The 115,343-nt window shown below is 31.4% G+C and carries 106 protein-coding genes, 3 pseudogenes and 2 riboswitches (2 of these 111 running past the window's edge); of the genes and pseudogenes, 20 read left to right on the top strand and 89 right to left on the bottom strand.

All coding sequences use genetic code 11. The annotated features are described in order from the left end of the window. The 4 genes and pseudogenes from JWYL7_RS01620 to JWYL7_RS10745 all read right to left on the bottom strand — a co-directional run. Window positions 1-706, bottom strand: the 5' portion of a protein-coding gene (locus JWYL7_RS01620) for an SDR family NAD(P)-dependent oxidoreductase (protein WP_066067959.1). The gene continues 149 nt to the left of window position 1, outside the view; the window shows 706 of its 855 coding nt (coding positions 1-706); it begins with the start codon at window positions 704-706; its stop codon lies beyond the left edge, outside the window. Window positions 707-722: 16 nt separating this feature from the next. Next, a complete protein-coding gene (locus JWYL7_RS01615; protein ID WP_066067956.1) occupies window positions 723-2,663 on the bottom strand; it encodes an NAD(P)/FAD-dependent oxidoreductase in 1,941 nt (646 codons plus the stop codon). Between the two features lie 280 nt (window positions 2,664-2,943). Beyond that, complete coding sequence (locus JWYL7_RS01610) at window positions 2,944-3,156, bottom strand: hypothetical protein (protein ID WP_066067953.1); 213 nt, start codon at window positions 3,154-3,156, stop codon at window positions 2,944-2,946. A gap of 65 nt (window positions 3,157-3,221) precedes the next feature. Then, window positions 3,222-3,344 (bottom strand): annotated as a pseudogene (locus tag JWYL7_RS10745) (ATP-binding protein); the annotation flags it as partial. Window positions 3,345-3,712: 368 nt separating this feature from the next. Here JWYL7_RS10745 and JWYL7_RS01600 point away from each other — a divergent pair. The 4 genes from JWYL7_RS01600 (at window position 3,713) to mcrC (ending at window position 8,932) form a co-directional block, all read left to right on the top strand. Beyond that, window positions 3,713-4,857, top strand: a protein-coding gene (locus tag JWYL7_RS01600) for an IS3 family transposase (protein ID WP_331722096.1) whose coding sequence is annotated in 2 segments (ribosomal slippage) — window positions 3,713-3,959 and window positions 3,959-4,857 — 1,146 coding nt in all. Because the reading frame shifts where the segments join, the coding sequence is not laid out codon by codon here. Window positions 4,858-4,940: 83 nt separating this feature from the next. Next, complete coding sequence (locus JWYL7_RS10740) at window positions 4,941-5,273, top strand: hypothetical protein (RefSeq protein ID WP_066067948.1); 333 nt, start codon at window positions 4,941-4,943, stop codon at window positions 5,271-5,273. A gap of 16 nt (window positions 5,274-5,289) precedes the next feature. Next, window positions 5,290-7,905, top strand: coding sequence for an AAA family ATPase (locus JWYL7_RS01590; RefSeq protein ID WP_066067945.1), 2,616 nt, complete (start codon window positions 5,290-5,292; stop codon window positions 7,903-7,905). After that, window positions 7,898-8,932, top strand: coding sequence for a 5-methylcytosine-specific restriction endonuclease system specificity protein McrC (mcrC, locus tag JWYL7_RS01585; protein WP_066067942.1), 1,035 nt, complete (start codon window positions 7,898-7,900; stop codon window positions 8,930-8,932). The genes JWYL7_RS01590 and mcrC overlap by 8 nt, the downstream gene beginning before the upstream one ends. Window positions 8,933-9,311: 379 nt before the next feature. Here the strand turns inward: mcrC and JWYL7_RS01580 are convergent, their stop codons facing one another. From JWYL7_RS01580 to JWYL7_RS01520, 13 genes are all read right to left on the bottom strand, one after another. Then, window positions 9,312-9,950: an ABC transporter ATP-binding protein gene (locus tag JWYL7_RS01580; RefSeq protein WP_066067939.1), complete on the bottom strand. Its 639-nt coding sequence runs from the start codon at window positions 9,948-9,950 to the stop codon at window positions 9,312-9,314. Window positions 9,951-9,969: 19 nt separating this feature from the next. Further along, complete coding sequence (locus JWYL7_RS01575; protein ID WP_072280229.1) at window positions 9,970-11,454, bottom strand: hypothetical protein; 1,485 nt, start codon at window positions 11,452-11,454, stop codon at window positions 9,970-9,972. Between the two features lies 1 nt (window position 11,455). Continuing rightward, complete coding sequence (locus JWYL7_RS01570; RefSeq protein WP_066067932.1) at window positions 11,456-12,235, bottom strand: hypothetical protein; 780 nt, start codon at window positions 12,233-12,235, stop codon at window positions 11,456-11,458. A gap of 185 nt (window positions 12,236-12,420) precedes the next feature. Next, window positions 12,421-13,800, bottom strand: coding sequence for a sensor histidine kinase (locus JWYL7_RS01565; protein WP_066067929.1), 1,380 nt, complete (start codon window positions 13,798-13,800; stop codon window positions 12,421-12,423). A 1-nt stretch (window position 13,801) separates the two neighbouring features. Beyond that, window positions 13,802-14,542, bottom strand: a complete 741-nt coding sequence (locus tag JWYL7_RS01560) for a response regulator transcription factor (RefSeq protein ID WP_066067927.1) — start codon at window positions 14,540-14,542, stop codon at window positions 13,802-13,804. A 20-nt stretch (window positions 14,543-14,562) separates the two neighbouring features. Beyond that, on the bottom strand, window positions 14,563-14,802 hold the full coding sequence (locus tag JWYL7_RS01555) for a single-stranded DNA-binding protein (RefSeq protein WP_066067925.1): 240 nt from the start codon (window positions 14,800-14,802) through the stop codon (window positions 14,563-14,565). A 138-nt stretch (window positions 14,803-14,940) separates the two neighbouring features. After that, window positions 14,941-16,488: a recombinase family protein gene (locus JWYL7_RS01550; RefSeq protein WP_432264162.1), complete on the bottom strand. Its 1,548-nt coding sequence runs from the start codon at window positions 16,486-16,488 to the stop codon at window positions 14,941-14,943. A gap of 27 nt (window positions 16,489-16,515) precedes the next feature. Then, a complete protein-coding gene (locus JWYL7_RS01545; protein ID WP_432264161.1) occupies window positions 16,516-16,881 on the bottom strand; it encodes a recombinase family protein in 366 nt (121 codons plus the stop codon). A 48-nt stretch (window positions 16,882-16,929) separates the two neighbouring features. Continuing rightward, window positions 16,930-18,495 carry a recombinase family protein gene (locus JWYL7_RS01540; protein ID WP_066067916.1) on the bottom strand — a complete coding sequence of 522 codons (1,566 nt, stop codon included), beginning with the start codon at window positions 18,493-18,495 and terminating at the stop codon, window positions 16,930-16,932. Window positions 18,496-18,556: 61 nt separating this feature from the next. After that, entirely contained in the window at window positions 18,557-18,793 is a 237-nt protein-coding gene (locus JWYL7_RS01535) for an SHOCT domain-containing protein (protein WP_050355279.1), read from the bottom strand. Window positions 18,794-18,944: 151 nt separating this feature from the next. Further along, complete coding sequence (locus JWYL7_RS01530; RefSeq protein ID WP_066067913.1) at window positions 18,945-19,655, bottom strand: N-acetylmuramoyl-L-alanine amidase; 711 nt, start codon at window positions 19,653-19,655, stop codon at window positions 18,945-18,947. Further along, window positions 19,642-20,058, bottom strand: a complete 417-nt coding sequence (locus JWYL7_RS01525; RefSeq protein ID WP_066067910.1) for a phage holin family protein — start codon at window positions 20,056-20,058, stop codon at window positions 19,642-19,644. Before JWYL7_RS01525 ends, JWYL7_RS01530 begins: the two co-directional genes overlap by 14 nt. A gap of 16 nt (window positions 20,059-20,074) precedes the next feature. After that, on the bottom strand, window positions 20,075-20,938 hold the full coding sequence (locus JWYL7_RS01520; RefSeq protein WP_153011562.1) for a hypothetical protein: 864 nt from the start codon (window positions 20,936-20,938) through the stop codon (window positions 20,075-20,077). A gap of 716 nt (window positions 20,939-21,654) precedes the next feature. Here JWYL7_RS01520 and JWYL7_RS01515 point away from each other — a divergent pair. The 5 genes from JWYL7_RS01515 to JWYL7_RS01495 all read left to right on the top strand — a co-directional run bounded on the left by JWYL7_RS01515 (window position 21,655) and on the right by JWYL7_RS01495 (window position 25,947). After that, window positions 21,655-22,560: a metallophosphoesterase family protein gene (locus JWYL7_RS01515; protein WP_149683772.1), complete on the top strand. Its 906-nt coding sequence runs from the start codon at window positions 21,655-21,657 to the stop codon at window positions 22,558-22,560. 361 nt (window positions 22,561-22,921) lie between these two features. After that, window positions 22,922-23,479, top strand: coding sequence for a TetR/AcrR family transcriptional regulator (locus JWYL7_RS01510; protein ID WP_066067900.1), 558 nt, complete (start codon window positions 22,922-22,924; stop codon window positions 23,477-23,479). Window positions 23,480-23,485: 6 nt separating this feature from the next. Next, window positions 23,486-24,397 carry a cation diffusion facilitator family transporter gene (locus JWYL7_RS01505; RefSeq protein ID WP_066067895.1) on the top strand — a complete coding sequence of 304 codons (912 nt, stop codon included), beginning with the start codon at window positions 23,486-23,488 and terminating at the stop codon, window positions 24,395-24,397. A 21-nt stretch (window positions 24,398-24,418) separates the two neighbouring features. Continuing rightward, window positions 24,419-24,571, top strand: a complete 153-nt coding sequence (locus JWYL7_RS10925) for a hypothetical protein (RefSeq protein WP_331721928.1) — start codon at window positions 24,419-24,421, stop codon at window positions 24,569-24,571. A 231-nt stretch (window positions 24,572-24,802) separates the two neighbouring features. Further along, a protein-coding gene (locus JWYL7_RS01495; RefSeq protein ID WP_242862612.1) for an IS3 family transposase occupies window positions 24,803-25,947 on the top strand; the annotation gives its coding sequence in 2 pieces (ribosomal slippage) (window positions 24,803-25,049 and window positions 25,049-25,947; 1,146 coding nt in all). Between the two features lie 561 nt (window positions 25,948-26,508). On the opposite strand, the gene JWYL7_RS01485 is transcribed toward JWYL7_RS01495, so the two are convergent. From JWYL7_RS01485 to JWYL7_RS01430, 12 genes are all read right to left on the bottom strand, one after another. Then, window positions 26,509-29,664, bottom strand: coding sequence for a type I restriction endonuclease subunit R (locus JWYL7_RS01485; RefSeq protein ID WP_066067888.1), 3,156 nt, complete (start codon window positions 29,662-29,664; stop codon window positions 26,509-26,511). Between the two features lies 1 nt (window position 29,665). Then, window positions 29,666-30,649, bottom strand: a complete 984-nt coding sequence (locus JWYL7_RS01480; protein ID WP_066067885.1) for a DUF3644 domain-containing protein — start codon at window positions 30,647-30,649, stop codon at window positions 29,666-29,668. Between the two features lie 2 nt (window positions 30,650-30,651). Next, window positions 30,652-31,842: a restriction endonuclease subunit S gene (locus tag JWYL7_RS01475; RefSeq protein ID WP_066067882.1), complete on the bottom strand. Its 1,191-nt coding sequence runs from the start codon at window positions 31,840-31,842 to the stop codon at window positions 30,652-30,654. Beyond that, entirely contained in the window at window positions 31,839-33,797 is a 1,959-nt protein-coding gene (locus JWYL7_RS01470) for an N-6 DNA methylase (RefSeq protein WP_066067879.1), read from the bottom strand. The genes JWYL7_RS01475 and JWYL7_RS01470 overlap by 4 nt, the downstream gene beginning before the upstream one ends. Window positions 33,798-33,839: 42 nt before the next feature. Continuing rightward, window positions 33,840-34,049, bottom strand: a complete 210-nt coding sequence (locus JWYL7_RS01465; protein ID WP_058259153.1) for a helix-turn-helix domain-containing protein — start codon at window positions 34,047-34,049, stop codon at window positions 33,840-33,842. A 528-nt stretch (window positions 34,050-34,577) separates the two neighbouring features. After that, on the bottom strand, window positions 34,578-35,435 hold the full coding sequence (locus JWYL7_RS01460) for a metallophosphoesterase (RefSeq protein WP_064012482.1): 858 nt from the start codon (window positions 35,433-35,435) through the stop codon (window positions 34,578-34,580). 38 nt (window positions 35,436-35,473) lie between these two features. Continuing rightward, entirely contained in the window at window positions 35,474-36,400 is a 927-nt protein-coding gene (locus JWYL7_RS01455; RefSeq protein WP_066067876.1) for a recombinase family protein, read from the bottom strand. Window positions 36,401-36,424: 24 nt separating this feature from the next. Continuing rightward, window positions 36,425-36,682, bottom strand: a complete 258-nt coding sequence (locus JWYL7_RS01450) for a hypothetical protein (protein ID WP_066067872.1) — start codon at window positions 36,680-36,682, stop codon at window positions 36,425-36,427. Between the two features lie 320 nt (window positions 36,683-37,002). Then, the gene (rlmD, locus tag JWYL7_RS01445) at window positions 37,003-38,358 is read right to left on the bottom strand and encodes a 23S rRNA (uracil(1939)-C(5))-methyltransferase RlmD (protein WP_066067869.1); all 1,356 of its coding nucleotides are present in this window, start codon (window positions 38,356-38,358) and stop codon (window positions 37,003-37,005) included. 2 nt (window positions 38,359-38,360) lie between these two features. After that, window positions 38,361-39,116 (bottom strand): phosphatase, encoded by a 756-nt coding sequence (locus tag JWYL7_RS01440; protein WP_066067866.1) that lies wholly within the window; start codon window positions 39,114-39,116, stop codon window positions 38,361-38,363. Between the two features lie 5 nt (window positions 39,117-39,121). Then, window positions 39,122-39,847 (bottom strand): pseudouridine synthase, encoded by a 726-nt coding sequence (locus tag JWYL7_RS01435; RefSeq protein ID WP_066067864.1) that lies wholly within the window; start codon window positions 39,845-39,847, stop codon window positions 39,122-39,124. Between the two features lie 9 nt (window positions 39,848-39,856). Continuing rightward, window positions 39,857-40,186: a DUF1904 domain-containing protein gene (locus tag JWYL7_RS01430; protein ID WP_066067861.1), complete on the bottom strand. Its 330-nt coding sequence runs from the start codon at window positions 40,184-40,186 to the stop codon at window positions 39,857-39,859. A 204-nt stretch (window positions 40,187-40,390) separates the two neighbouring features. On the opposite strand from JWYL7_RS01430, the gene fba reads away from it, so the two are divergent. After that, window positions 40,391-41,254: a class II fructose-1,6-bisphosphate aldolase gene (gene fba / locus JWYL7_RS01425; RefSeq protein WP_066067859.1), complete on the top strand. Its 864-nt coding sequence runs from the start codon at window positions 40,391-40,393 to the stop codon at window positions 41,252-41,254. A 34-nt stretch (window positions 41,255-41,288) separates the two neighbouring features. On the opposite strand, the gene JWYL7_RS10730 is transcribed toward fba, so the two are convergent. The 11 genes from JWYL7_RS10730 to JWYL7_RS01370 form a co-directional block, all read right to left on the bottom strand. Further along, entirely contained in the window at window positions 41,289-42,107 is an 819-nt protein-coding gene (locus tag JWYL7_RS10730) for a methyl-accepting chemotaxis protein (protein WP_066067856.1), read from the bottom strand. A gap of 21 nt (window positions 42,108-42,128) precedes the next feature. Continuing rightward, window positions 42,129-42,686, bottom strand: a complete 558-nt coding sequence (locus tag JWYL7_RS10725; protein ID WP_066067853.1) for a methyl-accepting chemotaxis protein — start codon at window positions 42,684-42,686, stop codon at window positions 42,129-42,131. Between the two features lie 125 nt (window positions 42,687-42,811). After that, complete coding sequence (locus JWYL7_RS01410) at window positions 42,812-43,294, bottom strand: hypothetical protein (RefSeq protein WP_066067850.1); 483 nt, start codon at window positions 43,292-43,294, stop codon at window positions 42,812-42,814. 63 nt (window positions 43,295-43,357) lie between these two features. Continuing rightward, entirely contained in the window at window positions 43,358-44,521 is a 1,164-nt protein-coding gene (locus JWYL7_RS01405) for a class I SAM-dependent methyltransferase (RefSeq protein WP_066067847.1), read from the bottom strand. 46 nt (window positions 44,522-44,567) lie between these two features. Then, the gene (locus tag JWYL7_RS10465; RefSeq protein WP_066067844.1) at window positions 44,568-45,362 is read right to left on the bottom strand and encodes a hypothetical protein; all 795 of its coding nucleotides are present in this window, start codon (window positions 45,360-45,362) and stop codon (window positions 44,568-44,570) included. Window positions 45,363-45,436: 74 nt separating this feature from the next. Then, a complete protein-coding gene (locus tag JWYL7_RS01395) occupies window positions 45,437-47,164 on the bottom strand; it encodes an ABC transporter ATP-binding protein (RefSeq protein WP_066067841.1) in 1,728 nt (575 codons plus the stop codon). 84 nt (window positions 47,165-47,248) lie between these two features. Continuing rightward, window positions 47,249-48,331, bottom strand: coding sequence for a hypothetical protein (locus JWYL7_RS01390; protein WP_066067838.1), 1,083 nt, complete (start codon window positions 48,329-48,331; stop codon window positions 47,249-47,251). Window positions 48,332-48,416: 85 nt separating this feature from the next. Next, a complete protein-coding gene (locus tag JWYL7_RS01385; protein WP_066067835.1) occupies window positions 48,417-49,109 on the bottom strand; it encodes a metallophosphoesterase in 693 nt (230 codons plus the stop codon). A 10-nt stretch (window positions 49,110-49,119) separates the two neighbouring features. Continuing rightward, a complete protein-coding gene (yjbM, locus tag JWYL7_RS01380; RefSeq protein WP_066067832.1) occupies window positions 49,120-49,902 on the bottom strand; it encodes a GTP diphosphokinase in 783 nt (260 codons plus the stop codon). A 61-nt stretch (window positions 49,903-49,963) separates the two neighbouring features. Further along, window positions 49,964-50,869: an MBL fold metallo-hydrolase gene (locus JWYL7_RS01375; protein WP_066067829.1), complete on the bottom strand. Its 906-nt coding sequence runs from the start codon at window positions 50,867-50,869 to the stop codon at window positions 49,964-49,966. 1 nt (window position 50,870) lies between these two features. Continuing rightward, window positions 50,871-51,608 (bottom strand): YkgJ family cysteine cluster protein, encoded by a 738-nt coding sequence (locus tag JWYL7_RS01370; protein WP_066067826.1) that lies wholly within the window; start codon window positions 51,606-51,608, stop codon window positions 50,871-50,873. A 76-nt stretch (window positions 51,609-51,684) separates the two neighbouring features. Between JWYL7_RS01370 and JWYL7_RS01365 the strand changes: the two genes are divergently transcribed. Then, the gene (locus tag JWYL7_RS01365; protein WP_066067823.1) at window positions 51,685-51,927 is read left to right on the top strand and encodes a hypothetical protein; all 243 of its coding nucleotides are present in this window, start codon (window positions 51,685-51,687) and stop codon (window positions 51,925-51,927) included. A 14-nt stretch (window positions 51,928-51,941) separates the two neighbouring features. Here the strand turns inward: JWYL7_RS01365 and mnmL are convergent, their stop codons facing one another. After that, on the bottom strand, window positions 51,942-52,889 hold the full coding sequence (mnmL, locus tag JWYL7_RS01360; protein WP_066067820.1) for a tRNA modification radical SAM protein MnmL/YtqA: 948 nt from the start codon (window positions 52,887-52,889) through the stop codon (window positions 51,942-51,944). A gap of 146 nt (window positions 52,890-53,035) precedes the next feature. On the opposite strand from mnmL, the gene JWYL7_RS01355 reads away from it, so the two are divergent. Then, the gene (locus JWYL7_RS01355; protein ID WP_066067818.1) at window positions 53,036-53,320 is read left to right on the top strand and encodes an ArsR/SmtB family transcription factor; all 285 of its coding nucleotides are present in this window, start codon (window positions 53,036-53,038) and stop codon (window positions 53,318-53,320) included. 30 nt (window positions 53,321-53,350) lie between these two features. On the opposite strand, the gene JWYL7_RS01350 is transcribed toward JWYL7_RS01355, so the two are convergent. The 5 genes and pseudogenes from JWYL7_RS01350 to JWYL7_RS01335 all read right to left on the bottom strand — a co-directional run bounded on the left by JWYL7_RS01350 (window position 53,351) and on the right by JWYL7_RS01335 (window position 60,021). Next, window positions 53,351-53,851, bottom strand: coding sequence for a DUF1097 domain-containing protein (locus JWYL7_RS01350; protein WP_066067816.1), 501 nt, complete (start codon window positions 53,849-53,851; stop codon window positions 53,351-53,353). A 123-nt stretch (window positions 53,852-53,974) separates the two neighbouring features. Further along, window positions 53,975-56,575 (bottom strand): bifunctional acetaldehyde-CoA/alcohol dehydrogenase, encoded by a 2,601-nt coding sequence (gene adhE, locus JWYL7_RS01345; RefSeq protein WP_066067813.1) that lies wholly within the window; start codon window positions 56,573-56,575, stop codon window positions 53,975-53,977. Window positions 56,576-56,851: 276 nt separating this feature from the next. Beyond that, entirely contained in the window at window positions 56,852-58,375 is a 1,524-nt protein-coding gene (locus tag JWYL7_RS10920; RefSeq protein WP_416386121.1) for an ABC transporter substrate-binding protein, read from the bottom strand. Window positions 58,376-58,531: 156 nt separating this feature from the next. Then, window positions 58,532-59,005, bottom strand: a pseudogene (locus JWYL7_RS10915) (methyl-accepting chemotaxis protein); the annotation flags it as partial. A 428-nt stretch (window positions 59,006-59,433) separates the two neighbouring features. After that, window positions 59,434-60,021, bottom strand: a complete 588-nt coding sequence (locus JWYL7_RS01335; protein WP_066067807.1) for a DUF4230 domain-containing protein — start codon at window positions 60,019-60,021, stop codon at window positions 59,434-59,436. Window positions 60,022-60,098: 77 nt separating this feature from the next. Here JWYL7_RS01335 and JWYL7_RS01330 point away from each other — a divergent pair, with 77 nt between their 5' ends. Beyond that, a complete protein-coding gene (locus JWYL7_RS01330) occupies window positions 60,099-61,712 on the top strand; it encodes a putative manganese-dependent inorganic diphosphatase (protein ID WP_331721885.1) in 1,614 nt (537 codons plus the stop codon). 32 nt (window positions 61,713-61,744) lie between these two features. Here the strand turns inward: JWYL7_RS01330 and JWYL7_RS01325 are convergent, their stop codons facing one another. From JWYL7_RS01325 to pcrA, 5 genes are all read right to left on the bottom strand, one after another. Next, complete coding sequence (locus JWYL7_RS01325; protein ID WP_066067801.1) at window positions 61,745-62,266, bottom strand: peptidylprolyl isomerase; 522 nt, start codon at window positions 62,264-62,266, stop codon at window positions 61,745-61,747. Window positions 62,267-62,306: 40 nt separating this feature from the next. Further along, window positions 62,307-62,897 carry an AAA family ATPase gene (locus tag JWYL7_RS01320; RefSeq protein ID WP_066067798.1) on the bottom strand — a complete coding sequence of 197 codons (591 nt, stop codon included), beginning with the start codon at window positions 62,895-62,897 and terminating at the stop codon, window positions 62,307-62,309. 117 nt (window positions 62,898-63,014) lie between these two features. Beyond that, window positions 63,015-63,371 carry a flavin reductase family protein gene (locus JWYL7_RS01315; RefSeq protein ID WP_066067795.1) on the bottom strand — a complete coding sequence of 119 codons (357 nt, stop codon included), beginning with the start codon at window positions 63,369-63,371 and terminating at the stop codon, window positions 63,015-63,017. After that, window positions 63,352-64,152 (bottom strand): patatin-like phospholipase family protein, encoded by an 801-nt coding sequence (locus JWYL7_RS01310; protein ID WP_066067792.1) that lies wholly within the window; start codon window positions 64,150-64,152, stop codon window positions 63,352-63,354. The genes JWYL7_RS01315 and JWYL7_RS01310 overlap by 20 nt, the downstream gene beginning before the upstream one ends. A 14-nt stretch (window positions 64,153-64,166) precedes the next feature. Further along, window positions 64,167-66,344 (bottom strand): DNA helicase PcrA, encoded by a 2,178-nt coding sequence (gene pcrA / locus JWYL7_RS01305; protein WP_066067789.1) that lies wholly within the window; start codon window positions 66,342-66,344, stop codon window positions 64,167-64,169. A gap of 110 nt (window positions 66,345-66,454) precedes the next feature. Here pcrA and JWYL7_RS01300 point away from each other — a divergent pair, with 110 nt between their 5' ends. Beyond that, entirely contained in the window at window positions 66,455-66,634 is a 180-nt protein-coding gene (locus tag JWYL7_RS01300) for a hypothetical protein (protein ID WP_066067785.1), read from the top strand. 31 nt (window positions 66,635-66,665) lie between these two features. Here JWYL7_RS01300 and JWYL7_RS01295 read toward each other — a convergent pair whose 3' ends face one another. The 9 genes from JWYL7_RS01295 to JWYL7_RS01255 form a co-directional block, all read right to left on the bottom strand. Next, on the bottom strand, window positions 66,666-68,039 hold the full coding sequence (locus JWYL7_RS01295; protein WP_066067782.1) for an MATE family efflux transporter: 1,374 nt from the start codon (window positions 68,037-68,039) through the stop codon (window positions 66,666-66,668). Between the two features lie 118 nt (window positions 68,040-68,157). Continuing rightward, window positions 68,158-68,865 carry an ABC transporter ATP-binding protein gene (locus JWYL7_RS01290; protein WP_066067779.1) on the bottom strand — a complete coding sequence of 236 codons (708 nt, stop codon included), beginning with the start codon at window positions 68,863-68,865 and terminating at the stop codon, window positions 68,158-68,160. Further along, complete coding sequence (locus JWYL7_RS01285; RefSeq protein ID WP_066067777.1) at window positions 68,859-69,635, bottom strand: ABC transporter ATP-binding protein; 777 nt, start codon at window positions 69,633-69,635, stop codon at window positions 68,859-68,861. The genes JWYL7_RS01290 and JWYL7_RS01285 overlap by 7 nt, the downstream gene beginning before the upstream one ends. A gap of 1 nt (window position 69,636) precedes the next feature. Continuing rightward, complete coding sequence (locus tag JWYL7_RS01280; RefSeq protein WP_066067775.1) at window positions 69,637-70,524, bottom strand: branched-chain amino acid ABC transporter permease; 888 nt, start codon at window positions 70,522-70,524, stop codon at window positions 69,637-69,639. An 11-nt stretch (window positions 70,525-70,535) separates the two neighbouring features. Next, window positions 70,536-71,414, bottom strand: a complete 879-nt coding sequence (locus JWYL7_RS01275; protein ID WP_066067772.1) for a branched-chain amino acid ABC transporter permease — start codon at window positions 71,412-71,414, stop codon at window positions 70,536-70,538. 56 nt (window positions 71,415-71,470) lie between these two features. Further along, the gene (locus tag JWYL7_RS01270; protein WP_072280143.1) at window positions 71,471-72,619 is read right to left on the bottom strand and encodes an ABC transporter substrate-binding protein; all 1,149 of its coding nucleotides are present in this window, start codon (window positions 72,617-72,619) and stop codon (window positions 71,471-71,473) included. A gap of 123 nt (window positions 72,620-72,742) precedes the next feature. Next, entirely contained in the window at window positions 72,743-75,787 is a 3,045-nt protein-coding gene (gene carB, locus JWYL7_RS01265) for a carbamoyl-phosphate synthase large subunit (RefSeq protein WP_066067769.1), read from the bottom strand. 2 nt (window positions 75,788-75,789) lie between these two features. Then, the gene (carA, locus tag JWYL7_RS01260) at window positions 75,790-76,854 is read right to left on the bottom strand and encodes a glutamine-hydrolyzing carbamoyl-phosphate synthase small subunit (protein WP_066072269.1); all 1,065 of its coding nucleotides are present in this window, start codon (window positions 76,852-76,854) and stop codon (window positions 75,790-75,792) included. 208 nt (window positions 76,855-77,062) lie between these two features. Continuing rightward, window positions 77,063-77,566 carry an ECF transporter S component gene (locus JWYL7_RS01255; protein ID WP_066067766.1) on the bottom strand — a complete coding sequence of 168 codons (504 nt, stop codon included), beginning with the start codon at window positions 77,564-77,566 and terminating at the stop codon, window positions 77,063-77,065. Window positions 77,567-77,697: 131 nt separating this feature from the next. Here JWYL7_RS01255 and JWYL7_RS01250 point away from each other — a divergent pair, with 131 nt between their 5' ends. Continuing rightward, window positions 77,698-78,021, top strand: a complete 324-nt coding sequence (locus tag JWYL7_RS01250) for a hypothetical protein (RefSeq protein WP_066067763.1) — start codon at window positions 77,698-77,700, stop codon at window positions 78,019-78,021. Between the two features lie 23 nt (window positions 78,022-78,044). On the opposite strand, the gene JWYL7_RS01245 is transcribed toward JWYL7_RS01250, so the two are convergent. Together JWYL7_RS01245 and JWYL7_RS01240 are read right to left on the bottom strand one after the other, a co-directional pair. Then, window positions 78,045-79,001 carry a calcium/sodium antiporter gene (locus JWYL7_RS01245; RefSeq protein WP_334292117.1) on the bottom strand — a complete coding sequence of 319 codons (957 nt, stop codon included), beginning with the start codon at window positions 78,999-79,001 and terminating at the stop codon, window positions 78,045-78,047. Window positions 79,002-79,012: 11 nt separating this feature from the next. Continuing rightward, window positions 79,013-80,077 (bottom strand): hypothetical protein, encoded by a 1,065-nt coding sequence (locus tag JWYL7_RS01240; protein ID WP_066067757.1) that lies wholly within the window; start codon window positions 80,075-80,077, stop codon window positions 79,013-79,015. Between the two features lie 147 nt (window positions 80,078-80,224). Between JWYL7_RS01240 and JWYL7_RS01235 the strand changes: the two genes are divergently transcribed. Further along, window positions 80,225-80,956 carry an HAD family hydrolase gene (locus JWYL7_RS01235; protein WP_066067754.1) on the top strand — a complete coding sequence of 244 codons (732 nt, stop codon included), beginning with the start codon at window positions 80,225-80,227 and terminating at the stop codon, window positions 80,954-80,956. A 441-nt stretch (window positions 80,957-81,397) separates the two neighbouring features. Then, window positions 81,398-81,883: a hypothetical protein gene (locus tag JWYL7_RS01230; protein ID WP_066067751.1), complete on the top strand. Its 486-nt coding sequence runs from the start codon at window positions 81,398-81,400 to the stop codon at window positions 81,881-81,883. A gap of 134 nt (window positions 81,884-82,017) precedes the next feature. On the opposite strand, the gene JWYL7_RS01225 is transcribed toward JWYL7_RS01230, so the two are convergent. From JWYL7_RS01225 to larB, 13 genes and pseudogenes are all read right to left on the bottom strand, one after another. Continuing rightward, a complete protein-coding gene (locus JWYL7_RS01225; RefSeq protein ID WP_066067748.1) occupies window positions 82,018-83,925 on the bottom strand; it encodes a [Fe-Fe] hydrogenase large subunit C-terminal domain-containing protein in 1,908 nt (635 codons plus the stop codon). A gap of 165 nt (window positions 83,926-84,090) precedes the next feature. Then, window positions 84,091-87,849 (bottom strand): phosphoribosylformylglycinamidine synthase, encoded by a 3,759-nt coding sequence (locus JWYL7_RS01220; protein ID WP_066067746.1) that lies wholly within the window; start codon window positions 87,847-87,849, stop codon window positions 84,091-84,093. Window positions 87,850-87,867: 18 nt separating this feature from the next. After that, window positions 87,868-89,130: a phosphoribosylamine--glycine ligase gene (purD, locus tag JWYL7_RS01215; RefSeq protein ID WP_066067743.1), complete on the bottom strand. Its 1,263-nt coding sequence runs from the start codon at window positions 89,128-89,130 to the stop codon at window positions 87,868-87,870. 10 nt (window positions 89,131-89,140) lie between these two features. After that, the gene (purH, locus tag JWYL7_RS01210; RefSeq protein ID WP_066067741.1) at window positions 89,141-90,658 is read right to left on the bottom strand and encodes a bifunctional phosphoribosylaminoimidazolecarboxamide formyltransferase/IMP cyclohydrolase; all 1,518 of its coding nucleotides are present in this window, start codon (window positions 90,656-90,658) and stop codon (window positions 89,141-89,143) included. After that, complete coding sequence (gene purN / locus JWYL7_RS01205) at window positions 90,651-91,244, bottom strand: phosphoribosylglycinamide formyltransferase (protein WP_066067738.1); 594 nt, start codon at window positions 91,242-91,244, stop codon at window positions 90,651-90,653. Before purN ends, purH begins: the two co-directional genes overlap by 8 nt. Continuing rightward, entirely contained in the window at window positions 91,238-92,269 is a 1,032-nt protein-coding gene (gene purM, locus JWYL7_RS01200; RefSeq protein WP_066067735.1) for a phosphoribosylformylglycinamidine cyclo-ligase, read from the bottom strand. The genes purN and purM overlap by 7 nt, the downstream gene beginning before the upstream one ends. A 429-nt stretch (window positions 92,270-92,698) precedes the next feature. Then, window positions 92,699-93,610 (bottom strand): amidophosphoribosyltransferase, encoded by a 912-nt coding sequence (locus tag JWYL7_RS01195; RefSeq protein ID WP_331721884.1) that lies wholly within the window; start codon window positions 93,608-93,610, stop codon window positions 92,699-92,701. Between the two features lie 11 nt (window positions 93,611-93,621). After that, window positions 93,622-94,317: a phosphoribosylaminoimidazolesuccinocarboxamide synthase gene (gene purC, locus JWYL7_RS01190; RefSeq protein ID WP_331721883.1), complete on the bottom strand. Its 696-nt coding sequence runs from the start codon at window positions 94,315-94,317 to the stop codon at window positions 93,622-93,624. 69 nt (window positions 94,318-94,386) lie between these two features. Then, window positions 94,387-95,733, bottom strand: a complete 1,347-nt coding sequence (locus JWYL7_RS01185) for an NCS2 family permease (RefSeq protein WP_149683737.1) — start codon at window positions 95,731-95,733, stop codon at window positions 94,387-94,389. A gap of 80 nt (window positions 95,734-95,813) precedes the next feature. Further along, window positions 95,814-95,915, bottom strand: a riboswitch (purine riboswitch). A 118-nt stretch (window positions 95,916-96,033) separates the two neighbouring features. Next, window positions 96,034-97,569 (bottom strand): glutamine-hydrolyzing GMP synthase, encoded by a 1,536-nt coding sequence (gene guaA / locus JWYL7_RS01180; protein WP_066067730.1) that lies wholly within the window; start codon window positions 97,567-97,569, stop codon window positions 96,034-96,036. 1 nt (window position 97,570) lies between these two features. Further along, window positions 97,571-99,034: an IMP dehydrogenase gene (gene guaB, locus JWYL7_RS01175; protein WP_066067727.1), complete on the bottom strand. Its 1,464-nt coding sequence runs from the start codon at window positions 99,032-99,034 to the stop codon at window positions 97,571-97,573. A gap of 141 nt (window positions 99,035-99,175) precedes the next feature. Then, window positions 99,176-99,277: riboswitch (purine riboswitch) on the bottom strand. A 68-nt stretch (window positions 99,278-99,345) separates the two neighbouring features. Beyond that, window positions 99,346-100,550: pseudogene (larC, locus tag JWYL7_RS10960) on the bottom strand (nickel pincer cofactor biosynthesis protein LarC). Between the two features lie 7 nt (window positions 100,551-100,557). Then, window positions 100,558-101,298 carry a nickel pincer cofactor biosynthesis protein LarB gene (larB, locus tag JWYL7_RS01160; RefSeq protein WP_066067715.1) on the bottom strand — a complete coding sequence of 247 codons (741 nt, stop codon included), beginning with the start codon at window positions 101,296-101,298 and terminating at the stop codon, window positions 100,558-100,560. Window positions 101,299-101,467: 169 nt separating this feature from the next. On the opposite strand from larB, the gene rocF reads away from it, so the two are divergent. Next, a complete protein-coding gene (gene rocF / locus JWYL7_RS01155; protein ID WP_066067712.1) occupies window positions 101,468-102,367 on the top strand; it encodes an arginase in 900 nt (299 codons plus the stop codon). A 24-nt stretch (window positions 102,368-102,391) separates the two neighbouring features. Here rocF and groL read toward each other — a convergent pair whose 3' ends face one another. The 6 genes from groL to JWYL7_RS01125 all read right to left on the bottom strand — a co-directional run bounded on the left by groL (window position 102,392) and on the right by JWYL7_RS01125 (window position 107,997). Beyond that, the gene (groL, locus tag JWYL7_RS01150; RefSeq protein ID WP_066067709.1) at window positions 102,392-104,017 is read right to left on the bottom strand and encodes a chaperonin GroEL; all 1,626 of its coding nucleotides are present in this window, start codon (window positions 104,015-104,017) and stop codon (window positions 102,392-102,394) included. A gap of 31 nt (window positions 104,018-104,048) precedes the next feature. Next, on the bottom strand, window positions 104,049-104,333 hold the full coding sequence (gene groES, locus JWYL7_RS01145; protein ID WP_066067707.1) for a co-chaperone GroES: 285 nt from the start codon (window positions 104,331-104,333) through the stop codon (window positions 104,049-104,051). Window positions 104,334-104,591: 258 nt separating this feature from the next. Beyond that, window positions 104,592-106,079, bottom strand: a complete 1,488-nt coding sequence (gene cls, locus JWYL7_RS01140) for a cardiolipin synthase (RefSeq protein ID WP_066067704.1) — start codon at window positions 106,077-106,079, stop codon at window positions 104,592-104,594. Continuing rightward, a complete protein-coding gene (locus tag JWYL7_RS01135; protein ID WP_066067701.1) occupies window positions 106,076-106,969 on the bottom strand; it encodes a DNA-3-methyladenine glycosylase family protein in 894 nt (297 codons plus the stop codon). The genes cls and JWYL7_RS01135 overlap by 4 nt, the downstream gene beginning before the upstream one ends. Before the next feature lie 78 nt (window positions 106,970-107,047). Then, entirely contained in the window at window positions 107,048-107,563 is a 516-nt protein-coding gene (locus JWYL7_RS01130) for a GNAT family N-acetyltransferase (RefSeq protein ID WP_066067697.1), read from the bottom strand. A gap of 77 nt (window positions 107,564-107,640) precedes the next feature. Next, window positions 107,641-107,997: a response regulator gene (locus tag JWYL7_RS01125; protein WP_066067694.1), complete on the bottom strand. Its 357-nt coding sequence runs from the start codon at window positions 107,995-107,997 to the stop codon at window positions 107,641-107,643. A 181-nt stretch (window positions 107,998-108,178) separates the two neighbouring features. On the opposite strand from JWYL7_RS01125, the gene JWYL7_RS01120 reads away from it, so the two are divergent. Together JWYL7_RS01120 and JWYL7_RS01115 are read left to right on the top strand one after the other, a co-directional pair. After that, on the top strand, window positions 108,179-108,826 hold the full coding sequence (locus JWYL7_RS01120) for a deoxynucleoside kinase (RefSeq protein ID WP_331721881.1): 648 nt from the start codon (window positions 108,179-108,181) through the stop codon (window positions 108,824-108,826). Next, the gene (locus tag JWYL7_RS01115; RefSeq protein ID WP_066067689.1) at window positions 108,826-109,500 is read left to right on the top strand and encodes a deoxynucleoside kinase; all 675 of its coding nucleotides are present in this window, start codon (window positions 108,826-108,828) and stop codon (window positions 109,498-109,500) included. Before JWYL7_RS01120 ends, JWYL7_RS01115 begins: the two co-directional genes overlap by 1 nt. A 409-nt stretch (window positions 109,501-109,909) precedes the next feature. On the opposite strand, the gene JWYL7_RS01110 is transcribed toward JWYL7_RS01115, so the two are convergent. The 8 genes from JWYL7_RS01110 to pyrB form a co-directional block, all read right to left on the bottom strand. Continuing rightward, a complete protein-coding gene (locus JWYL7_RS01110) occupies window positions 109,910-110,425 on the bottom strand; it encodes a hypothetical protein (RefSeq protein WP_066067687.1) in 516 nt (171 codons plus the stop codon). Window positions 110,426-110,447: 22 nt separating this feature from the next. Beyond that, a complete protein-coding gene (locus tag JWYL7_RS01105) occupies window positions 110,448-110,705 on the bottom strand; it encodes a hypothetical protein (RefSeq protein WP_066067684.1) in 258 nt (85 codons plus the stop codon). Window positions 110,706-110,824: 119 nt separating this feature from the next. Beyond that, window positions 110,825-111,370: an orotate phosphoribosyltransferase gene (gene pyrE, locus JWYL7_RS01100; RefSeq protein ID WP_066067681.1), complete on the bottom strand. Its 546-nt coding sequence runs from the start codon at window positions 111,368-111,370 to the stop codon at window positions 110,825-110,827. Window positions 111,371-111,381: 11 nt separating this feature from the next. Continuing rightward, on the bottom strand, window positions 111,382-112,284 hold the full coding sequence (locus tag JWYL7_RS01095; protein ID WP_066067679.1) for a dihydroorotate dehydrogenase: 903 nt from the start codon (window positions 112,282-112,284) through the stop codon (window positions 111,382-111,384). Next, complete coding sequence (locus JWYL7_RS01090) at window positions 112,277-112,966, bottom strand: dihydroorotate dehydrogenase electron transfer subunit (RefSeq protein ID WP_066067676.1); 690 nt, start codon at window positions 112,964-112,966, stop codon at window positions 112,277-112,279. The genes JWYL7_RS01095 and JWYL7_RS01090 overlap by 8 nt, the downstream gene beginning before the upstream one ends. After that, entirely contained in the window at window positions 112,954-113,811 is an 858-nt protein-coding gene (gene pyrF / locus JWYL7_RS01085) for an orotidine-5'-phosphate decarboxylase (RefSeq protein WP_066067673.1), read from the bottom strand. The genes JWYL7_RS01090 and pyrF overlap by 13 nt, the downstream gene beginning before the upstream one ends. Then, window positions 113,798-114,946 (bottom strand): dihydroorotase, encoded by a 1,149-nt coding sequence (locus JWYL7_RS01080; protein ID WP_066067670.1) that lies wholly within the window; start codon window positions 114,944-114,946, stop codon window positions 113,798-113,800. Before JWYL7_RS01080 ends, pyrF begins: the two co-directional genes overlap by 14 nt. Then, window positions 114,943-115,343, bottom strand: partial view of an aspartate carbamoyltransferase gene (gene pyrB, locus JWYL7_RS01075; RefSeq protein WP_066067667.1) — the 3' end only. Its footprint extends 517 nt past the window's final position; only the last 401 of its 918 coding nucleotides appear in the window; its start codon lies off the right edge, out of view — the gene reads right to left on this strand; it ends in the stop codon at window positions 114,943-114,945. Before pyrB ends, JWYL7_RS01080 begins: the two co-directional genes overlap by 4 nt.

The following is a 115,343-nucleotide window of genomic DNA, read 5'->3' as shown; positions in this document are numbered from 1 at the left end:
GCATTCCAGCCAATACTGAACGTTTGGATCGTATATAGCCTGCCTTAAATTCCTGGCTTTGATAGTATGGGTCATCCAAAGAAGCATAGCGTTCAGGGCGATATCTGTCGCTTTCGTGGATATTAGTCTGAATAAAGGCTGGACACAATACATGGACCTGAACATTGTTTATACCTCTGGCTTTTAAACCAAGATATGTGGTTTCTGCCAATGCTACATCAGCTGCCTTAGTACTGTGATACATGGGTCCATTAGGAGAAATCATTATGCCTGCTGTAGATGCTACATTTATAACTGCAGCTTCAGTTCCCTGCTCAATCATCTTTGGAATGAATACACGCATACCATAGGCGCGGCTTAGGAAGTTTACTTCTGTAATCCAATTAATATCTTGAATAGGTATTTCCCATATAGGTCCAGAAACTGCTACCCCTGCATTGTTTACAAGAATATCCACTCTTCCGTAGGTATCCATAGTTAAATCATAAAGTTCCTGTACATTTTCTATTAGGGATATGTCCGCTGTGTGGGTAACACCTTCCCCTCCCATGTCTTTTATCTCTTCCAGTGTTTTTTGCACACTTTTATTATCAATGTCATTAAGAACCACCTTCATACCATGGAGCACAGCCTCTTTAGCTATGGCTGCACCTATACCGCTGCCGGCTCCGGTAACAACAATAACTTTATCCTTAAAGTCCTTCATCTCAATCCCCCCTCCTTTAAAATACAAATGCTTTGTCGTTTGCTTCCTTTATAGCATCGCCAATCAAACCAGGCTTTACAACATCTCCCACGCAAGTAACCTTATCAAAGGCTTCTTCAAAGTGGCTTACTATTTCCCTGCGTGGTTTAACACCTAGGGCAAGTACAACTGCATCTACTTCTCTTTCAACTTCAAAGGCTGTTGATGTAACCCTTAAACCTATTTTTCCAACCTTTACTGATTCTAGATAGTGATCTGTAATAATTTCAACTCCTGCTTCATTTAGACGCTTTAATAGAAGGGCACGTACGCTTGGATAAAGGTTAGTTCCTACATCATTCATCATTTCTATTACAGTTACCCTATTGTCTCTGGCCAACAGCTCTGCTGTCTCTAGACCTGTGGAGCCTCCGCCTATGACAGCAATGTTCTTACCCTTTAGTTCAACCTTACCTGCCAGTACATCCTCTGCTGTACAAACGTTAGGGCTATCAATTCCTGGAATATTTGGAATTATAGGAGTGCCTCCTACAGCCACAATTACACCATAAGGATTTAATTCTTTTACCATTTCAACATTAGCCTCTGTATTCAAACGAATTTCTACTCCAAGGGCTTCAAGCTCTGCTGTTTGAGTTTCTATTAATTCTGTAATAAGCTGCTTATGATGAGCCTTATCAGCCATTTTCATAGTTCCACCTAAGGAAGCTTCCTTTTCAAATAATACAACTTTAAAACCACGCTTGGCTAATACATAGGCTGCCTGCATTCCTCCTGGACCTCCACCTATGACGGCTACAGTTCTTCCATTACCGTCTTTTACCAGCTTATCATCTCCTAAAAATGCTTCCCTGCCAAGTAGAGGATTGACAGTACATTCAACAGGACGGCCGCTATTTAAAACCTTAAAACAGTTCAAACAGCCTATACACTTGCGCAATAATTTTTCCTGACCATATTTTGCCTTGTTAGCCCATGCAGGATCTGCCAAATGACCACGTCCAATTCCAACAAAGTCACTTACCCCTTCTTCTAGAAGCGCTTCTGCTACTTCAGGATGCTTTATATTATTAACGGCAATTACTGGTATCTTCACATTAGCCTTAATGGTCTTTGCTAAATCTTTCTTCCATCCTTCAGGTATATAAGAGGGCTCTATTATGGTATGGCCTGACTCATAAGTACCACAACTTACATTTATGGCATCTATACCTAAGCTTTCTAAGTATCTGGCTATTTTGACACTGTCTTCAAGTGTCAAGCCCCCTTCTATAAATTCATTGGCACTTATACGGACTGAAATTGGAAAATCCTTGCCGCAGGCAAAGCGGATACCCTGAATAATTTCTGTTACAAAACGCATCCTGTTGAAAAAGTTTCCGCCATACTTATCCGTTCTTTTGTTTGTGTAAGGGCTTATGAACTGGTTAATAAGATAACCATGGGCTGCATGTATTTCCACTCCATCGATACCTGCAGTCTTAGCTATGACTGCCCCAGTGACAAATTTTTTTACTAATGCTTCACATTCAGCAGTAGTCAATTCACGGGGCATCTCTCCAATTACTTTGCAGGCAATAGGGCTTGGAGCTACAATTTGTTTGCCATTTAGCAATCTTCCATATGTTTGTCTGCCTGGATGATGAAGCTGAATAAATATTTTTGAATCATGACGATGTATTGCATCTGCTAATTTGACCAGCCTGGGAATATGTTTTCCGCTGGTTACGCTAAGTTGGTTGCTTATGCCTACACCAGTTTCATCATCTATACGGGTGATTTCTGTTATAATAAGACCACATCCACCCTTAGCTCTTTCCTCATAATATCTGATTATTTCATCAGAAGCTTCTCCAGTAGATGCTGCGAAGTTGGTACCCATGGCAGGCATTACAATTCTGTTTTTTAACTCTAGTTTGCCAATCCTGCCCTTTGAAAAAAGCCTTTCATACTTCATAAGATTCACCTTCCTTTTTCTTGATTCTTATATTTGTGTTAAATTTTTAACCACTCTTATCTTAATTTTAACAATATTCCTAGATAATATCAAGTTACTGTAGGAAAAATTTTTTTAAATCTCCCCATATTTTATGAAAAGTGTATAGTTGCTTGTTTCACCAATTTTTTATAAGCTATTTGTTTTTGGGGTCACTAAATTAAGCTATAACATTTTATTTTATTATTCATTATAGCTCTTTCTATATTTAAATTTGTTTGTTACCTACTATTGATTCTTTTTAAGCACCTCTAATGGCTTTTAGTATCTGTCGTTGCCAAGTTCTTCTTCCATCATTTATATAGGGTATATTGTCTATGGTTTCTGCTGATGCTGTTCTTAGTTTCTTCTTTACTACCTTTTTTTCTAACTCTATTATTCTATTTTCCTTTTGCCTTTCTCCTTTTTTCTTACTTAGTAATTCGTATATATCACCACCATTTGCTTTTGTCAATAGCGGATTTAAATTGACCCATTTTTAACAGATAAAATTTGACCCACCCTGGCTTTTTTTAAAAACTAGACGCTATTACGCGGGCTAGCATATAGCCCGGTTTTTAGCCTGTCCTTTAGGCGGTAGCTGTTGCCCCTTATGTTGATTATATGGGCATGATGTAATAATCTGTCCAATACCGCAGTTGCACACGTTTGAAACTGCGATTTTTCGCGCGTTACCCCCCGCCCGTTTCCGGGATGAAAAGCGGTAGAGATTTAGACCCCCCTACCCTATAAACTGCAGAAAATCTCAAAAGTTAAGCAGTTCTTTGAATTTCGTGAGATTTTTTGCATCTATTTTAAGCCGTTTTTCGGCATTGTTTTCAAACGAGGTATTTGCCCCTATTAAAAAAGAAGTGAGTGTTTTTATTTACTTGTCAGTCAAACGAACAATTTGACAATTGACCGTCATTCTGTCCAATAAAGTCTGGCAAAGATGCTTTGGATTTATGTCAATATAGTAGACACAAAAAGCCGAACACCTTAAAATATAAAAAGGAAAGGAAGTGTCTACAATGGCAAAAGGGCAAAAGTATTATACAGAAGAATTTAGAAAGACAATTGTAGAGCTCTATAACTCTGGTAAGAGTTTGGCTGAGCTTAGCAGCGAATATGGCATATCAAAATCAACAATCAATGGATGGATTAAGAAAGCTAAACCAATAACTGTGGATAAAGATACAACTATAACATCAGAGGAGTATCAGGCAATGTTAAAGAAGATGGCAAGGCTTGAGGAGGAAAATGAAATATTAAAAAAAGCCATGGCCATATTCGCAAAGAAGTAACCTCTATTTTTGAGTTTATAAATGATCATAAAGAAGAGCATGATATCACGCTAATGTGTGAAGTGTTAAAGGTTTCAAGAAGCTCTTTTTATAAGTATCTAAACAAAACCGAAAGCAAAAGAAGCGTAGAAAACAAGATGTACGAGGAAGAAATACTGAAGATCTATAAAGATAGTAAAGGTCGTTATGGTGCTCCCAAAATACATAAAGTGCTTCGTGAAGAAAGAGGACATGCCATAAGCCTTAAGAGAGTCCAAAGGATTATGAAAAAACTAAATATAAAATCCATAATTATCAAAAAATTCAGACCTCACTCTTCCAAAAGCAAAATAGAGGCTAAAGAAAACGTTTTGAAAAGAGATTTTTCAACAACTACAATAAATGAAAAATGGGTTACTGATATAACTTATATTTATACACTTAAAGACGGATGGTGCTATCTTGCTTCAGTTTTGGATCTTCATACAAAGAAAATTATTGGCTATGCTTTTTCAAAGACTATGGATACAGAACTAGCTATAAAGGCTGTAGAAAATGCCTACATAACTCAAAATCCAAAGAATACTGTTATACTCCACAGTGATTTGGGCTCCCAATATACAAGCTCTAAATTTGATGATTATCTTAATGAACATAATATAGTTCATTCCTTTAGCGGCAAGGGATGTCCCTATGACAATGCTTGTATAGAATCCTTTCATGCTACACTAAAAAAGGAAGAAGTAAACTTAGCTACATACTATGACTTTGATGCTGCAAGGCTAGCTATATTTGAATATATAGAATCCTGGTACAACAGAAAAAGCCTTCATAGCAGTATCGGTTATATGACTCCTCAACAGCTTGAAGATGCTTTAAGAAAAACTGCATAAAAATTTGAGTTTTTGTGTCTACTATATTGACATAAATCCATTTTTATGTTGGAAGGTATTTTGGTACATCCCACTGGGTATATTTGCATGAGCAAAAATTTGGCAAAATATTAAGGCATGTGGCATCAGACAGTCATTATATTGATATTAAATCTGAGTTAGCAGACTGTAATATTTCCATAATTCCTATAGTCCATAAATGGGCTGAATTTAATAAAGATTTACTTAGATGTTATTTCATTGATTGGAAAAGCTGCTATATTAACCAGAATGTATTGGATGGAACTCAATGGGAGCTTAATGTTACATTTGATAATGGTACAACAATTAAGCGTTATGGCAGTAATGCCTATCCACCCCATTGGGAAAAATTGATTGCGGCGTTTCATAAATACGGATTGCCTATAATTAGATGATTAGAGGTGCAAAGATATGGATTCAAATATTCAATTAAAAAATCAATTTGCCTGGACTTCTTTTTATATGGAGTTTGCTGATAAACTGTTGCCATATAAAAATAATCGTTCGTATCTTCTTGAGTTGTTAAAAGATGTTTATAACGATTTAGGATTGCGCTATCCGTTTATAGAAAAGGGCGGTATGCTGATTGATGATATTTGCCCGTTTACCGTATTTGGCTGTTTCAATAAAGGAATTTCCAATGAAAATCGTATTGCTTTGATGAAAGGCATTGGCAGTAAACTCGGTGTTAAGACTTCAGTGCCTACAGAATTTGACGGCATTCCGGTACTAAACAACATGAAGGCCTGGTTTTTCGCCGGTAAAAGTAAGCGAAAAGAAGATGATATTCCCAACCTATGGGACACATTTGAAGCCGGATTAAACTATGCAGACAATCCGTCAGAAGTCTCCAAGTCAGCATTTATAGCCTGTTATGATAAAGTAAGAAAGCAACTTGGAATTAAGTGGAATTTAACTATGGGACTGTATTGGGTACGCCCCTTTTCCTACTTAAACCTTGATGATCGTAACAGAAGTTATCTGACACAAGATAGCTCTCCTTATTACGCGAATATTACCAAAATTTCTAACTTGAAGCAGCTTCCAAGTGCAAAAACCTATTTAGATCTCATTACTGTATGTAAAGAAATCTTTGCAAAGAGCGACAGTCCTTATCACAGTTTTCCCGAACTGTCCCACATAGCATGGGCTACAACAACTTCGGGAGCACGGAATAATAATATCACTTCAACCGCTAATAAAAAAATAGGCTGGATTTTTCAAGGTAATCCCAAATACTATGATGTTATGGGTGCTATTAAGGATCTTGATGTTGTAACATGGAGCGTAAAGCAATACCATAATCAGATTAAAAAAGGCGACCGCGCTTATATATGGGTTTCAGGCCCTAAGGGGGGCATTGTTGCTTCAGGAGTTATCCTCTGTGACCCGGAAATCAGAGAAAATAATGAACCTGATCCCTATGCAGTTTCCGGCAAATTAAATACAGGAGAAAGCCCTGTCGTGGATATTGAACTGACGCATAAAATAACGGATGCTATTATAAAAAAAGAAGATTTACTGGCAGATGACCGGCTGAAAAATGTAAGTATTATTAATTTCCCCAACGCTACTAACTATAAACTTACTATCGAACAGGCTGATACAATAGACAGCATTATCAATGGTACCTACAATCGTGTGGCACCAAGGAATACAGAAGAAGCTATATCATCCGCTTCCCCAAGACGATACTGGATTTACGCCCCAGGTAGTAATTCTTCCAAGTGGGAAGAATTCTATTCTCAAGGGATTATGGGTATTGGGTGGGATGAATTAGGCGACCTTAAACAATACCCAAGCAAAGAAGCCATGAAAGCCAAAATGAAGGAAATGTATGGCGCTGAATACTCATATACGAATTCAGCCCTTGCCACATGGCAGTTTGCTAATGAGATCAAAGTCGGCGACATTGTTTATGCAAAAAGAGGTATGCGTAAAGTAATCGGGCGTGGCATAGTTGAATCCGACTATATTTTTGACGCAGATCGCGATGAGTATAAACATATTCGTAAAATCAAATGGACACATAACGGGGAGTGGGAACACCCGGGACAAGCTGTCATGAAAACCCTTACCGACATAACTCCTTATACTGATTATGTACAAAAACTAGAAGCGCTCTTTATTGATGATGACTCTGTAGATATTGAAGAAAAAGAAATTGTGTATGAGTCCTACACCGAAGATAACTTCCTCAATGAAGTTTTCATGGATGCCGAACGTTACAATACTTTGGTTAATCTCTTAAAAACCAAGAAAAACATCATCCTGCAAGGAGCGCCCGGCGTTGGTAAAACTTTTGCTGCCAAAAGACTTGCTTTTTCCATAATGGGGCAAAAAGATACAAGCCGCGTTATGATGGTTCAATTCCATCAAAGTTACAGCTATGAAGACTTTATTATGGGATTCCGGCCAACCAAAGACGGATTTGAGCTTACCCCCGGGCCTTTTTACCAGTTCTGCAAAGCAGCACAGGATGACGATGAACGGGATTATTTCTTTATCATTGACGAAATTAACCGCGGCAATGTAAGCAAAATTTTTGGTGAGTTGATGATGCTTATAGAAAAGGAAAAACGCGGTGAAAAACTACGCCTTCTTTACTCCAACGAGTTATTTTCTGTTCCCAAAAATCTCTACATTATCGGTATGATGAATACTGCCGACCGCAGCCTTGCCATAATCGATTATGCTTTGAGAAGAAGATTCGCTTTCTTTGAACTCGAACCTGCTTTTGACTCTGAAGGGTTTAAAAAAATTATACAGCAAGCAAACAACCCCAAGTTTAATGCCCTGGTTGAGCAAATTAAAGCTTTGAATGACTTTATCTGCAAGGATGAATCCCTTGGCAGTGGGTTCAGAATTGGACACAGTTATCTGTGCACAAATAGTGAGGTAACCGACGAATGGCTGGAATCCGTTATTAAGTATGAATTGTTGCCTCTTTTAAACGAATATTGGTTTGACGAACCATCCAAAATAGAACAGTGGACAAAAAGGCTGAGTGAGGCTTTGTATGATTAGAATTCAAAATATATACTATATGCTTGCTTATGCTTTTCATGTCTTAAATGAAGAAGGCTATAAACAAGTAGCAACTGAAGATTTCGAATATACTTCTGATTTATTTGCAGCAATTCTTTCCAAAGGTATCGCCAGCCAAATCAAAAGGGGATTAAGTAGGGAGTATATCAGCAAAACAGAAGCCGTTATTTCACCTGCTGGTAAAATCAATGTCTCAGCCTCCATTGTACAGAATTCCATGCTTAAAAAGAAACTGGTCTGTGATTATGATGAGTTTACAGAAAACAGTTGCTTGAATAAAATACTCAAAACCACTGCAATGCTTTTGATACGCTGTCCGGAAGTATCAACGCAGCATAAAAAAGCCTTAAGGAAAACAATGCTTTATTTCAGTAATGTTGATGAAATAAATCCGCGCAGAATTCAATGGTCGAGTATCAGATACCATAGGAATAATGCCACCTATAAAATGCTGCTGAATATCTGCTATCTAGTTATCGAAGGTATGCTAATGACCGAGCAGGACGGTTCCCGAAAGTTGGCCCGCTATGTAGACGACCAGCATATGCACAGGCTTTATGAAAAATTTGTGTTGGAATATTATCGTAGGCATTATCCCCAGTTTAATGCTTCATCCACCATTATTGACTGGGATGTCGACGGTGGAGAAATAGAATATTTACCTACTATGAAATCAGATATAACTCTTCGATATCGGGGCAAAACACTCATTATAGACACAAAATACTATGAGAAGACCATGCAGATAAACAGCTTGTTCAACAGCCAAACAATCCATTCTCACAATTTGTATCAGATATTTACTTATGTAAAAAACATGGATTTAGCTCGTTCGGGAAATATAAGCGGCCTTTTGCTTTATGCCAAAACTGATGAAGATATTGTACCGGACAACGATTATATTATCGGCGGTAATCGTATTAGCGTTAAAACTTTGGACTTGAATACTGACTTTTCCAACATATCAAAACAGTTGAACGCAATAGTAGAAAAGATGTTATTATAATCATGTGTTTTATCGCATAAAGATAATAAGCAGTAATACATCCATCCTGCATCCTTAACCCCCTATAAAAAAGGGGGTTATCTAATCTGGTAACTCAACTATTAATTTTCAGGGTGGTTGATATGTTACCGCAAACAATAAAAATAAGGGTTTTCTGACATTATTTCTTCCGGCAAAGTAACCGTGAGGAAAAACTAAATGTCTGGAAACCCTTTATTTACAAGCTTTTCTGTTCTTTATTTCTAAACCCTTGACATCAATGTGACGCACTCAACGTGGCTTGAGAGGATAGAATGAATGTCATTTGAGTATGTCCGTTCTTGGAAACATATCCACCGCCTTTTTGGCACTATCGGTAGGCGGGAATATATCCATAATATTATTTCAGCTGTTCCAAGGAATAATTTCTTACCCTGAACACATGATCACAAAGAATATCTATATCCTCGTTATTATGACTGGTTAAAAAAATTGTTTTTCCTTGGTTATTTAAACTTTTTAGCAAATCCCTAATATTCTCTACGCTATCAACGTCTAAACCATTAAAAGGTTCATCAAGTAATAATATTTCCTGATCCTCCATGATTGCTTGCGCAATAGCTAATTTTTGCTTCATTCCAAGTGAATAGTTCTTAACCTTTTGCATTATAGTATGACTAAGTCCTACCTTTTCCAAAATTTCTTTTATCTTTTCATCAGATATCTTGTTTTGTATATCGGCCAGATATCTCAAGTTTTCAAAGCCAGTTTTGTCACCTAAGTATCCTGGCTTATCTATAATGATTCCAAAATTTTCGGGAAATCTTTTATTCTTTCCAAGCTCTTCACCATTTACAATAACACTTCCTTGATCTGGAAAAACAAAACCGCACATCATCTTAAAAAGCACTGATTTTCCAGAACCATTATGGCCAACTATTCCATAAATTTTTCCTTTTTCAAAGGATACCGATAGATTCTCAAACAAAGATAATCCTTTAAATGATTTACTTACATTTCTTAATTCTATTAAACTCATCATTACTCACCTTTCCTTTTTATACAATGTAGTCTTTTTTATTAAAGAGATATTGTAAAACTACTACTTCAATTGCAATATAAACTGCTAATTTTATTGATATTAAAAAAACTGAATGCCCTTCAAGTACATATCCCATGCTATTTAATCCCACTGGTACTAGATCGTTTAGTCTGAAACCTGGGAACATAAATACCGTTAGCGTCAAAAGGGTTATAAAACTTTTAAATACATCCTTCGTTGCAAATGATACAATGATAACGAAAATCACATAAAAGAGAAGTTGTAAAAATCCATTTACAATAAAATGATATAGGATTTCAAATAAATTCTCAGGGACAATAATAGAGTATCCTTTTAGCAACGCTATAGATATTGTTCCAGCAAGTAGTGTTAGTAGAAGTATCATTATTGTTTTCAAGATTCCCGGGAACCAGCTTAAAAACCATTTATTCATAGAGCGGTATCTTATCATGGTATAATAACTCATCTCTGATAAATATCTTTGTAATCGTAGTTGAACAAAGTATACTGCCCCTACAAAAACTACTATATAAAATGCGAAGGAGATAAGGGAAAATATTTCATTGGTGGTTCCCATAAATGTAACTATAAAACCGTCCCAAATTGTCAATTCCTTATTTGCATGTTTACTTATGTGAAACAAAATTCCCATCAGGCAGAGTAGCCCATATACTAACACAGGTAAGTTTTTTACTAAATAATTTTTACTATTTCTGTAATTTCGATCTATATTATTAGCTATAAATATTAAGATCAATAAAACAGAAATTACTATTACAAACGGAATCATTATACTATCAAAAGAAGCAACTCCATGAAATAAACTTAAATAATTAGGCATCATTACTAATTTCATTGAAGGTGGAAACACTTTAAAACTAATTGAGCCGTATAAATACAATAATCCATTTAACAGATGTAATAGCGATGATTTTTTAAATCTCGCATAAAGGATACATAACATTAATTGAAATGTTGTTGTTGTTAATAGTAACAACCCTAACTGTAATAGCAACGCAATAATTGGTTTAGAGAAATAATGGCGCGAATAATATAGGATTTCATTCCCTGATATATCAATTAGCCCGACATTACTCCATTCCATTGAAAATGAAGTATTGAATGAAGTTAGTATTAATGAACCTAAAAAAATTAAAATAAAGAAAATGTCTATTTTAAATAACTGCTTTAACCTCGTAAAAATCCACTTCTTATAAGAACCTAAGCGAATAAGCTCGATGTATTCAAATGTTCTATTTATATACACTGTTGATATAAATAAAATCAAAGGAAAAAAATAAAATAATAATAAATACACATCACTAAATGACATAAATATATAATCCCAAAAGTTAGCAGTTACATTATGAAGCTCTTCGAAGAATGGCATTGATTGCCTATTGCTTAAAGCGTATAGGACTATTGGGATAGCAGCAATTAAGTATTTCCACGAAATAATTCTGTTTTTTACCTTTATCATACTACTCATTCCAAACCTTCCTAGTTTTCTTTATATAAACAATCAAAGTTACAATAATTAAGATTAAAACTATAAAAGGAATAAATATTGTCCACATTGGCTGTGCAGTAATGGAAAAAGGAAAAACTGTGAAAACAGGAGAAAATCTCTCTATCCATAGAACTGCTGTTACAAAGTTCATAATAAACCACCACAGAAAAGGGATGGATAATGCAACGAATTTATTTTTAAGGCATATTGTAAGTAAGTAAGCTATAGTCATATATATTGCTCCATTAATACCCACCCATAATGAATATACTATGCCATAAAGTAAAACTGAATTTTGGGCAACAACCTCAAATGTTCCTATAGAAACAGGATTAAAAAATTCTGTCTCATAATAAATATAACCAATCATCGGATCTATATATTGAATGAATAAAAATGGAACAAAAATCATTAGAAACGCTACTAATAAAGTTAGAAAAGCATTAACAATCCCCTTTGCCAATACATATTCAGATATTATCGTTCTCGGCCTTACATACTGTAGGTAATTATCTTTTTTCTCATTAGCATAAGAACCGGCATAAAGTGGTACTAAAAGTAATGGAAATAATAGTGGTATTGGTGATTTAGTTAATAATTGGGCGTGTACATCTATGGCCCTGTGAAATACATATGAACCATTCATTATTGGTAAAATGATAATAAGTGGTAAAAATATAAGAGCCAAACTATAAATAATAAATCTCCTATTTAATGCTTTTTTGAATTCAATAGAAATTAAATGTTTCAAATTCCTCACCTTCCTCTTTAATATTCTGTTTAATTACTTTTGTTTTTTACAAATATAACTATATAAGACGAATCTTAATTTAGAATTTTATCTTCCTTAATTCTTCCTTAATTATTTAATAATCAAGAGAATAGAATTAAATAAAAAAAGGTAGCTATTCGGTTTATGCCACCCTTTTCTACGAATTACAATTCTATTTTTATAGACGTCCCTTTGCCTAATTCACTTTCAACAAATATATTTCCTCCATGAGCTTCTATTACTTCCTTTGCTATAGACATCCCAAGACCAGATCCTTTATGACTTTCTGTATTGGTCCCTCTATAGTATCTATTAAATAACTTCCTTATATCCTCTTCATCAATACCCTTTCCATTATCTCTAATTTCAATATTTATCCTACCTTGATTTCTAATATCTACAACAACTTCTGTACCTTCACTGTTATGAATTAAAGCATTAAATATAAGGTTTGATATGCACCTACGCATAAGATTTTCATCAAAGTCAAATTCTATTTTCTCACTTTGGGGATTAAAATGTATTAATCTGTTTTCATAATCCGGATGGTTTAATATTTCAATTATTATTCTCCTTATTAATTCAGTGAGATTACCTTTCCGTTTGTTAATTGCTAGAGCGTTATTTTTTAATTTTTCATGCAATATTAGCTCCTCTATTAATTCTTCCATGTAATTTGCTTTATTTAAAATTGTATTAGAATACTGAACAATTTCCTTATCGGAAATTTCATAATCTTTATTTGCCAAAATCTCAGCATATCCTTTTATAGAAGAAAGGGGAGTTTTTAAATCGTGAGAAATGTTAGCAACCCATTCCTCCCGCATTTTTTCAATTTTTGCTCTTTCTCTCCTATTTATTCTTAAGTTTTCTGTAAGCTTATTTAAACTTTTGAACACCTTACCATAAACCCCTTTTTCCTCATAGTCGATAATGTATTTATCTTGGGCTAAAAAATCCACCCCTTGGATTATATAAAGCAAAGGTGTAGTAAGCTTATTCCCAAATATAAAACCCATAACCAAAAATACTGCAATAGAAATAGAAAAAGCTATCAAAATAGATTTTATAATAATTGCGGATGAGCTGGATTCGTATTCAAATATGTGTTTACTGATAGTTGTGCTAGGAAAGCCTATAACATAATCAAAATTACTATCACTACCAGCGGATGATACAAATAATGTATAGCCATCTATTGTGTCTGGGTACATATGGTAATGGACAATGTCTGCTGGCGAATAGTGACTAGGAGCATCTACCGGCTTACCTAATTCATATAATTCATTTCCATTTTCATCTAGTACTTGTATCCAAGCTTTATTTTCCTTTAGGAGTTCTTGACCATCCCTACTAATTGAAATACCGTCTTCATCTTCTTCAATATATAATTTAAAACTTAATGCGAGGTTTGGAGGATAATTTGTGGTAATAACATCCTTTGTAAAGAAGAAATAATAGATTCCTGCAATAGTTATCACTATTATTAATAATATTGATAATAGTGCCACTCCTAAAAAACTTAGGGTTATTTTACCTCTCATACTAATCACCTTTTATAAATTTGTAGCCTAAACCTTTAAAAGTAGTAATATATTTAGGCCTTGAAGGATCATCTTCAATTTTCTCTCTAAGATGCCTAATATGAACCATTAGAGTATTATCATACCCTTCATAATCACTACCCCATATGTTCTCAATCAGTGAGTTTTTGCTAAGTATAATGTTTGGGTTTTTTACCAAGTAAAGCAGTAACTGATATTCCTTGGCTGTTAGATTTAGGACAGCACCTGACTTTTTAACCTCTGCCTTCTTTTCGTCTACTTCTATATCCTTAAATTTTATAACTTCTTTTTTGTCATCATTTAGGCTTTCATTTACTTTAGACTGCATATGTTCAAGTCTTCTAAAGTGAGCTTTTATTCTAAAAGCAATTTCCTTTGGGCTGAAAGGCTTTGTAACATAATCATCACCGCCAATTCCTAGGCCTAAAAGTTTATCAACATCATCAGATTTTGCAGATAAAAATATTATAGGACACATACTAAATTCTCTAATTCTTTTACAAACTTCATATCCATCAATATCCGGAAGCATAATATCAAGTACAATAATATCGGGTTTAATTTCCTCGCATAATTTTATCCCTTTGTTGCCATTTTCGGCTTTATAAATTTCTTTGAATCCCTCTTTTATAAGGACAGTTTCCAATAAGTTTAGAATATCTTTTTCATCATCGATTAATAGTATTTTCTTATTTAAATTCAAAGAATTAATATTTATCATAAAATCATTTCCTCCTCGGCCTAACTTTTTATCTTTTTATATCTTTGTTGATTGGATGAGGTCTTTTCAATAGCCTTTATGCTGCCCTCCATCATATTTACGTAGTTAAGAAATAGCGTTCCAAGCAGAAGCCGATCCTTTCTTGGTATTCTGTTCCATACGTAACCTTTAAATAAGTCCTTAACTAGAAAAACTTCATCTTCGTTCAGATTTTCAGTTTCTCTGATTGCTTCTTCTAGTAACTCGTTAACATCTATCATGTTATTCTCTCCTTATCAATAACGATATCAACAACATTGTTAATAATATTATATTGTATTATTAGTATATGTCAATCCACCAACAAGAAAAGCCGTCAATTAGAGTGTCCTTCCCCTCAATCGACGACCAAATTCATTTTAAATTTCTATATTAATCACGATGCCTGACTTAAATTCTACCTCAATGCTGTCATCGTGAACTGTAACTTTTTCAATAAGCCGCCTTACTAATTGCTCATCATATTCCTCCAACTCGCAGGATTGTTCATTTAAGAAATCAGTCATTTCAGCGATTCGTTGCCTTTTTCCTTCACGCTCTGCATTCTCTGCAAGTGCATTTTGCTTCAATTCTCGAAGGCGGTAAATTTCATCAGCCACATCTTCATAGTCATTCTTGGACTTTGCTTGTATAAGAAGCTGTTGTTGTAATTCTTCCAATTTGCCATCAATATCATCGGTGGCATTATCATTTTCTTCATTAAATACAGTAGCTATGTTTTTCTGCAAGGTTGAGAGGAAGGGTTCTTTGTTAGCCAAAAGCTCGTTAATAGCCTTGACCACTGCTGTCTGCAATGTTTCCTCGTTTATGGTAGGAGCAGTGCATTCAGACCCTTTTTCCTCCAATCGGCTAACACATCTCCAAACAATAGACTTGTAGCCTCTGTTATTCCAATGTACCCGTCGGTAAATATCGCCGCAGTGTCCGCAGTAAACAATACTCGATAAAGCATACTTGCTGCTATAGACTCGCTTTTTACCGCCTTTGCGGCCACGAAGATTTGCTCTTCGAACCATCTCTTCTTGAACTTGCATAAAAAGCTCCCTTGGAATAATCGGCTCATGGCTGTTTTCTACATAATACTGGGGAACGATGCCGTTATTCTTGACCCGCTTTTTAGAAAGGAAATCAACCGTATATGTCTTTTGTAGAAGGGCATCACCGATGTACTTTTCATTCTGCAATATCTTTTTTAGTGTTTCTGGTCTCCATTTGGCTTTGCCTGCCGCTGTAAGAATACCGTCTGCTTCTAGTCCTCTTGATATTTGTAAAAGACTAGCTCCTTCAAGGTACTCTCTATAAATCCGTTTAACAACCTCTGCACCCTCGGGGTCGATGACTAGTTGCTTGTTTTCATCCTTGGTGTATCCAAGGAAACGCTTATGGTTGACCTGGACTTCACCTTGTTGATATCGATACTGAATGCCCAGCTTAACGTTCTGACTTAAGGATTGGCTTTCCTGTTGGGCAAGGGAAGCCATAATAGTCAGCATAATTTCACCCTTGGAATCCATGGTGTTGATATTTTCTTTTTCAAAGAATACAGCGATGTTTTTATCTTTTAACTGACGGATGTATTTAAGGCAGTCCAACGTGTTTCTGGCAAATCGGCTTATGGATTTTGTGATGATCATGTCAATATTGCCTGCCATGCACTCTTCAATCATGCGGTTGAATTCATCACGCTTTTTGGTATTTGTACCTGTGATACCGTCATCCGCAAAAATCCCTGCCAATTCCCATTCCTTGTTCTTCTTAATATAATTTGTATAATGCTCAATCTGAATGTCATAGCTCGAAGCCTGCTCCTCACTATCCGTTGAAACACGGCAGTAAGCAGCCACTCGAATTTTGGGTTTGCTTTCACTATTTTTATTATTTCCGACTCGTTTAATTGCTGGAATCACTGTTACATTCCTACTTACCGCCACTGGTTACACCTCACTTTCTATCAAACTGTAAGCATATTCTGCCTGCTTGTATGGGTCTTCATATTTTTGCACCAGAGGCTTTGCTTTGAACTTTACAGGATAATCCGTTTTTGGTTCATCTTTAGGCTCCCATATCCTTCCTAGCTTTTCTGCTCGTTTTCGTCTTTCTACTCTGGCTTTTTCAAAGGTCTCCTCATCAATAATTGGAGGGTAGAATTCATCGCCAAGGTAGTGCTTATTCTGCAACATCTTACTTACTGTGGCATGGTAGCAGTCTATCCCAGCTTTTTTAGCAGCACCCTTCAAAGAAAGTCCTGCCAAGTATCCTGAAAATAATTCTTTTACCCGCTCCGATGCTATTTCATCCACAACAGCCTTACCGTTTTCAATTCTATATCCATAGGGTATGTGACCCATCTAATTCACCAACCTTTCCTTCAATGTGATTCCGCATTTTAATTCAAATCCAACTATCTCTCGTGAATAAACAATAATCTTCTCTGCGTAATTTTCAAACAGCTCATCCTCATAGGTTTTGAGCATTTTGGACTTAGTGGTAAACTTAAGCAGACGGTCAACCTCGTCTACTTTTGCAAAATTGCCATTGATGGAACGAGTAAGTTGATCCTTTTCAGCAAGAAGTCTTTCTCTTTCTGCTTCCAGTGAAATCTTTTCTTTATTAAACAGAGCAGGTTCCAGATATCCTTTGGCCAGTAAACCTGTCAGCATCTGGCTCTGCTCCATGTTGTTTTCAATCTTAGTTTCCAACTCTTCAATTCTGAGAAAACTCGCTGCACTATTCTGGTTACGTAACCCATCCAAAAGTGGTCTTAATATGAACTTCTGACCGAAAATGAGTTTATTCATCATCGTAACAAATGCCGTCTTTATATCATCATCTCGAATGAACTGCATAGAACATTCCGTTATCTGGCTTATATGCTTGCTACAGCACCAAGCAATGTATTTTCTTGTTCCAGACGAATGAATCCGTCTTTTAAAGGTACTGCCACATTCCGAGCAGATAATTTTGCTGGAGAAAGAATATCGGTTTTGATATTTGTTATTGCGCTTTTCGATGCCTTTTTCCTTTGCTCTCTGAGTGAGAATGGCATCCACAGCTTCAAAATCTTCATGGCTGATAATTGCCTCATGGTGGTTTTCTACTAGATACATATTTTTCTCACCATAATTGGTGTGCCTGTTAAAATGGCGGTCAGTATAGGTCTTTTGCAAAATAACATCGCCAGTATATTTTTCATTGGTCAGAATCCCTCGAATGGTAGTAGCCGTCCAACGACCACCTCTTTTTGATGGAATACCCTTTTGATTAAGATCATCTGCAATTTTCTGTGTACCTTTTCCCGATAATACCTCTGCAAAAATATACTTCACAACTTCAGCCTGCTCAGGATTTACCACCATTTGACCGTCAATGTTGTCATAACCATATGGTGGATATGAAATCTTAAAAGTTCCGTTCTGAAATCTCTTTTGAATTGCCCACTTGTTATTTTCTGAAATGGAGATTGACTCACTTTCTGCAAGCCCGCTTAATATAGAAAGCATTAATTCACTTTCCATTGATTGGGTATTGATATTCTCTTTCTCGAAATAGATATAAATCCCAAGGTCCAGCAGTTTACGAACCATCTCCAAACAATCCGTAGTGTTTCTTGCAAACCTACTAATGGACTTTGTAATAATTAAGTCAATCTTCTTGTTTTCACAATCTGACAGCATCCTTAGAAGTTCCGTTCGGTTCTCTTTTTTGGTGCCACTAATTCCCTCGTCATAATACAAGCCAACATACTCCCATTCTGGGTTTGCCTTTATGTAAGTCTCATAATGGGATTTTTGTGCTTGTAGACTTACTAACTGTTCATCACTACCCGTAGAAACACGACAGTATGCGGCCACTCGTAGTTTAGGTTTGATAATCGATGCAACCTTATTTCCTTCTATTTTCGTTATCTTTTTCATCGTCTCACCTCCTTCTTGGTAGGTCACATATTACCTCCGAAACCCTTATATATCAACGATTTCAGGGCATTATTTCTGCTAAAAAGGGGGAGAAAGTTTGGCGGTTTAATGCGTCTATCTTGTTGAATTCTACTTCAGTTATTAAACCTTTTTGGAGCATCTTTCTAAGTAATTTCTCTGCTTGAATATAATCAAACTCACGCTGTAGTTGCTCCTGTGACATTTTCTTTAATTCGATGCCTTTGTCTATAATCTCATCCGAGATCTTCATGACTTTTTTATCCTCATGCTGATTCATGTAGAATCACCTCCTACCTAATAGCCGCGGGAACAGGTCGAAGTTGAGGATTTGTAAAAATTAGTTTAAATCAGAGCATAAAAAAAGAGCCTGCAGGAGAAGATTCCCCACAGGCTACATAATAGAAATAGACTAATATTTTATTTGTTGTTTAATCGTACTTAATAAATGCATCAGAAAAACCTGCTTTCTTTGCTCTTTCGAGTTGTGCCTCTGCATTAGCTTTTACAGAATATGCACCTATTTGAACACGATATAATTTCTGAGATGTTGAAGGGGAGGGTTTTTGATTTCCTTCCAGCGCTTTCTTAACAGCAGCTCTAAAGGTATCCATACTCTCTCCATGCCTAGGAAACCAGTGCAGTGGATCTGCATGATTACTAGCAATGCCCTGCCTGTGACCTTCAGCATGGCCGATGATATCCTTTTCTGTCAGACAATACTCTTTGCATAGATAAACACATAGGTTTATTGCATTCTGCCAAGCTGCTCGAAAATAAGACTCATTCTTTTTAACATCATAGCCCACCATGTTTGCTCCACCAGAATAAGAAAACCCACTCGGTTCACAGATTTCAAAACCGATGTGGGTGTTGTTTGCAGCTCCGCCTGCATGCCAACCTCGATGATTCCAAGGTAGGTACTGCCAGATTTCTTTATCATCTAGAAAGGCATGAACACAAACCTGCCTGTTAATCTCTCCTGCCTTAAAGGACTTATTCCATCTACTAAACCAAGAACCTGCCATTACTCCTGGTGTTGCTGTAGAATGAACCATAATCCCTTTTGGCGTAATCTTCCGATTCGCTGTATAACAATCATTTCTAGTCATATATTTTGTTTTCAAATTACCTAGTACCATCTTTATCTCCTCCATTTTTTAATTGTTCAAGTACATCCCTAAGCTTTGATGGAATTGGCAAACCAATCCTTGTTGCATTTTCAATGATGCTGATCCCTTCATTAGAAAGATAAAAGAAAATTACAGCTGTGCGAATTGCACTACCACCACCGATAATATTCTGATCAATGATATGAGCAACACCTACTAGGGAGAAGATCACTACTTTTTTGAAAATGCCCCGAGCACCTATCTCGCTAGATAAATGTTTCTCAACTACCGCACACATTACTCCCAAAACATAATCAACAACTACAAAAACAATCAGTGCATATAAAAAGCCATCTAGCGCACCTAAGAAATATCCTAGATAGCCGCCGATGGCTGTAAAAATAACTTTTAAAATATCTACCCAATCTTTCATCAACTTTCACCTTCCTTTAATATAAGTCATTTAAGTAATCAATTAAATCTATCTCAAACATGTACTGTACTTTCATGGTGTTTGCATCTGTCTTCTCAACAGGCTGTGCTAACTTAGTGTGAGCACCACTGGGTCTTGAAACTGAAGCAAAGTGGATACCGTAGTAGTATCGCTGCCATCCTGTACCTGAACTATAACTTCTATACTGATAAAGCCATTTGTCGGTTCCTCTAATATTTAGAAAGTCAGATGAAATTCCTTTTGATCTATATGCTTCTAGTAGGTTACCTTCAGGTGTAATAACTTGATAAAAACTGCTACCACCACCAGTACCTATATAATAGAGGTATATCCTATTTTTAGATCTATTAATAGAAGATAGATAACATCTTCTATCTATATTTCCACTATGCATGCCTCTGGAAGCAAACCATGTTGAACTGCCTATCCTTGGTTTTAAATCCATCACACTATGCACTGTAGCATCCACATTTAGACGTATGACCTTACTTGCATATAGCTGTTCATTACTAGCTGAATCTGTTCTGGTGTTGTGACCATATATTTCTATAGGCTCTCCCCATAAAACTGGAGTTACTGCTATATCTCTATAAGTGAAATTTGCTCCATATTCATCTTGGAACTGAGTCTGCATGTTATCAATAGTTGACTCAGATATAAACACACCTACCCTCGTCCATCGATATAGTTTAAGAAGATTACTAGCCCTATAGTAACCAAAAATATAATCAATTTCTCCATTTTCTTTGAGTACAGGAAAGGCACCAGAAAGCTGATTCGATGGAAAGCTATCCCCAGATGCATCTAAAAGAATTATAGCGTTATTCCATTCAATAAAACCTGTTTCTAATCTATTCATGTCAAAGGGAAGTATAAGTTGATGCCCTTTTAGATGCTCTGGAAACTGAATATGGGTTGAGTTGGTAGAACTTGAGTGAGTACCATCAAAGTTAACATATCCTCTAGTATAGTCAGTAAAAACTCTAAACTTCGCAGGACTGCTCCCACCCATTATGAAACTAATAGTCCAGTAAAGGGCCTTTTGGTTATCTGTTTCCGTTGTTCTTGCATGTATATAGCCATCTCCGTTATCAATCCCTCGTCCCACGTTGAGTGTGTTGTGAGGCTTACAAGGGTGAAAGTTAATACGATGTTTTAAAAACTCAAAGCGTATGGCCATAAAATGTGGCTATACGCTCTAATTTTAAATATGCAGCCATAGGCTGTTAAAGATTAAAGCAGAGTTGATTGAGTTAGTAGTTTAACCTAACTTAGTTAGTTGTTATAACTCATTTTCTTAACTCAGTCTTTAAAAAACAATGGTTGAAGGGATACAGATACCTTTATAGAAGTGTTAATATATAGGGATCTTGCTGAAATGGAGGAGTTAGTCAAAATATAATAGAAGGACGAATTTTTCCTTAGAGAATTTATATGGACAAGTACCAGACCAAACAGGAATAGGATTTCTAGCTTCTATGGCGTTAAGTCTCCTCAGTTTTCTGAAACAGTTAATTTGAACCCCTTATAAGCATACAGTATATATTTATTACTACCACTAGGGAGGTGATCTATTTGCAAATAGTCAAGAGGTTGACAGAAGCCTATAAAAATGCCAGAGTAGAGCATATTGATGAGGACTCCAAATATGTTTTTTTCAGTGACTGTCACAGGGGTGCAGGGAGTCTGGCAGATGAATTCACAAGAAATGAAAATGCCTATAATTTCGCCCTCAAATATTACTTTGATAATGGATTTACTTATGTGGAGGCAGGAGATGGAGACGAGCTTTGGGAACATCCGAATTTTTCAGTAATAAAAAATGCTCATCACGAGGCTTTTGCAAATATTAAAAAATTCTATGATGATGACAGACTAATTTTACTATATGGTAATCACAATATATATTTGAAGAATCAGGAGTATGTTAGAGATAATTACTATACCTTTTATGATCACTATCACAAAATTGAACATGATTTTCTACAGGGTATTGAACCACTAGAAGCCTTGGTATTAAAGGTTAAAAAAACTGGTCAGGAGATTTTAATCGTTCATGGGCATCAAGGGGATCTTGTCAATGATCACCTTTGGTTCTTTACAATGTTGTCACTGAAGTATTTCTGGAGATTTCTCCATGCATATGGCATCCAAAACCCTGCAAGCCCTGTTAAGAATGCCCAAAAACGTCATAAGCTTGAGAGGAACTATAACAAATGGATAAAGAAATATAAAATGATGCTCATTTGTGGACATACTCACAGAGTTAAATTTCCTAAGAGTAATGAGCTACCATACTTTAATATGGGATGTTGTGTTTACCCTACAAGGATCACAGCAATTGAGATCTCTAACGGTAACATTCAATTAGTACAATGGCACACACGGCCGAATCATACAGGTGCTCTCAAAGTGACAAGGGAAATAATCCAGGGACCTGCACCCCTTTACAAATTTGATATTAGAAAATCCAAAAATTGAACGATAAAATCAAAGTTTCGAAGTTTCAATTAGGTAATATTTTTTAAAGAGCAAGTGCTGTTCCTTTTGGGAACATATCACCTCTCCTGAAAATGATAACGCTTATTTTTATAATGGTTGAGGAGACAGATTACTTGTGATAAAACACTTTAAAAAGCCTAAACATCATGTAGAGTAATTTACTAGATGTTGAGTAGGCGTCATGGGTAGTGAGAATCTTTTAAAGGATACTTTAAATAACAAATAAGGACCATGCTCTTTCTGTACTTTCTGTGGACAAAGTGCTTGTGTTTTGATAAAAAATGATATATAATAATGACTGACAGTCAGTCAGTAATTATTATTTTGAAGGAGCATTGTTATGAAAAAAAAAACACGAGTGATTAAAGCAGCAATGGCACTTATTGAAAAACAAGGCTACGAGAAAACATCGGTATCTCAAATTGTTAAGGAAGCAGGAATTGCGCAAGGCACGTTTTACTTGTATTTTAAAACAAAGAGTGACTTAGTTCCTGAAATTGCTAAATTGATCTTACATGAACAATTTCAACTTGTAAGAAAGTATTATGATAAAACCAATAAGACGTATGACGATTTAATCTTATGTTTAGTTAAAGGTACGTATGAGCTAACGAGAGTAAGAAAAACGTTAATCAATGTGTTATACTCTGGGCTTGCATTTGATGATTCGTTTGAATTGTGGGAAGAGGCTTATCGTCCATATTACGAATGGCTCGAAGCGCAATTAAAGGCTCATCCGGGTTTATCGTCAAAACGAGCATTTGTGAAACTGATTGTAGGGGTAATTGAAAATAGTGCCGAAAAATTTTATTTATTTAATCAGCATGAACAGCAAGTAGAGACATCGATGAATGATGTCGTATTATTTTTAAAATCAATCAAGATGAAAGAGGAGTAGGATAACATGAAATCTAAGCAACAAGATGACCAGAGGATATTATTGATTTCTGTCATTGCTGCGATTATATTTGCGGTAGCTGGTATGGTTTGGGGATTAATCCTTTCATCACAGATCATTCTGTTTGATGGACTTTACTCTCTTATCAGCGTCGCATTATCATTACTGTCCCTTTATTCAGTTTCGTATATGAAGAAAAAGGATTGGCGTAAATACCCATTTGGGAAAGAAATGATTCAACCACTAGTAATTATAGTTAGATATAGCGTGATTTTGATCTTAGTTATCGCTTCACTGATCGCTGCAATTTTTTCTTTATTTACTGGCGGAAGAGAAATACTTCTAAATTCTGCGCTTGTATATACAATCTTCGCATCCTTTGCTTGTTATGTTGTTTATTTTTGGTTAAAAAGAAAAGAAGCAAAGGGTTCATCAGGTCTTGTAACGGCAGAAAAAAATCAATGGATGATGGATACGTATATTTCGTTTGGTGTTTTGCTTGGCTTTGCGCTTGCAAAAGGGATGACACAAATAGATAGTCTCGTTAAATTTGTGCCTTATGCCGATCCGGCTATGGTAACGATTGTTTCAATTGTATTTATTAAAGTTCCTTTTTTAGAAATAAAAGATGCGCTAAATGAAATTTTAGAAAAGAAGCCAGACCACCCATTAGTTGAACCGATTGAAAACAAAGTAAAGGAAATCGAAAAACAGTATCGAATTAAAGAGTCGTTCGTACGTTTAACAAAAGTCGGAGAACAGCTATGGATTGAAATAGATTTCGTTGTTACAAAGGACACGATGGTAAAGTCAATTGACGACCAAGACCAAGTTCGCGAAGAGATTGCTAGAGTTGTTAAGGATACACCTCATTGGCTGACCGTTTCTTTTACCGGTAAACGAAAATGGGCGATATAAAAAGGTGATTATTACGATGTTATTTTAGTTGACCCACCAAGGAAAGGATGTGAGGAAGCATTACTTGAAGCCATTAAGAGGATGGCTCCAGAAAGGGTTGTCTATGTATCCTGCAATCCATCTACATTAGCTAGGGCCATAAGATACTATGCCAGGATGAGGATTATAAGCTAGAAGAAGTGCAGCCTGTTGATATGTTCCCACACACGGGACAATATGGGTGGTCCGATATAACTTTCGTCCAAATCATCATAAGAGTCACTCCAGAATAGACTTTCAAACTCCCCGTTTGCCGCATGAGTGGGAAAGTCAAAAACAAAATTAGTCTTTATTGGTGTTAGTATATTAGTGTAGACACAAAAAGCCGAACACCTTAAAATATAAAAAGGGAAGGAAGTGTCTACAATGGCAAAAGGGCAAAAGTATTATACAGAAGAATTTAGAAAGACAATTGTAGAGCTCTATAACTCTGGTAAGAGTTTGGCAGAGCTTAGCAGCGAATATGGCATATCAAAATCAACAATCAATGGATGGATTAAGAAAGCTAAACCAATAACTGTGGATAAAGATACAACTATAACATCAGAAGAGTATCAGGCAATGTTAAAGAAGATGGCAAGGCTTGAGGAGGAAAATGAAATATTAAAAAAAGCCATGGCCATATTCGCAAAGAAGTAACCTCTATTTTTGAGTTTATAAATGATCATAAAGAAGAGCATGATATCACGCTAATGTGTGAAGTGTTAAAGGTTTCAAGAAGCTCTTTTTATAAGTATCTAAACAAAACCGAAAGCAAAAGAAGCGTAGAAAACAAGATGTACGAGGAAGAAATACTGAAGATCTATAAAGATAGTAAAGGTCGTTATGGTGCTCCCAAAATACATAAAGTGCTTCGTGAAGAAAGAGGACATGCCATAAGCCTTAAGAGAGTCCAAAGGATTATGAAAAAACTAAATATAAAATCCATAATTATCAAAAAATTCAGACCTCACTCTTCCAAAAGCAAAATAGAGGCTAAAGAAAACGTTTTGAAAAGAGATTTTTCAACAACTACAATAAATGAAAAATGGGTTACTGATATAACTTATATTTATACACTTAAAGACGGATGGTGCTATCTTGCTTCAGTTTTGGATCTTCATACAAAGAAAATTATTGGCTATGCTTTTTCAAAGACTATGGATACAGAACTAGCTATAAAGGCTGTAGAAAATGCCTACATAACTCAAAAACCAAAGAATACTGTTATACTCCACAGTGATTTGGGCTCCCAATATACAAGCTCTAAATTTGATGATTATCTTAATGAACATAATATAGTTCATTCCTTTAGCGGCAAGGGATGTCCCTATGACAATGCTTGTATAGAATCCTTTCATGCTACACTAAAAAAGGAAGAAGTAAACTTAGCTACATACTATGACTTTGATGCTGCAAGGCTAGCTATATTTGAATATATAGAATCCTGGTACAACAGAAAAAGGCTTCATAGCAGTATCGGTTATATGACTCCTCAACAGCTTGAAGATGCTTTAAGAAAAACTGCATAAAAATTTGAGTTTTTGTGTCTACTATATTGACATAAATCCATCTCAAACAAAATTCGTCTCTTATTTCTCCCTTGAATCCCCATCAATGTCGACAAGTTCTCTGTAGTTATTAAATATGTCATTTCATCATCGCGCTGTAAAATTTCATCTACCCAGGCATCTCCAATCCTATTCCCCATTGGGTATCGCGTTCGTTTTTTTATCAGTTCTAAAATATTAAGTGAGCTCATCTCCCTCCCCCTCTCCTATAAATCTTGGTGATTTCCTCACGTTCGCTCGCTATAGTAATCTTCATCGTTCTAATAGTCTTACACCTTTCACGCCTGTTTACTTCACTTTCATTAGATTCTTTGCACTTCGATCCACCTTATTAATTATTTTGGACTTTTCGTTAGTGAATTCATCTTTAAAAATGAACTATAGAGGTAAATTATTTATTCTTTCGTTGATATTAAGATAGCCTGAGTTCTTTGATATTTGCCTAATTATATTTGCAGCCAATAGATTGTGGACCTTCTTCTCCTCCACACCTAAAAAGTTGTATAACACAGCTTTCTTTAACTACGCCGCCGGATAAGTGGTATATACAAACTCATAAATCTTTCGGCGATATTCATTTAATAATCTATCATCGTAACTATCAGGTAGTTCACTCCATAGGGTATCTCTGATAAGTATATCGACTGCTGCCTGAGTTTCTTCCTTTTCTGTCCAATGATCCAATTCACTGATTTTATCCTTGATTCGTTCCAACAATGCCTTGGCAAGCTTTTTAACCTTTTTAATCTCTGCGGGAGTAAGTGAATCCTTTAAAAGCAAATCGTACATAGCCAATTCTTCGTCATTGTTAAACCCTTCCCGTACGTATCTTTTCTCCTCATCATCCAGATCATTTACGAAGTTAGTTAAGTCAATAAATGTTTTCTCTATGGCAGCTTTGTCCTGTTCAGCATTGTATTCCTCAATAATTTTCTGATATCGTTCATAATAGTTAATACGTGATGGGTTGCGCTTCATCATATTATCCAACCTGTCATTGATAAGCTCCTGTAAATCTTTCATAAGAAGATTCTTGTTCTTAACACGTGCAAATTCCTGCTGCAAGCGTTCAAAGTCAATATGGCTAATATCAAAGCGGCGACTTTCAACTAAGTATCCACTACCATCTTCGTTTACATGCTCTGGTAGCTTAACAACATTGATATATTCACTAACTATATTGTGCAGCTGAATCATTAAATCTGTATTATCCGAATGCTTCCTTTTTTCTTGCATCTGGTCATAAACTGCACTGATAGCATTTTTATAAGCTCGGTACTGATCTGTGACCTCCTGCTTTTCGACATACTTAAACAGTTTGAATAATTCCCTAGCCATAACTTCAAAACGTTTCTTCACTTCCTCTGAGACGCACATGGCATTGGCTCCCTCTTGAACCAAGTACAACTTGTCAAAGTCAACTGCCTGAACAAGAGCTGACAAATTAAAACCATGCTGTTTCATGTACTCAATGATATCATTAGTTAATTCAATGATTCGAGCAATCAACTCTGCTTTATCAGGAGCAGGATCAGATCCATCAGTTCCGCCTTTCGTTTTTGTATAATCAGCCAAAGCCTTCCTTAACGCTTTAACAACACCAACATAATCAACAATTAGACCATTGCTTTTTCCTTCATAAACACGATTCGCTCGTGCGATGGTTTGCATCAAGGTATGCGCTTTTAATGGCTTATCCAAATAGATTGTAGAAAGGCATTTCACATCAAACCCTGTCAGCCACATAGCGCAAACAAATACAATTCGAAATGGATTATCAGGATCCTTAAATTCCTTGTCCATTTCTCGTTTTTCCATTTTACTGCGATGGGGTTTAATATCCAGTCCCCATTTTTCAAAAGTAGCTACTTCATTTTGTTCCTGGCTGATAATAACCGCCATTTCTGTGTTTTTCATCCACTCTAGCCTACGGCTGATTTCCATGTATTCCTGCTGTGTGGCTCCAGACAGTGAAGATTCAATTTCTTTTATTTTTAACTCCCAATATTTCTGAGCTAAATTAAACATTCGAACTGCGGTTACTTTATTGATACAAACAAACATGGCTTTACCCGTTGTCCACAACTCAGAGTAATGATCTACAAAATCCTTTGCAATGGTATCCAAACGTTTTTCACTGGTAAGGACATGTATGTCCTTAGCTAGCTCCTGTTCTAGTTTAGCCTGCTGATTAACATCCAAATCAGCCTGTTCTATTGCATCTAGTAGTTCATCATTAATTTCTGGATTGTCTATCTCCAGTAGATCGGCTCTATTCTCATAATAAAGAGGAACCGTCGCTCCATCATCTACAGCACGCTTGAAATCATAAATGGAAACATAGCCGCCAAATGTTCTTTCGGTAATATTGTCGTAAGCAAACAGCGGTGTACCTGTAAATCCTATACGGGAAGCTGTAGGAAGCAATGTACACATATTATCAGCAAATATACCATTTTGTGTACGATGTGCTTCATCCGATAAGATTATGATGTCGTGGTCAGGAATTATAGGTGGTTCATCTGGTTTATTAAACTTATGTATTAACGTAAAGATAAAGCTTGGATTTCCTTTTAACTTCTGAATTAAATCTTCACCGCTAGTAGCAATAAACTGTTTGGCCTTCGTAGTACCAAGCAAACCACATGCTTCAAAGGTATCACTAATTTGTTTATTCAGCTCTTCTCGGTCTGTCAGAATAACAAAGGTTGGGGAGCCTGCAAATTTTCTGCGAATTTTTTGTGCAAGAAATACCATGGAATAACTTTTCCCGCTACCCTGAGTATGCCAGAAAACACCTAGCTTACCGTTGTTCAGTTTTCGATTCTTATAAGATTCAACAGCTTCGTTAACACCAAGGAACTGATGGTTTCTTGCCATAATTTTTGCCGTTGTACCACCAGAAGTATCAAAAAGTATAAAGTTTTCAAATAAATCCATAAAGTTTTTCTTATTACAAATACCTCTCAGCATGGTTGCCAGTTCCACAGAGCCGCTATCATCTTCATGTAGACGTTTCCAATCATTAAAAAATTCGTATTTACTACCCAAAGTACCTACTTTGGATTCCAAGCCATTGGACAACATAACAAAGGCATTGAAATGAAATAGCTGGGGAATGGTATCTAAATAGTCAGTGTAATTGCAGGTGTAGGCATCCTGTACATCTACATTTTGCTTTTTCAACTCTATAAAAAGCAGTGGAATGCCATTCACAAAGCCAACAATATCGGTTCTGCGACGATATAAATCACCGTGAATCTTCATCTCCTTTACAGCAAGAAAATGGTTCTTTTCAGGATCAGAGAAATTAAACACCCGGACCAACCTATCCTCCTGATCGCCGTTAGCTTTCTTAACTTTTATAGGAATGCCATCTCGAAGCATCCCATATTTTTCGCGATTAATCTGCATTAAGCTACTAGAGGATGTATAAGCAAGAAGTGTTTTAATAGCAGAATCACAATATTCTTCAGTTAGCCAGTCGTTATTTTCAAACAGTGCCTTACGAAGGTATCTGGTAAAAACAATTTCTTTATAACTTTTACGCCCGAAGGTACCATTCTCGCCGAGGACTTCCTTATTATAGGCAAACTGAACATCCCACTCTAATTCATCATGAAGTAGGTTTCCCGCACTATTTTGCACTAATATATTTTCAGAATATTCCCAGCTCATCTTATACACTCCCTTCGTCATACATTCTTATAACTTCATCAACTGCTTTCTCAGAATAAAAATACTTCTTTGTACCTGTTTTTATTTTGGGGTCTAAATATCTTGTCTGACATAATGTGTTATTCTTTTTTATTTCTTTCATAATATCATTGAATATACTATTAAACTTAATGTCTGGCCGATTCAGCTTAATTCGTTGCTGTAGTTCTTTATAGGATAACGGTAACAACTCAGGTTCCAATCGAACCAATGGTGCCTTCTCATCATCTGTAATTCGAACCGCTTTTATTAGTCTAACATCAGCATTTGCTTGGTCTATAGCAGCAACTAAATCAGCGTTTTCTGCCTTCTTAACACTCGCTGTAAATAAATCAAAACCAACGATAATTGTGTCGTGAACTTGTTCTTTGTACAAGGTCTTAATGCTGTCAAGTACTTTATTCACGAATTTATTGCTTCCTTTGCCACCCTTTTGTTTAAGATATTCCACAGGGTCAAAAGGTAGTTTCAAACCAACAGGTAATATTATCAGGTTATCATTTTTAGTAATGTCTTTATTAAAGTACTCCTTCAGAAAATTATCATAATTCAGTACTGCTTTGCTAATAAGCATAAAAATGATAGGATCTAACTTTTCATCAGCATAATGAATATTAGAACATCGAAATTCATTCAATAATATGATGTTATCAAACACAGCTTGAAATTCTTTGTTCTTTTTAACCGTATTTATATTATCTCGCACAAGCACTGCAGCTTTTGTTAATGAAATTGTATGCTCACTATTCTTTTCAAAGATTCTCTTTCTGCCTATAAACTTATATACATATGCTTTAAGCGCTAATTCCCAGGCGTTTACAATTAGTATAGTTGCCGTAGGATACCTATAAGGAATATTAGGCTTATTATGTATCTCAATTCCTGCAAATAGTGCAGCCTGTGATGAATCTAAAAGTAGTTTTGTGATAGATTTTCCTCTTGGCATTATTACACCTCAATTTCACCACTCATTAGTTTAGAAAGAAGTTTATCTCGTGCTTCTTTCAACTTCTCATTTTGCTTACTCAAAGCAAGAATATTGCTAAAGAATGGTTCAACCAAATTGTTAAATTTTTTAAGAATCTCATTTTCTGGCTTTAGTAACTCAATATTTTCAAATTTTGTCTTATTAACATTCGTCATTGTTGCGCCATTGCTTCCAACACCTTCAAGCAATGATTTTATTCCCTTCATCTTAAAAAACATATAATATAAATGATCTTCGTCATTAAGGACTATAGAATTTATCTGCTGATTTGTTTGGCATACCTCGTGAGTTATGCAAACAAGACCTACTGTAGCTATGCAAGAAACCATAATACTCTTCGGTGGCAAAAATTTATTCTTCTGTGTGTTTGCTCCTCTCTCAGATAATTTCACTTCGGTTTTTAATGGGTAGATAACACCATGCATATCTGGAATTTTTACAAAGGGTATATCTTCACCATAATTTTCGACTATCGCTGTAGATGGTGTTTTTCCAGTAATCACTTGTCCCATTTCTTTTACTGTGGTCAGTTCCCACCCCTCAGGCACACCATCAACTATCTTAGTGTTTTCATATCCAGGGAATCGAAGATTTACAAACCATTCTTTATACAACAGCATAGCTGCTTCTTCCTGCAACCTAATCTGCTTTTGGTTATTTTCTATTAAATCATCATAGGCAGAAAGAATGTCTGCAATGCGTTTTTGTTTATCTAGTTTATGAACCGAAACTTCAACATTCGAGAATCTTTCTTTATTTACGATAGGTGTTGCTGCACCAGTTGCGATTGCTTTAATGTGATTAGTATAAAACTTTAGTAAATAATATACATATCTAAAATCATTTTTCTCTTCATCTACAATAATGCTATTAATCTGTTGATTAGTAAAACTATCTTCTTTAGTTACGCATATTTTTCCAATAGAAGCAATACATGTATAACAAACTGATTTTGCAGGTATCATTATTTTATTTAATAGTCGTGCTCCCTCAGATGATAAGTATGTTGCTGGAGTTACATGAAATGATCCTGTTATATCTGAAGGAGTTATAAATGGATATTCATGTCCATAATATTCACGCTTTGAAGTAGACGGCGTTTTACCAGTTACTACTTGACCCAAATCTCCAATTTTACATTTTGTCTTCATATCCCCAGCTCCTCAAAATTCGCAGAAATAGTATCCATTAACTGATTTGCCTCTGCCTGTAAAGTTAAAAGCTCCTTATGGATTTCGGTCATTCTTTCTTCAAAGTTTTCATCATCTTCCTCTACGGGAGCTACTCCCACATATGCACCCGGAGTAAGGCTCCAGTTCTTTTCTTCTATTTCATCTATAGTTGCAACTTTACAAAGTCCCAGAACATCGGTATATGTGCCGTCTCCGAATTTTTCAGTGAGCCACTTTGCTTCTTTTATAACTGTGCGGCATGCTTTAATTTGAGATACTACTTCCTCAATGCGAGTAGAAACAGATTTTTTGAAGCGCTCCCAAGTTGTTGCGGATTCATCGATGGATTTAGCAAACACCTTAGCTTCATCCTTCTCCAATCCATCACCGTACTCACAAAGTGCTTTTAACGATTCATTAAGTTCTGTAGTATACTTTTTCAACATATCATTAAGCGGTAATAACTGATTAATATCCTCAGCATTTTTAATGGTATCAGCTACCTGAACTCGTAATGGTTTAAGTTTCTCACCATAGCCATTCAACAATATCGAAACACTTTCAAATTCAGCATCTAGTTCTCTGCAATCATTGATAATTTGAGTCCTATAATCCTGTAATAGTTTTGTGTATTTCTCCTTCTCTCCACGATAGAGCCAGACAATGGCATTGAGGTTTTTCATCTGCCATTCACTCCACTCATTGAGTGTTCGATCCACTACGGTATAGTAATTACGAGAATCTATAAAAAGTACTTTATCCTTTAATTCTTCTTTCTTTCCCTTATCAAAAAACCAAAGTGAACAAGGTAACGAAACCTTATAAAAGAAATTATTTGCTACTGACATTAAACAATCTACATGTCCCGTCTGGATAAGCTGCTTTCTAATTTCTCTTTCCTTATTACCACTATCCGTAGCAGAAGCGGCCATAACAAAGCCAGCACGTCCGGTATCATTTAAATAAGCATAGAAATATGAAATCCAGAGATAATTAGCGTTAGAGACTTCCTTTTTCTGATTCACTCCTGGCAATCCAAAAGGTAGGCGTCCTGCATTCTGAGTAGATTCTGCTTTTACTTTATCTACATTAAATGGAGGATTAGCCATTACATAATCGCAGCTACCTTCCAGATTATGAGCATCATGATAGAAGCTGTTAGCCTCATCACCAGACTTGATTTTTGCATTCAGACCATGTACAGCCATATTCATGATACATAACTTAGCGTTAAACTCCACTTTTTCTTGTCCATAAAAAGTCATAACAGAATTAGCATTGATGCCTTCAGCATTAACAAAGTCACTGGAAGAAACAAACATCCCACCACTTCCACAGGCTGGATCCAATACTATCCCATGAGTTGGCTCAATTATATTTACAATCATCTTTACTAAAGATTTAGGTGTAAAGAAAACTCCATCATCCGAAGCGATAGCTGAAGCAAATTTATTTAAGAAATACTCATATATACGTCCAAGGATATCATCGTTGATTTCATTCAATGCACTATTGTTAAAAATACGCAACAATTCTTTCAACAAATCATTTCTAAAAGAAGTATATGTTTTAGGTAGTATTCCTTTCAATTGAGTACTCTCTGCCTCAATAAGCTCCATAGCTTCATTGACTGCTTTCCCACAATCAGCATCGTCTGGTAAATTGAGCAAATAATCATATCGTGCCTTCTCAGGTAAAAAGATAGCACTTTTCTGCTTAAAATCACTTGACTCAACAGGCAGTACACGACCATTTCGAACTGGACGGTCTTTTAGTATTTCTGCCTCTACATATTTAAACCGGCTATATGCATAACGCAAAAAGATTAAACCAAGAACCGGCATGCAATATTCTTGAGAACTTAATTTAGAACCTTGACGTAAGAGATCTGCTGATTCCCATAATTCTGATTCTAATTTTCTTATATTTATCATTAAACAAGCCTCCATTTGATTGATATTTCACAATAATAAATACTAATTCCGTTTGGTATCCATTTCCATGATATCACAGACGTCACATTCCAACGCTATACAGATTTTTTGTATTATTTCTGTACTAACATTTTCGTTTTTACCAAGCTTTGTTATCGTAGCAGAACTTATACCCGCAAGCTTCTGCAAGTCTTTCTTTTTCATATCTCTATCAATAAGAAGCTTCCATAGTTTTTTATAACTAATTGCCATTGTAATCACCTCTATGTATGTATAATTACATGATATCATTAGCATCATTATTTTGCAACATTTTCTTTAAGTTCGCATGATTTTTGATTTGAATTCAATAATTATTACTCTAAATCCTATTGTCAGGTGTATAGAATGTCACATCCATTCTATCTCCTCAACCCTATATGTATATCTAATCTGTCAACTCAACCCTACCCATATTCTAGCTCAAATTTTGCACAAAAATATACCCTCGATATGTTTCCACGTACACATATCGAGGGCTTAAGTCGAGTAGACAGATTTACTTTATTTTATGAGACCCAGTATTTTCAATGCCTTCTGAGCTTTATTTTCTAGACATCAATACTACCGTCTCCACATGAAATACTTAGGCTATTTATGGAATAAGTCAATAAATCGTAAGATATCTTTATTTATCAATGTTTACTCGTCGTTTTTCTTTTCTATGTCATCTATGCTTACCTTTAAGAAAGTAGGCTATTTTGTTTTTATGCTTCAAAAGACCCTGTAAGCTAGGTTTTATCATTGAGAATATAATTGGACAATAACCACTTCTGGCCTGTTATTAATTCTTACAGGAATTATGCTGTTTCCAATACCACGACTGACAATCATCGTAGTATTGGCTTCATGATATTCTCCTGCATCATATTTTGGGAAAAACCCCTGATTTGGAGCAATAACGCCCCCTATAAAAGGAATTCTGAACTGCCCGCCATGTGCATGACCACTGAGAACTAAATCAATGTCATTTTTTACATATACTCCAAAGAATTCTGGTCTGTGCGACAATAAAATCTTGAACCCATCTTTTAAATTCATATTGTAAAGTTTAGCCTCTAGCATGCTCTCTTGAAGGTAAGGAGCCTGATCTGAAAAATCAGGATCGTCCAAACCAATCAGTTGAATGCTGTCTTTATCATTCGATATTGTAATCACCTCATCACGTAATACAGTGACACCTGCGTCGAGCAATTGTTCTTCCAGTTCATAGTAGATATCTCCAATCCATGCCTCATGGTTGCCTGTCACATAATAGCACGGAGAAATTTTTACCGCCTGTTGAATAAACTTTATTGCAATGTCTATGTCCATGTGATTTGAATCTACCAGATCACCAGTAATAACAATGATATCAGGATTCTCCTCTTTCAAGATTTTAATTGTTTTCGAATTATCCTCTCCAAATTCTGAATTATGCAAATCTGCAATCTGTGCAATCTTATATCCTTCAAATGCAACTGGCAAACGCTCCAAAGTTATCTTATAACGAGTGGTGCCTACTGTAAGATTACCCCAGACGGTTATACCTCCAAAAACAGCCAATAAGATTAGAATTGTAATTATGATGATTCTTTTTGATTTATTATTATTTTTCATTTTTTTCAATCCAAATAACCTCCATAAATCCAAATTTGCTATTTTCTCTTAGAACTGTACTTTTTATTTTTTCTCTGGTTGCCATCTTCACCCTTTATAACATTACTTCTATTTGCCTTCTCAATCTGTACTGCCTTAAACTGTTCATCACTTATAATAGAAGGATTATTATCTTCAGAAATATAATGAGCTTCGTACTTCCCTGAATTTAATAGTCGAACTATTCCTATATATTTTTCATTACTTAACATTACATCAATTGTCCTTTTACTCCACTTATCTTTTCCAGTTGGGGATTTAATACCAAGCTTTTCTAACTCTTCAATTATTCCTATAATACTTTTGCCTTGAAGGTAAAATTCAAATATTAGCTGTACATTTTTAGCCTCTTCATCATCTATAATAAGACTGCCATCAACATCATTTTTATAGCCATAACATTTACGGTTATACAGCTTTGAAGTGCCTTGTGCCGCTCTTTGTTTAATACCCCATTTTATATTATCACTTCTAGATTCATTTTCCGCCTGTGCAATAGCTTCGATGATAGATATCATAAGGTCACTATCTGTATTTGCAGTATCTAGATCTTCTTGCTCAAATATTACACGAACTCCTAACGTTTTTAGTTGATTTAATGCTTCAAGTGTATCCACTGTATCTCTACCAAATCGGCTAATACTCTTAGTGAGTATTATATCTAGATTATGGGAGTTGCAATCTTCAAGCATACGAGAGAACTCTTTGCGAGAAGAACCGGTTTTCCCAGAGGCAATATCCATATAAACATCAACAAGTAACCATTGAGGCGTGGCCGCAGTTACCCTTGTAAGGGCAGATACTTGAGCAGTAAGGCTTTTCAATTGTTCAAAACTATTACTACTGACCCGGCAGTAAATACCTACTCTTTTCTCTCGTTTTGGAGGTTTAGGTGGTATAAAATGAACTTTTGGGTTTTTAGACATGTTCTACCTCCAAATTAATATTTTTTATAAACAATCAACATAAAAAGTATTATTAATTTCTTTCATTTTCTTTTTTATTAATAAGAGAATAATAGCAATAAATATTATTACAGCAGTACCCCACCCATATACTTGAATACTCATGTGCCAAGGTGTCGATTGAATCTCATATAAACCTGGATTATTTCTAAAATCAAAATATGTATATATACTATGAGCAATAAACACACCGATAAATGAACCAATTAAACAATTCAAGAAATTATTTATTTTTTTAAACATGCTGATCCCCACTTCCAATTCATATAAAATAAAGCCTTAAAATTTTATAAACGTACACACTGACTACTCAACATATAGCAAAACATTATTTATGATATGTAGGCTATTTAAAATATCTTATCACATCTATCCTATCTCCACAACCCTACCAATCCATCTAATCTGTCAACTCAACCCTATGGCAATTTTAGTCTTTGATATGTTTCCTCAACCACTAAAAATAAGGGTTTCCCAGCATTATCAGCTCTAGAAAATAATCTAGAAAAACTAACTACACTTGGAAACCCTTGATTTATCAATGTTTTAAATACACCTTATTTTTATACCCTTGACATCAATACCACCGTCTCAACATGAGGAGTATTTGGGAACATGTCCATTCCCTTAACCTTTAGTACCTTGTATCCTGCTTTTTCAAGCTCTGCTAGGTCTCTAACAAGAGTTTTAGGATTGCAAGAAACATAGATTATCTGTTTTGCATTAAACCTTATTATATCCTTTAGAGCATCTTTATGTATTCCTGGTCTTGGAGGATCAAGGACTATTATATCTGGCTTTTCTTTTAAAGTTTTTACCTTTTCTCCTACATCTCCTGCTATAAAAGTACAATTAGTTATATTGTTTAGCTTTGTATTTTCATTTGCAGCTTCAACAGCTTCTTCAATAAGTTCTATACCGATTACTTTCTTAGCTTCTTTTGAAAGTACTTGTCCTATTGTTCCTGTTCCAGAGTAAAGGTCAAATATAACTTTATCTTTTTTGTCTCCTATAAATTCTTTAACTATACTATAAAGCTTTTCTGCTCCTTTTGTGTTTGTTTGAAAGAAAGAAAATGGAGATATCTTAAATTTAAGGTCAAATAATTTTTCATAAAAATGATCTTTTCCATATAAAACTTTTAGCTCATCACACTTAACGGCATCAGCTAGAGAATCATTTATAGTATGTAAAATTCCAACTATTTCTCCATTTAGTTGCAATGACAAAAGAGTGTTAACATATTCAGTTAAATCAACTTCTTCTTGTGAAGATGTAACTAAGTTTATAAGAATTTCTCCTGTATTTATTCCTTTTCTCACAACTAAATTTCTAAGATACCCCGTGTGCATCATTGTTTTGTAGTATGAAAGATTAGTTTTTTTAAAGTATTCAACTGTTTCTTTTAATATTTTTCTAAAATCTTCATCCACTAAAAAACAATCATCAACAGTTATTATGTCATATGCTCTTCCTTTTTTATGAAGTCCAAGAGTTAACGGCCCATTTTTTTCTTCATCTCCAAAAGTATACTCCATCTTATTTCTGTATTCATGCCAGTTTGGACTTTTCTCTACTCCTAGAAACTCAAATCCACTTATATTTCCTTCTTTAAATAAAGATATCAATTGATCCTCTTTTATTTTTATTTGATCTTCATAAAGAACTGAAAGCATAGAGCATCCTCCACACTGTCCATAGTGCTTACATACCCCAGCTTTTTCAAGATAAGAAGGCTCGACTACTTCCATTAACTTAGCTTCTACTTTATCTTTTTTTACTCTTTTTACTAATGCCTTTACAACTTGTCCTTTTATTCCGCCCTTTATTTCGACTTTCTTATTATCAACATATCCACAGGAGTTTCCTCCAAATTCCATATCTTCAACTACGAATTGTAGCATTTCTCTCTTTTTCAATTTTATTCCTCCGTTTGTATCAAAACTTTAAAGTCTTTTATGTTTTTCTTCCCTTTTTTATCTAGATAGTTTATTAGTTTGTTTACAGATGTATTTATTATCAAATCTTCACTCATTCCTATTTCATCAAATACTTCTTTTACATAATCAAACTTTCCTAATTGAAATGATATATGAGTGTCACTTCCAACTGCTAACATTAAATTCATTTCTTTTGCCATCTTAGCTATCTTTATACAATTTTCTTTACTTCCAGGCCTACTTTTTCCAAAAGATGAATTGTTTATTTCTATTAATACATTTTTTTCTTTAGCAGCTTTTAAAACTTTCTCTTCATCTATAGGAAAAGCTGGGTTACCTGGATGAGCTATTATATCTACATATTTATTTTCCATAGCTTTAATTATTGCTCTTGTATTTTCTTCTATGCTTCCTGGTTTTATACAAACATCGTGAAGACTTGCTATAACTAAGTCTAATTCTTTTAGGTATTCATCTGGAATATCAATATTCCCATCGTAATCTATTATATTTGCTTCTACTCCTCTTAGTACAAATACTCCATCTATAGTTCTTGGAATTACTTTCTGATTTCCTATATGGTATATATGTGGCCCTCCTGGCATAGCTGGTCCGTGATCAGTTAGTGCAAACATTTTAAGACCTATATTTTTAGCTTGTCTTACTAAGTCATGGACTGTACTATATGCATGTCCACTAGCTACTGTATGAACATGTGTATCTATTTCAAATTTCAATTTATTCACTCCCTTTCTTCAAGAAGCTTCACTTCTTCTTCTGTAAGTTCTCTATATTCTCCTAGTGCTAGATTTTCATCTAATTTTAATTTTCCCATAGATATTCTTTTAAGATAAATTACTTTTTTTCCAACTGATTCGAACATCCTTTTTACTTGATGGTATTTTCCTTCATATATCTTAACTTCTATCTCTGATATATCGTTAGATTTTAGTATTTTAAGATGTGACGGCATAGTTTTATATCCATCATCTAAAACTACTCCTTCACTAAAGGCTTTTACATCATCTTCAGTAACTACTCCTTGTATATGAGCATAGTATACTTTTGGAACATGTCTTTTAGGTGATAGTATTCTATGTGAAAGCTGTCCGTCATTTGTAAGTACTAAAAGACCTTCTGTGTCTTTGTCAAGCCTTCCAACTGGAAAAGGATTAAATATTCTATACTCAGGATCTATAATATCTATTACTGTTTTTTCTACATCGTCATATGTTGCAGATATGTATCCTTTAGGTTTATTTAGCATTATATATATGTATTTTCTATAATTTACTTTTTCTCCATCAAATATTATTTCATCATTTTCAGGATCTATATGTGTAGATGCATTTTTTATAATTTCTCCATTTACGGTTACGATTCCATATTTTAAGTATTTTTTTATTTCTGTTCTTGTCCCATATCCTAAATTTGATAAAACCTTATCTAGCCTTTCTTTTTTAGCCATTTCATCCTCCTAAAAATGCTCTCCATTTTCGTAGTACTTTTCTTTTTCAAATACTGTAAATGCTAAGTCTAATGATTCTATTTTTAAATCTTTTCTTATTATGTCAGTAATAGTTTTTGCTACTTTATCTTGTATTTGTGCTCCTCTATCAAACCAAGCTACCTCTATAAACGGGTATGCTTTTTCTATTTTTCCATTTCTTATCGCTACAGAAGATATGCATTCTATCTCAAAATAGTCTCTTGGACATTTTACTATATCTACTAGGTTATCTATCATTTTTTCGCTTATTTTGCATATTTCATTAGCCTCTATACCTCTTATCTTTATTTGTGGCATTTAAATCCCTCCTTATTTTACCTAAATATTATTATACTTTTTATCTTTGATTATTACAATGAAATACATAGACACTATGCACTGTGGAAATAAAAAAGAAAAAATTTTTTATTTAACATTTTTTAATTTTAGATTATAATATTTTTTGTGGGTTAAATACTAAATAATGTGATTTTTATAAAATAAAATTGTGGAGGTTACATAATGTTAGTTTCAGCTAAAGAAATGTTAAACAAAGCAGTAGAAGGACAATACGCTGTTGGTCAATTTAACATCAACAATTTAGAGTGGACAAAAGCAATTTTATTAACTGCTCAAGAAAACAATTCTCCAGTAATCTTAGGTGTTTCTGAAGGTGCTGGAAAATATATGGGTGGTTTTAAAACTATCGTTGGAATGGTTAAAGGAATGATCGAAGAATTAAATATAACTGTTCCTGTTGCACTTCACTTAGACCACGGTAGCTATGAAGGAGCTTTAAAAGCTATCGAAGCTGGTTTTTCTTCAATAATGTTTGATGGTTCTCACTATTCTATTGAAGAAAATATAGCTAAAACAAAAGAAATAATTAAAATATGTGAAGAAAAAGGTATCTCTGTTGAAGCAGAAGTTGGTTCTATAGGTGGAGAAGAAGACGGAGTTGTAGGTTCTGGAGAAATTGCAGATCCTAATGAGTGTAAAGCTATTTCTGAATTAGGTATCACAATGTTAGCTGCTGGTATCGGTAATATCCATGGTAAATATCCAGAAAATTGGGCTGGATTAAACTTTGAAGCACTAGCTGCTATAAAAGATGCTACTGGAAATATGCCTTTAGTTTTACACGGTGGTACTGGTATTCCTGAAGATATGATCAAAAAAGCTATATCTTTAGGTGTTGCTAAAATAAATGTAAACACTGAGTGCCAATTAGCTTTTGCTAAAGCTACTCGTGAATATATAGAAGCTGGAAAGGATTTAGAAGGTAAAGGATTCGATCCTCGTAAGATACTAGCTCCTGGATTTGAAGCTATTAAAGCTACAGTTAAAGAAAAAATGGAGTTATTCGGCTCTATAAATAAAGCTTAATTTATAAAAATGGATAGGCTAAGCCTATCCATTTTTATACTTTAAATCTATTTACAGTATCCATCAAATTAATTACTATTTCGCTTAAAGATTGTGCTGATGCTGCTACCTCTTCAGATGAAGCTGTCATCTGCTGACCTGATGCTGCCACTTCTTGTGTTGCTGCTGTATTTTCTTCTGTTACAGCACTTACCCCTTCTACTCTTTCCATAACCTCATCCTTTGATTTTACAATTTTCTCCATAGCAACATATGTCTTTTTCATAAGTGGTGCTATATTTTCTATAGCTACAAGTATATCTTCAAATGATTTTACAGTACTTTCTACTGATGAAGTTTGCTCTTTTACTGACTTTTCTACATCCTTTGAAGTATGTATTACATCTTCAGTATCTTTAGTTATAGAAGAAACTAAATTAGTTATTTTTTCAGTAGACTGTCTTGATTGTTCTGCTAATTTTCTAACTTCTTCTGCAACTACTGAAAATCCTCTACCTGCTTCTCCTGCTCTTGCTGCTTCTATAGCTGCATTAAGTGCAAGTAAGTTAGTTTGCTCTGATATTGCTGATATTATTTCTGTAATACCACTTATTTCTTTTACAGATAAAGTTAATGTCTCTACCTTTCTAATTACTAATTCAAATGCATTTTTTATGTCTTCAATAGATTTAATAAGTATATCCATTTCTTGTTTTCCTATATTTGCTTTACTTTCTGCGTTTTCTGTTTCAACCTTTACACTTTCAAGTTCTGTATATACATTATCTATGTTATCTGTTAAATCTGATAATGAATTTACAATATCCTGTAGATCTTGAGCTTGATTAGTAGCTCCATCTGCAACTTGCTGCATTGTTGATGCAAGTTCCTGAGATTATGCTGACATTTCTTCTGATACTGCAGCTAAAGTTTGTGATTGACCCGTTACTTCTTCAGATCTATCTTTAATCTGAGCTAATGCCTCTTTCATGTTTTTAATTACTATATATAAAGATCTATTCATTTGAGCAAATTCGTTTTTACCATCTTCTTGTAATTCAACTGTAAAGTCATAATCAGAAAGTTTGGTTAAAACATCGTTTATCTGGGCCATTGAGTCTTTCAAAAGTTTTATTAGTATAAAAGTTAATACTGCAAGAATTATAATAACTGCTGTTGATATTCCTGTAAATAATTTTCGTGCGTTTTCGTATAACCTATTGGCCTCATTAACCATGCTTTGTATTTCATTTTTGTTTAGATTTTCGATATTTTGATGAAGAATATTCATATCGTTATTTAAAATTGCCATATTGTTTAAAGATGAATAAGCTAAATAGGATATAGATAAAGATGTAAGAATTAATATTATAAGTAATAACTGTGTCATTTTTATATTTTTTAGGATATTACTACTATTTCTTTCATTTCTTATTAAATTATTACCTTCCACCTAAATCACCCTCCTATCTATTCATAGTAAATAAATTATAATATTCATTCCTACAAATTTCAAGAATTTTTTACATATTATTACAAAGTCAAAATCAAAAAGTAGGGCATATGCCCTACTTTAATTTAGTTAAAATATTTCGAAGATCCTTCTAATTGCCTCTTTGCAACAAGTTTTGTAAGATCCATAAGTTCTAGTCTTTTCATTTCCTTAAACGATATGCAAACAACAAAGCTTACTTCAGTGAATGTTTCATCTAAATTATATATTTCAAAATGAACTTGTATTTTATCATATTTGTATTCATCTCTTAGATCATCTTCTATATGATCACATACATCTTTTATATATTCTTTTATATCTTCAAACATAACTTGAAAATATTCTTCATCCACCTCAACATCGTCGTAAAACTCATCGTCCATTTCTTCGTACTTAAAAACTGACTTATCTAATTTGCAATCAAATACCATTATGTTACCTTGACTTATACTTTCTGTTATATCCTTTACATAATCAAAGTCAGCCATTATCTTAAGTGTATCTTCTATTTTTGAGCTGTTTAAGGTCATTTCTCCTTTTCTATTTACAAATGTAACACTTCCCATCTTTTTTCCTCCTTTCTTTTAAGTTATACAATATATTATTGTATAATAAAATGTTAAAATCAACTACTCAACAATTTTATATACAAGTTTTTCAAATGAAGGATCTACATTAAACATTTTCTTTAAATTATAGTATTCATCTAAAGCTTTTTTATTTTCATTTTTTTTCTTTACTGCTCTTATCATTAAATTTTTAGGGGTATCAAGCGGAGATATATATTCAACTACTGATACATCATATCCATACGCTTCTAATAAAAGGCTTCTTAATCCATCTGTTATCAAATCAGCAAACCGTGCCTTAAACACTCCATGCTTTAAAATAGGCTCTAATATATCATACTTGTACTGATTTAATAACTCTTTATGACAGCAAGGAACTACAATTATAGCTTTAGCTTCACATCTTACCCCAAGGCCTAAAGCCATATCAGTAGCTGTATCACAAGCGTGTAAACTTATAACTATGTCTATATCAGTATCTGGGATATAATGATTTAAATCTTCTTTTATAAATTTCATATTTTTATATCCTAAGTTTTCTGCCATCTTTTTTGAAGCGTTTATTACATTATCTGAATAGTCTATACCTATAAAATAACAGTTTTTCTTTAGAACCTCTTTTATGTAGTAGTTTAAGACAAAGCTTAAATAAGACTTTCCACATGCACAATCTAATATTGTTATAGTGTCTTTATTTTCAAGTTCCTTTATTAACTTATCAATAAGTTCTACAAAGTGATCTATTTGATTATATTTTCTTATTTTATCATTCTTTATTTTTCCCTCTTTTGTCAAAATCCCTATTTCTTTTAAAACATCATTAGCAGGTCCTACCTTCACATAGTAATTCCTATTTTTTATTTGTGATGCTGTATATGTATCTATTTCTTTTTGATCATCTTCTAGATATTTTATATTTACCCCTTTATTATCTCCTTGTATAAGAATTATAGTTCCTCTTTCTATGTACTTAAATTTTATACTCTCGTAATTTTCGCTTTCTTTTAAGATATATTCTAATAATTCATCAAAAGTATAGTAATTAGTAGTTCCTTTAAAATTAATTTTATATTTATCATTTTCTATTGTCACAAATCCTTTAAATTCTTTCAATCCTGACTTATATATTACTTCTATTGATTTAAAAAAATCTTTATTTGTTTGGCTTCTTTCTTTTAATCCCATAAAAAATAACTTTAGTTTTGAAATGCTTTGCTTATTCATAAAGACCTACCTTTCTAAGTGTTGTTATCTAAAACAAAAGGGACCTTTAGTCCCTTAACATTTCCTTTGCTTTGTTTATTTTTTCCCTGCATTTAACTACATACTCATCAGAAGATCTAAATAGCTGCTGCAATTTTATCATATATTTAGGATTTTTTCCATCTAAAAGTTTAAGTCCATTTTCTAGTGCCTTACCTCTAAGATAATAAGCTATTTGTAAGTCATTTTTTGCACTAATTAGAATCTCCCTTATGTCTTTATCTAAACTATCCGGAACTTTTAGTTTCTTTAGCTCTATTTCTATTATTTCACATTCCATCTTAGCTTTTTTCCCTATATTGTATAGGTGTCTTAAGTTTAGTTTTGAGTTTTTAATATCTTCAACCACACTATAAGCTTTCTTTAGTTCATCTAATCCCCTTTTATCTATTTCCTTTAGCTTTTCATAAAACTCTTCAAATATTTCTGTTTGAGTTTTGCTCACTACTTGATTTATTTCTTCTACTATTTCTATTTCTTCTTTTTCTTGGATTTCTTCACTTTTATCTTCTTTTTTTTCTTCTGTATATATGTCTTTGTCTTCTTCTATAACAACAACCTCTACATGTTCTTTATCTTCCTTTATATCCTCTATATCTTTTTCGATTTGAACCTTCTTTTGATTCATCTGAACACTTTCACTTTTGGTAGCTAAGTTTAAAACTGTAATTATCATTATAGTTGCTAAAATTATATATACAGATCCATATATATATCTTCTTTTTCTAAAATTTCTCCACATTAATATTACCATTAAAGGCGGAATATATAAAGTCAAAAATACAAAAAGCCAAATAGGCATTTAAAAACCTCCTTTAAATTAATCTATATATATATAAATGCCCATTTGACCTTTATTTGATAACTATTTTTATATTAAATTACTTTTTCTACATTAAATTGTGACCTATAAAGCCTTGCATATACCCCTTCCTTTTCCATTAAATTTTTATGCTTTCCTTCTTCTACTATACCTTCATCAGTTAACACCATTATTCTATCTGCATTTTTTATTGTACTTAATCTATGAGCTATTACTAAAGTAGTTCTATTTTTAGAAAGTTCATTAAGAGAGTTTTGGATTAGTCTTTCTGTTTCATTATCAAGTGCAGATGTAGCTTCATCAAGTATTAATATAGGAGGATTTTTTAGGAATATTCTAGCTATTGATATTCTCTGTTTTTGCCCTCCAGAAAGCTTTATTCCTCTTTCCCCTATATATGTATCGTATCCTTTTTCTAAAGACATTACAAACTCATGTGCATTTGCCTTTTTAGCTGCTTGTATAATTTCTTCTTCTGTTGCTCCTATTTTGCCATAGGCTATATTTTCCTTTATAGTTCCAGAAAATAAAAATACATCTTGCTGAACTATACCTATATTTTCTCTTAAAGACTTTTGTGTTATTTTTCTTATATCTATTCCATCTACTTTTATTTTTCCTTTATCTATTTCATAAAATCTAGGAATTAAACTACACAATGTAGTTTTTCCAGCACCCGATGGCCCTACAAACGCAACAGTTTCTCCTTTGTTAATCGTGAAACTAATATTTTCCAATACATTTTTCTTATCATTATAGCTAAAAGTTACATTTTCAAACTCTATATTTCCTTCAACATTACTTATATCAATAGCATCTTCATCGTCTACTACATTTGGTTCAAGTTCTAGTATTTCTATAAATCTACTAAATCCAGCCATTCCTTTTTGATAGTTTTCAATTAAGTGAACTATTCTTCTTATAGGTTGTAAAAACATAGAAATATACAAGAAGAATCCTACAAGTTCACCTATTGTAAGCTCTCCATTTGTTATTAAAAAACCACCATAAACTAATACAATTAAGTTTATAAAATTTGAAAAGAAAGTAACACCTGAGAAGAATTCAGCCATAACCTTGTACGAATCTTCTTTAGATTTTTTGAAATTTTTGTTTCCTATCTCAAATTTTTTCTGTTCATATTCTTCATTTGTAAAAGCCTTTACTACTCTAACACCAGAAATACTATCTTCTACTTGAGCATTTATATCTGCAAGTCTTTTTCTTAGCTCTTTGAATGATTTTTTCATTTGTCTATTTTTCTTTATTGAAAATATCGACATAATCCCTACTACAAAGAATGTAACTACCGCTAATTTAAGATTTAGATTTATCATAATCAAAAACGATCCTATTAACGTTACAGCTGATATAAATAAATCTTCTGGCCCATGATGAGCGAGTTCTGATACCTCATTTAAGTCATTAACTATCCTTGACATTATATGGCCAGTTTTTGTGTTATCAAAATACTTAAATGAGAGTTTATGTACATGATTAAACAAATCTTTTCTCATGTCATATTCCATTTTTACTCCTAGTATATGTCCCCAGTAGTCTACTACATACTGAAGTATACTTCTTAGAATATATAATACTAGTAAGCCTAAACCAAAAAGCAATATAAGATTAGTATCTTTTTTAGGAATAACTTCATCTAATATCTTTCTAGCTACCGTCGGGAACACAAGATCCATAATACTTATTAAAAATGCACAAGTAAAATCTATGAAAAACAAATGTTTATGAGGCTTATAATACTGTATAAATTTTTTTATCATTTTTTTATCCTCTCTTTTTTAGATTTTCAAAAATTATTATACCATAAATGAAATTATCTAAACAAAAAACCTAAGCCTTAGAGCCTAGGTTTTATTTCTTAATGTAAAAACTATTATTCTTCTTAATACAGGTTTTATATCATTTATTTTTATTCCATACGATCTTAATGTTCTTATAACTGGATGATTTGTATTTATCATTTCTGTAAGTATTTCATTTGCTTGAGTTTGTATATTTGAATAAGGTTTTACCAAATGTGATTTTTGAAGAGTATAGTAAACAATATCTTTTACAATTTGAGGAATATCTCTTTGAGGAATTCCAAAAGATCTTAAAACAGTAAATATATTTGTAGTATTTCTTATTAAATTTGTTATTCTAATAGCTTCTCTTTCTAAATGTTGATCTACTTGCTCTACATGTTCTATTGTAAATCTTATTATAGTTCTAAGTATAGCTCTTATTTGACTTATAGGTATTTTATATGATTGAAGTTCTTTAAATTCATCTATATTGTCTTGTTGTATCTTTAACAATATATTTCTTACTTTTTCTTCCATATTAGTATATATATCACTAGGATCTATATTCATCAGAGTAAATACTATTATCCCTTTTACTATATGTTCTATTCTTCTTTGAGGAATTCCATAATTTCTTAAATCATTAAAAACACTTGTATTATCTCTTATCAAGTTTAATATAATATTAGCCTTTCTTTCTATCTCATTTGGTATATGAGAAGATGTTTCTAGATATACCAAAACAAAAGATATTATCTCAAGCATTACTTGATCTATAAGTCTTGGAGCTATTCCATATGCCCTTAGTACAAAAAATATCCATGCATGTTCTCTTCTTAGATCATTTAATATATTTGTAGCTCTTTGACGTATAGTTCCTTTGTACTTGTTTGCATTATCAACTACATACCTAACTACAAATCTCATAAGTACTCTCATAACTGCACTGCTTAAGCCTGTTTTACTAACTTCACTATACAAATATGAATGCTTTTTTTCAATTTCATTTATTATTTTATCTATATCATCTACTCCTTGCCTTAGTATATCTTCATATTCTCTTTCAAAATTTCTATTAGGTCTTAACAAAGAATAATAGTATCTTACTATATTAAGTGGATTTGGATTTTGTCCGTAATACATATATACCCCCCTTTCATATCTTTCAATTTATAATACACAAATCAAGAAAAATTGTTACAAAAAAGAGTATCCCTTAAGGATACTCTTATTCCATTATCTTTACTAATTTAAAATCTGTATAATCGCACGATACTAAGGTATAATCTATACCATCTTTATTTCCTTCAAGAGCATATTTAAAAAATTCTTTCCCATGTAGATGGCCATACACTACCTTTTTAACATTATACTGTTTATATGTTTTTGTAAACTCTGATTCTTCTAAATCATCATTTGTAGGGGGGTAGTGAGTCATAACTATTATTTTTTCAAATCCATCTTTTTTAGCCATATCTAGCGACAATCTAAGTCTTTGTATTTCTCTTTTATATATTTTTTCGTCTTCTTCATCGAATTTGTTTTTGTTAGGACAAATCCACCCTCTTGTTCCACATATTGCATAGTCTTTATATATATAATAGTTATTCTGTAAAAATTTCATATCATCAAAAAGCTTGTTTAACTTAGTTATAGTTGCCCACCAATAGTCGTGATTTCCTTTAACTAATATTTTTTTTCCTGGAAGGTTATGTATATCCTGTAAATCTGGCATAGCTTCATTTAAGTTTATCCCCCAAGATATATCTCCCGCTATTAAAACTGTATCATCATTATTTACTGTTTTCTTCCAGTTATCTATTATTTTTTGAGTGTGATTATCCCAATTATCTCCAAATATATCCATAGGCTTATTAACTGCTTTTCCAAAATGCAAATCTCCTATTGCGTAAAGAGCCAATATAGATCACTCACCTTTTTACTACATTCTCTATTTCTTTTTTTAAGGCCAATAATTTGTTCAAATCTTCAAAAGTCATTATCTTATCAAATTCTTTCTGAAAGTGCATAGCTATATCATCTTGCCCATCTTTGTAAAGCTGTTGTATGGCATCTAATATATCTCTTGTAGTCATAGACTTCATTTCGAATATAACTTGGGCTTTCATTATTTCTTCTCGTATTTCACTCATTTCCTGATCTAGTAAAAATGCTGCATCAGCTGCTCTTCTGAGTCTTTGCGCTATATCCTGTGGCATAAATTTATCGTATTTATACCTTAATGAGTGTTCTATTGTAGCCCAAAAATTCATTGCCAAGGTTCTTATCTGAATTTCTGCTAAAATTTCTTTATAGCCTGAAGCTGTTTGTATAGGATATTTTATTATTACATGATAGCTTCTGTATCCACTTTCTTTATAATTATTTATATAGTCTTTTTCGTAGACTACTTTCATATCTTTTCTACTTCTTATTAAACTAGTTACTATATATATATCTTCTACAAATTGACACATTATCCTTATTCCAGCTATATCTTCTATCTTTTCTTCTATTTCATCTATACTAACTCCTAATCTCTTTGCCTTTGCTATAATAGATGAAACCTTTTTTACTCTTCCTGTTACGAATTCTATAGGAGAATATTCACCTCTACCCTTTAACTCATTTCTGATATTTTTAAACTTAACTTTAAGTTCTTCAACTGCATATTCATAAGAAGTAAGTAAATCTTTCCACTCTATAAGTTCCATACCAATCACCCTTGTGTTAATAGTTACCCATAATATTTTATCACTAATTTTATGTTTTTTCCTATTTTTTTAGGTAATAATATATCTTTCCATCGTCTATTTTATAATCTATATTTTCATTTTCTGCTAAATACGATATCATACTTGCAAGAGTTGACTTTGAAAAATAATACTCTTTATAATTTAATTTAAGATTGTGATCATTTATTATATATGCCAATAAGTCTTGTTGAGTACATAAAGACCTTAACTTAAGTTTTATATAATCTATATATTTATTTATTAAATCTATATTATATTGTGCAAGATCTAAAGTTTCTTCTTTATCTAGTAACTCTTTCCTATGACCAATTACTGCAAAATCAAAGTCTAATTTCTTTATTTTTTCTAAAGTTTTAATCTGACTAGCTACATCTATTATAAATGGAAAGTTAAATTTTTCTAAAATTTCTTTATCTAAAAGACTATCTCCTAGGTATAATACTTTATCTTTTGTTATAACTCCTATTTGTCCTATACTATGGCCTTTTAGGTCAATTATTTCGAAATATTCATCTTCTAAAAACACTTCGCCTTCTGACAAAACTTCATCTACTCTAAAGTATTGCCCCCTGTTTTTGAAGTTTTCGTCGAAAAACTTACTAGATTTTCCACCATATGTATACATATTAAATATATATGGATTTTCTATAACTAATTTTGCATCATACGAAGAAAATGTCCTAGATCCTTTGAAACTATCTAATATAAATTTAGTTGCTCCATAGTGATCAGAGTGTTCATGTGTATTTATTATATATTTTATATTTAAATTTTCATTTTCAAAAAATTTGACTAATCTTTTTCCTCTTGCATCTGATAACCCTGGATCTATAATAAGTACACTTTTGTTTTCGAATATATATACGCCTGTATTTGTTCCTCCTTTTATATAATAACTTTTGCCCTGTATTTTTTCTAACTTCAAATCATTCCCCCCTGAATAACAATATTTTTAATTTTTTTATAACTCTTTCTTGCAAGTAACTATTTTTCGTAATATTTATTTTTATCTTCCTTGCAAATTTTTCGTAAAATATAGACTCTATGAAATAGTCTACAATACCTCTATCTTTAAATTCAAATTTAACTAATCCACTTGAATAAAGTTTTGAATCAAGAATTACTATCTTGTCAGAAAAATTAAGTCTTTCTTGTTTTGTCATATATTCTTTATAAGGTTTAAACTTATCGCAGTATTCTATTTTATAATTTAAAACTGTATCATTTACGTTTATACCATAGTTTTCACTTAAGTATGTTCCTAGTGAAATATTTTCTTTTTTTATTTTATCATAATTTTTTTCATAGTCTTCTTTTTTCCAATGACCATATATTCTACAGTTTAATGGTCTTACATCATATATAAGACATTTATTATTTTCATCTTTAAATGGACAAGGATTCTTTTTTATATATTCTAAAAAATAATAATCTAAGATATTATTGATTACTTTCCTTTTTATATTTTCATTGTTTTGAAGATATATATATATATTTAAAAATTCTATATAACTAGCTCCTACAGACTCCATACAGCAATTTGCACATCCTATGCAATCACCTTTTGGAACTTGACTATATATCTTGTTTAGCTGGTCTATAAGTGAGTTTTTTCGTATATAAGATATAGCATTCTTTATATCTTGTTTTTTTATACTAGGCATATTTACATCTCCTTGTTATAATGTTTTAATAACTACAATATTATATCAAAACATCAAAAGTGTATGGAGGGTAATTATGAATAGATATACTAAAGTAATTACTTTGATGGGCTCTTACTTTACTAAGGATTTTGAAAAAAAGAAAAAAAATATGGTAAAAACTAGAGAAATCAAAGAAGAAACTGTTAGAAAGTTCTTTGTTCAAGGAGATTGCGAAGTTGTTGTTCACTTTGAAGAAACAGGAAAGGAAATAGTGTTAGATTCTTTTAGCTCTGAAGAAGATATTAAAAAATATCTAGGACCTAAATTTTTAGGATAACCCTTATGTAAGGGTTATCCTAAAATAAATTTTTTGACAGTCTTTCCATTTAGATAATCACACTTTTTACCCTGATATATATCATTTTCTTTCATGTATTCATCTATCATATCTTTAATCTTCCACCAAGATGTATTCCAATTACAAAACAAAGTATTTTCCTCAGGAGCTCTACCTATTAGTCTATGTATAACTATATCTTCATTTAAATATTCTAAAAAAGTAGCTACTCTTTTTACATACTCATCTAAAGATATAATCTCTATACTTTTATTTTCATACTCTTTTGCCATTTCAGTTCCTTTTACTATATATAAAGAGTGAAGCTTTACTCCGTCAACTTTAAGTGCAGATAATATTTTGGCACATTCTATAACATCATCCATAGTATCTCCCGGAAGATTAAGTATCAAATGTGCACAAGTTTCAAATCCATATTTTTTTATTCTATAAATAGCATCTATAAACTCAGCTAAGGTATGCCCTCTATTTATTTTATTTAAGGTATGATAATTAACAGTCTGAAGCCCAAGTTCTATAGATATATTTATGCCTTCTTTATGAATATCTTTAAGTATTTTCATATACTCATCATTTATAGCATCTGGTCTTGTAGATATATCTATTTCTACTATATCTTCTATTTTAGCTTGGTTTATATATCTTTTAAAGTCATCTAATTTCATATATGTATTTGTGTAATTTTGAAAGTAAGCTATAAACTTGTTGGCTTTGTATTTTTGCTTTATATATTCCATATTCTTTAGAAGCTGGTCTTTAACAGAAAATGTATTTTCAAGTGATTCAAATCCTGCTCCTACATCTGCACAAAATGTGCATCCTCCATATCCATTTTCATCTCTATTAGGACATGTTATAGGTAAATTTATAGGTAATTTGTATACCTTTTCTCCATATTTTTCTTTTAGATATTTAGAGTATATTCTATATCTATCTTCCATGATTTACCTCCATGCGTTTTATATTATTAGTATATATCAAAGTATAGTATATAATAATAATTATATATTATATTCTTGATATTGTATTGACAATCAAATTGATATATCTTAATATTTTAATATAATTAATTACTGAGGTGATATAAATGGAAAACTTTAAAAATAATCCACAGTTATTTGAAGAAAATGCAGAAATACTCAAAGCTTTGGCACATCCAGTTAGACTTTGCATAGTTAAAGGTCTTTTACAGGCTGGCGAAAGCAATGTTTCAAACATGCAAAGTTGCCTTAATATGCCTCAGTCTACTATTTCTCAGCATATTGCCAAGCTTAAATCTGTAGGAATTATAACTGGAGAAAGAAATGGACTTGAAATAATATATAAAGTATCTAACCCTAAAGTTATAAGTATAATAAATGCTCTGTTTTAGAAAGGAAAAAGGGACCATCCGGTCCCTTTTTTACGCCTTTTTCATCTCAACTTTATTATTTATATTTTTATTTTTTATTTTAGCTGCAAGTTTTGAAGCTTGATCACAAAAATATCCAAGTATAGCTCCGCAAAGTAGTCCAATTGCAGCCATCTTATAATCTCCATTTAAAGCAAATGTTATAAAACACCCTATAAAACATGCAGGAACGGAAGATAATATTTCAAACTTAGATTGATAAATTACACATACTGTAACTAATCCTGTTGTAATTATTATTCCTAGTGCAGGTATTCCTATTAGGTTGCTTATATATATAGAAGTTGTAGCCCAAAATATTCCACTTAAATTGCTTATATATGATTTAAAAGCATTCTTAAGTGGGTCTTTTTCACCAACTACAAAGTAACTAGTGCAACCTGCAAATCCTACCCAGGTAAATATACCACTTAAAGTGCTTGCCGTTCCCCAAATAGTACAAACAATACCTGTTAAAATTGCTCCTAATAATAACTCGCTAATAAGAATCATCCTTTCCTTCTAGTTTTTAGAGAATATATTATATCAACAAAATGTAAATCTGAAAAGATTTTTCTACAAATTTCTACAAAGAGGCTAACCTATATAGGCTAGCCTCTTTGTAAATGTACTGGTTTATTTATTTGTTTTTCCATAAGCTTTTTTGTATATTTCTGCAAGCTCACTAACTAGTGGTAGCTTTGGATTAGCTCCTGTACACTGATCTTCAAAAGCCTTATCTGCAAGCTCATCTACTTTGCTAAAGTACTCTTTCTCATCAATTCCACATTCTTTAACTGTAGAAGGCATATTAAGCTCTTTTAAAAGATCTTTTATGGCATTTATTAATGATTTTACCCCTTCTTCAACTGTATCAGCTTTTAGTCCTAAAGCCTTAGCTATTTGAGCGTATTTCTTATCTGCTATAAATTCTTTATATTTAGGGAATGCTGTTAATTTGCTTGGTTTTGATGCATTGTATTCTATTACATGAGGAAGTAATATTGCATTTGCTCTACCGTGTGGTATGTGGAACTGACCTCCTAGCTTATGAGCTAATGAGTGGTTTATTCCAAGGAATGCATTTGTAAATGCCATTCCAGCCATAGCAGATGCATTGTGCATTTTTTCTCTTGCTTCTTTATCGTTTCCATCTTTGTACGCTTTAGGAAGATATTCAAACACTAGCTGTATAGCCTTTATAGCTAACGCATCTGTAAAATCTGTTGCCATTATAGAAACATACGCTTCTATTGCATGCGTAAGTACATCCATACCAGTATCTGCTGTTACGCCTTTTGGAACACTCATTACAAAACTTGGATCTAATATAGCAACATCTGGAGTTAGCTCGTAATCTGCAAGAGGATATTTTATATTGTTTTGTTTATCTGTTATAACTGTAAATGCTGTAACTTCTGAACCCGTACCTGATGTAGTTGGTATAGCTACAAGTTTAGAATGATTTCCTAGTTTAGGGAATTTGAATGTTCTTTTTCTTATATCCATAAATTTAAGCTTAAGAGCGTTAAAGTCTAAATCTGGATGTTCATAGAATAGCCACATTCCTTTTGCAGCATCTATAGGAGATCCTCCACCTAGAGCTATTATAGTATCAGGTTTGAATTTTCTCATTAAGTCAGCTCCATTCATAACTGTTTCAACCGATGGATCTGGCTCTACATCTGAGAATACTTCTACCATAACAGGATTTCTTCTTTTTCTTAAGTGATATAATACTTTATCTACATAACCAAGTTCTACCATTACCTTGTCTGTAACTATAACTACTCTTTCTACATTTGGCATCTTAGTTAAATATTGAACTGATCCAAATTCATGATATATTCTTTCTGGCACTTTAAACCACTGCATATTTACTCTTCTTTTTGCAACTTTCTTTACATTTATAAGATTTACTGCTGATACGTTATCTGTTGTTGAGTTATTTCCCATTGAACCACATCCTAATGTTAGTGATGGTATATTTGCATTATATATATCCCCTATAGCTCCATGAGTTGATGGTGCATTTACAAGAAGTCTTCCTGCCTTTACCTTCTTAGAAAATTCATTTATAACCTCATCATCATTTGAATGTATAACAGCTGAATGTCCTAATCCACCAAACTCTGTCATCTCTATTGCTCTTTGAATTCCTTCTTTGCTATCTTTAACTTTATAGCAAGCTAATATAGGGCTTAATTTTTCTCTTGATAATGGATATTTTTCTCCTACACCTTCTAGATTCGCAACTAATATTTTTGTATTTTCTGGAACGTTTATTCCAGCCATTTTAGCTATTTTGTAAGCACTTTGTCCAACTATAGCTGAATTTATTGAGCATTTATTTTCATCTATTGCGAATTTTTCAAGCTTTTGTATTTCTTCTTTATTTAAGAAATAGCAGTCGTATCTTTTCATTAAAGCTACTACATCATCATATATTTCTTCATCTATTATCACTGCTTGTTCTGATGCACATATCATTCCATTATCGAATGTTTTAGATAAAACTAAATCATTTACAGCTTGGCTTACATCTGCACTTTTTTCTATATAACAAGGAACATTACCTGCTCCTACACCTAATGCTGGTTTTCCTGATGAGTATGCTGCTTTAACCATTCCTGGTCCACCTGTTGCTAGTATAAGTGATACTCCTGGATGATTCATAAGCATATTAGATGCTTCTATCGATGGCTTATCTATCCATTGAATACAATCTTTTGGTGCTCCAGCTTTTATAGCTGCCTCTTTCACTATTCTTGCTGCTTCACTTGAACACTTTTGAGCTGATGGATGGAAACTAAATATAATTGGGTTTCTAGTTTTCATTGCTATTATAGCTTTGAACATCGTAGTTGATGTTGGATTTGTAACAGGTGTAACCCCAGCTATAACCCCTATAGGTTCTGCTATTAAGCTATATCCTTCTTCCTCATTTTCCTCTATTATTCCTACTGTTTTATTATACTTTATGCTATTGTATATATACTCTGTAGCGAATATATTCTTTATTATTTTATCTTCATAAACTCCTCTTTTTGTTTCTTCTACAGCCATTTTAGCAAGTTCCATATGGTTTTCAATACCTGCCATTGCCATTTCTTTTATAATGTTATCAACTGTTTCTTGATCTATATTCATAAACTCATCTTTTGCTTTATTTGCTTTTAACACTAAATCGTCTATCATATCCTTAACATCATTTTTTGGTTTTGCTTCTTTAGACATAATATCATCTCCTTTGTTTGATAAATATCTAACTATCTTTGTTTTAATAATACATATTATTTTATATTTTGTCAATAATTTTTGTGAATTATTTTTCCTTATTCACAGGAAAACGTTTGTATTTTCCTCATTTGTATCATGAACTTCCTATTGTTTTTTTGTTGTCAATCGTTATTTTTAGACAAATAAATTTTGTATTTTAGATTTATATTTGATATAGTTTTATCATTTATACAGAAAAAAGTCTTCTATTTTGTGAAATAGAAGACTTTTTTTCTACATCTTTTCAAGAATTATATCTTCATATCTTACTTTACCTATTGGGTTTAAAACTACATTAGATACATTGTCCTTGTGTAGATATGCAGTTTTTGGATGATAAAGGAATATCCACGGAGCATCATCTAATATTATTTCTTGAATCTTTTTATACATATCTATTCTTTTTTCTGGATTAATTATTTTTTTAGCTTCTTTCATAAGCTCAACTACTTGATAATTATCATATCCACAAAAGTTTGTATAATTATCTGGATGAAATAAAGGTTCTAGGTAGTTATCAGGATCTCCCGTATCTGCAATCCAACCCATTATAAATAAATCACATTTTGAAATACTCTCTGGTTTTAAATAGTTTTCTTTTGGAACTTGTATAATTTCACATTCTATTCCAATTTCCTTTAAATCATCAATTATAAACTCTATAGTTTTTTCATTGTTTGTCTTTTTGTTTGTATTATTTTTTTGAATTATTATTTTAAGTTTTTCATTTATTTTTCCTATTCCTTCTCTTTGAAGTATTTCTTTAGCTTTTCTTATGTCATATTTAAATCCTGAAAGTGCTTTATCATCTACTATAGTAGTAGGAAATACCCCTTTAGATTCTGATGCTAAGTTACTCATAACATTTTGTATTATTCTTTGTTTGTTTACTGCATAGTTTATAGCTTTTCTTACTTGTTTATTTTTAGCAAATATAGAATTTGATTTTAAGTTAAAACCACAAAATACAGTAGTCATTACATCTTGAGTCTTTATCTTACTTTCATACTTAGTTCCTTTAAATTCATCAATTGATATATTGTTATTTAATATAACAAAGTCATATTTATCATTTATTATATTTTCTACAAGGTTATTATCATCATAAACTACTTCTATTTTATCTACATAAGGAATTCCACCAAAATAATCCTTACAAGACGTAAGTATATATTTATTATTTTCTTTACTTTCTATTTTATAAGGTCCACAACCTGTATATATCCCTCTTTGAACATCTTCTTTAGCTAGTATCACACAACATGATTGTGCTAAATTTAATAAAAATCCACTATAAGAGCTTTCAAGTTTGATAGATATTCTATATCTATCAATAATTTTTATTCCATTAACTTCTCTTGTTTTTCCTTCCATATATTCTTTAGCTCCACATATAGGCAATAAAAACCAACTATTAGGAGATTTTAGAGAAGGGCTTAAAAGCCTTTCTAGCGAATATTTTACATCTTCAGCTGTAACTTCTCTTCCATTATGAAATTTGCATCCCTTTCTTAGGTTAAATACCCAAGTTAAATTATCTTCTTCAACATACCAACTTTTAGCTATACCTGGCATTATATTTGTTGATTGCCCCTGAGTTAAAAGACCTAAGTGTATGTTGCTAAACAACCTAGAACTTTCTTGGTCAAATGCCATAGCAGGATCTAAAGTAGTTATATCGTTATTCATCCATGTTCTAATAACAGTTTCTTGTTTATTGCTCACTCTTAAATTAAATATATCATTTGTTATATTCATCAAATCCCTAGAAGTTTTAGATAACATTTGAATAGATGATTTAGTATGCTCTGTGCTCATCAGTGCTATTTCAGTCATAGATATTACTTTTTCAGATACTTTTTTCATATATTCTGTAGAATCCATTACTTTTTGAAGATTATTAGTTTGATCATTTATAGCCGTATTTATCTCTTTTGTAACATCTGTTGTAGCACTTACAGAGTCTATTATTTTGTTAAATACTGAGTTTGTATCATTAGCTATTATGACCCCTTCTTTTACCTTTAGTGTACTTTCATCCATAGCTTGTATAGTTTTTTGTATACTTTGTTCTATTTCTTTTATCGTCTTTGCTATCTCTTCAGCTGACTCATTACTTCTTTGAGCTAATTTTCTAACTTCATCTGCAACAACTGAAAAACCTCTTCCTGCTTCTCCAGCTCTTGCAGCCTCTATTGCAGCATTTAATGCTAAAAGGTTTGTTTGATTTGCTATATCTCTTATTATTTTTAGCATTCCTTCAATTTGAGTTGATTGATAGCTTAAAGACATTACTACATTTTTTATGTATTCAACAGAGTTTTCTATTTCATTCATAGCTTTAATAGAATTATCAACAGCTATGCTACCTTGTTTTGCAACTTCCATTGTATGATTTGCTATTTCTTTTGAGCTTTCAGTATTAGCATGAACTTGTTGAACAAACGCATAGTAATTTCTAATTTCATCTATAACGTTATTTACAGACTCCATTTGGAATTCTGCATTTTTAGATATATTATTTATAGTATTTATAAGATTTTCTATAGAAAAGTCTGTTTCTTCTACTCTTTTAGAAATCTTTTCTATAGTTATCTTTTGATTTTTCATTAATAGTTCATCATCTAAACAAACATCTTGTACTGCTACATCTGAGCTTGCTGCAATTTGTTCATAAACTTCGTTTTTGTTTTCTTTAAATTTAGATAAAAACTTAAACGTCATCTTTTGTCCCCCTAACAACCATATGATTTTATATTATACCATTAAATCATAGAATAATCTAACTTTTGAAAATATTTTCAATAAATCAATTTTTATTTATTAAATATTATATTAATGTCTTGATAACCTAAATCTTTGAAAAATTCCTCTAAAAATTTTCTACTATTTTCTGAAGCTTCATCTAAAAATCCTTTCTCTATTATTTCTTTTTCTGTTAGCTTTTTTTGATTTAAAATTTCATTTATCATATCATTGAAAGAAAGTCTGTTAAATATAGCATTTTTTTCATCATATACGTATACGTTTTTTTCATCTATGTTGTGTTCTAATATAACAGCTTTATCTAATTTAACTGTTATAGAGTTTTTAGTTTTATCTACTGATATATCTACGCTATCTAGCTTTATTCCAGCTTTTATATAGCCTTCATATTTTATTAAGAATGATTTTTCTGTAAAAGGTATTTCAATTTCTTTTATTCTTTTATTTTCTCTAAAGGATATTATGTTACTATAATAATATTTGGTAGTCGAAAGTTCTGAGATTGTAGATAGTCTTTCCATTATTATGTTTGATTCTACTTTAGAAAAGTTTCTATTGATTTTATAAACACTTATAAATGAAACTATTATTATTAATACTAATAGTATTATTTTTATTTTGTTTATTTTGCTAATCAATATATCACCATCCTTAATATTTCTGATATAATCAGTATATTAATTTAAAAGTGTAAATATTAACTAAAAGGAGGATAATGAAATTGTCTATATTTATATTCGGACATAAAAATCCTGATACCGACTCAGTTTCATCTAGTATTGCCTTTTCTAACCTTAAAAACAAACTAGGATATGAAACTATTCCTTGTGTACTTGGAGATATAAATAAAGAATCTAGGTTTGTTTTAGATTACTTTGAAGTTGATGAGCCTAAATTTATTAAAAATGTAAAAATACAAGTAAAAGATCTTAAGTACGATACAGTCGATGGAATCCTTCCTGATAAATCTATTTTGTATGCATATAAAACTATGGAAAATAACAATTTAAGAACTTTGCCTATAGTCGATGAAAATAATAGATTATTAGGTATAGTAACAATGAAAGATATAGCTATGGAGCTTATTAAAGGAAACTTTTATACTTTAAATACTTCTTTGCTCAATATAGTAGATGATCTTAATGGGAAAATATTAGTTGGAGAAGACTTTGTTGTTTATGGAAAGATTTCTGTAATAGCGTATTATTATGAAACTGTAAAAGGAACTTTAGGCGAAAATGATATTATAATTGTAGGAGATAGGTACGATATTATTGAACATTGTATAAATTCTCGTGTTAAATTGATTATATTAACAGGAGGATCTAATTTACCTGAAAAATATTTATATCTTGCAAAATCTTTTAATGTTCCTATAATATCAGTTCCACACGATACTTATACTACTTCTAAACTTATAAACCAGTGTAATTATATTTCATCTATAATGAGAGAAGATGTTATAAAGTTTGACGAAAATGAATACATAGAAGATATAACAGACGATGTAATAACTAATAACCTTAGAAATTATCCTATAGTTAAAGATAATAATATATTTTTAGGATTCTTAGGTAGAAAACATTTAATAAATCCTAGCAAGAAAAAAGTTATACTTGTAGATCATAACGAATACTCTCAAAGTGCAGATGGATTAAATGAAGCAGAAATACTTGAAATTGTTGATCATCATAAAATAGGAGATATATATACTTGTGTTCCTATAAACTTTAGGAATATGCCTGTTGGAAGTACATGTACTATAATTTACAATATGTATAAAGAACAAAATATAGATATAGACTATAAAACTGCCGGAGTTTTACTTGCTGGTATAATATCTGATACATTATTTTTTAAATCTCCAACTACAACAGATTTAGATAAAAATGCGGTAGACTCTCTTAACAAAATACTAAATATAGACATTGAAAAATTTGCTATGGATATGTTCAAAGCTGGAACTTCTCTTGAAGGATTCACTATTGATGAAATTTTCTACAAAGACTTTAAGGAGTTTAACATAGAAGGAGTAAAATGTGGGATCGGACAAGTATTTACACTTAATATAGAAGCTATATTCAACAGAAAAGAAGAATTTATAAGTTTTATAGAAAAGGTTCATGAAGATAAAGGATACTTTTTAACTCTTCTTGTTATAACTGACATAATAAAAGAAGGTTCTTATTTAATCTATAAATGTGATAACAATAGCGTAATCCCTCTAGCTTTTAATATTTCAAACCAAGGAGATTTTTCAAAGGGATTGGTTTCTAGAAAAAAACAAGTAGTTCCTCGTATAGCTGAAAGTATTAAGATGATAAAATAAGGAAGAAATCAAAAGATTTCTTCCTTTTCTCTTTATATTTTCTCTACTTGTGGGTATTCTACTCCGAAAGTTTCAACCGTTACTTTCTTCATTCTTTGGTCTTCAAGTGGCCTATCCATATAATTTGTTTTAACATTTACTATTCTATCAACCTCATCCATGCCATTTATAACTCTACCAAAAGAAGCATATTGCCCATCTAAGTGAGGAGATTTTGCAACCATTATAAAAAATTGAGATCCAGCAGAATTTGGCATTGAAGTTCTCGCCATAGATATTACTCCTCTTTCATGTTTTAAGTTATTAGTAAATCCATTCATTGTAAACTCGCCTTTTATTGAATAACCTGGACCACCCATTCCTGTACCATCTGGGCATCCACCTTGAATCATAAATCCAGGTATTACTCTGTGAAATATAAGGCCATCATAATATCCTTTTTGAACTAATGATATAAAGTTTCTAACTGTATTAGGAGCAATATGAGGGTATAGCTCTATTTCTATTTTATTACCATTTTCCATTTCTATTGTAACTATAGGATTTTTTTGCATAATATCTCTCCTTTTTATGTATTTGAAAAAGAAGCTGATTTTACTCAGCTTCATCACACAATTCTAAAGTTTCCTTATATTCAAGTCCTAGTACTGAAAGTATTTTTTTAGCTCTTTCTTTAGTACTTCCTGTAACTTCTATAAACTTTACGTTTTCACTTTTAAGGAAAGTAAGTATAGCTTCATCTACTGCTCTTGCTACTTCTTCATCTTGCCATCTTACTCCATCTTTAACATATCCAAATTCCCTTGGAACATAAAATATATAATCATAGTTTTGGATATCTTCTATTGCTAGGGAATAAAGATCTTTTAGTATTTCTATTTCTTTCTTAGTTCTTTCTTTTCCTCCTAGCATAAACCTTCCATATACATAAGGTATGAACGTAGCGTAATCAGTAAGAGCATACTCAAAATCAGATAAAGCATCTTCTAATTTCTTTTGTCCTAAATATATTCCGTATTGCTCTGCTATACTTTCAATCATACCTTTTTCTTTTAAATACTCAGTTGAATATTCAAAAGCACATCCTACATCTAATCCTAATATTTTCATTTCTACATATAGATGTTGAATAAGTGTAGTCTTTCCACATCTTGGTCCACCTAGTATCGCAATTCTTTTAGCCATCTAACATTCACTCCGTAATATCATATTTTAAAAGACGACTAATTTATTATACTAATTTTTAGATGAATATTCAACATAAGCATTTAAAGAATTTATGTATTTTAAAATTTTCCAAGGTTAATCAGTTATATATACAGAAACTATTTCTCCATAGTAAAGTACATGATAATCTCCATTTGGATAACATTTATCTTTTATATTTTCATCTATAAATCCATTTTCGTTCATATCTTGTTTGTATACTATTTTACATTCTAAATGAAGATTACACTCTTTTATTACTGGAGTAGCTACTTTATTAGAGTTTATAGCAGTTAAACCACACTCTTTAAATTTATCTATATCTCTTCCAGATTTTCTTCCACAAATAGTTAATTCTTCTTTTAAGTCTTTATCTTTTACTGTCAGGAAAGCTCCTTTTTGTAATTGTTCTAAAAGCTCTTTTGACATATCGCTAAATTTTAATTCCCTCATTTTTGTCCTCCTTAATAATTATATCTTTACTTAGTTTATAGCCCTCATTAAATAAATCTATACAAAATTCATTTTCAAATCTAAGAGTATCCCTAGGTTCTAAATTTCTTTGTGGACTTATAACAACTATTTCTTCTAAATTGTAGCTTTGAAGTAAATAATCAGGTACTTGATAATTATTTCTAAGAGGTATTATAATCAACTTTTTAACTTTATTTTTTATAAATGGACTTAGCAATGTGTTATTTATTAAACCTCCATCTAACGAATATCCATCATATACTCCATTTTTTATATCTTCTTTAAATTCTTCCGATACCTTTTTGAAATCAAAATTTTCTATTATATCCTTCATCAATATTCCATTTTGAGTTCTATAAGGAATTGAGGAACTATATTTTATAATATCTAGCTTGTCTTTAACTTTAGTAATATCTACAACAACCTCTTTTATATCTTTATCAATAACTTTTATATAGTTTATATAAACAGATTTTATATAACTGTTTTCTCCTTCAAGCTTTTTAAGAATATCTATTAACATATCATTTTCTAGTATATTGTTTGTACATACACAGTTTTTATATCTTTCTTCATCTATGTTTGTCCAAACCTGTTTTAACTTTTCTATACAGCCTTTGTATATAAAATATGAATTTATAGCTCCTATTGAAGTTCCTGAGATTATATCAAAATTTACTCCCATCTCATAAAGCCCATAAACTACACCTGCTTGAAAAGCTCCTTTTGCTCCCCCTCCTGGCAAACAAAGTCCAAGCACAAAACCAACCCCCTTTAGATTATTTCTAAATCTATATATTCTATATTTATACTTTTTATCCCTTTATTTTCAAAAGCTATATTCACAACAGACCCTACTTTGCTTACAACTGTTCCAATTCCAAATTTAGGATGGCGAATTTTACATCCCAAAGCTATATCTTTATTTTTGTTTTGAAGTAATTGTTTTGTTTGGCCTATTTTATACTTTTCCTTGTACTTTTCAAGTAAACTAACTCCTGTATTAGTTTTTATACTTTTTTCATCGCTATTTAATCTTTCTATATATTCTTGTCCAATTTCATTGATAAATCTTGAACTTTGTGAATAATTTGTTCTTCCATAAATTGTTCTCATACTTGCATGGGTTAAATATACTTTTTGCATACCTCTTGTAATTCCAACATAGCAAAGTCTTCTTTCTTCTTCTAATTCATTTTCATCTACTAAAGCTCTTGACGTTGGAAATATTCCTTCTTCCATACCTGATAAAAACACTACAGGAAACTCAAGCCCTTTAGCACTATGAAGTGTCATAAGAGATACAAAGTTCATATCTTCATCTAAAGAATCTAAATCAGAAACTAATGATACTGATGCTAAAAAAGTTTCTAAATCCTTTTCATCACTAGTATTTTCAAAATCAATAGCAACAGATATAAACTCTTTTAAGTTTTCTATTCTTGATTGACTTTCTACATCTTTTTGCTGTTCTAATTCTTTTATATACCCTGTATTATCTAGCACTTTTTCTATCAACTTACTTACAGGATACATTTCTTTCATAGCCATAAAAGTAGATATTAAACTTGTAAATTCATTTAACTTTGCTTTAGCTCTTGTTGATATATCTGATATATTATCTACTTCGAGTAAAACTGAGTATATACTCTCTCTTTTTAAGATAGCTACTTCTTCTATTTTTTCTAATGTCTTAAGACCTATTCCCCTTTTAGGTACATTTATTATTCTTTTTAAACTTACATCATCAAGAGGATTTTGGATTAATCTTAAGTAAGCTAACAAATCTTTTATTTCTTTTCTTTCATAGAATTTTATTCCTCCATATATCCTATATGGTATATTTTGTCTTATTAAAGCTTCTTCTATAGCACGTGACTGAGCATTAGTTCTATATAAAATAGCAAAATCACTATATTTTTTATCTTTTTCCTTTACATATTTTGATATTGTATGGGCTATAAAATCTCCTTCTTCTTTTTCATCACTTGCTTTAAATAATCCTATTTTATCTCCTTTATCATTTTCAGTCCAAAGTTTTTTTACCTTTCTACTGCTATTGTTGTATATAACCTTATTTGCAGCATCTAATATTGTTTTTGTTGATCTATAGTTTTGTTCTAGTTTTACTATATAAACATCGTCAAAGTCTTTTTCAAATTCTAATATATTCCTTATATCAGCACCTCTCCAACCATATATAGATTGGTCATCATCTCCAACTACACATAAATTCTTATGTTTTGACGATAAAAGCTTTATAAATTCATATTGAGCTTTGTTTGTATCCTGATACTCATCTACCATTATATATTTGAATTTTCTTTGATAAAAATCTAAAACACCTTCATTTTTCTCGAATAGCTCTATAGTTTTCATTATAAGATCATCAAAGTCTAAAGAATTATTTCTAACTAGTCTATCTTGGTAAAGAGAATACACTTTCGCTACTTTATTCATTCTAAAATCGCCTTCATGTATTTTACTAAACTTTTTAGGATCTATTAGTTTATCTTTAGCATCTGATATATAATTTATAACTGTTTTAGGTTCTAATATTTTTTCATTAATATTCAGCTCTTTTAAACAATCCTTTATAAGAGTTATTTGATCTAATCTGTCATATATTACAAAAGATCTTGTGTAACCTATTTTATCTATATCTTTTCTAAGTATTCTTACGCAACAAGAGTGGAATGTACTTATCCACATATCTTTTGTCTTAGGACCTATCATTTGTTCTACTCTTTCTTTCATTTCATTTGCAGCTTTATTTGTAAATGTAATAGCTAATATATTAGCAGGATTTACATTTAAATTTTCTATTAAATAAGCAATTCTATTTGTTAAAACTCTTGTTTTTCCTGATCCAGCTCCAGCTAATATCAAAACTGGACCTTCTGTTTTAACAACAGCTTGTTTTTGCATAGGATTTAAATTATCTATATTCATAACTTCCTCCTTTAAATTTTTACAGTAAGTATATTTTAATTCAAATTCTATAATTTTTTAAGGTTATTTTTTTTATTATATGAAAAACTAATCATTAAGGAGGGATACAAATGAAAGCTAAAAATTCGAATGATTCAATTCAAGCTACTTACAATGCAGAGAAATATAAAGTTATAGAAAGACCTTTAACGGGACTTGTCATGCCACTAGATATGAAAAGAGATTTTGACTGTATTGATTCTCTTAGATTTGCCGAGGGCGAATCTTTAGTAAAAGATGATAAAAAGTAAAATATAGTGCAGGCTAGCCTGCACTATATTTTTAGCTTTCATTTATTATATCGTTATTTTGTATTTTTTCTTCATCTAGTTTTTTCATTTCAATGAATAATACTATGAATGTTAATATAAAGGATAAAAAGTCTGATATAGGAGATGCAAGCCATACTCCCTCAAGTCCTAAAAATTTAGGCATTATTATCAAAACTGGAATTAAAAATAAAACTTGTCTTGATAAACTTAAAAACATAGAGTATTTAGCCTTTCCAACTGCCTGAAAGTAGTTTGATCCTACTATCTGAAATCCTACTATAGGAAGCATACACATAACCACTTTCATTCCATAAGCTCCTATCCTAATCAAGTCCTTATCTTCATTATTAAAAATCATTATAAGATTTTCAGGGTATTTCATAATAACTATAAATCCGGCTATACATATTATTGTAGATACTAAGATAGCATATTTTAAAGTTTCTTTGACTCTATCATATTCCTTTGCTCCATAATTATACCCTATTATAGGTTGTGAACCTTGATTAATTCCGAATATAGGCATAAGTATGAACATACTTATACTATTTATTATACCCATAGCAGCTACAGCAGAATCTCCACCATAAGTATAAAGATACCTATTTAAAATTACAACTATAACACTTGCTGCTATTTGCATAGAAAAAGGTGCAAGACCTATTGCAATAATTTCTTTCACTATCCTCATATCAAGTTTTAAGTTCTTTGTGTATATCTTTAGGCTACTTTTTCCTCCAATAAAGTAGTAAAGTACCCAAGATGAAGATATAGCCTGAGAAATTACAGTTGCAATTGCAGCTCCCTTTATACCCATATTAAAAGTAAATATAAATAAAGGGTCTAATGCAACGTTTGCTACAGCTCCTATTATCATTGTGTACATTGCAATCTTTGGATTTCCCTCTGCTCTTATAAATCCATTCATCCCAAATCCTATACTTTGAAATATACTTCCCATAAGTATAATACCTAAATACTCTCTAGCATAAGGTAAAACTGCACTGCTAGCTCCAAACCTTGTAAGTATAGGATTTACAAATATTAGACCAAGAACACTTATAGTTATAGAAGTAACTACAAGAAGTGAAAATGCATTTCCTAAAATAATCTGTGCTTGATCATATTTTTGTTCTCCCAATCTAATAGAAATCAAAGATGTAGCTCCAATTCCTATAAGCATACCAAAAGCCATAATTATAAGCATAATGGGAAAACTAATTGTAATTGAAGTAAGTGCTAAAGATCCTACTCCTCTTCCTATAAATATTCTATCTACAACATTGTATATAGAATTTACTATCATTCCAACAATAGCAGGAATAGAAAACTTCAATAAAAGCTTTCCTATTTTTTCTTCTCCAAGTTGTTTTGAATGCTCCAAATCTTAATCCTCCTATATAATTATCATAACTTATATTTTATATTTATATTGATATATATGTCAATTTACAATATATCCAAAAACAATCCCTATATACATAAAGTATATAGGGCATTTGTTATTTTTTCTTTCCTAAATAAGCTTCTTGTATAGAAGCATCATTTATTAAATCTTTTGCATATCCTTTTGTTACTATTCTTCCTTGTTCTAACACATAAGCCTTATCAGATATAGCTAACGCTTGATATGCATTTTGCTCTACAAGCAATATAGTTTTATTCATATTTTTTATTTGTTGTATTATCTCAAATATAGTCTTTATAATAAGAGGTGCTAATCCTAAAGATGGTTCATCTAATAATATAAGTTCTGGATCACTCATAAGCCCTCTTCCTATTGCTAACATCTGTTGTTCTCCACCAGATAGTGTTCCTGCCATTTGACTTGTTCTTTCTTTCAACCTTGGAAACAGATTATATACATTTTCTAAATCTTTTTGTATTTTATCCTTATCATTCCTAATATAGGCTCCCATTAAAAGATTTTCTTTTACTGTAAGATTTGCAAATATATGTCTTCCTTCCGGAACTTGACATATTCCTTGTTTTACTATTTTGTGAGGTAGTTTAGAAATTTCTTTACCTTTATATGTTATTATACCTTCTTTTGGCTTTACTATACCAGATATACTATTTAAAAGTGTTGATTTGCCTGCACCATTTGATCCTATTATAGAAACTATTTCACCTTGATTAACCTCTATATCAACACCTTTTAATGCATGAATACCCCCATAATAAACATTAAGATTTTCTACTTTTAGCAAGATGCATCCTCCTTTCCAAGGTAAGCTTCCACGACGCTACTGTTTTCTTGTATCTCTCTTGGAGTTCCCTGTGCAAGCTTTCTTCCAAAATTTAAAACTAATATATTGTCACATATACCCATTATAAGGTCCATGTGATGCTCTATTACGATAACTGTTAAATCAAATCTATCTCTTATCTCTTTTATAAGGTTCATAAGCTGTATTGTTTCTTCAGGATTCATTCCAGCTGCAGGCTCATCTAATAAAAGTAGCTTTGGCTTTAAAGCAAGAGCTCTACCTATCTCAAGCCTTCTTTGAAACCCATAAGGTAAATTCACAGCTATATCATCTTTTCTATCCCAAAGTCCCATTATATTTATAATCTCATCTGCCTGTTTTCTCAAATTTTCTTCTTGTGATTTAAATCTTTTATTTCTAATAGAACAATCTATTAAAGAATAATCAGCGTTATTATGACATGCTGTTAGAATATTTTCATATGTAGTGAGTTTCTTAAAAAGTTTTATATTCTGGAAAGTTCTGGTTATTCCACAGTTAGCTACTTCAAATGGTCTTAAATTGTCTATTCTTTTATCTTCAAATATTATCTTGCCATCAGTTATTTTATATATTCCAGTTATAAGGTTAAATATGGTAGTTTTTCCTGCTCCATTCGGTCCTATAAGGCCAAATATACTTCCTTTTTGTACTTGAAAATCTACATTCCCTACTGCTGTTAACCCTCCAAACTGTTTAGTAATATTTTCAATTTTCAGTATGGTGCTCATATTAATCAGCCCCCGTCTCCGTTTTCTTATTTAGAGAAAATACCTTTTTGAAAAATCTTTTTATATTATCAATAGTTATCTCATATCCTCCCATTAAACCTTGTGGTCTACTTATCATTATAAATATAACTGCTATTCCATATACTACTAGCCTCCACTGAGAGAAAGTTCTTAAAATTTCTGGTAAAGCTGTAAGAGTTAAAGCTCCTATTATACTTCCAGATATACTTCCAAGTCCACCGAATATTACTATTATAGTAAGCTCTGTTGATTTTATTAGTTGGAACATTCTCGGCTGTAAAAATCCTAAATAATGAGCAAGCATTCCTCCTGCTATACCAGCATAAGCTGCACTTATTGCTAGTGATATAAGTTTATATTTAAATACATTTATTCCTATTATCTCAGAAGCCATTTCTTCTTCTCTTATTGCCTTCATATTTCTTCCGTGTCGAGATCTTATTATATTTGCAAGTATTATTACTCCTACTATATTTATTATTAATACGTTTGTTAAGTTTGTTTTCATAGGAATTCCAGCTAATCCTCTAGCCCCACCAAAATATTGTATATTATCAAGTATAAGTCTTATAGCTTCACCAAAGCCTAGTGTTGCTATACAAAAATAATCTCCTTTTAGGTTAAGTGTTAACTTTCCTATTATAAGACTTACTAAACTAGCTACAAATCCTCCAAGTAAAAGCGATATTATAAAAGGAGTTTTAAAGTTTAAAGTCATAATAGCAGCTACATACCCTCCTATTGCCATAAACCCAGCATGACCAAATGAAAATAATCCTGTAAATCCTGTAAGCAAAGAAAGTCCAAGAACAGCAAGTAAATTTATGCCTGATAGTATTAATATACCTTGAATATAAAACCAGTTCATGATACCCCCCCTTATGCCTTATCCTCAGTAGATTTGCCCATAATACCTGTAGGTTTTACTACAAGTACAAATATAAGTAAGGCAAATGCTATGAGATCTCTATATTGAGAAGATATATAACCTGAAGTTAATGTTTCTATTATTCCAAGCAAAATCGATCCAATAACTGCACCTGGAAGACTTCCTAACCCTCCAAAAACAGCTGCTATAAAAGATTTCATTGTTATAAATCCTATTTGAGGATAAACTGTATACTTCATTCCAAATAAAACTCCAGCAATTCCTGCTAAAAAACCTCCAAGTGCAAATACTGTAAATATTATTCTATCTGTATTGACTCCCATTAGTGTACTTGCTCTAATGCTGTATGAAGTTGCTTTAATAGCCATTCCTGTTTTTGTTTTTTCTATTATATATATCAGTATAGATAAACTAACTGCTGATATTATAAACATTACCAAGTCTAGTCTTCCTACTGAAATGCTTCCTATATTGATTGGAGATAGAGAAAATACATTTGGATAAGTTCTAAAAGTAGGCCCTATTGTTGCTATTACTATATTTTCTAAAAATATAGAAGCTCCCATTGCTGATATTATAAAGTATAAAAATGGAGCATTTCTTTTTCTTAAAGGGCTATACGCTACTTTCTCGATACTAACTGCTAAAAGAGCTGTGCCTAAAGCTGCTAGCAGAAAAGATATGAAAAATGGAATGTTTAATATTGTCATTAAGAAAAAACCTATATATGCACCTATCATTATTACTCCACCATGAGCAAAATTACTAAAATTCATAATACTATAAACCAAAGAATATCCTACAGCCATAAGGGCATATACACTTCCTATGGAAAGTCCATTTATTAGCTGTTGCAAAAACGAATTCATACTTTCCCCCCTTAAGTTTTCTAGTTAAATCAAAAGAGGGTAAAACCCTCTTTTGACTACTTAACTCCATATTTTTGCTGGAATTTATATCCACCATTTTCAATTTTAATTATTGCAGCTTCTTTTCCTTCTGGGTTATGTGTATCTTTACTTATATTGATTTGACCTGTTATTCCCTTAATACTTGTTGTTGAAAGTGCACTAGCTATTTGACTTGGATCTAAACTATTAGCTTTTATTACTGCAGCTTCTAACAATCTAACTGCATCGTGAGCTAAGAATCCATTTATTTCTATAGGTCTATTGTATTTTTCTTCATAAGCTGTTTTAAAATCCTGAACTTCTGGATCATCAAAATCAAGATGATTAACTACGTAGCTTCCATCTATAGAATCTTTCGCCATTTCTAATAATTGATCAGATGGCCATCCATCTCCACCCATTAATACTGCATCTATACCTAATTCTCTTGCTTGGTTTGCACTTAGAGCAACTTCTTTATAAAAATATGGCATAAATATAACTTCTGGATTTGCATCTTTTATTTTGCTAAGCTGTGGTCTAAAGTCTACATCACCAAACTTAAATCCTTCTTTAGCAACTATTTGACCACCCTTTTCTACGAAGCTTTTTTCAAAGAATTCTGTAAGCCCTTGAGAATAGTCATCTGTTACATCATATAAAATAGCAGCTCTAGTAAATCCTAAAACTTCAGCTGCATATCCAGCTGCAACTGCTCCTTGATAAGGATCTATAAAACATACCCTAAAGTTATATGGCTTTACATTTCCATCTACAACCGTTACTTTAGGATTTGTAGCAACTGTTGCTATGCTTGCTACTTTCATTTCTTCTAAAACTCCAGATATAGATATTGCCTGACCACTAGAGTTTGGACCTATTATAGCTATAACTCTATCTTGAGATGTAAGTCTTTTTACTGCATTAACAGCTTCCATAGCATCTCCACGAGTGTCATATCCAACTACTTCTACTTTTTTTCCTAAAATACCACCACTATTGTTTATCTCTTCTACAACCATTTTAACTGCATTTAGTTCACATGTTCCCCAAACAGCTTGATCTCCTGTCAATGATCCTATCCATCCTATTTTTACAGTATCAGAATCTTGTGTGCATCCTGTTAATATGATACTAATAACCATCAAAAGTGAAACAATTAATCCTGTAAACCTTTTCCTCAAATCGATCCCCCCAAAGACTTTTTTTCTTACCTTTTAGAAAAGAGTATGCACCTTATGCTTGCCCTATTCTGAATAAAAATTTATTTTATGTTAAAATTTATATATCAAAAAAGGAGAAGAAGCCTATTTGGCTTCTTCTGAAAAATACTCATTTATATCTTTATAATCTATTTTTTTATTTTCAATCTCAACTTTCATAGCCCTTAAGAATAGCCTAGCTGTATCTAAAGATGTAAATATAGGAACTTTATTTTCTATTGCAGCTTTCCTTATTTCATACCCCTGTGTTGTAGTAATATTTCCTTTTGAAGGAGTGTTTATTATTATATTTATATCACTATATAATTTTTGTTTTAGCTCACTTACATCCATTAAATTAGAATCTAAATTATTCTCTAATAAAAATTTATGTGTACCCTTAGAAGCATAAATTTTAAAGCCTATATTTTTGTATTCTTTTATAATATCTAGTAATTCTTTTTTGTCCTCATCTTTTATAGATACATATATACTTCCTTTTAAAGGTATATTTATATTAGATGCAATAAATCCTTTATATATTGCTATATCAAGATCTTTATCAATTCCTAACACTTCTCCTGTTGACTTCATTTCTGGCCCTAGATGCATATCAGCTCCTACTATCTTCTCACTTGAAAAAACAGGTACCTTAACAGCATAAATGTTTTTATTTTTCATAAGTGTAGTTTCATAATTATAATCTCTTAACTTTTTGCCTAACATCAAGTTAGTAGCAATTTTGACCATAGGAACTTGAGTTACTTTGCTTAGTATAGGTACAGTTCTTGAAGCTCTAGGGTTAACCTCTATAACATATACATTTTGTCCATCGTATACATATTGTATATTTATCAATCCTACAGTTTTAAGACCTGTACTTATCTTTTTAGTATACTCTACTAAAGTATCTATTACATGTTCACTTAAGCTAACTGCAGGATATAAGCTTATACTATCTCCTGAGTGAACCCCTGTTCTTTCTACATGCTCCATAATTCCAGGTATTAATATGTCATCTGCATCACATATTGCATCAACTTCTATTTCTATACCCTTGATATATTTATCTATAAGTATAGGGTGATCTTTTGATACATTAAATGCTTGCTTCATGTAGTTTATAAGCGATTCTTCATCATAAACTACTTGCATAGCTCTTCCACCTATAACATAAGAAGGTCTAACAACAAGTGGGTATCCTAGTTTGTTTGCTACATTTATAGCTTCATTTATATTGCTAGCAGTATCACCTTCAGGAGTTTTTATATTTATTCCTTCTAAAAACTTTCCAAATTTATCTCTATCTTCAGCTAAATCTATAGATTCAAAAGATGTTCCTAAAATATTAACACCATTTTCATGTAGTTTCTTAGCTAGATTTATTGAAGTTTGACCACCAAATTGAACTATAACTCCCTTTGGCTTTTCTTTATTTATTATGTTCATAACATAGTCTATATCAAGTGGCTCAAAATACAACTTATCTGCAATATCAAAATCTGTACTTACTGTTTCAGGGTTGTTGTTAATCATTATAGCTTCATATCCTGCTTCTTTAGCAGCTAAAACACCATGTACACAACAATAGTCAAACTCAATTCCCTGCCCTATCCTTATTGGTCCTGATCCTATTATTATAATCTTTTGTTTATCCGATACTTGACTTTCATCTTCTATATCAAAACATGAATAATAGTAAGGAGTTTTCGCATCAAATTCACCTGCACAAGTATCAACCATTTTATAAACTAAAGATTTATCTTTATTTATATCTAAGCTTTCATCTATGTTTTTTATTTTGTGTAAGAACCACTTATCTATTTTAGTTATATTGTGTATCTGATCTATATCTACACCTATTTTTAGTGCATGAATTATAGCAAATATTCTTTCATCATCACAGCGCTTTATTTTTGAAAGTACTTCACTTTTTCCCATGTAGTTTAAATTAGTCTGAGATTGATCTAGTGATTTTAGTGCTTTTAAGAATGCATCTTCAAAACTTCTACTTATTGCCATAACTTCTCCTGTTGCTTTCATCTGAGTTCCTAATGCTCTATGTGCTATTTTAAACTTATCAAATGGAAATCTTGGCATTTTCACTACTACATAATCTAAAGCTGGCTCAAAATATGCACTAGAATTTTGGGTAACAGAATTTTTTAATTTATCTAGTGTGTAACCAAGTGCTATTTTTGCACTTATCTTTGCAATTGGATAACCTGTAGCCTTAGATGCAAGAGCACTTGATCTACTAACTCTTGGATTTACTTCTATTACTATATATCTATCGCTATTAGGATCTAAAGCAAATTGGACATTACATGCTCCTTTAACATCTAAACTTTTTACTATCTTTATAGCTGATTTTCTTAACATTTGGTATTCTGTATCTCTAAGAGTTTGAGAAGGAGCTACTACTATACTATCTCCTGTATGAATACCTACCGGATCTATATTTTCCATATTACACACAACTATACAATTATCTTTTGCATCTCTTATTACTTCATACTCTATCTCTTTCCATCCTGCTACACTTTGTTCTAGGAGAATTTGACCTATAGGACTGCTTTTAAGTCCCTTAGTACATATTTTTATAAGTTCATCGTAATTATTTGCTATTCCTCCACCAGTTCCTCCTAATGTGTAAGCTGGTCTAATTATTATAGGATAACCATTTATTTTAGCAAACTCTATACATTCATCTATATGATTAGCTACTATACTATTGGCAACCGGCTCATTTATATCTATCATAAGCTGTTTGAAGGCTTCTCTGTCTTCTGCTTTTTTTATCGTTTCACTACTTGTTCCTAGAAGTTTTACATTATATTTTTCTAGAATTTTTTCATCATCTAACTTAGTAGCTATATTCAAAGCTGTTTGTCCACCGAAAGTTGCAATTATTCCATCTGGCCTTTCTATTTGTATTATTCTTTCTATACTTTCTATATTAATTGGTTCTATATAAACTTTATCAGCAACATCTGAATCTGTCATTATTGTAGCTGGATTACTGTTTACAAGTATTGTCTGTATTCCTTCTTCTTTTATTGCTTTGCAAGCCTGTGTTCCAGAATAATCAAATTCTGCTGCTTGTCCTATTATTATAGGTCCTGACCCTATTATCATAACCTTTTTCATAATTATTCCCCCTTAACCATAGATATAAATTTATCGAATATATAAGATGTGTCAGTAGGTCCTGGTGAACCTTCAGGATGAAACTGAACCGAAAAAACTGGAAGTGTTTTATGTTTCATTCCCTCTACTGTCATATCGTTTAAGTTTATATGAGTTATTATCATTTCTTTTTCTATACTTTTACTATCCACTGCATATCCATGGTTTTGGGAAGTTATATAAGCTTTGTCTAGCTCTATGTCATATACTCCGTGGTTTGCTCCTCTATGTCCATATTTTAGCTTATATGTTTGTCCTCCAACTGCTAATGCTAATATTTGATGTCCCATACATATTCCTAGTGTTGGAAAGTTTTTTATTATCTTTTTTGTAGTTTCAACAGCCTCTTTGGCCTCCTTAGGATCTCCTGGGCCATTACTTAACAAAACTCCATCTGGATTTAACTTTACAATCTCATCATAACTTGTTTCATAAGGTAATATTGTTACATCACAATTTCTATCTATCAAATTTTTTATTATATTTTGTTTTACTCCAAAATCTATTACTGCTATTTTAGGGCCTTCCCCCTTAAGTTTTATAATAGTTTTAGTACCTACTTTTTTCATATAATCATGTTTTATTTGGGTACTATTTAATATTTCTTTTAGTTCACTTACAGATATATCTTTATTAGATATTACACATTTTAAACTTCCACAGTCTCTTATTTTCTTAGCTATACTTCTTGTGTCAACTCCATAAACTCCTACAACATTGCTTTTAACAAGCATACTATTTATATCTGAACTTGCCATATAGTTAGAGTAATTCGTACATATTTCTCTTGCTATAAGACCCTTAACATATACCTTGTTAGATTCATTTTCAATTTCATTGATTCCATAATTTCCTATCAAAGGATATGTCATATTTACTATTTGCCCACAATAAGATGGATCTGTTAACATTTCTTGATATCCTGTCATTGAAGTGTTAAATACTATTTCTCCTACACAGGTACCTTCTTTCCCAAATCCTCTCCCTTCATAATAAGTGCCATCTTCTAAGTAGATTAATCCTTTCATTTTATCACCCCTTACACAGTTTTGAGGCAACAAAAAACCTTCTTGCCACAGACGCAAGAAGGTACAGGTATCCCTTATTTGAAAAAGATTCCATATTTGTTTGCCTTTCTAGCCTCTCTGGACCAGTTTAAAGAAATATATCTTTTTATAGAATATTATCATTTAGCTTTTATATTGTCAACAATATATTATAATTATAACTTATATCTTAATTTTGTTTTTTCATCAATGTAGCTATAACACCTTTTTGATTTGGATTTTTAAGACCTTTATCAAGCATAACAGCTAACATTATATTCAAAAATGAGACTATAGTAAGAGGCATAACAATTGCTAAAAAAAATCCCATTCCATATAAAGGAACTAACGAAAGTGGACATAACGCTCCATTTATAATCGTCGAAACTAATACAGCAATAAAAGTATTTACTTTTTTTGTTATATATCCAAACAAAAATACTGCTATAAACATTTCAATAGCTATAATTGTATGGGTTAATATTCCAAGAGGAAACCCGCTGTTAAACGCAGTAGCTAAATGTCCTAAAAAACCTACAATACCTCCATCGAATGGAGATAAAATTATAGCTGCAAAATATCCAGGAAATGAATCTAGTGACATTGAAGTTCCTGGTACCCTTATTACTATTGAAAGTATTACACTTAATGATACTAACATTCCTATTTTTGTAATTCTTTTAGACTTTTCCATCTTTCTACTCCCCTCATTCAATATATCTTAAGTATACCATATTAGAGCAAATATATCTTTAAACTGTAACTATTTTTCATGTTGTTTAATATATATATATTGAAAAGAAAAAATATTTTAGGAGGTCAAATATGAGAAGCTGTAAAACAAAAAAACAAAATAATATGGAGGAAATGATGCCTATGTATCCTATGATGTTTCCTTTCCCTATGATGCCTCATATGATGCCAGGTATGATGGGCATGGAGCATATGGAAGATATGCCTAATATGGAATTTGCTAAGCCTATGGCTTATATGCTTTATTTGTATCCTATTGAAATGCAAATGATGAACTATTGTATGCCTATGATGTATCCTATGATGCCTCACATGATGCCAGGTATGATGCCTCACATGATGCCAGGTATGATGGATAATAGAATGGACTTTTACGACGAAGACGATGACGAGTAAAAAGAGCAGGAGATATTCTCCTGCTAATTTCTTATTATTATATAACTCATATATATGAAATAGCAACTAGCTATTAACGCTCCTTCTAATCTAAATATTGTTCTTTTAGTAAATGCTGCTATATATGTAATTACTGTTGCTATAACAAGATATGTTATATCAAAAAATATATCTGAATCTATCATAATTGGATTTATATAAGATGATATTCCTAAAATAAATAATACATTGAACAAATTAGATCCTATAACATTTCCCATTGCTATATCTGCCTCTTTTTTTAATGCAGCTACTATAGATGTTACAAGTTCAGGTAAAGATGTTCCTATAGCGACTATTGTAAGTCCTACTAAAGTTTCACTCATTCCAAATTTTATAGCTATTGATGAACTAGCTTTTACAACCCATTCTCCTCCAATTATTATTCCTAAAACTCCTATTATAGAAATTATTATGCTTTTTTTCATAGACATTTGCTTTGTTTCTTCCTGGTATGATTCTTTAGATAAAATAGCCATTTCAATTAGATAATATAAAAATATAGAAAATAAAGAAAGAAGTATTAACCCATCTCCTTTTGATATCATATTTGAGTTAGCATTTTGAAGGCTTACATCTGCACATAGTATAAAAAGTACTATAGATGATAAAATCCCAAACGGGAACTCTTTAAATATAGTCATCTTTTGAACTTTCATAGGATTTATTGCTGATGCAATACCTATAACTAAAAGTATATTAAATAAATTTGATCCTATAACATTTCCAAGAGCTATTTCATTTGCTCCTTTAATAGCTGAATTTATACTTACAGCAGCTTCTGGAGCACTTGTCCCAAAAGCGACTATAGTAAGGCCTATAAGTATAGGTGGAACTTTAAATATCTTAGCTATAGAAGAAGCTCCTTCTACAAAAAAATCTGCTCCTTTTATTAGAAATATAAATCCTAAAATTAAAATAATATAATCCAAAATTCTCATCTCCTTATTATTTATATATTTACAAAATCATAGAAATTACAAAATCCATCTTGAGCAAACCCATAGATTATAGATCCTTCGAATATATATTCATCTTTAAATTTTATATGGCCCTTATATTTATTACCTATAAATTTTTTTATATCTTCTTTTTCACTTTCATCGTAACTTGCTATTATTAATTGATTTGCATTTGTTATATAGTAAATACTTTTTATATCATCATTTATGATGTAAATATCTTTTTTTACATGATCATTATTTTTTTTAAACTCTGTAAACATAACCCCATTTTCAAACTCTGTTTTCATGCAGTAAGGATGATCATTATAAAACTTATCTTTAAATTCTTTATCATCAACAATATATAAGGTTATATATTCATATTTTTTAAGCTCATCTAATACATATAAATAATCTACGTTTACCTTCTTGCTATAAATCAATGATACAAGCTTATTGCCTGATATTCTTAAAGCTATATTCATTTTATAATATTTATTGTTATCTTCAAATAAAGCTATACACTTATATTTTCCACTTTCTGTAATAGAGACTATATTTTTTAAAAGTGTTCCATTTGCACTTGTTACATACATATTTGGAATATCTTCATTTACTGAAAAATACTTTAGTGCCTCTTTATCTCTTGCTATAAATCTCATTACTATGTAATTTACTAATTCAATTTCACTTTCTATATCTTTACATATTTTCGGAAATATATCTATATTTTTTACCTGTTTATCTATCATAAATCTGTATTCATCTACTTTACCTGGAAGAATTTTATTATATTTTATATTTTTTGTTCCAAAATAATTTACTAAAAAAATAGCTTCATCTTCAGATATGTATATTCTTTCAGAACCTAATCCTCCCATTAAGCGCTCTTCTTCTTTTAGTAATATATCTTCATCTGCGTTTTTTAAAGATACATAATCAGCAATTCCTAAGCCTTCTGCATCTAAAAGAAAATACTGAGTTATTATATCATTTTGACTCCTCCAGCATATTATAAGACCTACAGTTCCCATAAGTCTTGACCTTGTAACTTTTGAAAATACGAACTTCATTTGTTCACCTTCTCCTATAATCTTTTCATATTATATCATAACTTAGTAAACTTTTTTTGAAATTTTAATTTTTTCAATATTTATATTAATATTCTTCTACTTTTTATTGTAAAATAATACTATTAGATCTTATAAAGGGGTGATTTGTTGAAAAATATAGCGGCGTTTTTCGATATAGATGGTACATTGTATAGAGATTCTCTTATGGTTGAGCATTTTAAAAAACTGATAAGATATGAGATTATAGACCCTTCCCTTTGGTATAGCCATGCTCAGAAAACATTTTTAGAATGGGATAAACGTCAAGCTGACTATGATAAATACCTTTTAGAACTTGCTGATATATATGTAAGTTCTCTAAAGGGAATAGATCTAGATACTATTGACTTTACTAGTAACCAAGTAATAAACCTTAAATCCGAAAGAGTATACAGATATACTCGCTCTAGAATCAAATATCATATAGAGAAGGGGCATACAGTAATATTCATATCTGGAAGTCCTGACTTTTTAGTATCGAAAATGGCTAGAAAATATGGAGTTACGGATTATATAGGAAGTAAATATATCTTTGAAAACAATATATTTACAGGAAAGGTTATTCCTATGTGGGATTCTGAAAATAAAGATAGAGCAATAAAACAATTTATAGAAAAATACGATATAGATCTAACTAAATCATACGCTTATGGAGATACTAACGGAGATGTGTCAATGTTAAAAAGTGTAGCCAATCCCGTAGCTATAAATCCTTCTAATGAACTTTTAAAGGCTATAAAGTCTGATCCTTATTTATATGAAAAAACTAAGATAATAATCGAAAGAAAAGATGTTATATATAATGTAAAGCCTGATGTAGATGTATTGTCTGAATCTTAGGAAAATAAATCAAGGAGACTATTTAGTCTCCTTGATTTATTTCTATCTCAAAATCCTAATTATAGTAGGATAATATATAAGTATTATAGAAGTTATAGCACTTATATAAAATATAATTTTACTAAGTCTACTCACATTTCTTTTTTCTAACTGTCTATGGGCTATATAAAGCATAGCTAGCGAAAATATAACAAATAAATTTCTATACGGTGCTATTTTAGCTGCAAATGCAAGTCCTGCAGTCCCTAGACCTAGGGATGCTAATAATATTCCCCCTCCTCAACAAAGACCTGCAAACAAAGCAGGAAATACAGAAAATATACTAAATAGTTTCTCTTTCATACCTTACCTCCTTTATATAAATATAGTATCAAAAATCAAATATTTGAATAGTATATTCTAGAAAAAAGTTTTTAGAAAAATATTTTAGGGGGTAGAAAAATGGAAGATATCAAATTAAATCAAGAAAACATATTATCTGACCAAGAAGAAGAAAGCAGAAACAAAACTCCAAAGCATAAAGAATGTATCCCAGTTGAAGATGACTGTGAATATATAGTAGGTAACGTAAGCGAAACTATAAAAATATCAAAAGATACAGATGTATGCGAAATAAAAGCTGACTTTGAAGTAAGCAAACAAAGAACTGTAAGAATATGGGGTCAAGTAAAAGATTGTAATGGTAATCCAGTAAAATGCGCACTAGTAAAATTAGTTAAACAAATATGTAGATGTGGAAAAATTGATTATATAGGAGTAGCTCATACAGTTACTGACTGTAAAGGATTTTATCAATTCGATGTTTGCGTTCCTGAAAATACAGAAAAATATAAAGTAATAGTTAGTAAAGCTGCTTCTGGAAAAGAAATAATAAAATCAACAGAATGCGATCCTTGTGGCAAAGATAAATGTTTATGTTTAAAATAGAAAAATAGTGGCGTATGCCACTATTTTTTATACCACATAGGAAATTATGTACTTTAATAAATTGTGAGAAAGTTATAATTTCCGTAATGCGTTAGAGCAAAGTCTTCTTTATTAATTTTTCAAAGAGGACTTTGTTATTCATCTATCATTGTGCTTGCAGTTGCAGCAATTTGTTGTCCTTTAGCTGTTACTTCCTGAACTACTGCTGATATATTTGTAATAGCTTCATTTACAATATGTACTCTTTTATCGAGTTCACTAGATACTTCAAGTATTTCGTTAACATTATTTAAGATAATCTCTTCATCTGTTTTTGTAGATATTGCAACATTTTTAGAGTCTTCTGCAAGTTTTTTTACTTCATTTGCTACTACTGAAAATCCTTTTCCGTGTTCTCCTGCTCTTGCCGCCTCTATAGATGCATTAAGGGCAAGTAAGTTTGTCTGTCCTGCTATTTTAACTATATCTTCTGAAGCTTGAACAAACTTATCTAATTTTTCTTGAACTTCTTTTATACTAGTTCTAAGAAAAGTTGCAGTAGTATTTATATCACTCATTTCTCTTACAATATCTTCTATATTATTTGCTATATGTTCATTTCCTGTATGAACATCATTTATAGATGCTGTTATTTCTTGTATGCAGTATTTTAGATGGTCTACTCTCTTTAATCTTTCTTCACTAAGTTTTTTAACCTCTGATACTGCTGCCTCTATTTCTCTATTTTTTATTTCTAATTGACTTTCTTGCTGTATTATAAGCTCTTGTCTATTATAGTAAATACAGTTTTCTAAACTGTTTAGTCCATTCACAATTGCCCTAGCCATCTTTTTACAATCTCCGTATCCACAGGCAAAACAATTTATATTTTTATCTTCCTCTGTTACTTTATGAAGCATATTAAAAGCTTTTTCATATTCATCTTTTGAAGGTTCACTTGTTTTTATTAGATGTGATTTATCTTCATATTTTCTTATGAAATCGTCTAACTTTAATTTTTTATCAAATAAAGAATCCATCTGTTTTAATTTACTTTTTATAACGCTAGACTTTTCTTTTAGCTTTTGATTTTTTAAATCGTTTAACTTGTAATCTATATCATCAATAGATATATCCTTACACGTACCAGTTCCTACATTACAACCATAGCTACAATTAAGTATATCCACAAGAGTTGGAACGCTTTTTTTGCTTTTTATCCTTTCGCTATATTCTTTTAGATATTCATATATATGGTAATACCCTTCTATTTGTCTTATCCAAGCATCTTTTACTCTAGCTTCTACATTTTCTCTTAGTCCTCCAGGTCTACTATACAAAAGTCCTAAGCTACAATCAGAATCAAAATCACACTCGTTATAATTGTTTAGATTTATTTTGTTTTTTTCTAGATAAGAAAATAACTTTTTAAAGGTAACATTGTAATTTATATATCCAAATGTATTTTTATCTTTAATTTCGTCTATTTTAGCTATACAAGGAGATAAGAAAGCTATCTTATCATTTATATTTTCATATTTTTTCATGTATATAGCTGTACACATCATAGGACTTTGAACAGGAGCTAGATTAGGTATAAGATCTGGCTTATACTTTTCTATATAATTAACTATCGAAGGACATGGCTGAGCTATTATAGATGTTAGATTCATATTTTTTATAGCTTTAAGATATGCCCATGTAGTTATATCTGCTCCAAAAGATACATCATAAATTAAATTTATACCTAAACTCTTAAAGTATCCAAATAATCTTTTATAATTTGATATATTAACTCTGATTGCGGGGGCTACTATTAAGGAAATTTTTTCACCTTTTTTTATATCTTCAATGAAACGCTCAGTATCATCATAGTAGTCTCTTGCATTGTGGTCGCACACTTCAATGCAGTGTCCGCAATTTATACACTTAGACTGGTCTAATTTAACTTTATTTGTTCCATTGATAATATTAGCATAATTCGCGTCTTGAGCTGGACATCCATGAATACACTTATTACATCCTACACACTTATTCTCATCTGTGTATATTATTGATTCCATGTAAAAAACCCCCTATTGTTAATTAATTAACTATATTCTTCAAACTTTAGCTTATACTTTGCTTCCTACATAATCCTAGCAGATGCGACATATTTTTTCAATATCTACTATAAATTTATCTGAACTTTTCCAAAATTTAAGCAGGAAAGCTATTAGCTTTCCTGCTTAACTAAAGTAATCTACTCCTGCTTGGAATATCTTTTGATCTTTTTCTCCTATGATGTTTTTTATAACATTAGATCCAACTCTTTCAGAATGGCCCATCTTACCTAATATTCTTCCATCTGAACTTGTAATTCCTTCAACTGCATATAACGATCCATTAGGGTTATATTTAATATCGTAAGTAGGATTTTTATTTTCATCTACATACTGTGTTGCTATCTGACCATTTTTAATAAGCATTTTCATAATATCTTCACTTGCTATAAATCTTCCTTCTCCATGAGATACTACTATTGAATGAACATCTCCTACTTTTACATTGTTAAACCAAGGAGATATATTTGATACTATTTTAGTATTCACAACTGTAGATACATGTCTTCCGATTTTGTTATATGTTAAAGTTGGACAATTTTCGTTGATATCTATTATCTCACCATAAGGAAGTAAGCCAAGCTTTATAAGAGCTTGAAATCCGTTACATATTCCAAGTATCAATCCATCTTTATTTTTTATAAAATTCATTACAGCTTCTTTTACTTTAGGATTTCTAAATACTGTTGCTATAAATTTTCCTGATCCTTCTGGTTCATCTCCTGCACTAAATCCACCTGATAACATTAATATCTGAGAACTATTTATTCCTTCAACTATTTCATCTAGAGAGTTTTGGATATCTTCACGGGTTAAATTCTTAAATACCCTTACATCTACCTTAGCTCCTGCTTTTTCAAAAGCTTTCATAGTATCATATTCACAATTAGTTCCTGGAAATACTGGTATAAAAACCTTAGGCCTTGCTATTTTTATACTAGATTTTGACCTTTTCAAGCTATGATATGAAATCGGCTCTATGTTTTCATTTATTTTTTCCGTATCAGTTGGAAATACACTCTCAAGAGGCTGACTAAATGATTTTAAAGCATCTTTTATATCTATCTTTATACCATTTATGTCTATAGATTTCTCACTTTGTGTAGTTCCTATTACTTTATATCGTGCACCTTTTAATATATCATCTACATTTATAGATTTATCTATTTCAAGTATTATAGATCCATAATTTGGATTAAACAATTCTTCTTTTGTTACATTTTCATTAAATTTTATTCCTATTTCATTTCCAAAGCTCATTTTACTAATAGCTTCACATATTCCTCCATGTTTTACTGTATGAGACGAAAGTACATATCCATTTTTTATTAGATAATTTATTTTTTCAAAATTTTTCTTTAGAATATCAAACTTAGGTATAAAATATTCATCTTTAGGTGCAAATACTAGCACTACATTATTTCCTATACCTTTAAACTCAGGAGATATAACATGATTTGCATTAACCGTACTAACAGCAAAAGCAACAACTGTTGGAGGAACATCTAAATCTTTAAAGCTTCCAGACATACTGTCTTTTCCGCCTATAGCAGGTATTTGCAGCTTTGTTTGAACTAAAAGAGCTCCTAAAAGTGCACTAAGCGGTTTTCCCCATCTTATTGGATCCTTTCCTAATTTTTCAAAGTATTCTTGAAGTGAAAGTCTTATACTTTTGTAATCTCCTCCCATTGCAACTACTTTTGTAACTGCCTCTATTATAGAGTATATCCCTCCGTGAAACGGACTCCATTTAGACAGTTTTGGATTATACCCGTGAGCCATTATAGTCGCTGTATTTGTATCCTTAGATAAAACAGGTATCTTTGCAACCATACCTTCTATTGGAGTATTTTTATATTTTCCTCCAAAAGGCATAAGTACCGTTGAGCTTCCTATAGTGCTATCAAACCTTTCTACAAGTCCTTTTTGAGAACATACATTTAGGTCTTTTAGTTTTTCTAGCCATTCACTTTTTATATCAAGGTCTAAATTTATATCAAAATAAGTTTTTTCCTCATCTACACACTTTATAACAGCATCTGTGTTTTGTTTTACTCCGTTTGTATTTAAAAAGTCTCTATCTATATCTACTATCTTTTGGTCTTTAAATGTCATTGTTAATCTATTTTTATCTGTAACAAACGCAACTACTGTTGCCTCTAGATTTTCATCATTAGCATATTTTATAAATTCTTTTGCATCTTCTTTATCAACAACTACTGCCATACGTTCTTGAGATTCTGATATAGCTATTTCAGTTCCATCTAACCCTTCATACTTTTTAGGTACTAAATCTAAATTTATATCTACTCCATCACAAAGCTCGCCTATTGCAACACATACTCCTCCTGCACCAAAATCATTACATTTTTTTATTAGCCTGCTTGCATTTGGATTTTTGAATAATCTTTGTAATTTTCTTTCTGTTGGAGCATTTCCTTTTTGAACTTGTGCTGAACATGTAATTATTGAATTTTCATTGTGTTCTTTAGATGATCCAGTAGCTCCACCACATCCATCTCTTCCTGTTCTTCCTCCAACTAAAATAATAACATCTCCTGGTTTTGGTCTTTTTCTTACAACATTTTCTAAAGGTGCAGCTGCTATAACGGCCCCAACTTCCATCCTCTTTGCAACAAAATCTTCATCATAAACCTCACATACATATCCTGTAGCAAGACCTATTTGATTTCCATAAGAACTATACCCTGCTGCTGCTTCTGTTGTTATCTTTCTTTGAGGAAGTTTTCCTTTTATTGTATCTTCTATGCTTTTTCTAGGATCTGCACTCCCTGTTATACGCATAGCTTGATATACATAACTTCTTCCTGATAAAGGATCTCTTATAGCTCCACCTATACAAGTTGCAGCTCCACCAAAAGGTTCTATTTCTGTAGGATGATTGTGTGTTTCATTTTTAAACATAACTAGCCAGTCTTCATTTTTTCCATCTACATCTACACTTACTTTTATACTACAAGCATTAACTTCTTCTGATTCATCAAGATCATCTAATAAACCTTTTTTCTTAAGTTCCTTCATTCCTATTGTAGCTATATCCATCAGAGATATATCCTTATCTTTTCCCTCATAGACAAATTTTCTAACATCTAGGTAGTTGTCATAAGCTTTTTGTATTGCTTTTGAAAATTTACCTTCTTGTATTTTTATATTGTTTATATTAGTTAAGAAAGTTGTATGTCTGCAGTGATCTGACCAATAAGTATCTATTACCTTGATTTCAGTTATAGTAGGATTTCTCTTTTGTATATTTTTGAAGTATTCTTGGCAAAACTTTATATCCTCTAAAGTCATACTAAGTTCATTTTCATCTAAAAATTTTATAAGCTGTTTATCATCTAAATCTATAAATCCTTCTAAAATAGCTACTGGATCTGGGTCTTGTAACTGAATATCTAAAGATTCATATTTTCCTAAATATGCTTCTTTAGAATCTATTGGATTTATGCAATATTTTTTTATTTTTTCTAGATCAGAATCTGTTATCTTACCTTTTAAAACTATGATTTTAGCAGTTACTACAGTGACTTTCTTTCCTTGAGTAAGTATTTGAATACATTGACTTGCCCAATCTGCCCTTTGATCGTATTGACCTGGCAAATATTGTATTCCAAACTGTATTTCATCACTATCTAACTTTATTTCTTCGTGATATACATTATCTACTGGCGGTTCAGAAAAAATAGTTTTACACGCTCTTTGATATATATCATCAGTAATTCCTGAAATATCATATCTATTTATAATTCTTACGTTTTCTAAATTATTTATTTTCAAGTTTTCTTTTAGATCTTTTAGTAAGTTCATAGCCTCAACATTGAACCCACTTTTTTTCTCTACAAATACTCTTTTAATATTTTCCATACCAATTTCCCCTTTATTCTAAAGTGAAATTACTTTACCTATATCAGTTCTAAAAAACTTTCCTTCAAAATCTATCTTTTTTATATTTTCATATACTTTATCTCTAGCTTCTTTTATATCTTTTCCAATAGATGTTACACAAAGAACTCTTCCACCATTTGTGAATATATCTTTGCCATCAGTCTTTGTACCACTATGAAACACTATGATGTCTTTATCTATATCTAAAAGCCCATATATTTTCTTATCTATTTCATAACTTTTAGGATAACCTTTAGATGCTAAAACTACTGATACACAAGGACTTTTTATCCAATCTATATTTATCTTATCTAACTTAGAATCCAAAATACTTTCTATTATATCTATAAGGCTTGTATTTAATCTAGGAAGTAAAACCTGAGTTTCAGGATCACCAAATCTAACATTAAACTCTAAAACTTTAGGTCCATCTTTAGTTACTATTATTCCTATAAATAATATCCCTTTATAGTCGATATTTTCTTTATTAAATCCATCTATTATTTTATCTAGTATTTGAGTTTTTATTTGATCTTGAATTTTACTGTTATATATCAAGCTTGGAGAGTATGCCCCCATACCTCCTGTATTTTCTCCCTTATCATTGTCAAATGCCCTTTTATAATCCTGTGCACTTTCCATTGGAACTATTGTCTTTCCATCTACAAATGCTAATATAGATGTTTCTATACCTTCTAAAAATTCTTCTATTATAATTTTATCTCCAGCTTTTCCAAATTCTTTATTTAGCATTATCTTATCAATACTTTCCAAAGCATTTTGTCTATCTTTTGCTATTATTACTCCTTTTCCATTTGCCAATCCATCAGCTTTTATAACTACTGGATATCCATATATATCTACATTTAATTTAGCTTCATCTATACTTTCAAACTCTTTGTATCTTGCCGTTGGTATATTATTTCTTATCATAAATTCTTTTGCAAAAGCCTTGCTTCCTTCAAGATTTGCTGAGTATTTATTTGGACCAAATATCTTTAAGTTATGCTTTTGAAACTCATCTACTATTCCCATTACTAAAGGTTTTTCAGGACCTACTATAGTAAGATCTATATTATTGCTCTTTGCAAAATCTAAAAGCAACTTTATATCGTCAAAGGCTATATCTACATTTTCAGCTATTTTGGCTGTTCCTGCATTTCCTGGAGCACAGTATATTTTGCTTACTCTTTTATCTTTACTAAACTTAAACGCTATAGCGTGTTCCCTTCCTCCACTTCCAATTATTAAAACTTTCATAAAATCACTCCTAGTGTTTAAAGTGTCTTATCTTACTAAATACCATAGATATACCTAATTGATTACAAGCATTTATTGAATCTTTATCATTTATAGACCCTCCAGGTTGAACTATTGCACTTATACCATGTGCTTGAGCTAGTTTTACACAATCATCAAACGGGAAGAATGCATCTGATACTAAAACTGCATCTTTTAAATCTTTATCTTTATTATTACTTATAGCATTTACAAGTGCCCATATTCTTGAAGTTTGACCAGGTCCTAATGCTAGTGTTTGTCCATCTTTTACTATAGCTACTGCATTAGATTTCATATGCTTTACTACCTTTAGTCCAAATTTCATATCGCTTATTTGACTTTCTGTAGGTAATTTATCTGTTACAACTTCCATATCTTCGTATAAAAGATTATTTCTTTGCTGAATAAGTAATTTACTATCCACGTATTTTAGATCATATTTACTGCTTTTATCTAAATTACTTATCTTTAATATTCTTAAATTTTTCTTTTTCGTCAGAATTTCTAATGCTTTTTCTGTGTAATCGTAAGCTAAAACAACTTCAAGGAATATACTATTTAAAGCATTTGCTAGATTTTCATCTACAGTTGAATTAATTCCTACAATACCTCCAAATATAGATACTTCATCTGCTTTTAAGCATTTATCAAAAGCGTCAAGACCGTTTTTCCCAACTGCTACTGCACATGGATTTGTATGTTTTATAGCTACACTTACGATTTCATCTTTGAATTCCCTTAGTATATCAATAGCTGCATAAATATCATTTATGTTGTTGAAAGATAATTCTTTTCCGCTTATTTTTTCCATCTGTATTGTATTTTCTAAAGGATTTTTATAAAGGCATGCGCTTTGATGAGGATTTTCTCCATATCTTAAATCTATCTCTTTCTCAAATGTAATATTTAGATACTTTGGATATTCACAATCGGTAAGATTTACAAAATAACTTGAAATTAGGTTTTCATAGTGAGCTGTAACAGAAAATGCTTTAGATGCAAGGTTAAGTCTATCCTCCATAGTAATTTTGTTTTCTTTTAATTTAGTTATTAAATCGCTATAATCACTAGGATCTACAACTACAAGTACATCTTTGTAGTTCTTAGCTGCAGACCTTATCATACTAGGTCCACCTATATCTATATTTTCGATTATTTCTTCATGACTTTTATTGCAAGCTACAACTTCCTTAAAGTTATATAAATTTACTACAACTATATCTATACTCTTTATATCAAGTTCTTTTACGGTATCAATATGTTTTTCATTATCTCTTTTAAATAGTATTCCTCCGTGTATATATGGATTTAAAGTTTTAACTCTCCCATCTAATATCTCTGGAAACTTTGTAACTTCTTCTATTAAAATAGTATCTACTTTAGCTTCTTTTAAAGCTTTATATGTATTTCCAGTTGATATTATTTCGTATCCTAACTCTGAAAGCTCCTTAGCAAATTGAGCTATTCCATCTTTGTTTGTTACACTTATTAATGCTCTTTTACTCATCTATAATCACTTTCCTTCCTTGTATTTTTATCTTTCCAAGACAGTAAAGCCTAACAGATTCTACTAATATTTCATGTTCAACCTGCAAAACTTTATTTTTCAGTGTTTCTACTGTATCGTTTTGGCAGACATTTACACATCTTTGCATTATTATAGGTCCATTATCTAGCTTTTCATCTACAAAATGAACTGTTGCTCCTGTTATTTTAACTCCATAATCTATAACAGCCTTGTGAACATTGTCTGAATAATATCCCTTTCCACAAAATGCAGGTATCAAAGATGGATGCACATTTATTATTTTATTTTCAAATTCTCTAACAAATTTTTCACCAACTTTTTTTAAGTATCCAGCAAGAACAACAAGGTCTATATTTTCTTTTTTCAATATATCTAATATAATTTCTTCATTTTCTTCATAAAGAGCCTTTATATTATTCTTTTTTGCTCTGTCTAGTCCGTAAGCATTTTCTTTGTTTGAAATTACTATATTTATTTGACCGTTTATCTGTCCTAAATTTACTGCGTCTATCAGGCTCTGTAAATTAGTCCCATTTCCTGATATCAAAACAGCTATATTTAACATAATATAACTCCTTTTTCTCCTTTTACTATTTTTCCAATTATAAATGCTTTTTCCATCGTATTTATATAGTCTAATATTTCTTTTGCATAGTTTTTATCAACAACTATAGCTAAACCTATTCCCATATTAAAACTTCTATAAAGCTCATCTTCCTGTATTAAATTTAAACTTTCTATTAAAGAAAATATATCTACTCTTTCCCAAGAATTTTTGTATATCTGACAAGAAAGGCCTTCAGGTATAACTCTAGGTATGTTTTCTATAATTCCTCCTCCAGTTATATGGGCTATTGCTTTTATTTTATAATTAAGTAATAAATTATTTATAAGATTTACATATATTTTTGTAGGTCTTAAAAGAGCCTGTCCTAATGTCTGGCCTAATCGTGGTATATAATCATTAAGATTCCACTTTAAGTGATCTATAAATATTTTTCTTACTAAAGAGTATCCATTGCTATGAATTCCTGAAGAAGCTATGCCAATTATTACATCATCTTCTTTTACACTTGATCCATCTATTATATTTTCTTTATCGCATATACCTACTGCAAAACCTGCTAAATCATATTCATCTTCTGAATACATGCCTGGCATTTCTGCTGTTTCTCCTCCTATTAAAGAACAACCTGCAATCTTACAACCATTTGCTATTGAAGAAACTATATCATCAACCTTATTGGCATCTAATTTTCCAGTTGCTATATAATCTAAGAAAAATAAAGGTTTTGCTCCTTGGCATATAATATCATTTACACACATAGCTACAAGATCTATTCCTATTGTATTGTGTATACCCATCATTTGAGCTATTTTTAGTTTAGTTCCAACTCCATCTGTAGAAGAAACTAAAACAGGTTCTTTCATTCCTAAAAACTCTCTTAAGGTATATAGCCCTCCAAAGTTTCCTATATCCCCTAAAACATTCTTGTCATAAGTTTTTCTTACTTTCTCTTTTATAAGAGATACAGCTTTATTTCCTTCATCTATGTCTACTCCAGAAGATTTATAAGTTATATTTTCCATTTCAACTCCCCCTTATGGATGTATAGGATAGTTTCCTTCAAAACAAGCCATACAGAATTCATCTGAATTTGCTGCCTGTAATAAACCCTGTGTTGAAAGAAAACTTAATGAGTCTGCATTTATTATTTCACATATTTTTTCAACAGAATTACTAGAGGCTATTAACTGACTTCTCCTAGGAGTATCTATCCCAAAATAACAAGGATACTTAACAGGAGGTGAAGTAATCCTTAGATGAACTTGTTTTGCTCCTGCTTTTTTTAAAGATTGTATTAGTCGTTTAGATGTTGTTCCCCTTACTATCGAATCATCTACTAAAACTACAGATTTTCCACTTACAACTTCTTTTAGTGGATTTAACTTTAATTTAACTCCTATTTCTCTTTCAGTTTGAGTTGGTTTTATAAATGTTCTACCTACATATCTATTTTAAACTAATCCTTCCATGAATGGTATCTTGCTTTGAGATGAATATCCAATAGCCCCAGCCCATCCTGAATCAGGAACAGGAATGACTACATCTGCATCTACAAAAGACTCCTTAGCTAATATTTCTCCACATCTTACTCTAAAGTTATAAATATTTATTCCATCTATATAAGCATCATTTCTTGCAAAATATATGTGTTCAAATATACATAAACTTTTTTTGTCTTGATTTTCAAACTTGTACGACCTTTCACCTTCGTTATCTATAACCAATATTTCCCCTGGTTTTATATCTCTTATAAATTTTCCTCCTAATATATCTATGGATGAACTTTCTGATGATAATATATAGCTATCTTCCTTTTTTCCTAATGACAGTGGCCTAAACCCATGTGAATCTCTTACTGCAATTAACTTATCTTTAGTCATAACTACCAAAGAATAAGCTCCTTTTATATGGTTCATAACAGTTTTTATGCTCTTTACTATGTCTGTTTCGTAGTATTTTGCTATCAGATAAAGTATAACTTCAGAATCTATATTTGTTTGAAAAGCAAATCCTTCACTTTCCATTTCTTTTCTTAAAACATCACTATTTATAAGATTTCCATTGTGAGCTAATGCTATTTTTTCCCCTCTGCATGTGCCAACTAAAGGTTGACTATTTTGTATACAGCTTTCACCTGATGTTGAGTATCTAACGTGACCTATTCCTATATTTCCTTTTAGCTTGCTCAAGTTTTCTTCCTTAAAAACTTCTGTTACAAGCCCCATACCCTTATAGTAATTTATATCTTTATCAGATACTGCTATTCCACAGCTTTCTTGTCCTCTGTGCTGAAGTGTATAAAGTCCATAATAAATATCTTTTACTACATCATTTTTTGAAAAAACTCCTATAATCCCGCACATTGAAAATCCCCCTATTTCTCTATTCTTTCGAGAACTTGCTTGTATGCTTGTATAACTTGACCTAAATCTTGTCTAAATCTATCTTTATCTAGTTTTTGCATGCTATCTTTATCCCATAGTCTACATGTATCTGGAGAAATTTCATCTGCAAGTATTATATCTAGGCCATATTTTCCAAACTCTAATTTAAAATCTACAAGTACTATATTTAGTCCTATGAAAAATTCTTTTAGTATTTCATTTATTTTTGCGGCATAGTTTTTTATTATTTGTATTTCATCTTCTGTTATAATCTCTAGTGCTATTATGTGATCTTCATTTATAAGTGGATCCTTGTATTCATCATTTTTATATGAAAATTCTATAATGCTTTTTTTAAATTCTTTACCTTCCTTTATTCCTAATCTCTTACATATAGATCCTGCTGCTATATTTCTTACTATAACTTCAAGTGGAATTATATCTACTTTTTTAACAAGCATTTCTCTATCCGATATCCTTTTTATAAAATGGTTGTTTATTCCTTTTTGGTGAAGCATTTTAAATATTTCAGACGATATCTTGTTGTTTAATATTCCCTTTTCATAGACTACAGCTTTTTTTTCTCCGTTAAAAGCTGTTGCATCATCTTTAAAATAAACTATATATTCATTTTCATTGTCTGTTTTGAATACTTTCTTTGCCTTTCCTTCATATAAAAGCTCCACTTTACTCACTCCTTTTATCTATAATGGGTACAAAAAAAGCCCCTAAGTATTTTGGGGTTTTTATTAAGTTTAACCTGCAAAAGCATACTTGACTATAAACAGTATAGCTAGAACATATAAAGATGGCTCAACTACTTTTCCTTTTCCTGTAAGAAGCTTAATTGAAGCATACGAAACTATACCAAATACTAATCCTTCCGCTATACTATATGTCAGTGGCATAAGTATTATAGTTAAAAATGCAGGTATTGCTTCTGTTAGATCGTTAAAATCAATCTTTAGCATTGATGATGCCATCATAACTCCTACTAATATTAAAACTGGAGCTGTAGCTTCTGCTGGTATTGAAGTAAATACTGGTGCAAATAATGTTGATATTAAGAATAATACTCCTGTAGTAAATGCTGTAAGTCCTGTTCTTCCTCCCTCAGCTATACCTGCTGCACTTTCTACAAATGTCGTTACTGTTGAAGTTCCAAACATTGCTCCTGCTGTAGTTCCTATAGCATCTGCAAATAAAGCTTGTTTTGCCTTTGGAAGCTTTCCTTCACTATCTAACATATCTGCTTTACTTGCTACTCCTACTAAACATCCTATTGTATCAAATAAATCTACAAATAATAATGTAAACACTACTATTAACATATCTATGCTAAATATTTGACTTTTTGGAACATCTGTAAATGCCATGAATATTGGAGATATTGAAGGTGGTATGTCTATTATTTTTCCTGGAGATGGAACAAGTCCTATTGCCATTCCTGCAACAGATGTTAATATCATACCTATTAGGAAGGCACCTTTTACTTTTCTTGCGAATAAAACTGATGTTAAAAGTAATCCACATAATGAAAGTACTATAAGAGGACTTTGGATGTGACCAAGTGTTATTATAGCTCCACCTTGTTGTATTAAGTTTATATTAACAAGTCCTATAAAAGCTATAAATAAGCCTATACCTGCACTAACTGCATTTTTTAGTACAGTTGGAATAGCATTTATTATTTTTTCACGAACATTAAAGAATGTAAGTAATATAAATATTAGTCCTTCTATAAAAACAGCTGTTAAGGCAAATTGCCAGCTATATCCCATTCCTAGAACTACTCCATACGCAAAGAATGCATTAAGTCCCATTCCTGGAGCTAGTGCAAAAGGATAATTTGCTAAAAACGCCATCACAAAAGTTGCTAATGCAGCTGATAAAGCAGTTGCCATAAATACGGCTCCTCTATCCATTCCTGCATCTCCTAGTATTAGAGGGTTTACAACTAGTATATAGGCCATAGTCATAAACGTAGTTATACCGGCTAAAACTTCAGTTTTTACTGTAGTATTATTTTCTGTAAGTTTAAAGACTCTATCTAAAATATTTTTAGATTCTTTTGTCTTAGCTACTTTTGATGTAAGTTCCATTTTAAAACCTCCTTTTTGTATTTATTTTCTGAAAAAAAATGCTAGTTAAGAGCGAAGTCCTAACTAGCAAAAGGTGAGAAGAAAAGGAAACTTCAGCTCATAGTAGGAAAGTTTACGGCTTTCCTGTAGAGACTCCCAGACCATATTACCGGGATTATATGAGGAAAAGTATTCTTATTAGCTTTACAAGTTTATTTTAAATTATTTATAACTAATAGTCAATACTTTTTATGAATTTTTTTGTATTTTTTTCTCGAATAGTTCGATATAGTTCTTATTTTAATTATATTTTTTCAAAAATTATTCCCATTCTATAGTACTAGGCGGCTTACTAGTAATGTCATATACAACTCTGTTCACATTTGGAACCTCATTAACTATTCTTATAGATATTTTCTCTAATACATCATAAGGGATTCTATACCAATCACCTGTCATACCATCACTACTTGAAATAGCTCTAAGCCCTATAAGATAAGAGTAAGTCCTTTCATCACCCATTACTCCAACTGTCTTAACATCTGGTAAAACAGCAAACGCCTGCCATATTTCTTTGTCTAAACCAGCTTTTTTAAGCTCTTGTCTATATATATAATCTGCTTCTTTTAGTATTTCTAATTTTTCATCTGTAACTTCTCCTAAAACTCTAATTCCAAGTCCAGGACCTGGGAATGGATGCCTAAATATTAAGTCTTTAGGTATTCCAAGTTCTAATCCTACTTTTCTAACTTCATCTTTAAATAACTTTCTAAGAGGTTCTATTATTTCAAAATCAATATCCTCTGGAAGTCCTCCTACATTGTGGTGGCTTTTTATAACACTAGCAGTTCCTTTATCTCCACCACTTTCTATAACATCTGGATATATAGTTCCTTGGACTAAATAATCTATCTTTCCTATCTTTTTAGATTCTTCTTCAAATACTCTTATAAACTCTTCTCCTATTATTTTTCTTTTTTGTTCTGGATCTACTACACCCTTTAATCTGTCTAAGAATCTATCTTTAGCATTAATTCTTATAAGATTCATGTTAAAAGTATCTTTAAATATACTTTCAACTTCATCTCCTTCATTTTTCCTAAGTAATCCATGATCCACGAACATACAAGTTAGATTATCTCCTATAGCCTTATGAACTAAAACTGCAGCAACTGATGAATCTACTCCACCACTTAGTGCACATAAAACTTTTTTATCTCCTACTTTTTTTCTTATATATTCTATAGATTCATCTATAAACGATTTAGTTGTCCAAGTTCCTTTTAGGTTACAAATATTAACTAGGAAATTTTCTATAACTTTAAATCCATCATTTGTATGTTCTACTTCTGGATGGAATTGAACTGCATATAAATTTTTTTCTTTGTTTTCCATAGCAGCTATAGGACAATCATCTGTATATGCTGTTATTTCAAATCCTTCAGGAATCTCATATATGGCATCTGTATGACTCATCCAACATATATTTTCTTTTTCAATTCCATAAAACAGCATACTGTCTTTATAATGTATTTTTGTTTTTCCGTACTCTCTTTTATCCCCTTTTTTAACACTACCTCCTAAAAGATGTGCCGTAAGTTGTGCTCCATAACAAATACCTAAAACAGGTATGCCAAGTTCAAATATTTCTTTAGAAATAGTAGGGGCATTTTCTTCATATACACTAGAAGGCCCTCCTGTGAATATTATTCCTTTTGGATTTTTATTTTTTATCTCATCTATCGAGTAGCTATTAGGAATAACTTCACAATATACATTACACTCTCTCACTCTTCTAGCTATAAGCTGGTTATATTGACCACCAAAATCTATTACAAGTACTAACTCTTTATCCATATTAGTTTACCTCCTGCACACTATAGTTAGGTGCTTCTTTAGTTATAGTTATATCGTGAGGGTGACTTTCTTTAAGTCCTGCTCCTGTTATTTTCACAAACTTTCCATTTTCTATTAAATCTTCTATATTTTTCGCTCCACAATATCCCATACCAGCTCTTAAGCCACCTACTAATTGATAAACTATATCTGATACAGATCCTTTGTAAGGAACCATACCCTCTACACCTTCTGGCACTAGCTTTTTAGAGTCAGATTGGAAATACCTATCTTTCGATCCTTTTTCCATGGCACCAATCGATCCCATACCTCTATATGCTTTAAATGCTCTACCCTTATATATAATTCTCTCTCCTGGACTTTCCTCTGTACCAGCAAGTAAAGATCCAAGCATAACTACAGATCCACCAGCAGCTATAGCTTTTACAATATCACCAGAGTATTTTATTCCTCCATCAGCTATTATAGGAACCGAACACTCTTTACCTGCCTTAAAACAATCCATTATAGCAGTTATTTGAGGAACTCCAACTCCAGCTACAACTCTAGTTGTACATATAGATCCTGGACCTATCCCTACCTTTATACAATCTGCTCCTACTTTTATTAACTCTTTAGTAGCCTCATATGTAGCTACATTTCCAGCTATAACTTGTAAGTTTGGATATTTTCTTTTTATAGTCTTAACTCCTTCTATTACCCCTTTTGAATGTCCATGAGCTGTGTCTAGTACTACAACATCTACGCTTACCTTTACAAGTTCATCTACTCTATCCATCATATCTGATGTTATTCCAACAGCTGCACCACACAAAAGCCTTCCTCTAGAGTCTTTAGCTGAATTTGGATATTGTATTTTCTTTTCTATATCTTTTATAGTTATAAGTCCTTTTAAGACCATATTCTCATCAACTATAGGAAGTTTTTCTATTTTATTTGATTTTAGTATCTTCTGAGCTTCATCTAAAGTTATACCTTCCTTTGCTACAATCAAGTTTTCTTTAGTCATAACTTGCTCTACTGCTTTACTAAAATCATCTTCAAACCTTATATCTCTATTTGTTATTATTCCGATCAATCTTTTATTTTCATCAACTATTGGAACTCCTGAGATTTTATATCTACCCATAAGCTCATCTGCATCAGCTATTGTGTGATCTTTAGTAAGATAAAAAGGATCTATTATAACTCCATGTTGGCTTCTTTTTACTTTATCAACCTCTAAACACTGACTTTCTATAGACATATTTTTATGAATTATTCCTATTCCGCCTTCTCTAGCCATCGCTATTGCCATTTTTGACTCTGTTACAGTGTCCATTCCAGCACTCATAAGAGGTATATTAAGTTTTATAGTTTTTGTCAAAAATGTTGAAGTATCTACATCTTTAGGAAGAACTTCTGATTTTTGAGGAATTAAAAGCACATCATCAAAAGTTAGTCCTTCTTTTAATATTTTTTCCATAGTTATCACCCCCGTATATGATAAAAGAACCTATATGATGACTCCAATGTGTGAAATCATCATATAGGTTCTCATAAATACCTTTAGACAAACTCATAGGGATACTATATCAGCCTACAAACTCGTCTATTAATATATACCTATAACAATAATTTCACCCATAGTCGAGAAATTTACGGTTTCTCGGTAGAGACTTTCGGACCATATTACCGAAGTTATATGAGCGAATAATTTTAAAATTTATGTTATTAAATTTATCAAAAGCTTTTCTACTTGTCAACAGTAATATAAAAAAATTGTAGGATATTGCGTTAATCGCCTTTAGATAACGTTTTTATATACTTACTTATTTCATGATTTATTTCATCGTATACTACTCTTATGGGTATATTAAAATTTTTGCTTATTTCTTTGCACTGTTCATATTCTGGTGTATATTTTAGTATCCTACCATCATAGTATGCTACTTTGATAAATATATTACCAAATTTTGATTTAACTTTTATGTTTCTTCTTTCAAGGACCATCCTACTAAGCTTTTTGTACCTTACTCCAAACGTAGTAGTTTGTTTTAATATTTCTGTGCATATATTGTTTAAATCTTTTTCTATGCATAAAACTGAAAGTTTTACGGCAGGTCTATTTTTTTTCATATATATACTCTGGGTATATACATCTAAAGCTCCTATTTCAAATAGTTTTTCATATAAATATGAAAATATTTCACCATTCATATCATCTATATTAGCTTCAACTTCATAGACTATATTTTCTTTTTTTTTATACCTTTTATAACTCTTAACATATTTGGAATTTCAAGTTTTCTTTTTCCCATTCCATACCCTACTGAATCTATTTCAAAATCAATCTCATCTATAAATTCATCTACTAAAGTCTTTAGTATAGCAGCTCCTGTTGGAGTTGTAATTTCCCCTTTTATGCTATTTAGTTTAACATTCATTCCTCTTAATATTTCTAAAGTAGCAGGTGCTGGAACAGGCATAATTCCATGATCACACTTTACAAATCCACTTCCTAAAGGGATAACAGATGAATATATTTTATCTGGTTTTATCATATCTATAAGTATTGCACATCCAACTATATCTACTATCGAATCTGTAGCCCCAACTTCATGAAAATGCACTTTATCTATTGTAGTACCATGTACCTTCGCTTCTCCTATTGCAACATTCATAAATATATCTTTTGCTATATTCTTAGCATTATCACTTATATCTGAGCTATCTATAATTTTATATATGTCATTTAAATGCCTATGATGATGGTGATCATCGTGATTATGATTGTGCTTTAATACTACATTTACGTCAGTTCCTTGTATTCCACTTTCTTTTTTGGATGTTATAACTATTTCATATTCATCATTAATATTTAATTTTGAAAGCTCACGCAAAAATTCATCTTTATCAATACCAAGATCTAAAAGTGCTCCAAGCGTCATATCTCCAGAAATCCCTGAACTACATTGAAAATATAATATTTTTTCCATAATACCCCTCCTAAAGTTTATTTATCATACTCGCAAGATAACCCGCTCCAAATCCGTTATCTATATTTACAACTGATATTCCTGATGCACAGCTATTTAACATAGTTAAAAGTGAAGATAATCCTTTAAAATTAGCACCATATCCAACTGATGTTGGAACTGCTATAACCGGAACATCAACAAGTCCTCCTACAACACTAGGCAGTGCCCCTTCCATTCCAGCTACTGCTATTATAACTCTAGCAGACATAATTTTGTCCATATTATTAAAAAGTCTATGTATTCCAGCAACACCTACATCGTAAATTTTTTCCACATCATTACCTAAAAACTCTGCTGTATGGTAAGCTTCTTCAGCAACTGGTATATCACAAGTACCACCAGTAAGTACTAATATTTTTCCTTTTCCCACTTTTTCAATTTTTTTATTCTCTATTTTTATAATTCTAGCAAGCTCTTCATATTGTATACTTGGATATATATTTTTTAGATAATCATATGTTTCTTTTTTTATTCTAGTAGCAAGTATGTTACTTCCTTTTTCCATCATTTTTTCTATTATTCCAGCTATTTGCTCATCTGTTTTTCCTTCTCCATAGATAACCTCAGGATACCCATTTCTTATACTTCTATGATGGTCTACTTTTGCATAGCCTATATCTTCAAAAGGAAGAGTTTTTAATTTAGATAAAGCAGTATCTATATCTAAATGTCCTTGTTTTACACTAATAAGAATTTCTTTTAAATCCATGATATCACCTCTATGATATAGCATTTACTTGATTTTACACTACCTAGTTAGCTTTTTCAACAAAACAAAGTATTTGAAAAATTAACTTCTTTTGATATTTTCTTAAAATTATGATATAAATAAATTATACATAAAAATTTTATTATTTGTTAGGGTGGAGGTGTATTTTATGAATATTAATATAATTGGAGTTCCTTTGTTTTATGGATGCGATAAACAAGGTCCTCAGTATGCTCCAGATAAACTTAGAGAGAATAATTTAATTGATATTTTACAAAAACATAATCATAAAGTATTTGACTTAGGAAACATACATGTACCTAGTGCAGATTCTGATAGCAAATTTTTGTATCACAGAAATATGAAATATGTTAATTCAATAGTTACAGTTAATACAAACCTTGCTCATTTAGTAAATATTTCGATAAACAATAATGATTTTCCTCTTATAATAGGTGGAGACCATAGCTTAAGTATAGGAAGCATTGCAGGAGTTAGTAAAGCATTTAAAAATATTGCTGTTATATGGTTAGATGCTCATGCAGATATTAACACTCATGAAACAAGCCCTAGTGGAAATGTTCACGGTATGCCACTTGGAGCGTCTATGGGAATAGGTCATGAGGATCTTACAAACTTATATTATAAGGAAACTAAGGTCCGTCCTGAAAACGTTTTTATATTAGGAGCTAGAGATATAGACTCTGGAGAAATCGATTTAATAAAAGAAAAGAATATAAATGTATATTCTCCAGAAAAAATGCGTAAAATCGGAATAGAAAATCTAGTTGACTTTATATTGGACAAACTTAAAGAAAGTGATGTAGATGCTATTCACCTAAGCTTTGATATGGACTTTATAGATTCAAGCTATGTTCCTGGAACTGGAACTCCTGTTAACAATGGATTTAATGTAGATGAGACAAAACTTCTTCTTAGAAAATTAGCTCAAACTGGTATGATAAAGTCTATGGATTTTGTTGAACTTAATACTCTTTTAGATGAAAATGATAAAACTTTAAATTTAGCTATTGAAATTTTAGATTCAGTTTTTGAATGCATAAAATAAGGAGACCACAATGGTCTCCTTTTATTACATCATTGGCATTCCGCCGCCCATTCCTCCTGGCATTGGAGCTTCTTTTTCTGGAAGATCTGCAACAGCAGCTTCAGTAGTTAAGAATACTCCACCTACTGATGCAGCATTTTGAAGAGCCGATCTTGTAACTTTAGTTGGGTCTACTATACCTGCTTCTATCATATTTACATAAGTTTCATTTAATGCATCAAATCCTATTTCTGGATCAGAGTTTTTAACTTTCTCTACTATAACAGCTCCTTCAAGTCCACAGTTTGCTGCTATTTGTTTTAAAGGTTCTTCTAGAGCTTTTCTTACTATCATAGCTCCAGTTTTAACTTCTCCTTCTAAAGTTTCAATTAAAGATTCTACTGCTGGTATTACACTTACAAGTGCAGTTCCTCCACCAGCTACTATACCTTCTTCTACTGCAGCTCTAGTAGCATTTAGAGCGTCTTCTATTCTTAATTTTCTTTCTTTTAATTCTGTTTCTGTTGCAGCTCCAACTTTAATTACAGCTACACCACCTGCAAGTTTTGCAAGTCTTTCTTGTAATTTTTCTTTGTCAAAGTCAGAAGTAGTTTCTTCGATTTGTCTTTTAATTTGATTTACTCTATCTTTAATATCTTGAGGATTTCCAGCTCCGTCTACTATTATAGTATTTTCTTTTGTAACTTTAACAGTTTCAGCTCTACCTAGTAAGCTTAAATCTGCTTCTTTAAGGTCATATCCTAATTCTTCAGAAATTACTTGACCACCAGTTAAGATAGCTATATCTTTAAGCATTTCTTTTCTTCTATCTCCAAATCCTGGAGCTTTAACAGCAACAACTTCAAATGTTCCTCTTAATTTGTTAACAACAAGTGTTGCTAAAGCTTCTCCTTCTACGTCATCAGCTATGATAAGTAATTTTCTTCCTTGTTGTACTATTTGCTCAAGTATTGGAAGTATATCTTGTATATTAGATATTTTCTTGTCTGTAATTAGTATATATGGATCGTTTAATACAGCTTCCATTTTCTCAACATCAGTTACCATATATGGTGAAAGGTATCCTCTATCAAACTGCATACCTTCAACAGTATCAAGCTCTGTTCCCATTGATTTAGATTCTTCAACAGTTATAACTCCGTCTTTACCTACTTTTTCCATAGCATCTGCTATTAATTGTCCTACTTCCTCATCCGCTGCTGATATTGATGCAACTTGAGCTATAGCTTCTTTGCTTTCAACAGTTCTTGATATTTTCTTTAACTCATCAACTGCAACATCTACAGCTTTTTGAATACCTTTTCTAAGTAACATAGGATTAGCTCCAGCTGCTACGTTCTTTAATCCTTCTCTTATGATAGCTTGAGCTAAAACTGTAGCTGTAGTAGTTCCATCTCCTGCTACATCATTAGTTTTAGTAGCTACTTCTTTAACAAGTTGAGCTCCCATATTTTCATATCTATCTTCAAGCTCTATCTCCTTAGCTATAGTAACACCGTCATTTGTTATAAGTGGAGAACCGAATTTTTTATCTAATATAACGTTTCTTCCTTTTGGTCCAAGAGTAACCTTTACAGCATCAGCTAATTTGTTAACTCCATTTTCTAAAGCACGTCTTGCATCTTCAGAGAATCTAATTTCCTTAGCCATCTTAACCCCTCCTTATGTTTTATATTTTTATTTATTCTACAACCGCTAAAATATCATTTTGTCTTAATATAGTGTATTCTTGTCCATCTATCTTAACTTCAGTTCCTGCATATTTAGAGAATATTACTCTATCTCCTACTTTAACTTCCATTTTTATTTCTTTTCCTTCAACTATTCCACCTGGTCCTACCTCAATTACTTCTGCTATTTGAGGTTGCTCTTTAGCACTTCCTGGTAAAACTATTCCACTTTTAGTTTTTTCTTCTGCTTCTAGTTTTTTAATAACCACTCTGTCAGCTAACGGCTTTATCTTCATTCTTACCCCTCCTTATGTATATTATATATTTAAAATTTAGTGTATTCATCTCATTTATTAGCACTCATTTTTACCGAGTGCTAATTACAATTATATATTATACAATATTTTTATTTTTTGCAAGATATTTTTTTAATATTTTTTAAAATTTTTCATGTAGCTAAACATACTTTTATATAGTGTCCAAATAAATATAGTTTTATTCTAAAAGTACATAATTTCCTATGTGTTATCAAAAAAAAGAGCAAAAATTTGCTCTTATAATATAGGTGATAAAAGCCTTGATGAAGATTCTTTTATCTTTTGAGTTATAGGCCTATTCATATATTCATTTAAAGTTATTTCTCTACATTCTTTTATATCTTCGTTAAAGTCTCTTAAAAGCTCACTAGTTACTTGTCTATCATATATAAATGCATTTATTTCAAAATTTAACATAAAACTTCTAAGATCCATATTTGCAGTTCCTACAGAAGATATGTCATCATCTATTATAAGTGTTTTGCAATGTAAAAATCCATTTTCATATAGATATACTTTTCCGCCTGCTTTTAGTATTTCGCTAAAATAAGATAAAGAAGCCCAATAAACTACCTTATGATCTGGATTTGCAGGAAACATAATTTTTACATCTACACCACTTAATGCCGCAGTTTTTAATGCCATAAGAATACTTTCATCAGGTATAAAGTATGGAGTTTGTATATATATTCTCTTTTTAGCCTGACATATAGCAGTAAAATATGCTTTATGTATAGCTTCCCAGTCTGAGTCTGGCCCACTAGAAACTACTTGAACTATATTTTCTCCACAAAAACTAAGCTTTGGAAAATATTTTTTATCTAGTAGTAATTTTCTACTAGAGAAATACCAGTCAAATAAAAACGTAAGCTGCATCATATATACAGCTTCTCCTTGTATTTTTATATGGGTATCTCTCCAAAAACCTATTTTTTTATCTTTTCCTAAATATTCATCTCCAATGTTTATACCTCCTATATATCCTATTTTTCCATCTATAACTACTATTTTTCTATGATTTCTATAGTTTATTTTCTTGTTTAGAAACGGAAATAAAGATGGTAAAAATGGATATATATTTATGCCTTCTTTTCTCATTTCATTAAAAAAGTTTTTGTTAAACCATAACCTCCACGAACCAACATCATCATATAAAATTCTAATTTCTACTCCTTCTTTAGCTTTTTGTATAAGTACATCTTTTATTTGTCTTCCTATTTGAGAATCTTTTATTATGTAATATTCCATATGTATATGATCTTTAGCTGATTTTAGGTCATTTATAAGTTCAGTAAATTTGTTTTGTCCATTTGTAAGGATTTTTATTTCGTTGTTTAACGTAAATGGAGATCTTCCTGTGTTTAGTAGCAAATTCATTATCCTCTTTTTTGTAAATGAGTTTTCATCGTCAAATATTAAATTGTCTGTTATTGCACTTTTTTGTACTGAAACTAAATTTTCAAACTCTTTTATGCTCTTAAATGCATTAGATGATTCTATTTCATTTAACAATTTTTGAGTTTTGAATATTTTCTTTTTTCTTATGTTTTGGCCAAATAAAAGATATATTACAAATCCTATAATAGGAAATAATATAAGTACTAAAAGCCATGCTATAGTTTTTGAAGGGTCTCTATTTTCTAAAAAAATTATAATAGATACAGCTATAACTGATATTGTAAATATTATCCCGAGTGCCCCAAAGAAAGAGTTAAATAAATTCATGATCTCCTCCTACTACTTGTTCCTATTCCTAATTCTCTTGCATAGTAAAACAAATACTGCTGAGCAAATCCTGATAATTCCTTAAATTTTTCTATTCCATACTGTCTTATTTTTGGTAAGCTCATATCCTCATTTAAATAAAACTCTTTCATAACTCTTTGTACCCAAACATCTACCGGAAATACATCATACTTTTGCATTGAAAAGAGCATAATACAATCGGCAACTTTAGGTCCTACTCCTGGAAACATCATAAGATGACTTTTACACATATTTGTATCTACATTTTTTAGATTATATATGTTAATTTGTTTGCTAAATACTATATAACTAGTATCCTTTATATATGTAGCTCTATATCCTGTTGAAGCTTTTTCAATTTCTTCAACAGAAAGTGAGTTCATTTTTTCTATTGTTGGAAATGAGTAGTATTTTTTACCATTGAACTCTCCTATTTCCTCTCCATAATATGTAGATAAATTGTCTATAGCTTTTTTTATCATAGGAATTCTGTTGTTTGCTGATATTATAAAAGATATTATTGTTTCCCATGGATCCTGATTTAATATTCTTATTCCATATCCGAACTTTACAGCTTCATCAAGGTAATTGTCTTTCTTTCTTAAAATTTCCTTTATTCTTGAATAGTCTCTGTCTAAATCAAAATAATTGTGCCATATATTTTCAAAGTCATATATATTTGTGTTATTAAAATATATTGTATTTTCTTCTTTTTTTACATTAAGTATTTTTCCAAACGCAACTATAGTATAAGAATCATCATTTTCTTTAGTCCATCTAAAACACTGTCCACATTCAAATATATGCTTTGGTTCAAAATCTTTTAAACCATCAATTATTACTTTATTTTTATCATTATATATTTTCATAAAATCAATCCTTTCTACCTAGCTACTAGTTTTAATTTACCCAAATTTTATTATTTTAAGCTAGGTAGAGTATCTTTATTAAAATACAAATGTCATTCCTATAAGAACTTGATTGTTTAATATATCTTCATTTATACCTGTTATATTAAAGTCATTACTTAATAGAAAGTTTATAGCAGGATAGTTTTTAGAATCTATTTCTGCATATACCCCTTTAGCATTTACATATCTTGCATATCCTTTAGAAGATTTTAATAGTTTTTTACCTACTTTATCTCTTCTTTTGTCTTCTCTTACCCACAGATTCATAATAACTGCCATATTAGAATTTTCCTCAAATCCTAATTGTATAAATCCTATAATTTCACCTTTTTGCTCTATTACATTTATGTGTATTTCTTTTAAGTATTTATCTTTCGTTTGTAATTTTAAGTTTCTTTTGAATCTATTTTCTAAGTCATTTAATTTTAAAGTAAAGTGTATATTGTTGTTTTCTATCCATTTTGTAAGTAAAAACTCTTTGTCGCTTTCATAATAATAATCTATATTTTCTATTAAGTTATACTCTTTTTCTTCTAGTCTTCTTATAATCATTTTATCACTCCTTTAATATTAATTAAAAACAAAAAGGTCTCCTATTTGTGAAAAATAGGAGATCCCTCTAGTAGAAGCTAAGCTCCTACTTTAGACAACGAATCCTTGAGTCTCTCTGGATGTACAGGCTTTATTATAAAATCCGTAGCACCATTTTTTATTGATTCTATTATTTTATCGTGTTGACCTATATCTGATATCATTATAACCTTAGCATTTTTATTTATTTTCTTTATCTCTTTAAGAGCTTCTATTCCGTTCATCTTAGGCATTGTTATATCCATAGTAACTAAGTCAGGCTTTAACTGAATATACTTTTCTATAGCTTCTTTTCCGTTGCTAGCTTCCCCCACAACCTCGTATCCTAGCTTTTTTATATTATCCATCAAAAAGTTCCTCATAAAAGTGGCGTCATCTACGATCAATACTCTCATTGTTTCCCGCCTTTCATAGTTATTACTACTGATATTCTACCATCATTCTTGTAAAATTTCAATGTATGTTTTATCTGTCTTGTATATATTTACAAGATAGCTTTACTAAGTTTTTTGTAGAATTAACTCTATTTTTCTGATAAACTATTGTACGTAATTATACTTTTAGGAGCTGATCAACTTGAAAAAAGGTATATTCATATCAATAGAAGGTCCTATAGGTGTAGGCAAAACTACACTAACTAATATATTAACATCTCATTTTAATGCTACAAGTTTAATGGAGATAGTAGAAGAAAATCCATTTTTATCTCAATTTTATAAAAATATAAAAGAGTATGCTCTTCAAACAGAAGCATTTTTTTTCTTTAATAGAGTAAAACAGTTAGAAGATATAGAGAAGGTTTTAAAAAAAGGACAAATTGTAGTAAGCGACTATAATATAATCAAAAACTTAATATTTGCTGGACTTACTTTAAACAAAAGACAGTTTTATAAATATAAACAAGTTTACGATATATTCGTAAGTGGTCTTCCTCAGTCTGATATTATAATATATTTAACCTCTGATACAGATACTCTAATGAAAAAAATTTCTCTTAGAGATAGAAGTTTTGAAAGGCAGATGAATAGATCTTATATAGATAACTTAAGAGAAGAATATGAGTATTATTTTAACGAAAGATCTATAAAGCACTACTTTGGCGAAAAAACTCCTAGAATAATAAAAGTAGACAATACCTATCTAGATTTTATAAATAATGAAAATGATAGACAATTTATAATAAATAAAGTACAAAACGAAATTGAATTATTAGGAGGAAAATAATGTTAAATCTTGTTACTCACCCTGAATACACTAAATCAGAAAATAAAGGAAATCTTTTTATAACTGTTGCAGGAAATGTAGGGGCAGGTAAGTCTACACTTACAAGAATGCTTGGGGAAAAATTAAATTTTAAGACACATTTTGAAAAAGTAGACACAAACCCTTACTTAGATGATTTTTATACTGATCAAGAAAAATGGGGTTTTCACCTTCAGCTTTACTTTCTAGCTCAAAGATTCAAACAGCAAAAAGAAATATCTTTAAATGGATTTGATAATATACAAGATAGAAGTATATATGAAGATGTAGAGATATTTGCAAAATCTCTTTACGAAAACGGAAAAATGTCTCAAAGAGATTTTGAAACTTATTCTGAACTTTTCTACGATATGGTTCCATATCTTAAAAGGCCTGATCTTATGATATATTTAACTGGATCTATAGATTCTATAATACATAGAATAAATTTAAGAGGAAGAGATATGGAAAAGAGAGTTTCAAGAGATTACTGGGAAAATCTTCATAGAAGATATGATAAGTGGATAAAAAATTATAAAGAATCTCCTGTTCTTTATGTTAATATAGATGAAATTGATATTATAGAAAATCCTCATCATTTAGATATAATAGCTGATAAAGTTTCAGATATACTTAAACTTAATAAAGCTATCTGAAAACACTAAAAAATAAAGTGTGTAAACTCAAAAGTAATGATAATTAAGACCTCAAAAAATCATTACTCCGAAAGAGAGTACACACTTTTTATATTAAAACAAGAATAAAATTTTAATAAACCTAATGCAAGAATACAACATTAAATCTACAAGAAATATAACAACTAATATTTACACAATACGGTTGAGTTATAATATAGCGTATCTCCGCATTGCATTATAAGGTTTTTATCATAGTAGTATTTTACGACTTTTTTCCATAACGGCTTACCTGAGGCAGATCCTAATGGATAAAACGTTTCTTGTTTGTAGTATAAATTAGAATATCCACCATTAAGCACTAGTGTTGCAATTCCTGCTAATGAACCGGCTACTAAAGTTGCACCTGTAATTACTCCGCTTAGAGCTCCTACAATAGCTGCATGTGTTGCCTACTAAATCCTAAATGCCCTGTACTTCCATGACTAAAATAATAAGTTGAATCTGTAGGATGAAGTCTTCTTGATTGCATTCTCATATATCCTACTTCTATTGTTTCTTCCATAACTACTTCCGTAAACGTAGTGTTATGTGTGATGTTATAAATTTCAGCTAAAATCACTTTACCTCCAATATCATTTTTTTCTGATTTGAAGGTAGTAATTAACTCTTCTATTAATTTTAATTCTCTATATTCCTTAATATATTTTTTTGTATATACTACATTGTTTTTGAACTCTTCATAGTAATATACCTGTTCGCCATTTTCAAATTTCTCATACTCCATTATAAATCCATTATTAATTTCAATTAGTTTGCCATTATTCATTTCGATATAGTTGCTCTTTACTACATCTATAGCATAAGAATGTGTTAAATTAATATTTCCTAAGATAATAGCTACCATTAACAGTAACAATACAGTTTTTCTATTTTTAAACTTCATAAGTTTATCCCCCCTAGACATACTATCTATTATGAAAAAGTTTTATCAATACAATCATAATCACTAACACATAGTTACCTTGATTGAGTTCTTGAATTTCATGATGCTTACTTACATACTTCATAAATATATTTAATTCTCTATCATATTTACTATTGCTATCTTCAAGTTCTGATAAGAAGTTGTCATAATTTTTTCTATGTCTCATGACACTTATTCTGCATACTATGCTAGAAAGTATTATTATAGCAGTTATAGACAAGACTGTATTATCAATCATAATCTTCCCCCTTTCATTATCTATTGACAATGCTTTTATTGTTAATGATAATACCACAAATTTGTTAAATGTTCAACAAAAGAAAGCCCTTTCGATTACAAAAGGACTTTCTCCTAACTTTATCTACTTCCTGGCTTTACAATTGGAATATTATCCTTACAAAGCTTGCAATCTGACTCATCAAAAGTTTCTATATCAAGCTTTATCGCACTATATATAGGCATTCCTATATCAGTGCTACTTCTATCTATAATGCATGCTACCCCTATAACTTCTCCTCCCATACTTTCTATAGCTTCCTTTGTTTCAAGGGTTGACTTTCCTGTTGTTACTACATCTTCAGTTATAAGTACTTTAGCTCCTTTTTTTATCTCAAATCCCCTTCTTATTTTCATTACTCCATCTTCTCTTTCTGCAAATATAGACTCTTTACCTAGTTGTCTTCCAAGTTCATACGAAACTAGTATTCCACCCATTGCTGGTCCAACTAATATATCTATATTAATATCCTTTATTTTATCTGCAACAACTTTAAGCACCTTTTCTGCTTTATCTGGATATCTAAGTATCTTAGCACACTGAACATATCTATTGCTGTGCTTTCCTGATGATAATAAAAAGTGTCCTTCAAGTAATGCCCCACATTCTTTTAATATATTTTCCATAGTATCTCCTCCTAAATTATTCCTCTTATTTCATCTAGTGATTTTATGTTTTCTTTTTCCATGTAATCCTTTATTCCATTTATTATGTCAATACCTATCCTAGGATTTATAAAGTTTGCAGTTCCAACCTGAATACAAGTAGCCCCCACCATTATAAACTCTAAAGCATCCTTATAATTTGTTATACCACCCATTCCCATCACAGGTATTGATACATTTTTACAAACTTGATGAACCATTCTAAGAGCTATAGGCTTTATACAAGGCCCCGAAAGTCCAGCATATATATTGTCAAATATAGCCTTTCTTTTGTCTATATTTATGGCCATTGCCATAAATGTATTTACTAAAGATACTCCATCTGCTCCTTCTTCCTCACACATTAGTGCCATATCTACTATATTTTCTGCATTAGGAGATAGCTTTACTATCAAAGGAACATTGCAAATATCTCTTGCTTTTCTAACTACCTGCCTTGCAATATCAGTTTTTATTCCAAATGCTATACCACCTTGTTTTACATTTGGACAAGATATATTTAGCTCTATTGCATCTACATCATTTTTACAGGCTATTTCTACACTTTCTATATATTCATCTATAGTAGATCCCCCTATGTTTACAATACTTACAAGGTCAAGTGATTTTAAGTAATCATTATACTCTTTTATAAATTTATCCATACCTGGATTTTCAAGTCCTACACTGTTTAGCATGCCTGATGATGTCTCCCAAACTCTAATCCCACTATTTCCATCTCTTTTATTAAGAGTTATTCCTTTTGTGCATATACCTCCAAGCTTTTGAATATCATATATTCTTTCATACTCTTTTCCAAATCCAAATGTACCAGATGCCATAACAACAGGGTTTTTAAAGTTTAGTTTTCCAAATTTGACACTTAAGTTAGTCATCAAATATCACCTCATCTCCTAAAAAAACCGGACCATCTAAACACGTCCTTTTATTTCCAGATTTTGTCTTGCATGTGCATACTAAACAACCCCCAACTCCACAAGCCATTCTTTTTTCTATAGATACATATACTTTTGTTTTTTTACCTTTTGCCATGTCTACTATCTTTTTCATCATAGGCATAGGTCCACAAGTCATTATATAATCATACTCTGATACATCTAATATATCTGTTATATTCTTACCTACTGTAACATAAAAGGTATCTGCTAAATATCTATACTCATCTAAAAGTATAGTTTCTTTGCTAAATCCCATATATATATCCACATTTTTCAAAGTCTTAGCTGCAAGATACAAAGGTGCTACTCCCATTCCTCCCCCAACTAGAGCTATTTTGCCTTCAACTTTTGGAAATGTATTACCGTAAGGTCCTTCTAACTTAATAGTATCGTTACACTTTAGTTTGCTTAGTATTTTTGTTCCTTTACCAACTACCTTGTATAAAAAGCTTATATAATCATCTCCTATATCATGTATACTTATCGGTCTTGAAAGAAGTGGATATTCATCCCAAGCTCTTAACATATAAAACTGTCCCATACTTCCTTCAAATTTTCCTTCTACTTTAAGAAGGTACATACCTTCTCCAATATATTCATTAGAAATTACTTTAGCCATTTTAGTATGTCCCCCCTCATATTTATAACTTCCTTTCTAGAAAATTCACTAAAGTTTACTCCTTCTTCTTTGCCCTTGTGAGCTGTTATTATTCCTCTTGAAGAATTTACAACTCCACTTATATTTTTACCGAGAAGATTTGATATATCTTTAGCACTCCCCCCTTGTGCTCCATATCCAGGTATTAAAAAGAACATATTATCGAATCTATTCTTTATATTTATCATTTCATCAAAATGTGTTCCTCCAACAACAGCACCTATAGAGCTAAATCCACTTTCTCCTATATATTCACTTGACCAACTAGTTATTTTTTCTCCAACCTTAACATATAGCTTTTCATCGTCTACTTTAAGCTCTTGAAAATCTTTTGACCCTTCATTTGATGTTTTCATCAAAACAAAGATTCCTTTATTTTTGTTTTTTACATATTCAAGATATGGAGTTATGCTATCTTGACCCATATATGGATTTAATGTTATAAAATCCGATTCAAAATCCCCCTCAAAGTGAGCTTTTGCATACATCTTTGCACTTGATGATATATCAGATCTTTTTACATCTGCTATTGAAATGCCTTTTAGTGATTTTATATATTTTAAAGTCTTGCTATATGCTAAAAGTCCCTGTATTCCTAATGCTTCATAACATGCTATTTGTAATTTATAACAGGAGCATACATCAATAGTAGCGTCTATTATACTTTTGTTAAATTCAAATATCTTATCTTCTATTGATTTTGTGCTATTTAATATATATTCTGGAATATATTCAAGTCTAGTATCTAGTCCTACACATACAGGACCTTTTTTTATCACGTTTTCATAAAGTCTATCTATTATCATAAAGAATCTCCCCGCCTTTTATAGTCATTTTTACTTTTCCACATACCTCATAACCATCAAATGGATTATTTTTCCCTTTAGATATAAAACTGTTTACATCTATCGTGTACTTTTCATGTAAATCAACTAGTACTAAGTCAGCTTTATACCCTTCACTTATAACTCCTGAATTTAACCCTAGTATTTTTGCTGGATTATAAGACATCATTTCAATTAATTTATTTATAGGTATTCCATTATCCTTAAACACCTTATATACCATAGAAAAAGCTACCTCTATATTTGATATTCCCGGTGCATTATTTTTTTTATCTTCCATACTGTGTGGCGCATGATCAGTTGCTATGACATCTATATAGCCATCTTTTATTCCTTGTATTAATGCACTTACATCTTCTGTAGTTGCAAAGCTAGGATTAACCTTATAATCTAAGTTGCTCTTAAATATATGGTGAGGTGTCACCTCACAAGTAAACTTTATATTCTTATCCTTAAACTCTTTTATAGTATCTAATGTACTTTTTAGACTTATATGGCATATATGAAGGTTTCCACCTGTATTTTCTAAAATTTCAAGATCTCTCCTTACTATCTCACTTTCAGGGTCACAGTGAGTTAGTATCTTAAAGTTCATATCCTTTGACAATTTAAGAGCTTTCTTCATAATATCTTCATTTTCTATTGTTTTTCCATCGTCAGAAAATAGCTTAGTGTGTTTTACCATCTTATCAAAATCTACAGTTTCTACTCCATCTAAGTTTTTAGTTACAGAGCTTACTTGTATAACATCGCACAGGTTAAGCCTTTTTACTTTTTCATTTATAAGATTTATTACTTTTTCGTTATCACAAACAGGATTTGTGTTAGCCATTGCACAAAGAGTTGTATATCCACCTTTTAATGCTGCCTTTTGACCACTTTCTAAATCCTCTTTGTATTCATATCCTGGAGTTCTAAGATGAGTATGCATATCTATAAATGAAGGAATTAGTGTTAGCCCTTTAGCATCTATACTTTTATATTTTGATATTATATTTTTATCAATCCTTGATATTTTTCCATTTTCTATCAAGATATCTGAGATTATATTTTTACTTACATCCATTATATTTGCATTTTTTATTAATAAGTTCATATTTTAACCCCCAAAAGCTTTATTATAAGGGCCATTCTTGCAAACATTCCAAATCTTACTTGCTCAAAATATACGCTTCTTTTGTCTTTATCTATATCTGGTGATATTTCATTTACTCTAGGAAGTGGATGCATTATAATCATATCTTCTTTTGCATATTTGAGTTTAGATTCTGTTAATACATAACTATCTTTTAAGTCAAAATATTCTTTTTCACTACGAAATCTTTCTCTTTGAATTCTAGTCATATAAAGTATATCTACTTCTTTTAAAGCTTCATCAAGATTTGAAATTTCTTTAAACGAATTAGGGTCTAAATCTCTTTTTATATATTCAGGGATTTTTAATTCAGGCGGGGATACAAATATTAATTTATTATTTTCATACCTTTTAATAG

It is taken from the genome of Alkalithermobacter thermoalcaliphilus JW-YL-7 = DSM 7308 (assembly GCA_001584565.1).
Classification (GTDB): domain Bacteria; phylum Bacillota; class Clostridia; order Peptostreptococcales; family Peptostreptococcaceae; genus Alkalithermobacter; species Alkalithermobacter thermoalcaliphilus.
The sequence above is the reverse complement of the archived record's forward strand: the minus strand, read 5'-3'. Positions and strand labels throughout refer to the sequence as shown.

What these genes read in the sequence shown, in the direction of transcription:
- JWYL7_RS01510 (WP_066067900.1), top strand. Translation starts at nt 22,922, where the DNA reads ATGAAAAAAAAAACACGAGTGATTAAAGCAGCAATGGCACTTATTGAA.
- JWYL7_RS01410 (WP_066067850.1), bottom strand. Translation starts at nt 43,294, where the DNA reads ATGGGAAGTGTTACATTTGTAAATAGAAAAGGAGAAATGACCTTAAAC.
- JWYL7_RS01255 (WP_066067766.1), bottom strand. Translation starts at nt 77,566, where the DNA reads ATGGAAAAGTCTAAAAGAATTACAAAAATAGGAATGTTAGTATCATTA.
- cls (WP_066067704.1), bottom strand. Translation starts at nt 106,079, where the DNA reads ATGAATTTATTTAACTCTTTCTTTGGGGCACTCGGGATAATATTTACA.
- pcrA (WP_066067789.1), bottom strand. Translation starts at nt 66,344, where the DNA reads ATGAATATAGATAATTTAAATCCTATGCAAAAACAAGCTGTTGTTAAA.
- JWYL7_RS01315 (WP_066067795.1), bottom strand. Translation starts at nt 63,371, where the DNA reads ATGAGGGAATTAAAATTTAGCGATATGTCAAAAGAGCTTTTAGAACAA.
- guaB (WP_066067727.1), bottom strand. Translation starts at nt 99,034, where the DNA reads ATGGAAAAAATATTAAAAGAAGGACTAACTTTTGATGATGTGCTTTTA.
- groES (WP_066067707.1), bottom strand. Translation starts at nt 104,333, where the DNA reads ATGAAGATAAAGCCGTTAGCTGACAGAGTGGTTATTAAAAAACTAGAA.
- adhE (WP_066067813.1), bottom strand. Translation starts at nt 56,575, where the DNA reads ATGTCTAAAGAAGCAAAACCAAAAAATGATGTTAAGGATATGATAGAC.
- JWYL7_RS01320 (WP_066067798.1), bottom strand. Translation starts at nt 62,897, where the DNA reads ATGGCTAAAAGAATTGCGATACTAGGTGGACCAAGATGTGGAAAGACT.
- JWYL7_RS01450 (WP_066067872.1), bottom strand. Translation starts at nt 36,682, where the DNA reads ATGTTTAAAAAAATAAATAATTTCTTGAATTGTTTAATTGGTTCATTT.
- JWYL7_RS01580 (WP_066067939.1), bottom strand. Translation starts at nt 9,950, where the DNA reads ATGAGTTTAATAGAATTAAGAAATGTAAGTAAATCATTTAAAGGATTA.
- larB (WP_066067715.1), bottom strand. Translation starts at nt 101,298, where the DNA reads ATGGATTTAAAAGAAATTCTTATTAGTGTAAAACAAGGACATTTAGAT.
- JWYL7_RS01590 (WP_066067945.1), top strand. Translation starts at nt 5,290, where the DNA reads ATGGATTCAAATATTCAATTAAAAAATCAATTTGCCTGGACTTCTTTT.
- JWYL7_RS01115 (WP_066067689.1), top strand. Translation starts at nt 108,826, where the DNA reads ATGTTAAATCTTGTTACTCACCCTGAATACACTAAATCAGAAAATAAA.
- JWYL7_RS01355 (WP_066067818.1), top strand. Translation starts at nt 53,036, where the DNA reads ATGGAAAACTTTAAAAATAATCCACAGTTATTTGAAGAAAATGCAGAA.
- JWYL7_RS01275 (WP_066067772.1), bottom strand. Translation starts at nt 71,414, where the DNA reads ATGAATTCGTTTTTGCAACAGCTAATAAATGGACTTTCCATAGGAAGT.
- JWYL7_RS01240 (WP_066067757.1), bottom strand. Translation starts at nt 80,077, where the DNA reads ATGAAGTTCGTATTTTCAAAAGTTACAAGGTCAAGACTTATGGGAACT.
- guaA (WP_066067730.1), bottom strand. Translation starts at nt 97,569, where the DNA reads ATGGATAAAGAGTTAGTACTTGTAATAGATTTTGGTGGTCAATATAAC.
- purM (WP_066067735.1), bottom strand. Translation starts at nt 92,269, where the DNA reads ATGGAAAATATAACTTATAAATCTTCTGGAGTAGACATAGATGAAGGA.
- JWYL7_RS01560 (WP_066067927.1), bottom strand. Translation starts at nt 14,542, where the DNA reads ATGATAAATATTAATTCTTTGAATTTAAATAAGAAAATACTATTAATC.
- JWYL7_RS01465 (WP_058259153.1), bottom strand. Translation starts at nt 34,049, where the DNA reads ATGGCAATTAGTTATAAAAAACTATGGAAGCTTCTTATTGATAGAGAT.
- JWYL7_RS10920 (WP_416386121.1), bottom strand. Translation starts at nt 58,375, where the DNA reads ATGAATATAACAAATGATATATTTAATTTAAGAGTGAGCAATAAACAA.
- mnmL (WP_066067820.1), bottom strand. Translation starts at nt 52,889, where the DNA reads ATGGAAGATAGATATAGAATATACTCTAAATATCTAAAAGAAAAATAT.
- JWYL7_RS01285 (WP_066067777.1), bottom strand. Translation starts at nt 69,635, where the DNA reads ATGAGCACCATACTGAAAATTGAAAATATTACTAAACAGTTTGGAGGG.
- JWYL7_RS01555 (WP_066067925.1), bottom strand. Translation starts at nt 14,802, where the DNA reads ATGATAGATGTTAACGAGTTACTAGAAGAAGCAATCAGAGAAACTGAA.
- JWYL7_RS01245 (WP_334292117.1), bottom strand. Translation starts at nt 79,001, where the DNA reads ATGAGAATTTTGGATTATATTATTTTAATTTTAGGATTTATATTTCTA.
- JWYL7_RS01195 (WP_331721884.1), bottom strand. Translation starts at nt 93,610, where the DNA reads ATGTGCGGGATTATAGGAGTTTTTTCAAAAAATGATGTAGTAAAAGAT.
- JWYL7_RS01535 (WP_050355279.1), bottom strand. Translation starts at nt 18,793, where the DNA reads ATGAATCAGCATGAGGATAAAAAAGTCATGAAGATCTCGGATGAGATT.
- fba (WP_066067859.1), top strand. Translation starts at nt 40,391, where the DNA reads ATGTTAGTTTCAGCTAAAGAAATGTTAAACAAAGCAGTAGAAGGACAA.
- JWYL7_RS01280 (WP_066067775.1), bottom strand. Translation starts at nt 70,524, where the DNA reads ATGAACTGGTTTTATATTCAAGGTATATTAATACTATCAGGCATAAAT.
- yjbM (WP_066067832.1), bottom strand. Translation starts at nt 49,902, where the DNA reads ATGGAACTTATAGAGTGGAAAGATTTACTTACTTCTTATGAATATGCA.
- JWYL7_RS01525 (WP_066067910.1), bottom strand. Translation starts at nt 20,058, where the DNA reads ATGAAAGATTGGGTAGATATTTTAAAAGTTATTTTTACAGCCATCGGC.
- JWYL7_RS01575 (WP_072280229.1), bottom strand. Translation starts at nt 11,454, where the DNA reads ATGATAAAGGTAAAAAACAGAATTATTTCGTGGAAATACTTAATTGCT.
- groL (WP_066067709.1), bottom strand. Translation starts at nt 104,017, where the DNA reads ATGGCTAAGGAAATTAGATTCTCTGAAGATGCAAGACGTGCTTTAGAA.
- pyrE (WP_066067681.1), bottom strand. Translation starts at nt 111,370, where the DNA reads ATGGAAAATATATTAAAAGAATGTGGGGCATTACTTGAAGGACACTTT.
- JWYL7_RS01185 (WP_149683737.1), bottom strand. Translation starts at nt 95,733, where the DNA reads ATGGAACTTACATCAAAAGTAGCTAAGACAAAAGAATCTAAAAATATT.
- rocF (WP_066067712.1), top strand. Translation starts at nt 101,468, where the DNA reads ATGAATATTAATATAATTGGAGTTCCTTTGTTTTATGGATGCGATAAA.
- mcrC (WP_066067942.1), top strand. Translation starts at nt 7,898, where the DNA reads ATGATTAGAATTCAAAATATATACTATATGCTTGCTTATGCTTTTCAT.
- JWYL7_RS01105 (WP_066067684.1), bottom strand. Translation starts at nt 110,705, where the DNA reads ATGATTGATAATACAGTCTTGTCTATAACTGCTATAATAATACTTTCT.
- carB (WP_066067769.1), bottom strand. Translation starts at nt 75,787, where the DNA reads ATGAAAAAGGTTATGATAATAGGGTCAGGACCTATAATAATAGGACAA.
- JWYL7_RS01390 (WP_066067838.1), bottom strand. Translation starts at nt 48,331, where the DNA reads ATGTATTACGGACAAAATCCAAATCCACTTAATATAGTAAGATACTAT.
- JWYL7_RS01475 (WP_066067882.1), bottom strand. Translation starts at nt 31,842, where the DNA reads ATGAAGACAAAATGTAAAATTGGAGATTTGGGTCAAGTAGTAACTGGT.
- JWYL7_RS01110 (WP_066067687.1), bottom strand. Translation starts at nt 110,425, where the DNA reads ATGAAGTTTAAAAATAGAAAAACTGTATTGTTACTGTTAATGGTAGCT.
- JWYL7_RS01300 (WP_066067785.1), top strand. Translation starts at nt 66,455, where the DNA reads ATGAAAGCTAAAAATTCGAATGATTCAATTCAAGCTACTTACAATGCA.
- JWYL7_RS01505 (WP_066067895.1), top strand. Translation starts at nt 23,486, where the DNA reads ATGAAATCTAAGCAACAAGATGACCAGAGGATATTATTGATTTCTGTC.
- JWYL7_RS01455 (WP_066067876.1), bottom strand. Translation starts at nt 36,400, where the DNA reads ATGTCTAAAAACCCAAAAGTTCATTTTATACCACCTAAACCTCCAAAA.
- JWYL7_RS01225 (WP_066067748.1), bottom strand. Translation starts at nt 83,925, where the DNA reads ATGGAATCAATAATATACACAGATGAGAATAAGTGTGTAGGATGTAAT.
- JWYL7_RS01325 (WP_066067801.1), bottom strand. Translation starts at nt 62,266, where the DNA reads ATGCAAAAAAATCCTATAGTTACAATAGAAATGGAAAATGGTAATAAA.
- pyrF (WP_066067673.1), bottom strand. Translation starts at nt 113,811, where the DNA reads ATGATAATAGATAGACTTTATGAAAACGTGATAAAAAAAGGTCCTGTA.
- JWYL7_RS01250 (WP_066067763.1), top strand. Translation starts at nt 77,698, where the DNA reads ATGAGAAGCTGTAAAACAAAAAAACAAAATAATATGGAGGAAATGATG.
- JWYL7_RS01130 (WP_066067697.1), bottom strand. Translation starts at nt 107,563, where the DNA reads ATGATTATAAGAAGACTAGAAGAAAAAGAGTATAACTTAATAGAAAAT.
- JWYL7_RS01430 (WP_066067861.1), bottom strand. Translation starts at nt 40,186, where the DNA reads ATGCCACAAATAAAGATAAGAGGTATAGAGGCTAATGAAATATGCAAA.
- JWYL7_RS01520 (WP_153011562.1), bottom strand. Translation starts at nt 20,938, where the DNA reads ATGAATAGATTAGAAACAGGTTTTATTGAATGGAATAACGCTATAATT.
- JWYL7_RS01080 (WP_066067670.1), bottom strand. Translation starts at nt 114,946, where the DNA reads ATGAACTTATTAATAAAAAATGCAAATATAATGGATGTAAGTAAAAAT.
- JWYL7_RS01530 (WP_066067913.1), bottom strand. Translation starts at nt 19,655, where the DNA reads ATGGTACTAGGTAATTTGAAAACAAAATATATGACTAGAAATGATTGT.
- JWYL7_RS10730 (WP_066067856.1), bottom strand. Translation starts at nt 42,107, where the DNA reads ATGCAGCAAGTTGCAGATGGAGCTACTAATCAAGCTCAAGATCTACAG.
- JWYL7_RS01395 (WP_066067841.1), bottom strand. Translation starts at nt 47,164, where the DNA reads ATGATAAAAAAATTTATACAGTATTATAAGCCTCATAAACATTTGTTT.
- JWYL7_RS01615 (WP_066067956.1), bottom strand. Translation starts at nt 2,663, where the DNA reads ATGAAGTATGAAAGGCTTTTTTCAAAGGGCAGGATTGGCAAACTAGAG.
- JWYL7_RS01370 (WP_066067826.1), bottom strand. Translation starts at nt 51,608, where the DNA reads ATGCCTAGTATAAAAAAACAAGATATAAAGAATGCTATATCTTATATA.
- JWYL7_RS01470 (WP_066067879.1), bottom strand. Translation starts at nt 33,797, where the DNA reads ATGATAAATATAAGAAAATTAGAATCAGAATTATGGGAATCAGCAGAT.
- JWYL7_RS01485 (WP_066067888.1), bottom strand. Translation starts at nt 29,664, where the DNA reads ATGAGCTGGGAATATTCTGAAAATATATTAGTGCAAAATAGTGCGGGA.
- JWYL7_RS01135 (WP_066067701.1), bottom strand. Translation starts at nt 106,969, where the DNA reads ATGAAAATATATAATGATAAAAATAAAGTAATAATTGATGGTTTAAAA.
- JWYL7_RS01365 (WP_066067823.1), top strand. Translation starts at nt 51,685, where the DNA reads ATGAATAGATATACTAAAGTAATTACTTTGATGGGCTCTTACTTTACT.
- JWYL7_RS01435 (WP_066067864.1), bottom strand. Translation starts at nt 39,847, where the DNA reads ATGGCTAAAAAAGAAAGGCTAGATAAGGTTTTATCAAATTTAGGATAT.
- JWYL7_RS01090 (WP_066067676.1), bottom strand. Translation starts at nt 112,966, where the DNA reads ATGGCTAAAGTAATTTCTAATGAATATATTGGAGAAGGTATGTACCTT.
- purN (WP_066067738.1), bottom strand. Translation starts at nt 91,244, where the DNA reads ATGTTAAATATAGCTGTTTTGATATCAGGAAATGGGACTAATTTACAG.
- JWYL7_RS01350 (WP_066067816.1), bottom strand. Translation starts at nt 53,851, where the DNA reads ATGATTCTTATTAGCGAGTTATTATTAGGAGCAATTTTAACAGGTATT.
- JWYL7_RS01460 (WP_064012482.1), bottom strand. Translation starts at nt 35,435, where the DNA reads ATGAAAAATAATAATAAATCAAAAAGAATCATCATAATTACAATTCTA.
- JWYL7_RS01540 (WP_066067916.1), bottom strand. Translation starts at nt 18,495, where the DNA reads ATGAAAAAGATAACGAAAATAGAAGGAAATAAGGTTGCATCGATTATC.
- JWYL7_RS01565 (WP_066067929.1), bottom strand. Translation starts at nt 13,800, where the DNA reads ATGAGAGGTAAAATAACCCTAAGTTTTTTAGGAGTGGCACTATTATCA.
- JWYL7_RS01220 (WP_066067746.1), bottom strand. Translation starts at nt 87,849, where the DNA reads ATGGAAAATATTAAAAGAGTATTTGTAGAGAAAAAAAGTGGGTTCAAT.
- JWYL7_RS01125 (WP_066067694.1), bottom strand. Translation starts at nt 107,997, where the DNA reads ATGAGAGTATTGATCGTAGATGACGCCACTTTTATGAGGAACTTTTTG.
- JWYL7_RS01230 (WP_066067751.1), top strand. Translation starts at nt 81,398, where the DNA reads ATGGAAGATATCAAATTAAATCAAGAAAACATATTATCTGACCAAGAA.
- purD (WP_066067743.1), bottom strand. Translation starts at nt 89,130, where the DNA reads ATGAAAGTTTTAATAATTGGAAGTGGAGGAAGGGAACACGCTATAGCG.
- JWYL7_RS01330 (WP_331721885.1), top strand. Translation starts at nt 60,099, where the DNA reads ATGAAATTGTCTATATTTATATTCGGACATAAAAATCCTGATACCGAC.
- JWYL7_RS01405 (WP_066067847.1), bottom strand. Translation starts at nt 44,521, where the DNA reads ATGAATAAGCAAAGCATTTCAAAACTAAAGTTATTTTTTATGGGATTA.
- carA (WP_066072269.1), bottom strand. Translation starts at nt 76,854, where the DNA reads ATGAAAGGATTAATCTACTTAGAAGATGGCACTTATTATGAAGGGAGA.
- JWYL7_RS01480 (WP_066067885.1), bottom strand. Translation starts at nt 30,649, where the DNA reads ATGCCAAGAGGAAAATCTATCACAAAACTACTTTTAGATTCATCACAG.
- JWYL7_RS10465 (WP_066067844.1), bottom strand. Translation starts at nt 45,362, where the DNA reads ATGCCTATTTGGCTTTTTGTATTTTTGACTTTATATATTCCGCCTTTA.
- purH (WP_066067741.1), bottom strand. Translation starts at nt 90,658, where the DNA reads ATGAGTAAAAGAGCATTAATAAGTGTAACAAACAAAGATGGAATAGCT.
- JWYL7_RS01095 (WP_066067679.1), bottom strand. Translation starts at nt 112,284, where the DNA reads ATGACTAACTTAAGTGTCAAATTTGGAAAACTAAACTTTAAAAACCCT.